100 protein-coding genes, 1 tRNA gene and 1 pseudogene (1 of these 102 running past the window's edge) are annotated in these 114,278 nt (G+C 64.6%); 51 read left to right on the top strand and 51 right to left on the bottom strand.

Annotation, left to right across the window (positions count from 1 at the left end):
- Positions 1-20 precede the first annotated feature (20 nt).
- Entirely contained in the window at positions 21-1,850 is a 1,830-nt protein-coding gene (locus AC07M1_RS17445; protein ID WP_495163907.1) for a peptide MFS transporter, read from the bottom strand.
- A gap of 185 nt (positions 1,851-2,035) precedes the next feature.
- On the opposite strand from AC07M1_RS17445, the gene AC07M1_RS17450 reads away from it, so the two are divergent.
- Positions 2,036-2,635 (top strand): nitroreductase family protein, encoded by a 600-nt coding sequence (locus AC07M1_RS17450; protein WP_495163908.1) that lies wholly within the window; start codon positions 2,036-2,038, stop codon positions 2,633-2,635.
- Positions 2,636-2,699: 64 nt separating this feature from the next.
- Positions 2,700-3,056 (top strand): GntR family transcriptional regulator, encoded by a 357-nt coding sequence (locus tag AC07M1_RS17455; protein WP_495163909.1) that lies wholly within the window; start codon positions 2,700-2,702, stop codon positions 3,054-3,056.
- Between the two features lie 130 nt (positions 3,057-3,186).
- Here AC07M1_RS17455 and AC07M1_RS17460 read toward each other — a convergent pair whose 3' ends face one another.
- On the bottom strand, positions 3,187-4,899 hold the full coding sequence (locus AC07M1_RS17460) for an acyl-CoA dehydrogenase family protein (RefSeq protein ID WP_495163910.1): 1,713 nt from the start codon (positions 4,897-4,899) through the stop codon (positions 3,187-3,189).
- 45 nt (positions 4,900-4,944) lie between these two features.
- Here AC07M1_RS17460 and AC07M1_RS17465 point away from each other — a divergent pair, with 45 nt between their 5' ends.
- Both AC07M1_RS17465 and aqpZ read left to right on the top strand, forming a co-directional pair.
- Positions 4,945-5,895, top strand: a complete 951-nt coding sequence (locus tag AC07M1_RS17465; protein WP_495163911.1) for an L-threonylcarbamoyladenylate synthase — start codon at positions 4,945-4,947, stop codon at positions 5,893-5,895.
- A gap of 81 nt (positions 5,896-5,976) precedes the next feature.
- Positions 5,977-6,678 (top strand): aquaporin Z, encoded by a 702-nt coding sequence (gene aqpZ / locus AC07M1_RS17470; RefSeq protein WP_495163912.1) that lies wholly within the window; start codon positions 5,977-5,979, stop codon positions 6,676-6,678.
- Between the two features lie 22 nt (positions 6,679-6,700).
- Here the strand turns inward: aqpZ and msrA are convergent, their stop codons facing one another.
- The gene (gene msrA / locus AC07M1_RS17475; protein ID WP_495163913.1) at positions 6,701-7,246 is read right to left on the bottom strand and encodes a peptide-methionine (S)-S-oxide reductase MsrA; all 546 of its coding nucleotides are present in this window, start codon (positions 7,244-7,246) and stop codon (positions 6,701-6,703) included.
- Positions 7,247-7,314: 68 nt separating this feature from the next.
- Between msrA and galE the strand changes: the two genes are divergently transcribed.
- On the top strand, positions 7,315-8,310 hold the full coding sequence (galE, locus tag AC07M1_RS17480) for a UDP-glucose 4-epimerase GalE (protein WP_495163914.1): 996 nt from the start codon (positions 7,315-7,317) through the stop codon (positions 8,308-8,310).
- Complete coding sequence (locus tag AC07M1_RS17485; protein WP_495163915.1) at positions 8,307-8,930, top strand: MarC family protein; 624 nt, start codon at positions 8,307-8,309, stop codon at positions 8,928-8,930. The genes galE and AC07M1_RS17485 overlap by 4 nt, the downstream gene beginning before the upstream one ends.
- 37 nt (positions 8,931-8,967) lie before the next feature.
- On the opposite strand, the gene AC07M1_RS17490 is transcribed toward AC07M1_RS17485, so the two are convergent.
- Complete coding sequence (locus tag AC07M1_RS17490) at positions 8,968-10,767, bottom strand: AcrB/AcrD/AcrF family protein (protein WP_495163916.1); 1,800 nt, start codon at positions 10,765-10,767, stop codon at positions 8,968-8,970.
- Positions 10,768-10,874: 107 nt separating this feature from the next.
- On the opposite strand from AC07M1_RS17490, the gene AC07M1_RS17495 reads away from it, so the two are divergent.
- Positions 10,875-11,255: a GtrA family protein gene (locus tag AC07M1_RS17495; RefSeq protein ID WP_495163917.1), complete on the top strand. Its 381-nt coding sequence runs from the start codon at positions 10,875-10,877 to the stop codon at positions 11,253-11,255.
- Position 11,256: 1 nt separating this feature from the next.
- Entirely contained in the window at positions 11,257-11,988 is a 732-nt protein-coding gene (locus tag AC07M1_RS17500) for a class I SAM-dependent methyltransferase (protein WP_495163918.1), read from the top strand.
- A 218-nt stretch (positions 11,989-12,206) separates the two neighbouring features.
- On the opposite strand, the gene dacB is transcribed toward AC07M1_RS17500, so the two are convergent.
- Entirely contained in the window at positions 12,207-13,646 is a 1,440-nt protein-coding gene (dacB, locus tag AC07M1_RS17505; protein ID WP_495163919.1) for a D-alanyl-D-alanine carboxypeptidase/D-alanyl-D-alanine endopeptidase, read from the bottom strand.
- A complete protein-coding gene (locus AC07M1_RS17510) occupies positions 13,643-14,731 on the bottom strand; it encodes a glycosyltransferase family 2 protein (protein ID WP_495163920.1) in 1,089 nt (362 codons plus the stop codon). The genes dacB and AC07M1_RS17510 overlap by 4 nt, the downstream gene beginning before the upstream one ends.
- 149 nt (positions 14,732-14,880) lie before the next feature.
- Here AC07M1_RS17510 and AC07M1_RS17515 point away from each other — a divergent pair, with 149 nt between their 5' ends.
- The 3 genes from AC07M1_RS17515 (at position 14,881) to AC07M1_RS17525 (ending at position 20,812) form a co-directional block, all read left to right on the top strand.
- Positions 14,881-17,088 carry a TonB-dependent hemoglobin/transferrin/lactoferrin family receptor gene (locus AC07M1_RS17515; RefSeq protein WP_495163921.1) on the top strand — a complete coding sequence of 736 codons (2,208 nt, stop codon included), beginning with the start codon at positions 14,881-14,883 and terminating at the stop codon, positions 17,086-17,088.
- Positions 17,089-17,116: 28 nt separating this feature from the next.
- On the top strand, positions 17,117-18,106 hold the full coding sequence (locus AC07M1_RS17520) for a DUF6607 family protein (RefSeq protein ID WP_495163922.1): 990 nt from the start codon (positions 17,117-17,119) through the stop codon (positions 18,104-18,106).
- 171 nt (positions 18,107-18,277) lie between these two features.
- Entirely contained in the window at positions 18,278-20,812 is a 2,535-nt protein-coding gene (locus AC07M1_RS17525; protein ID WP_495163923.1) for a TonB-dependent receptor, read from the top strand.
- Positions 20,813-20,995: 183 nt separating this feature from the next.
- On the opposite strand, the gene AC07M1_RS17530 is transcribed toward AC07M1_RS17525, so the two are convergent.
- From AC07M1_RS17530 to AC07M1_RS17540, 3 genes are all read right to left on the bottom strand, one after another.
- Entirely contained in the window at positions 20,996-22,828 is a 1,833-nt protein-coding gene (locus AC07M1_RS17530; protein WP_495163924.1) for a DUF885 domain-containing protein, read from the bottom strand.
- Between the two features lie 133 nt (positions 22,829-22,961).
- A complete protein-coding gene (locus AC07M1_RS17535; RefSeq protein WP_495163925.1) occupies positions 22,962-25,049 on the bottom strand; it encodes a RelA/SpoT family protein in 2,088 nt (695 codons plus the stop codon).
- A gap of 116 nt (positions 25,050-25,165) precedes the next feature.
- Complete coding sequence (locus tag AC07M1_RS17540) at positions 25,166-25,477, bottom strand: CC_3452 family protein (protein ID WP_495163926.1); 312 nt, start codon at positions 25,475-25,477, stop codon at positions 25,166-25,168.
- Between the two features lie 145 nt (positions 25,478-25,622).
- On the opposite strand from AC07M1_RS17540, the gene AC07M1_RS17545 reads away from it, so the two are divergent.
- Positions 25,623-26,123 (top strand): winged helix-turn-helix transcriptional regulator, encoded by a 501-nt coding sequence (locus AC07M1_RS17545; protein WP_495163927.1) that lies wholly within the window; start codon positions 25,623-25,625, stop codon positions 26,121-26,123.
- A gap of 42 nt (positions 26,124-26,165) precedes the next feature.
- Here the strand turns inward: AC07M1_RS17545 and AC07M1_RS17550 are convergent, their stop codons facing one another.
- A complete protein-coding gene (locus AC07M1_RS17550; protein WP_495163928.1) occupies positions 26,166-26,582 on the bottom strand; it encodes an acyl-CoA thioesterase in 417 nt (138 codons plus the stop codon).
- A 5-nt stretch (positions 26,583-26,587) separates the two neighbouring features.
- Positions 26,588-27,793, bottom strand: a complete 1,206-nt coding sequence (locus AC07M1_RS17555) for an LL-diaminopimelate aminotransferase (protein WP_495163929.1) — start codon at positions 27,791-27,793, stop codon at positions 26,588-26,590.
- Between the two features lie 92 nt (positions 27,794-27,885).
- On the opposite strand from AC07M1_RS17555, the gene AC07M1_RS17560 reads away from it, so the two are divergent.
- The 5 genes from AC07M1_RS17560 to AC07M1_RS17580 all read left to right on the top strand — a co-directional run bounded on the left by AC07M1_RS17560 (position 27,886) and on the right by AC07M1_RS17580 (position 34,221).
- Positions 27,886-29,739 carry a PHA/PHB synthase family protein gene (locus AC07M1_RS17560; RefSeq protein WP_495163930.1) on the top strand — a complete coding sequence of 618 codons (1,854 nt, stop codon included), beginning with the start codon at positions 27,886-27,888 and terminating at the stop codon, positions 29,737-29,739.
- 91 nt (positions 29,740-29,830) lie between these two features.
- Positions 29,831-30,556, top strand: coding sequence for a phasin family protein (locus AC07M1_RS17565; protein WP_495163931.1), 726 nt, complete (start codon positions 29,831-29,833; stop codon positions 30,554-30,556).
- A gap of 188 nt (positions 30,557-30,744) precedes the next feature.
- On the top strand, positions 30,745-31,074 hold the full coding sequence (clpS, locus tag AC07M1_RS17570; RefSeq protein ID WP_495163932.1) for an ATP-dependent Clp protease adapter ClpS: 330 nt from the start codon (positions 30,745-30,747) through the stop codon (positions 31,072-31,074).
- Positions 31,075-31,154: 80 nt separating this feature from the next.
- Positions 31,155-32,438 (top strand): UDP-N-acetylglucosamine 1-carboxyvinyltransferase, encoded by a 1,284-nt coding sequence (murA, locus tag AC07M1_RS17575; protein WP_495163933.1) that lies wholly within the window; start codon positions 31,155-31,157, stop codon positions 32,436-32,438.
- 49 nt (positions 32,439-32,487) lie between these two features.
- A complete protein-coding gene (locus tag AC07M1_RS17580; RefSeq protein WP_495163934.1) occupies positions 32,488-34,221 on the top strand; it encodes a bifunctional metallophosphatase/5'-nucleotidase in 1,734 nt (577 codons plus the stop codon).
- 280 nt (positions 34,222-34,501) lie between these two features.
- Here the strand turns inward: AC07M1_RS17580 and nusB are convergent, their stop codons facing one another.
- The 3 genes from nusB to hisG are packed head-to-tail and all read right to left on the bottom strand — an operon-like array spanning position 34,502 to position 36,963.
- A complete protein-coding gene (gene nusB / locus AC07M1_RS17585) occupies positions 34,502-34,963 on the bottom strand; it encodes a transcription antitermination factor NusB (RefSeq protein ID WP_495163935.1) in 462 nt (153 codons plus the stop codon).
- Positions 34,964-35,020: 57 nt separating this feature from the next.
- Complete coding sequence (gene hisD, locus AC07M1_RS17590) at positions 35,021-36,307, bottom strand: histidinol dehydrogenase (protein WP_495163936.1); 1,287 nt, start codon at positions 36,305-36,307, stop codon at positions 35,021-35,023.
- The gene (gene hisG / locus AC07M1_RS17595; RefSeq protein WP_495163937.1) at positions 36,304-36,963 is read right to left on the bottom strand and encodes an ATP phosphoribosyltransferase; all 660 of its coding nucleotides are present in this window, start codon (positions 36,961-36,963) and stop codon (positions 36,304-36,306) included. Before hisG ends, hisD begins: the two co-directional genes overlap by 4 nt.
- Before the next feature lie 86 nt (positions 36,964-37,049).
- Between hisG and AC07M1_RS17600 the strand changes: the two genes are divergently transcribed.
- Positions 37,050-38,114 carry a DUF2332 domain-containing protein gene (locus AC07M1_RS17600; RefSeq protein ID WP_495163938.1) on the top strand — a complete coding sequence of 355 codons (1,065 nt, stop codon included), beginning with the start codon at positions 37,050-37,052 and terminating at the stop codon, positions 38,112-38,114.
- Positions 38,111-38,491: a DUF6157 family protein gene (locus AC07M1_RS17605; protein ID WP_495163939.1), complete on the top strand. Its 381-nt coding sequence runs from the start codon at positions 38,111-38,113 to the stop codon at positions 38,489-38,491. The genes AC07M1_RS17600 and AC07M1_RS17605 overlap by 4 nt, the downstream gene beginning before the upstream one ends.
- A 147-nt stretch (positions 38,492-38,638) precedes the next feature.
- Here the strand turns inward: AC07M1_RS17605 and AC07M1_RS17610 are convergent, their stop codons facing one another.
- Genes AC07M1_RS17610 through AC07M1_RS17625 form a run of 4 tightly spaced genes read right to left on the bottom strand, consistent with a single transcriptional unit; the run spans position 38,639 to position 41,209 of the window.
- Positions 38,639-39,523 (bottom strand): alpha/beta fold hydrolase, encoded by an 885-nt coding sequence (locus AC07M1_RS17610; RefSeq protein ID WP_495163940.1) that lies wholly within the window; start codon positions 39,521-39,523, stop codon positions 38,639-38,641.
- A 59-nt stretch (positions 39,524-39,582) separates the two neighbouring features.
- On the bottom strand, positions 39,583-40,485 hold the full coding sequence (locus AC07M1_RS17615) for a pirin family protein (protein WP_495163941.1): 903 nt from the start codon (positions 40,483-40,485) through the stop codon (positions 39,583-39,585).
- Positions 40,482-40,925 (bottom strand): NUDIX hydrolase, encoded by a 444-nt coding sequence (locus tag AC07M1_RS17620; RefSeq protein ID WP_495163942.1) that lies wholly within the window; start codon positions 40,923-40,925, stop codon positions 40,482-40,484. The genes AC07M1_RS17615 and AC07M1_RS17620 overlap by 4 nt, the downstream gene beginning before the upstream one ends.
- The gene (locus AC07M1_RS17625; RefSeq protein ID WP_495163943.1) at positions 40,922-41,209 is read right to left on the bottom strand and encodes a BolA family protein; all 288 of its coding nucleotides are present in this window, start codon (positions 41,207-41,209) and stop codon (positions 40,922-40,924) included. Before AC07M1_RS17625 ends, AC07M1_RS17620 begins: the two co-directional genes overlap by 4 nt.
- 36 nt (positions 41,210-41,245) lie before the next feature.
- Between AC07M1_RS17625 and AC07M1_RS17630 the strand changes: the two genes are divergently transcribed.
- A complete protein-coding gene (locus AC07M1_RS17630; RefSeq protein ID WP_495163944.1) occupies positions 41,246-41,851 on the top strand; it encodes a J domain-containing protein in 606 nt (201 codons plus the stop codon).
- Between the two features lie 9 nt (positions 41,852-41,860).
- Here the strand turns inward: AC07M1_RS17630 and AC07M1_RS17635 are convergent, their stop codons facing one another.
- The 8 genes from AC07M1_RS17635 to AC07M1_RS17670 form a co-directional block, all read right to left on the bottom strand.
- A complete protein-coding gene (locus AC07M1_RS17635; RefSeq protein ID WP_495163945.1) occupies positions 41,861-42,688 on the bottom strand; it encodes a TIGR04222 domain-containing membrane protein in 828 nt (275 codons plus the stop codon).
- Between the two features lies 1 nt (position 42,689).
- Positions 42,690-43,265 (bottom strand): glycine-rich domain-containing protein, encoded by a 576-nt coding sequence (locus AC07M1_RS17640; RefSeq protein WP_495163946.1) that lies wholly within the window; start codon positions 43,263-43,265, stop codon positions 42,690-42,692.
- A 229-nt stretch (positions 43,266-43,494) separates the two neighbouring features.
- Positions 43,495-44,253, bottom strand: a complete 759-nt coding sequence (locus tag AC07M1_RS17645) for a VOC family protein (RefSeq protein ID WP_495163947.1) — start codon at positions 44,251-44,253, stop codon at positions 43,495-43,497.
- Positions 44,254-44,321: 68 nt separating this feature from the next.
- Positions 44,322-45,041, bottom strand: coding sequence for a DUF1428 domain-containing protein (locus tag AC07M1_RS17650; RefSeq protein ID WP_495163948.1), 720 nt, complete (start codon positions 45,039-45,041; stop codon positions 44,322-44,324).
- 31 nt (positions 45,042-45,072) lie between these two features.
- A complete protein-coding gene (locus AC07M1_RS17655) occupies positions 45,073-45,756 on the bottom strand; it encodes a glutathione S-transferase family protein (protein ID WP_495163949.1) in 684 nt (227 codons plus the stop codon).
- Between the two features lie 41 nt (positions 45,757-45,797).
- Positions 45,798-46,028, bottom strand: coding sequence for a DUF4287 domain-containing protein (locus tag AC07M1_RS17660; protein WP_495163950.1), 231 nt, complete (start codon positions 46,026-46,028; stop codon positions 45,798-45,800).
- Positions 46,029-46,041: 13 nt separating this feature from the next.
- A complete protein-coding gene (locus tag AC07M1_RS17665; RefSeq protein WP_495163951.1) occupies positions 46,042-46,536 on the bottom strand; it encodes a VOC family protein in 495 nt (164 codons plus the stop codon).
- 81 nt (positions 46,537-46,617) lie between these two features.
- The gene (locus AC07M1_RS17670; RefSeq protein ID WP_495163952.1) at positions 46,618-46,746 is read right to left on the bottom strand and encodes a hypothetical protein; all 129 of its coding nucleotides are present in this window, start codon (positions 46,744-46,746) and stop codon (positions 46,618-46,620) included.
- A gap of 95 nt (positions 46,747-46,841) precedes the next feature.
- Between AC07M1_RS17670 and AC07M1_RS17675 the strand changes: the two genes are divergently transcribed.
- The 4 genes from AC07M1_RS17675 to AC07M1_RS17690 all read left to right on the top strand — a co-directional run bounded on the left by AC07M1_RS17675 (position 46,842) and on the right by AC07M1_RS17690 (position 49,974).
- The gene (locus AC07M1_RS17675; RefSeq protein ID WP_495163953.1) at positions 46,842-47,543 is read left to right on the top strand and encodes a winged helix-turn-helix transcriptional regulator; all 702 of its coding nucleotides are present in this window, start codon (positions 46,842-46,844) and stop codon (positions 47,541-47,543) included.
- Positions 47,543-47,836, top strand: coding sequence for a DUF6958 family protein (locus AC07M1_RS17680; protein ID WP_495163954.1), 294 nt, complete (start codon positions 47,543-47,545; stop codon positions 47,834-47,836). The genes AC07M1_RS17675 and AC07M1_RS17680 overlap by 1 nt, the downstream gene beginning before the upstream one ends.
- Positions 47,837-47,930: 94 nt before the next feature.
- The gene (gene cobS / locus AC07M1_RS17685; RefSeq protein ID WP_495163955.1) at positions 47,931-48,935 is read left to right on the top strand and encodes a cobaltochelatase subunit CobS; all 1,005 of its coding nucleotides are present in this window, start codon (positions 47,931-47,933) and stop codon (positions 48,933-48,935) included.
- 112 nt (positions 48,936-49,047) lie between these two features.
- Positions 49,048-49,974, top strand: a complete 927-nt coding sequence (locus tag AC07M1_RS17690) for an acyl-CoA thioester hydrolase/BAAT C-terminal domain-containing protein (protein ID WP_495163956.1) — start codon at positions 49,048-49,050, stop codon at positions 49,972-49,974.
- Positions 49,975-49,983: 9 nt separating this feature from the next.
- Here the strand turns inward: AC07M1_RS17690 and AC07M1_RS17695 are convergent, their stop codons facing one another.
- Both AC07M1_RS17695 and AC07M1_RS17700 read right to left on the bottom strand, forming a co-directional pair.
- Positions 49,984-51,321, bottom strand: a complete 1,338-nt coding sequence (locus tag AC07M1_RS17695) for an alpha/beta hydrolase family protein (RefSeq protein ID WP_495163957.1) — start codon at positions 51,319-51,321, stop codon at positions 49,984-49,986.
- A gap of 121 nt (positions 51,322-51,442) precedes the next feature.
- Entirely contained in the window at positions 51,443-51,994 is a 552-nt protein-coding gene (locus AC07M1_RS17700; RefSeq protein WP_495163958.1) for a hypothetical protein, read from the bottom strand.
- Positions 51,995-52,105: 111 nt separating this feature from the next.
- Here AC07M1_RS17700 and cobT point away from each other — a divergent pair, with 111 nt between their 5' ends.
- The 4 genes from cobT (at position 52,106) to AC07M1_RS17720 (ending at position 57,532) form a co-directional block, all read left to right on the top strand.
- Positions 52,106-53,938 (top strand): cobaltochelatase subunit CobT, encoded by a 1,833-nt coding sequence (cobT, locus tag AC07M1_RS17705; protein WP_495163959.1) that lies wholly within the window; start codon positions 52,106-52,108, stop codon positions 53,936-53,938.
- Positions 53,939-53,948: 10 nt separating this feature from the next.
- Positions 53,949-54,227 (top strand): ribbon-helix-helix domain-containing protein, encoded by a 279-nt coding sequence (locus tag AC07M1_RS17710; RefSeq protein WP_495163960.1) that lies wholly within the window; start codon positions 53,949-53,951, stop codon positions 54,225-54,227.
- Between the two features lie 58 nt (positions 54,228-54,285).
- On the top strand, positions 54,286-56,769 hold the full coding sequence (locus AC07M1_RS17715) for a TonB-dependent receptor (RefSeq protein ID WP_495163961.1): 2,484 nt from the start codon (positions 54,286-54,288) through the stop codon (positions 56,767-56,769).
- A 79-nt stretch (positions 56,770-56,848) separates the two neighbouring features.
- Complete coding sequence (locus tag AC07M1_RS17720) at positions 56,849-57,532, top strand: Fe2+-dependent dioxygenase (RefSeq protein ID WP_495163962.1); 684 nt, start codon at positions 56,849-56,851, stop codon at positions 57,530-57,532.
- Here the strand turns inward: AC07M1_RS17720 and AC07M1_RS17725 are convergent, their stop codons facing one another.
- From AC07M1_RS17725 to AC07M1_RS17750, 6 genes are all read right to left on the bottom strand, one after another.
- Positions 57,533-58,441 (bottom strand): FAD:protein FMN transferase, encoded by a 909-nt coding sequence (locus tag AC07M1_RS17725; RefSeq protein ID WP_495164011.1) that lies wholly within the window; start codon positions 58,439-58,441, stop codon positions 57,533-57,535. It abuts the gene before it with no gap.
- Positions 58,442-58,521: 80 nt separating this feature from the next.
- Positions 58,522-59,355: a DUF4198 domain-containing protein gene (locus tag AC07M1_RS17730; protein WP_495163963.1), complete on the bottom strand. Its 834-nt coding sequence runs from the start codon at positions 59,353-59,355 to the stop codon at positions 58,522-58,524.
- 15 nt (positions 59,356-59,370) lie between these two features.
- Positions 59,371-59,874 carry a DUF2271 domain-containing protein gene (locus AC07M1_RS17735; protein ID WP_495163964.1) on the bottom strand — a complete coding sequence of 168 codons (504 nt, stop codon included), beginning with the start codon at positions 59,872-59,874 and terminating at the stop codon, positions 59,371-59,373.
- A gap of 12 nt (positions 59,875-59,886) precedes the next feature.
- Positions 59,887-60,534, bottom strand: a complete 648-nt coding sequence (locus AC07M1_RS17740) for a PepSY-associated TM helix domain-containing protein (protein WP_495163965.1) — start codon at positions 60,532-60,534, stop codon at positions 59,887-59,889.
- Between the two features lie 120 nt (positions 60,535-60,654).
- Positions 60,655-65,268 (bottom strand): NAD-glutamate dehydrogenase domain-containing protein, encoded by a 4,614-nt coding sequence (locus tag AC07M1_RS17745; RefSeq protein WP_495163966.1) that lies wholly within the window; start codon positions 65,266-65,268, stop codon positions 60,655-60,657.
- 167 nt (positions 65,269-65,435) lie between these two features.
- Entirely contained in the window at positions 65,436-66,713 is a 1,278-nt protein-coding gene (locus AC07M1_RS17750; protein WP_495163967.1) for a PAS domain-containing protein, read from the bottom strand.
- A gap of 169 nt (positions 66,714-66,882) precedes the next feature.
- On the opposite strand from AC07M1_RS17750, the gene AC07M1_RS17755 reads away from it, so the two are divergent.
- The 4 genes from AC07M1_RS17755 to AC07M1_RS17770 all read left to right on the top strand — a co-directional run bounded on the left by AC07M1_RS17755 (position 66,883) and on the right by AC07M1_RS17770 (position 71,554).
- Positions 66,883-66,958: transfer RNA gene (locus AC07M1_RS17755), tRNA-Thr, on the top strand.
- A gap of 150 nt (positions 66,959-67,108) precedes the next feature.
- Positions 67,109-68,326 carry a tyrosine-type recombinase/integrase gene (locus tag AC07M1_RS17760; RefSeq protein WP_495163968.1) on the top strand — a complete coding sequence of 406 codons (1,218 nt, stop codon included), beginning with the start codon at positions 67,109-67,111 and terminating at the stop codon, positions 68,324-68,326.
- A gap of 207 nt (positions 68,327-68,533) precedes the next feature.
- Positions 68,534-70,144, top strand: a complete 1,611-nt coding sequence (locus AC07M1_RS17765) for a right-handed parallel beta-helix repeat-containing protein (RefSeq protein WP_495163969.1) — start codon at positions 68,534-68,536, stop codon at positions 70,142-70,144.
- A gap of 573 nt (positions 70,145-70,717) precedes the next feature.
- Positions 70,718-71,554 (top strand): alpha/beta fold hydrolase, encoded by an 837-nt coding sequence (locus AC07M1_RS17770; protein WP_495163970.1) that lies wholly within the window; start codon positions 70,718-70,720, stop codon positions 71,552-71,554.
- Positions 71,555-71,629: 75 nt separating this feature from the next.
- Here the strand turns inward: AC07M1_RS17770 and AC07M1_RS17775 are convergent, their stop codons facing one another.
- The 3 genes from AC07M1_RS17775 to AC07M1_RS17785 are packed head-to-tail and all read right to left on the bottom strand — an operon-like array spanning position 71,630 to position 75,271.
- On the bottom strand, positions 71,630-73,048 hold the full coding sequence (locus AC07M1_RS17775; protein WP_495163971.1) for a coniferyl aldehyde dehydrogenase: 1,419 nt from the start codon (positions 73,046-73,048) through the stop codon (positions 71,630-71,632).
- A gap of 23 nt (positions 73,049-73,071) precedes the next feature.
- The gene (locus AC07M1_RS17780) at positions 73,072-73,980 is read right to left on the bottom strand and encodes a hypothetical protein (RefSeq protein ID WP_495163972.1); all 909 of its coding nucleotides are present in this window, start codon (positions 73,978-73,980) and stop codon (positions 73,072-73,074) included.
- A gap of 37 nt (positions 73,981-74,017) precedes the next feature.
- The gene (locus AC07M1_RS17785) at positions 74,018-75,271 is read right to left on the bottom strand and encodes an NADH:flavin oxidoreductase/NADH oxidase family protein (RefSeq protein WP_495163973.1); all 1,254 of its coding nucleotides are present in this window, start codon (positions 75,269-75,271) and stop codon (positions 74,018-74,020) included.
- An 85-nt stretch (positions 75,272-75,356) separates the two neighbouring features.
- Between AC07M1_RS17785 and AC07M1_RS17790 the strand changes: the two genes are divergently transcribed.
- Positions 75,357-75,764, top strand: coding sequence for a MerR family transcriptional regulator (locus AC07M1_RS17790; protein ID WP_495163974.1), 408 nt, complete (start codon positions 75,357-75,359; stop codon positions 75,762-75,764).
- Positions 75,765-75,808: 44 nt separating this feature from the next.
- Here AC07M1_RS17790 and AC07M1_RS17795 read toward each other — a convergent pair whose 3' ends face one another.
- Positions 75,809-76,498, bottom strand: a complete 690-nt coding sequence (locus AC07M1_RS17795) for a type 1 glutamine amidotransferase domain-containing protein (RefSeq protein ID WP_495163975.1) — start codon at positions 76,496-76,498, stop codon at positions 75,809-75,811.
- A gap of 168 nt (positions 76,499-76,666) precedes the next feature.
- Complete coding sequence (locus tag AC07M1_RS17800; protein WP_495163976.1) at positions 76,667-76,876, bottom strand: helix-turn-helix transcriptional regulator; 210 nt, start codon at positions 76,874-76,876, stop codon at positions 76,667-76,669.
- 495 nt (positions 76,877-77,371) lie between these two features.
- Here AC07M1_RS17800 and AC07M1_RS17805 point away from each other — a divergent pair, with 495 nt between their 5' ends.
- Together AC07M1_RS17805 and AC07M1_RS17810 are read left to right on the top strand one after the other, a co-directional pair.
- The gene (locus AC07M1_RS17805; RefSeq protein ID WP_495163977.1) at positions 77,372-78,253 is read left to right on the top strand and encodes an ArdC family protein; all 882 of its coding nucleotides are present in this window, start codon (positions 77,372-77,374) and stop codon (positions 78,251-78,253) included.
- Positions 78,254-78,320: 67 nt separating this feature from the next.
- A complete protein-coding gene (locus AC07M1_RS17810; protein WP_495163978.1) occupies positions 78,321-79,223 on the top strand; it encodes a HEPN domain-containing protein in 903 nt (300 codons plus the stop codon).
- Between the two features lie 21 nt (positions 79,224-79,244).
- Here the strand turns inward: AC07M1_RS17810 and AC07M1_RS17815 are convergent, their stop codons facing one another.
- From AC07M1_RS17815 to AC07M1_RS17830, 4 genes are all read right to left on the bottom strand, one after another.
- Positions 79,245-79,415, bottom strand: coding sequence for a DUF6771 family protein (locus AC07M1_RS17815; protein ID WP_495163979.1), 171 nt, complete (start codon positions 79,413-79,415; stop codon positions 79,245-79,247).
- Between the two features lie 42 nt (positions 79,416-79,457).
- On the bottom strand, positions 79,458-79,949 hold the full coding sequence (locus AC07M1_RS17820) for a Ros/MucR family transcriptional regulator (RefSeq protein ID WP_495163980.1): 492 nt from the start codon (positions 79,947-79,949) through the stop codon (positions 79,458-79,460).
- Between the two features lie 105 nt (positions 79,950-80,054).
- A complete protein-coding gene (locus tag AC07M1_RS17825) occupies positions 80,055-80,267 on the bottom strand; it encodes a conjugal transfer protein TraD (RefSeq protein WP_495163981.1) in 213 nt (70 codons plus the stop codon).
- Between the two features lie 16 nt (positions 80,268-80,283).
- Positions 80,284-80,607: a conjugal transfer protein TraD gene (locus AC07M1_RS17830; RefSeq protein ID WP_495163982.1), complete on the bottom strand. Its 324-nt coding sequence runs from the start codon at positions 80,605-80,607 to the stop codon at positions 80,284-80,286.
- Positions 80,608-80,779: 172 nt separating this feature from the next.
- On the opposite strand from AC07M1_RS17830, the gene traA reads away from it, so the two are divergent.
- The 4 genes from traA to AC07M1_RS17850 all read left to right on the top strand — a co-directional run bounded on the left by traA (position 80,780) and on the right by AC07M1_RS17850 (position 85,996).
- A complete protein-coding gene (traA, locus tag AC07M1_RS17835; RefSeq protein WP_495163983.1) occupies positions 80,780-83,590 on the top strand; it encodes a Ti-type conjugative transfer relaxase TraA in 2,811 nt (936 codons plus the stop codon).
- Positions 83,591-83,777: 187 nt separating this feature from the next.
- Positions 83,778-84,257: a hypothetical protein gene (locus AC07M1_RS17840; protein ID WP_495163984.1), complete on the top strand. Its 480-nt coding sequence runs from the start codon at positions 83,778-83,780 to the stop codon at positions 84,255-84,257.
- Between the two features lie 99 nt (positions 84,258-84,356).
- Positions 84,357-84,989, top strand: coding sequence for a tyrosine-type recombinase/integrase (locus tag AC07M1_RS17845; protein ID WP_495163985.1), 633 nt, complete (start codon positions 84,357-84,359; stop codon positions 84,987-84,989).
- 347 nt (positions 84,990-85,336) lie between these two features.
- A complete protein-coding gene (locus AC07M1_RS17850; RefSeq protein ID WP_495163986.1) occupies positions 85,337-85,996 on the top strand; it encodes a hypothetical protein in 660 nt (219 codons plus the stop codon).
- 703 nt (positions 85,997-86,699) lie between these two features.
- Here the strand turns inward: AC07M1_RS17850 and AC07M1_RS17855 are convergent.
- Both AC07M1_RS17855 and AC07M1_RS17860 read right to left on the bottom strand, forming a co-directional pair.
- Complete coding sequence (locus AC07M1_RS17855; protein ID WP_495163987.1) at positions 86,700-89,774, bottom strand: AAA family ATPase; 3,075 nt, start codon at positions 89,772-89,774, stop codon at positions 86,700-86,702.
- Positions 89,771-90,916 carry an exonuclease SbcCD subunit D gene (locus AC07M1_RS17860; RefSeq protein WP_495163988.1) on the bottom strand — a complete coding sequence of 382 codons (1,146 nt, stop codon included), beginning with the start codon at positions 90,914-90,916 and terminating at the stop codon, positions 89,771-89,773. The genes AC07M1_RS17855 and AC07M1_RS17860 overlap by 4 nt, the downstream gene beginning before the upstream one ends.
- Positions 90,917-90,990: 74 nt before the next feature.
- On the opposite strand from AC07M1_RS17860, the gene AC07M1_RS17865 reads away from it, so the two are divergent.
- Both AC07M1_RS17865 and AC07M1_RS17870 read left to right on the top strand, forming a co-directional pair.
- On the top strand, positions 90,991-91,764 hold the full coding sequence (locus AC07M1_RS17865) for a BrxR family transcriptional regulator (protein ID WP_495163989.1): 774 nt from the start codon (positions 90,991-90,993) through the stop codon (positions 91,762-91,764).
- A gap of 47 nt (positions 91,765-91,811) precedes the next feature.
- Positions 91,812-93,278, top strand: coding sequence for a DUF6035 family protein (locus AC07M1_RS17870; protein ID WP_495163990.1), 1,467 nt, complete (start codon positions 91,812-91,814; stop codon positions 93,276-93,278).
- Positions 93,279-93,901: 623 nt separating this feature from the next.
- Here AC07M1_RS17870 and AC07M1_RS17875 read toward each other — a convergent pair.
- Positions 93,902-94,173, bottom strand: a pseudogene (locus tag AC07M1_RS17875) (transposase); the annotation flags it as partial.
- Between the two features lie 522 nt (positions 94,174-94,695).
- Here AC07M1_RS17875 and AC07M1_RS17880 point away from each other — a divergent pair.
- From AC07M1_RS17880 to AC07M1_RS17895, 4 genes are all read left to right on the top strand, one after another.
- Positions 94,696-95,358, top strand: a complete 663-nt coding sequence (locus tag AC07M1_RS17880) for a hypothetical protein (protein ID WP_495163991.1) — start codon at positions 94,696-94,698, stop codon at positions 95,356-95,358.
- 26 nt (positions 95,359-95,384) lie between these two features.
- Positions 95,385-96,593, top strand: coding sequence for an ATP-grasp domain-containing protein (locus AC07M1_RS17885; protein WP_495163992.1), 1,209 nt, complete (start codon positions 95,385-95,387; stop codon positions 96,591-96,593).
- Complete coding sequence (locus AC07M1_RS17890) at positions 96,590-97,483, top strand: glycosyltransferase family 2 protein (protein ID WP_495163993.1); 894 nt, start codon at positions 96,590-96,592, stop codon at positions 97,481-97,483. Before AC07M1_RS17885 ends, AC07M1_RS17890 begins: the two co-directional genes overlap by 4 nt.
- A gap of 122 nt (positions 97,484-97,605) precedes the next feature.
- Positions 97,606-98,649 carry an AMP-binding protein gene (locus AC07M1_RS17895; RefSeq protein ID WP_495163994.1) on the top strand — a complete coding sequence of 348 codons (1,044 nt, stop codon included), beginning with the start codon at positions 97,606-97,608 and terminating at the stop codon, positions 98,647-98,649.
- A 99-nt stretch (positions 98,650-98,748) separates the two neighbouring features.
- Here AC07M1_RS17895 and AC07M1_RS17900 read toward each other — a convergent pair whose 3' ends face one another.
- Genes AC07M1_RS17900 through AC07M1_RS17915 form a run of 4 tightly spaced genes read right to left on the bottom strand, consistent with a single transcriptional unit; the run spans position 98,749 to position 105,147 of the window.
- The gene (locus AC07M1_RS17900) at positions 98,749-99,354 is read right to left on the bottom strand and encodes a TetR/AcrR family transcriptional regulator (protein ID WP_495163995.1); all 606 of its coding nucleotides are present in this window, start codon (positions 99,352-99,354) and stop codon (positions 98,749-98,751) included.
- 31 nt (positions 99,355-99,385) lie between these two features.
- Positions 99,386-100,768: an efflux transporter outer membrane subunit gene (locus tag AC07M1_RS17905; RefSeq protein ID WP_495163996.1), complete on the bottom strand. Its 1,383-nt coding sequence runs from the start codon at positions 100,766-100,768 to the stop codon at positions 99,386-99,388.
- Positions 100,761-103,961 carry a multidrug efflux RND transporter permease subunit gene (locus AC07M1_RS17910; RefSeq protein ID WP_495163997.1) on the bottom strand — a complete coding sequence of 1,067 codons (3,201 nt, stop codon included), beginning with the start codon at positions 103,959-103,961 and terminating at the stop codon, positions 100,761-100,763. Before AC07M1_RS17910 ends, AC07M1_RS17905 begins: the two co-directional genes overlap by 8 nt.
- A 13-nt stretch (positions 103,962-103,974) precedes the next feature.
- A complete protein-coding gene (locus tag AC07M1_RS17915; RefSeq protein WP_495163998.1) occupies positions 103,975-105,147 on the bottom strand; it encodes an efflux RND transporter periplasmic adaptor subunit in 1,173 nt (390 codons plus the stop codon).
- Positions 105,148-105,220: 73 nt separating this feature from the next.
- Here AC07M1_RS17915 and AC07M1_RS17920 point away from each other — a divergent pair, with 73 nt between their 5' ends.
- Entirely contained in the window at positions 105,221-105,856 is a 636-nt protein-coding gene (locus tag AC07M1_RS17920; RefSeq protein WP_495163999.1) for a TetR/AcrR family transcriptional regulator, read from the top strand.
- A 175-nt stretch (positions 105,857-106,031) separates the two neighbouring features.
- Positions 106,032-106,232, top strand: coding sequence for a hypothetical protein (locus AC07M1_RS17925; protein ID WP_294063112.1), 201 nt, complete (start codon positions 106,032-106,034; stop codon positions 106,230-106,232).
- A gap of 185 nt (positions 106,233-106,417) precedes the next feature.
- Here the strand turns inward: AC07M1_RS17925 and AC07M1_RS17930 are convergent, their stop codons facing one another.
- On the bottom strand, positions 106,418-109,090 hold the full coding sequence (locus AC07M1_RS17930; RefSeq protein ID WP_495164000.1) for a LuxR C-terminal-related transcriptional regulator: 2,673 nt from the start codon (positions 109,088-109,090) through the stop codon (positions 106,418-106,420).
- A gap of 241 nt (positions 109,091-109,331) precedes the next feature.
- On the opposite strand from AC07M1_RS17930, the gene AC07M1_RS17935 reads away from it, so the two are divergent.
- The 4 genes in view from AC07M1_RS17935 to AC07M1_RS17950 are tightly spaced (at most 46 nt apart) and all read left to right on the top strand, a layout consistent with a single transcriptional unit that may run on beyond the window.
- Complete coding sequence (locus AC07M1_RS17935) at positions 109,332-111,929, top strand: TonB-dependent receptor (RefSeq protein WP_495164001.1); 2,598 nt, start codon at positions 109,332-109,334, stop codon at positions 111,927-111,929.
- Positions 111,929-112,699: a glucose 1-dehydrogenase gene (locus AC07M1_RS17940; protein WP_495164002.1), complete on the top strand. Its 771-nt coding sequence runs from the start codon at positions 111,929-111,931 to the stop codon at positions 112,697-112,699. Before AC07M1_RS17935 ends, AC07M1_RS17940 begins: the two co-directional genes overlap by 1 nt.
- Positions 112,700-112,715: 16 nt before the next feature.
- The gene (locus AC07M1_RS17945; protein ID WP_495164003.1) at positions 112,716-113,507 is read left to right on the top strand and encodes an SDR family NAD(P)-dependent oxidoreductase; all 792 of its coding nucleotides are present in this window, start codon (positions 112,716-112,718) and stop codon (positions 113,505-113,507) included.
- 46 nt (positions 113,508-113,553) lie between these two features.
- On the top strand, positions 113,554-114,278 hold the 5' portion of the coding sequence (locus tag AC07M1_RS17950) for a DUF5938 domain-containing protein (protein ID WP_495164004.1). It continues 400 nt past the right edge of the window; 725 of the gene's 1,125 nt are visible here — the first part of the coding sequence; its start codon is at positions 113,554-113,556; the stop codon falls past the right edge of the window.

Below are 114,278 nucleotides of genomic sequence, written 5' to 3' on the forward strand. Positions count from 1 at the left end.
CTTTTTTCGTTGTGCCCGGTTCAGGCCTTGGTCTCGAGGTCCGGCCGGGTACCGGCGGCGGCGGATTCGCCGATCTCCGCCTGGCCGGCCAGATTGTGATCGACCGGATCCTTGCCCAGCGTGTCGAGGTGCATGCCCTTCTTGAGCCACGGCGACAGGACCACGACCAGCACGCCGATACCGACGCCGACCCAGCCGATGGTACCGAACACGCTGTCATAGGTGGCAAGCTGCGCTGCCGGATCGACCACCACGCCGCCGACCGTGTCGCCGGAGGTCGCCTGGGCGATGATGCCAGCCAGCGTATGCGCAAGCGCCGAGGACAGGAACCAGATGCCCATCATCAGGCCGACGACGCGCGGGACCGAGAGACGGGTGATCATCGACAGTCCGACTGGTGACAGACAGATTTCCCCCATGGTGTGCAGCAGATAGGCGAGGAACAGCCAGATCAGCGGCACGCGATAGTCTTCACCGGCGAAATAGGTGATGCCGATGGTCAGCACGAGGAAGCCGAGGCCCGCCTGCATGATGCCTAGGCCGAACTTGACCGGGGTCGAAGGCTCGAGCCCACGGCGGCCCAACCACACCCACACGCCCGCGAAGACCGGGGCCAGCAGCACGATCAGGCCGGGGTTGAAGAATTGGGTCTGTGCGGCGTTCATCTTGAAGTCGCCGGCGATGGTCAGATCGGTATTACGATCGGCGTAGAGCGTGAGCGAACTGCCCGCCTGTTCGAACAGGGTCCAGAACAGCACCGAGAAGACGATCAGCACGATCGCCACGATCATCCGCGAACGCTCGGCGCCGCGCAGCTTGACCCACGACCAGACCAGCATGCCTGCGAAGATCAGCGGTGCGCCATAGGCGAGCAGCGTCGTCACGATCTCATCGCGCTGCACCAGGAACCAGGCCGGGAGCAGCAGGATGAAGCCGAGGACGTAGATCAGCCATTCGAGGTTGAGCGGGCCTGCGATCGACTTCTTGAGTGCGGCAGGAGCGGGCGGCTCGGCCCTGCCCTCGAGATATTTCTGGCCCCACAGGAAGGTGACGAGGCCGAGCAACATGCCGAAGCCGGCAAGGCCGAAGCCGTACGACCACCCGTATTTGATGCCGAGATAGCCACAGGCCAGCGTGGAGAGCACCGAGCCGAGGTTGATGCCCATGTAGAAGATGGTGAAGCCGCCGTCGCGGCGGGGATCGCCCTTCTCGTAGAGCGCGCCGACGATGGTCGAAATGTTCGCCTTGAGGAAGCCGACGCCAACGATGATCAGCGCGAGGCTGAAGAACAGGATCTGGACGTAGATCTGTTCCTGCTCGACGCGGGTGGTGTAATCGGCTGTCGGGATCTGCGTCGGCAGGCCGACCGAGGCGCCCTGCGGGACATTGATCCCCTCCTTGGTGAACTCGATCTGGATCTCGCGCCCGTCGGGCAGGACGATCCTGGGCTTACGATCCACGCCGCGGCCTTCCGCCGAGACCTGATAGGTCTGGCCAGCCACGTCGATATATTGTTTGGATCCGCCGCCCTCGAACGCCATGCCGAAATGGCCCGCGACAAGCAGCAACGCACCGATCGTCACCGCCTTGCGCGATCCCAGATAGCGGTCGGCGACGAAGCCGCCGAGCACCGGGGCGAGATACACCAGCGAGGCATAGGCCGCGTACAGGCCCTGCGCATGTTTGTCGGAAAACAGGAAATGCTGCGTGAGATAGAGCACGAGCAGCGCGCGCATGCCGTAGTAGGAAAACCGTTCCCACATCTCTGCGAAGAACAGCACGGCAAGGCCGCGCGGATGTCCAAAAAAGGCGCGGTCTTCAGACCCTCCGCCTGTTGCTGCTGTGGCCAACGTCACACTCCCTGAAGTTCTTTTTTGCCGCCCCCGCGGCTGGATGGTGGGGAGCCTAGCGTCGAAACCCCATATATTGAAGCATGATTGTTACAACGGTAACCGCGGACCGGAAGTGGGCTTTTGTTGCGAATCATTCGCAAAATACCTTTGCGCAACGCGGCGAAGCCGCTAACGGGACGGGCATGACCTTCAACGACCGCTCTACGCCACTTTCGCTGCTCGCCACCCGCCGTTCCGGCAAGGCGCGTGACATGATCGCCCCAGGTCCGGATTCGAACGAGTTGCGCCGCATTCTTGAGATCGCCGCGCGGACCCCGGATCATGGCAAGCTCGCGCCCTGGCGGTTCGTGGTGGTGCCGCGGGAGGCGCGCGATGCGCTGGCGGCGGGGATCGTCGAGGCCTATCGCGCGGAGAAACCCGAGGCCGGGCGGCTGGAGATTGAGGCGATGGACCAGTTCGCGCGTCAGGCGCCGACCCTGGTGGTCGTGCTCGCTTCGCCGAAGGTCGAGAGCCATATCCCGCTCTGGGAGCAGGAATTGTCGGTTGGCGCCGCGACGATGAACCTCGAGCATGCCGCACATGCCATGGGCTATGCAGCGTGCTGGCTCACCGGCTGGGCCGCGTTCAATGACCGGGTGCGCGACCTGTTCGGCGCGGCCCCGGAGCGAATCGCCGGGTTCATTTTCATCGGTACGCCGGGCAAGCCGCTGGAGGAGCGGCCCCGGCCAGACATGGCGCGTGTCGTATCGATCTGGAACGGCCCGGCAACGAGCGGCACCTGAAGCGGTATCCAGTGAAACCTTCTTAGGAGTGGAACTTCTAGCTCCTCTGCTGTATTAAGGCAGCATGACAGCGCTAGAGCATGAAGACAGCCCGGTATATCTGAAGCTGCGTGCCAGCATCGCGACCGCGATTCTGCGTGGCGAATTCCGGGCGGGGGACCAGTTGCCGTCGGTGCGCGCGCTTGCCGCCGAGCATGGCGCCAACCCGCTGACCGTGGCCAAGGCCTATCAGAGCTTTCAGGACGACGGCTATGTCGAGGTCCGCCGCGGCGTCGGCATGTTCGTGCTGCCCGGCGCGGTCGAACGGCTGAAGGTCGCCGAGCGTGACCGTTTCCTCAACGGCTATTGGCCCAAGGTGCGCGAGCATATCGCGCTGCTCGGTCTCAACGCGCACGAGCTGCTCGACCGCGAAATCGCCTGAGTTTCCAGCCCACCATCGTCATCCCGGCCTTGTGCCGGGATCCACGGTGCCTCGCGATATGCCTTCGAGCCGCTTGCCTGTTGCTTGCCTCCCGGCGGACCCCGGCACAAGGCCGGGGTGACGGTCAGGTTCAGGCTGCGAACGTCTCCGCATTGATCGAGTAAAGCACGTCGGCGTTGGCCAGCGCTGCCGCCTTGAGGCCAATCGCTTCCGGCACGATCTGCTGGAGATAGAACAGCGCCGCCGTTCGCTTCATCTGGAGAAATGGCGTGTCGGGTCCGGCGTCCGGCCCGGACGCGATCACTTCCTGCTTCTCCATCAGCCAGCCGCACACCGCGACCGACAGCATCGTCAGGAACGGGTAGCTTGATGCCAGCCGATCATCGACGTCGGCTTGAAGCAGATGCCGGCCGACGTTTTCGCATGCGTCCGCCAGCTCCAGCACACCCGGATCGCGCGACTCCGATCGGATATCCGCGAGCAGGCGAGCGAGTTCGGCGCCGCCATCTCCGGTCAGCTTGCGGCCAACCAGATCGGCGGCCTGGATGCCGTTGGTGCCCTCATAGATCGGGGTAATGCGCGCATCGCGGAAATGCTGGGCCGCGCCGGTCTCCTCGATATAGCCCATGCCGCCATGCACCTGGACACCCAGGCTGGCGACTTCATTGCCGATATCGGTGCCGTGCGCCTTGGCGAGCGGGGTGAGCAGCTCGAGCCGTGCCTTCGCCGCAACATCGCCGGCATTGGCGCGATCGACCTGGCTTGCGGCAAGATAGACCAAGGCGCGCGCAGCCATCGTCTGCGCCTTCATCCGCAGCAGCATACGGCGGACATCGGGGTGCTCGATGATCGCCACCGGGTCGCGCCCGTGGCCCGCACGCGCCGACTGGACGCGATCACGGGCATAGGCCACGGCGCGCTGGGTCGCGCGTTCGGCAATCTGCACGCCCTGCAGCCCGACGTTGAGCCGTGCATTGTTCATCATCGTGAACATCGCGCGCATCCCGGCCAGCTCCGGTCCGATCAGCTCGCCGACGCAATCGCCATTGTCGCCGAAGGACAGGACGCAGGTGGGGGAGGCGTGCAGCCCCATCTTGTGTTCGATCGAAACCACGCGGACATCGTTGAACTCGCCCGGATTCCCGTCCGCATCCAGCCGGTATTTGGGGACGAGGAACAACGAGATGCCCTTGGTTCCCGGCGGGGCGTCGGGCGTGCGGGCAAGGACGAGGTGGACGATATTATCGGCCATGTCGTGATCGCCGAAGCTGATGAAGATCTTGGTCCCGGTGATCGACCATTTGCCATCGGCGCGCGGGGTCGCGCGGCTCTTGAGCGCGCCGACGTCGCTCCCTGCCTGCGGCTCGGTCAGATTCATCGTCCCGGTCCATTCGCCGGTCGAAAGCTTGGGCAGCCACAAATCCTGCTGTTCGGGCGTGCCGTGATGGACGAGCGATTCGATCGCGCCGACGTTCAGTGTCGGGCACAGCGCGAATCCGGTGTTGGCGGTGCCCAGCGTCTCGAGCACGGCGGTCGCCAGCGTGAAGGGCAGGCCCTGGCCACCGAACGCCTCGGGCGATCCGATCGTGCCCCAGCCGCCCTCGACATAGGCCTTATAGGCCTCCGGATAGCCCGCGGGCATCTTCACGCCCTCCGGCGTCCATTTCGCGCCGACGGTATCGCCCGCGCGGTCCAGTGGCGCCCATTCGCCCGCGGCAAAGGCGCCCGCGCCTTCCAGAACGGCATCGACAAGGTCGGGGGTGGCGGCTTCGGAAAGCTCCGAAATGCCGGCGATATGCTCCAGGACGAAACGCTGTTCGGCGGTGGCGGGGGTGAAGCTCATCGGTCCTCTCTTGCCGTCATTTTGACCTCGCTATAGCCAGAGGAAATGAGCGCTCCAAATCCGCTGATCGAGACCCTGACCTTACCCTACGGCGAGGCTGCGGTCGCGCGTGCCGCCGGGGTGATCGATGGGGGGGGATGCGTCGCCGTGCCGACCGAGACGGTCTATGGCCTCGCGGCCGATGCCACGAATCGCGACGCGGTGGCGGGCATCTTTGCGGCCAAGGGGCGTCCTTCGTTCAACCCGCTGATCGTCCATGTCGCGAACCGGCACGCGGCGGAGCGGATCGCGCAGTTTGACCGCGATGCGCGCGCGCTCGCCGACGCCTTCTGGCCCGGTCCCCTGACCCTGGTGCTACCGCTGCGCGCCGACGCGGGGATCGCCGGCCTCGTCACCGCCGGCCTCGACACCGTCGCGATCCGCGTGCCGCAGCATCGCGCGATGCAGGCGCTGCTCGCAGCTTGTGGCAAGCCGCTCGCTGCGCCCTCGGCCAATGCCAGCGGCACGATCAGCCCCACCCGCGCCAGCCATGTCACCGCGAGTCTGGCTGGCCGTATCCCGCTGATCCTCGATGACGGGCCGACCAGCGGTGGCATCGAATCGACCATCGTCGCGCTGGGCGGTACGCCGCGCCTGCTGCGCCCCGGCCCGATTCCGGCGGAAGCGATCGAGCGTGAGATCGGCCGCTGGCTTTCCGGAGGAAGCGAGGCGATCGAGGCACCGGGCCAGCTTGCCAGCCACTATGCCCCCGCCAAGCCGGTCCGCCTCGACGCGACCGAGCGGTGCGCCGACGAGTGGCTGATCGGCTTCGGTCCGGTCACAGGCAACGACACCCTGTCCGCGTCAGGCGACCTGATCGAGGCGGCGGCGAACCTGTTCGATGCGCTGCATCGCGCCGACGATTCGGACTGCACCGCGATCGCTGTTGCGCCGATCCCGGATGAGGGGATCGGCATCGCGATTAACGACCGCCTGCAGCGTGCGGCGCATCGCTAGGCCTTTACAAGCGCGTAACCGCGCATAGTCTCCCCCTCGCCGCGTAGGGGCGTGTTCGAACACGAGAGTGGGAGAGGCATGATGACCAATGTGCAACGGGGCCTAGCCGAGCTGATCGGCACATTCTGGCTGGTCTTTGGGGGCTGCGGAAGTGCGGTGCTGGCGGCGGCGTTCCCGGAAGTGGGGATCGGGCTGTTGGGCGTCAGCCTGGCGTTCGGCCTGACGGTACTGACGATGGCCTATACGATCGGCCATATTTCGGGCTGCCATCTCAATCCGGCTGTGACCTTTGGCCTGTGGGCGGGTGGGCGTTTCGCGGCGAAGGATATCCCGCTCTATGTGATCGCACAGGTGATCGGCGCGGTGATCGCGGCCTGGCTGCTCTACACGATCGCGAACGGTGCGCCGGGCGGATATGATCTGGCGGGTGGACTGGCGGCGAACGGGTTCGCCGAGCATTCTCCCGGCAAGTTCAACATGCACGCGGCGCTGATGATCGAGGTCGTGCTGACCTTCATGTTCATCTTCATCATCATGGGGGCGACCGATGGCCGCGCACCGGCGGGCTTCGCACCGATCGCGATCGGCCTCGCGCTGACGCTGATCCACCTCATCTCGATCCCGGTCACCAACACCTCCGTCAATCCGGCGCGCAGCACCGGACCGGCGTTGATTGTCGGCGGCTGGGCAATCCAGCAGCTATGGCTGTTCTGGGTCGCACCGATTGTCGGCGGCGTGCTGGGCGGAATCGCCTACAAGACGCTCGCCGGCAAGGCGGACTAAAGCACGGGGTGGGGGAGGCGGCTCAGCCCGCCGCCCCCTCCTTGATCCGGTTGGCGAAGCTCTTGCGCAGCTTGTTGAGCTTGGGTGGGATCACCGCCAGGCAGTACGGGTTGCGCTGGCCTTCGCCTTCCCAATAATCCTGGTGATAGCCCTCGGCCGGCCACCAGGTATCGTTCGCCTCGATCGTGGTGACGATCGGCGCGGGCCACTCGCTGGCGTTGCGCGCGATGCCCGCCTTCGCCGCTTCCTCCTGCTCGGGCGACTGGGGAAAGATCGCCGAGCGATATTGCGTGCCGATGTCGTTTCCTTGACGGTTGAGCTGGGTCGGATCGTGCGTCGCGAAGAAGATGTCGAGCAGGTCGCCGTAACTGATCTGCGCCGGGTCGAACACGACCTTCAGTGCCTCGGCATGGCCCGTATCGCCGCCGCACACCGCCTTGTAGGTCGGTTCGGGGACATGGCCGCCGATATAGCCGCTTTCGACCGACTCGACGCCGATCAGGTCCTTGAACACGGCTTCCACGCACCAGAAGCAGCCGCCCGCCAGAATTGCGGTTTCGGTGGTCATTCGCTTCAACTCCTTGCTACGCCATGCAAGATAGGGTTGAGCGATGCGCGCAACTAGGGGTGAATGGAATGCGTGACGGCGCGGTGATGGTGACGGGTGGAGCGGGCTATATCGGCAGCCATGCGGTGCTGGCCCTGCTCGATGCGGGCTGGCGCGTGGTGGTGCTCGACAATCTCGTCACCGGCTTCGACTGGGCGGTCGATCCGCGGGCGAAGCTGGTCGTCGCCAATGTCGCCGATGACGATACGGTCCGCGCCGCGATCCGTGAGCATGGGGTTACGGCGATCATGCACTTCGCCGGATCGGTGGTGGTGCCGGAATCGGTCACCGATCCGCTCAAATATTACCGCAACAACACCGCCGCATCGCGCAGCCTGATCGAGAGCGCGGTGAGCGAGGGTGTGAATCATTTCATCTTCTCCTCCACCGCCGCGACCTACGGGATCCCCGAAGTCGTGCCGGTGCGCGAGGATTCGCCACAGCTGCCGATCAATCCCTACGGCATGTCGAAGCTGATGACCGAGCACATGCTGCGCGATGTCGCTGCGGCACACCCGCTCAACTTCGCCGCGCTACGCTACTTCAACGTCGCCGGCGCCGATCCCCAGGGCCGCTCGGGCCAGAGCACGGCGGGCGCGACGCACCTGATCAAGGTCGCGGTCGAGGCGGCGACGGGCAAGCGCGACGGCGTGTCGGTGTTCGGCACCGATTTCGCGACGCGCGACGGCACCGGGGTACGCGACTATATCCATGTCAGCGACCTTGCCGCCGCGCATGTCGATGCGCTCGACCTGCTGGTCGCGCAGCCGACACAGAGCCATTTCCTCAACGCTGGTTATGGTCGCGGCTATTCGGTGCTCGAAGTGCTCGACGCGGTCGACCGGGTGACGAACGTCAAGATCGAGCGCCACCTCGAAGGTCGGCGTGCCGGCGACCCGGACGAGTTGATCTCGGACAATCGCGCTATTCTCGACGCGCTTCCATGGCGCCCGAAGCATGACGATCTCGACCGCATCGTCACTGACGCGCTCGCCTGGGAGCGCAAACTGGCAGAGCGCACATGATCGAACTGTTCCTCTCCGCCTTCGCGACCCTGTTCGTGGTCATCGACCCGCCCGGCTGTGCGCCGATCTATGCGGGCCTGACCAAGGGCGCGACACTGGCGCAGCAGCGCAGCATGGCGATCCGCGCGGTGGTGATCGCCAGCGCGATCCTGCTGGTGTTCGCGTTGGTCGGAGAGGCGCTGCTCAAGACGCTCGGTATCAGCCTGAATGCCTTCCGTATCGCCGGCGGGATCATGCTGTTCATCATCGCGCTGGAGATGGTGTTCGAGAAGCGGCAGGAACGCCGCGAGGATCGCGCCAACAAGATCATGGACACGCCCGAGGTCGAGGATGTCTCGGTCTTCCCGATGGGCATGCCGATGATCGCCGGACCCGGCTCTATCGCCACCGTCATGCTGCTCGTCTCGCGCAGCGACGGGGCGGGGGAGACCGCGGTGGTGTTCGCCGCGCTTGGGCTGGTGCTGGTGCTCACCCTGATCGCGCTGCTCGCCGCCGGGCCGTTGATGCGGCTGCTCGGCGCCAAGATCGAATCGGTCATCACCCGCTTGCTGGGCGTGTTGCTCTCGGCGCTGGCGATCCAGTTCGTGATCGATGGGATCAAGCGCAGCTTCGGGCTGTAGCTCTCAAGCTCCTCCCCTGAAGGGGAGGAGCCAAACCTCATTTCTCGTAGCGGATCTTCCACAGCCGGTACGGTGCCTTGGCCGGCAACCGCACCGGGATCAGCCAGTCCGGCACCTTGCCCTTGGCAAGCTGGCCATAGAAGCCGTTGGGGTTGCGGCTGCGGTAGATCGTTGTCTCGGCCATGTTGGGGCAGACCAGCAGATATTGCGCGCCATAGCGCCGAGCGATCGGCCGGAACGCGTCGGGGCTGTTAGTGAAGGCATGATGGACGTCGAGGATCGCCCGTTCATTGCGATGGTATGGCCCGGCGATGCCGTTGTGATGCGTCATCACGATCAGCCGCGGCCCCAGGTCGACATGGGTGAACAGCGTCGATGGCGGCAACGACCGGTCGAGCAACGACATGCCCGAGGCGCCGGCACACCGCGCATTGGCCTGGTTGACGACGCCGCGCGCCTTCACGGGTTTGTCGACCTTCACATATTTGACGACGAACCCGGTGAAGAGGCCGGAGAGCAACAGGAATGCCGCGACCGCGCCCAGCACGCGCACCGCCACATATTTCTGGTTGAGGAACCACGGCACCACCAGCCACACCAGTGCCGTCGCGCCCGGAATGGCGAGCAGCTGCGCCGCCGGGCCCGCGCGGATCTGCCACAGCAACATCGCGCCGGCGAAGGCGGTGAACAGTCCGATCGCGATCCAGCTGGTCAGCTGCACTGCCGAGGCGCGGGCGCGCCATGCCGCCACCGCAGCGCCGATCACACCGATCACCGGTAACACCGCGATGGGGAAGGCCATGGCAAAGCTGTGGCGATAGATCGGTCGTGCCTCGCGCACATTGCTCAGCCAGATCTCGTACAGCTCGTCCGACACACCCTCGGGCCGCGACAGGCATTGCGGGAACAGGCCGGCGAATCCGCCGACGATGATCGCGCCAGCCACAGCGGCCATGCCCAGCCGCGCCAGGCGGTTGGCGGGGTTGAGCAGGCTGATCGCGAACAGCAGCACGCCCGCCGCGATCGTCACCGACAGCCACACGGGCGTCAGTGCATCGCATCGCATCGCGTGGTTGGCGTTGGACGCGAACAGCGCGAAACCCAAGGCGCTGCCGCCCGCCAGGCTCAGCGCATAGCCCTGCATCCGCCGGACCTCGCCGCCGTCCCATACCCAGCGCAGCGCCACGATCGCGCCCGCGATGGCGCAATAGGGCAGCAGCTCAAGCCCGATGGTCAGCGATGCGGCGCTTGAGAGACCGACGACCACGCCGCCGCGCATGCGCTTGGGGTCGGTGAGGCCCACCAGCGTCAGCGCCAGGAAGGCGAGCTGCCAGCCATGGTGATCGATGCGCAGCGGCATGAACATCAGCATCGTCGATCCGCAGCCGAGCAGGATGATCGCGGCGATCGGCCATGCGACTGGCGCGATCAGGCGGCGCACGGTGACTCCCAATGCCGCCATCGTCACCGCAAGGGGCAGCATCGGCGCGATGCCGCAGGCCAGCCGTTCGGCCATCGCCACGCCGACGAACGGCTTGAAGATCAGGATCAGCGCCGCGATCGGCAGGTCCACCAGCCGTGACCAGTGGATGTCGAGCCCACCGGGCGGGCTGAGGCGATACTGGCGCAGATCGTACCAGCCCTGCCCGTCGAGCAGCGCGCGCACCTGCATCAGCCGCATATTGTCGTCGGTGTCGCCCAGGCCCAGCGCGTTGATCAGCCCCCAGCGGTCCCACAGGAACCAGGCGGCGATCAGCGCCCAGGCGAGCAGCGTCCAGCGCAGCCAGTGCACCGACAATTCCCGCTCCAGATCGAAGCCTTGCAGTGCCTTGGTCAAAACCGCTTCCCCTACCGATTGATGGGCATTAGTGCGGCGCCCGGCTTCAGGGCAAGGCAGGCGTGACGGCGATTATCCACAGAATAGGCGAATTGCAGCGTAGCGGGGTGATCGGACAGATCGTTCGCTTCGGCATCGCGGGCGTGATTTCGACCGTGATCTACTCGGCTGTCTATCTGCCGCTGGCGTGGTGGGTGTTCCCGAATCTCGCCGTCGCCGCAGTGCCGTTTGCCTTCGCGGTCGCGGTAACCTGCGGTTTCTTCCTGCACAGCGCCTGGAGCTTCAAGGGGCATGGCACGCGCGAGAATAGCGGGCGCCAGCACCTCAAATTCCTCGTCGTTCAGGGTTTCGGCCTGCTGCTCAACGCGCTGTTCACCTGGCTGATCGCGGACCTGATGCACTATCCCGACTGGGTGCCGCTCATCCCGATCGTCACCATCACTCCCCTCGCGACTTTCGCATTCAACCGGCAATGGGTATTCGGCTGATATGGACCGTATCGTTTACGACCGCATGGCCGAGCATGATTCCACCCATTGGTGGTATGTGGCGCGCCGCGACATCCTCGCCGACTTCATCGCTCGTGAAGTGAACCCGCCCAAGGGCGCACGTATCCTCGAGATCGGCTGCGGCACCGGCCACAACCTGCCCATGCTCGGCGCCTTTGGCGAAGTCGATGCGATCGAGATCGACCCCGCGGCGCGTGAGATCGCGAGCAAGCGGCTGGGCAAGGACGTCGGCAGTTCGCCGCTTCCCGAGCTGACGGGCGTCGCCGACGGTCAGTATGACATGATCGCCGTGCTCGATGTGGTCGAGCATATCGAGGACGATGTCGCCGCATTGGAAGCGATGACGAAGCGCCTCAAGCCTGGCGGCACGATCCTGATCACGGTGCCCGCGCACCAGTGGATGTGGAGCGCGCATGACGTGGTGAACCACCATAAGCGTCGCTACTCCAAGGCGACGCTGGTCGCCGCGCTGGAGCGTGCGGGCCTCAAGTGGCGCAAGCTCGGCTATTTCAACTCGCTGCTGTTCCCCGCTGCGGTCGCCGCGCGGCTCGCGGGCAAGCTGACGGGTAAGGATGACAGCGACGATTCGCCGCCGCCCAAGCCGCTCAACGCGATTTTCGAGAAGATCTTCGGGCTTGAGCGCCATCTGGTCGGCCGCATGCCGCTGCCGCCCGGCCTGTCGCTGATCGTGCTCGCCCAGCCCAAGGGCTGAGCGCGCCGCGGCTTGAAATGTTGGAATTGATTTGCTCTGCCAGAGCGTGCCCGGACACCCGGCGCGCTCTTTGACAGTGTCAACCGCCCGGGCTTCATGACCAATGCTCGCATTCGGTCATAGAGGTTTGATAACAGCGGACTTTGGCAGTCGTCGGTCAGGTTGACACTCGCCGGGAAAACCATGCGATTCTGTCAACTTTGTCAATCTGAGCCGTGTCAGTTCGCTTCGGCGATCGCCACCAGCGCCGCGTCCATCGTCGGTGTCGCAGCGGTGCCCGACGGGACGTCATTGGCATAGGCGGCGAAGGTCAGCGTCTTGCCGCTCTTCGTCGTCATATAGCCCGCCAGCGCGTTGGTGGCGTTGATCGTGCCGGTCTTGGCGAAGATCTTGCCTTCAAGGATCGTGCCCTTGAAGCGGCGGCCAAGGGTGCCGTCGACACCGCCGATGGGGAGCGTCTCGCGCCACGCCGCGCTCCAGGGCTGGGCGCTGATCCAGCGAAGCAGCTTGACCATGCCGCGCGGTGCGATGCGGTTATAGGTGGACATGCCCGACCCGTCGGAGAAGTCCCACGACGTGCGCGGCACGCCCGCCGCCGTGAACATCTCTTCCACGCGCGCCAGACCGTCGGCGACCGAACCCGTGCCGCCGACCAGGCCGACGCGGCGCAACAGCAATTCGGTGTGAAGGTTCTGGCTGTCCTTGTTGATCGTGCGCAGGTCTTCGATCAGCGGCGGTGGGGTGACCGCGGCGAGCGGCGCGGGGGGCGTTGCGCGCGGCGGCATCGGTGCGAGGCGCTGGCGGGGGTCGTCGGTGAGGCTTGGCGTGCGGTAACGCGACTGCAACTCGCCGGTCACCCGGACACCACGCTCCCGCAGCAGTGCGGCGAGGCGCCAGGCGGCATAGTGCGCGGGATCGTCGATCCCCATGCGGATCTTCTGCGGCTTGGCGTCGGCGGCGATCGTGCCGATCAGGCGGATCGTACGGCTGAAGGGTAGCCGGTCGACGTCGAGGTCGGTTTTCCCGCCCGCCGCGACGGTGACCGCACGGTTGTCGATCGTGAGATAGCCAAGATGCGCGACGCCCGGTGCCGCTCCGGCCTTGCCGGGGGTTGCGGTCGCGATCAGCTCATTGTCGTCGAGCGTGAGCGCGGTCAGCGCGGTGCCATAGGGGCTGGGGATGTTGTTCCAGCTCATCCCGGCGCTCCAGCGCTCGTCGGGGAACAGGGTCGCGTCGCCAATGATGTTGCCGACGCGTTTCGTCTTCGCCGCGATCGCATCGGCAAGCTGCGACAGGCAGTTGGTGGCGCAGTCCGCAGCGCTCGAAAGCCGCGCGTCCCCGTGCCCGGTCAGCACCACGTCTCGGCCCTCGATCCGCACGCTGGCGCCGCCGGCGATGTCGGGTCGGTCGAAGCCGGTGAGGGTCGATAGAGCCGCTGCCGTTGTCACGATCTTGGTGTTCGATGCGGGGATGAAGCGCTGGTCGGGGTTGACCGCGACGATCTCGCGTCCCTGCGCATCGGTTACGACAAGGCCGTAACGCGTGCCCGGCGCGGCCTTGGCCAGCTCCGCCTCGACACGGCTCTGGAGCGGCGTTGCCTGCTGCGCGGCGAGCGGACTCGCGGTGGCGAGCGCGAAGAGAGCTAGGGCGCGCTTCAAAGCAGTGTCGGCGGTTCGTCGGTCTTGCGGGGTGCCGCTTTGGCGGGCGCAGGGCGAGTTTCAGGGGGGGCGACCCGCGCTGGTGCATGCGGCGACACCGTCACCTCGCCCGAATCGGCAAAGCGATAACCGAGCGAGGCATGGCCCTTCACCGGCCCGGCGACGTCCGCGACCAGATAGAGCGGGCGCCGCTTCGATTCGACGTAGAGCCGACCCAGATACTCGCCGATCATACCCAGCACGAACATCTGCACCGCGCCAAGGAAGACGACGACGAGCATGGTCGAGGTCCAGCCCTGAACCGCATTCCCCATCAGCCAGCCGATGACGATATAGAGGAACAGCAGCGCCGACAGGCCAGTGAGTGCAAGGCCCGCGTGACTCGCGAAGCGCAGCGGCGCGGTCGAGAAGCCTGTGACCGCGTCGAGTGCGAAGCGGATCATCTTGGCCAGCGGATATTTGGTCTCGCCCGCGTGCCGCTCATGCCGATCATAGACGAACGGGACCTGGCGGAAGCCGACCCAGGCGACCATGCCGCGGATGAAGCGGGCCTGTTCGGGCAGCGACAGGAACGCATCGAGCGCGCGGCGCGACATCAAGCGGAAATCGCCGGTGTCGAGCGGGATCGGCGTGTCTGTGATCCGGTCGAGCATCCGGTAGAAGAACGCAGCCGTCACCTTCTTGAAAAAGGTTTCGCCCTCGCGCTTGCGACGTACGGCATAGACGACGTCCGCGCCCTGCTCGCGCATGGTCGCCCGCATTTCGGTCAGCAGTTCGGGCGGATCCTGCAGGTCTGCGTCGATGATCAGGATCTCGTCGCCCGCGCACAGGTCGAGACCGGCGGTCAGCGCCAGCTGATGCCCGTGGTTGCGGGAGAGGTTGACCGCGACGAGGCGCGGGTCGGCGGCCGACAGTCGTTGCATGACGGCCCAGCTGCCATCGCGCGAGCCGTCATTGACCAGCACAATCTCATAATCATCGCCGACCGCGGCGCGCGCGGCGGCGGAGACCCGGCCGTGCAGCAGCTCGAGACAGCCTTCTTCATTGTAACACGGCACGACGACCGAGAGCTTGGGACGTTGCATGCCGAGCGACTTAGCGTGCTGCCGACGAAACGTCATGCGGGTTTTACATCCAGATGCTCGACCCTGCCCAATTGACAGTGGTTCGCAATAAGCTTAGCTGCGAAATAATAATGCGAGTCAGTCGCAATCGCAGAATTGAAGGGGTAATCATGTACGGATCACGCAACCTCCTGGTCGCCGGGGCCGGCCTGCTGGCGCTCGCGGCGTCACCGGCTTTTGCCGAGGAGGCTGATCCCGATGCACGGGATACCGTGACCGTCACCGCAACCCGCTCGCCGCTGGCGACGCAGGATGCACCGGCGACCGTCAGTGTGATCGGCGAGGAACAGATCGCCGACGAGATGGTGACCGACATCAAGGAACTGGTGCGGTTCGAACCGGGCGTGAGCGTCACGCGTCAGCCGACCCGCTTCGGCGCTGCGCTCGGCACCACCGGCCGTGCCGGCAATGAAGGCTTCAACATCCGCGGCATGGGCGGCAACCGCGTCTTGATCCAGGTCGATGGCGTGCGCGTGCCTGATGGGTTCACCTTCGGCGCGCAGGGCGTCGGCCGTGGCGACTATGTCGATCTCGGTCTCATCAAGTCGGTTGAGATTCTGCGCGGACCCGCCTCGGCGCTCTATGGCAGCGACGGGCTGGCGGGGGCGGTGAGCTTCATCACCGCTGACCCCAAGGATTTCCTGCGCGAAGGCCAGAATGTCGGGGGACGTGCACGCGCCGCGTTTTCGTCCGCCGATAACGAGTTCAGCGAGACGCTGATCCTCGCCGGGCGCTCAGGCAACTGGTCGGCGATGGCGGCCTATACCCGCCGCGATTTCAACGAATATGAGAACCAAGGTACCGTCGGCGGCGATCGCGCGACTCGGACCAAGGCCAACCCGCAGGATGGCCGGTCAAACGCGGCGCTCGGCCGGATCGTCTATGAGAGCGGTGGCCATCGTATCCGCCTGACTGGCGAGTATCTCGACACGCATCTGTTCACCGATGTGCTCACCGGTCATTCGGCGAGCGTTCTCAACCTCGACGCGACTGATACGGGCCACCGCTGGCGAGCGGCGCTGGACTGGACCTGGACCGGTAGCGGCACGGTGGAGCAGGCACGGATCGCGGCCTATCTCCAGGATTCGGAAGACCGCCAGTTCACCTTCGAGGACCGCAATCCGGCCATAGACCGCACCCGGCTCAATACGTTCGAGAACCGCGTCTACGGCGCGTCGGGCGATGTGCGCCTCAACTTCGGCAGTATCGAAACGCCGCTGCGTCTGGTCCTGGGCGGCGATGTCAGCGTGACGCAGCAGGAGGGGCTTCGGGATGGCACCGTTCCGCCCGCCGGCGAGGTGTTCCCGACCCGCGCCTTCCCGAAGACCGACTATACGCTGGTCGGCGCGTTCGCAGCGGGTGAAATCAGCTTCGGCCCGGTCACCTTGCACCCCGCGCTGCGCTTCGATCACTACAACCTGTCGCCCGACAAGGACCCGCTGCTTCCGACCTTCGCGGCGGCGAAGCAGAGCGGGTCGCATGTCTCGCCCAAACTCGGCGCGGTGGTGAAGCTCGGCGAAGGCGTGCGCCTGTTCGCCAATTACGCTCAGGGCTTCAAAGCGCCTGAGCCGAGCCAGGTGAACCAGTTCTTCGAGAATCTCGCCTTCGGCTATACCTCGGCCCCGAACCCGAACCTGCGGCCCGAGACCAGTGAGGCGCTCGAGGCCGGTGTCCGCTTCCTGGGCCGTAATGTCCGCCTCGACCTGACCGGTTTCCATGTCGACTATGACGATTTCATCTCGCAGGAGCCGGTTTCCGGTGCCGGCACGGCCGCCAATCCTACGGTCTTCCAGTTCATCAACATCAACCGCGCGCAGGTGAAGGGCGCCGAGGCGCGGTTCGAAGTGTGGACCGATAACGGCTTCACCGGCCGTCTCGCCTTCTCGTACGCCGATGGCAACGAGGTTCGGGCGTCGGGCATCAAGACCCCGCTACAGTCGATCGATCCGATCAAGCTGGTGGTCGGAGCCGGCTGGCGCGATCCGGGCGGACGCTTCGGCGGTCAGCTGATCGCAACCTACAGCGCGCAAAAGGGCGTGCGGGAGACCCGGGGTTCGACCTGCTACCCATTGCCAACCACAGCGGTTCCCAATCCGGCGCCTGGCTGCTTCCGTGGCGACGAGTTCGTGACGCTGGACGCTACCGCTTTCTGGCGGCCGGTCGAGGCGCTGACGCTACGCGCGGGCGTCTTCAACGTCACCAACGCGAAATACTGGTGGTGGAACGACGTCCGTGGCCTCGCCGCGACCTCCGCCATCAAGGACGCCTATACCCAGCCCGGGCGCAACGCCAGTGTCTCGGCCAGCATCCGCTTCTGAACGAACGACAAAACTGAGGGTAACAAGAATGAAGAAGATGATGTGGATCGCTGGCGCAGCGCTGATCGCGTGCGCCACCCCGGCACTGGCCGACGGACCGGTCAAGGCGGGCAGCGAGGCGGAGGCCAAGGCGTCGTTCGAGGCCGACCGCAAGGACATCCTGGCGATGGCCGGCAACTATAAGGTCAGGTTCGACATGCAGGAATCGACGCCGTGGCGCGCCGATTACACGCCGATCGCCGCCAAGGTGTCGGGCGGCCATGAATCGGTCCGCGTGATCGAGGACACCGGCCGTGTGATCCGCCTCCAGCACCTTCTGGTCGTGAGCCATGAGGGCAAGGACATGATCATCAAGCACTGGCGCCAGGACTGGGAATATGAGCCCGCCAAGGTGCTGGTCTATTCCGGCCCCGACAGCTGGACGTGGGAAGAAGTGCCCGAGCGGATGCGCAGGGGCCGTTGGTCGCAGACCGTCTACCAAGTCGACGACAGTCCGCGCTATGGCGGCTGGGGCCAGTGGACGACCGAGGCGGGGGTCCGCCGCTGGCGCTCCAACTGGACCTGGCGCCCGCTCGCGCGCCGCGATGCGGTGCGCGGTCCGGTCTATGACCGCTATTACGGGATCAACCGCCACCAGATCAGTCCCGCCGGCTGGATCCACTGGCAGGACAATACCAAGATGGGCCAGTTCGACGGCAAGCTCGAGCCGGTCGTCCAGGAATATGTCCTCAACACCTATACCAAGTTCGACGGCTATGCCGTGAAGGCGGCCGACGACTACTGGGCGGCAACCAAGGGCTATTGGGCCGCGGTGCGCGGCGAATGGGACCGTATCGCCACCGCCAAGAACGGCATCCGCATCACCGAGGCGGCCGAGGCCGGGACGGTGATCGCCAGCCGCCTGCTCGGCATCGCCGACGATGTTCAGAGCAGCAAGATCAAGGAAGCCGAGGCCATCAAGACCGCGAAGGCGCTGATGGATCAGGCCACGCGCGCGGCGGGGCAATCCGCCAACTGAGTTTCACGAGACCCTCCGGCACCCCATGTGCCGATCCCTGGCCCGCCCCGGAATCAGCCCCGGGGCGGGCATTTTTCTTTGGCGCGATGGTGCGCTGCAACAGGTTCGTCACCAAATGCCGACATGGAGCCGGGCATGGGCATTCCGTCCGCGTCAACAGGGGCTTCCATCATGTCGATCCGCTTCCCGCTTCTTGCCTTCGCCAGCCCGATCGCGCTCGCCGCGACCCCCGCTCTGGCGCAGGACGCGCCGGTGGAGCCGGTGGTGGACGATGTGGTCGTCACCGCGCAGTTTGTCGAACAGCGCCCGATCGAGGTGCCCTTCGCGCTCACCGCCTATGATGATCGTTTCCTCGAGCGGCTGAACATCCAGGAGTTCGACGCCCTCTCGCGCTACGTGCCTGGCTTCGAGGTGCAGAACCAGTCGCCCAACAATCCCGGCTTCGTGATGCGCGGCATCACCTCGGACTCGGGCAGTTCCTTCAACGAGCCGCGCGTCTCGGTCTTCCAGGATGGGGTTTCGATCTCCAAGTCGCGCGGCTCCTATGTCGAGTTGTTCGATCTGGAACGGGTTGAGGTGGCGAAGGGGCCGCAATCCACCCTCTACGGCCGTGGCGCCCTGATCGGTGCGGTCAACCTGATCCAGGCGAAGGCCGACCCGAAGGCCGGTTACGGCATGCTGCGCGCATCGGGTGGCAGCTATGGCATGTATCGCGTCGACGGGACCTGGAATATTCCGCTGACCGAGGACCTCGCCATCCGCGCCGCCGCGCGCGTCAAGAAGCGCGACGGCTTTGTCGAGGATCTGCTCGGCGGCCGCGACTTCAATGGGATCGAGAGCGAGGCGGTGCGCGGCAGCCTGCGCTGGGAACCCGCCGGTTTCACCTTCGACCTGATCGGCAACTACCAGACCGATCGCGCGACGGGCACCGCGTTCAAGTCGATCGCGTACAACCCGACCGACACGATCACCGGCGCGGTGATCGGCAATCGCGGCCGCAATACCGGTGCGGCGCTCGCCGCCGGTCCGGGGTTCGAGGGCGGCAAGCGTCTCGGTCTCGAGCGTGAGGTGTGGGGCGTCACCGGCATCGCCAATGCCGAACTGGGCAACGGTTTCTCGCTCAACGGCACGCTCGCCTATCGTGCGTTCAGCGGCACGGAGATCTTCGACGCCGACGGCATCTCGCTCCCCGCGCTGACCGCGGCGGAGGATGCCGCGGGTAAGCAGACGATGGCGACGCTACGTCTCAGCTGGGACAATGGCGGCCCGCTCAAGGGCTTTGTCGGCGCGACCTATTTCTACGAGAACGGGCACCAGCGCACACCCGCCCAGTTCGATGAGCGCGTCGCGCTGGCGCGTCTCACCAACACGCTGAATGGCGGCGGTGCGATCCCCGGTCGCCCGGCAACCGATCCGGCACCCATCGCGCTCTTCTCGAACACCGCATTCACCGGCCAGTTGCTTCAGGGTGTTGCGGCGGCGCGCGGCTATGCGCTGTCCGCGCCGCTTGCCCAGGCGATCGCCGCCAACCTCAAGAGCGCGCATCGTGAGACCAGCACCAATTTCAGCCGTACCAAGGCGTGGGACCTGTTCGCGGACGTGACGTTCGAGGTGACCGACGGCTTCGAGATCGGCGGCGGCATCCGCTACAGCCGCGACGACAAGCGGACCAGCTACACCGCTTCCGTCCAGAATGGCCGATCGATCCTGGGCGGGTTCATCGGCGCGCTCAGCCAGGCCGATCCGACGCGGAGCGCCTTGCTCAATGCACTCGCGGCGCCGGGCGCGGCGAATATTCCGCAATCGGCGCTCTATCCGGTGCCGTTCTTTGGCCTCGGGCTGCAGCCGACCACGAACAATGGCGACCTGTTCGCACAGACCAACGACAGCGGCGGGTTCACCTGGCGCGCGACCGCGCGTTACGAGTTCACCCCGCAGGCGAGCGTCTATGCCAATTATGCGCGTGGTCGCCGGCCCGAAGTGCTCGGCGTCTCCCCGCCCGCGGCACCGGGCGGCGCGGCACGCTTCAACCTGCTGCCCGCCGAAACCGTCGACAGTTTCGAGATCGGCCTGAAGACGGAGCTTCTGAGCCGTACCCTGTTCCTCGACGGGTCGCTCTTCTACTATGACTACAGCAACTTCCAGACGACCGAGCAGGTCGGCACGACCTTCGTCACGGTCAACGCCGGCAAGGCGCAGAGCTATGGCTTCGAGGGTCAGCTGCGCTGGAACCCGGCGGACTGGGTCAATCTGTTCGCGACCTATGCCTATAACCATAGCCGCTTTAAATCGGGTGCCCGTGACGGCAACCGCTTCCGCCTGTCGCCCGACCACAGCGCATCGGCGGGCGTGACGCTGCGCGGTGATGTCGGGCCGGCCGCGATCGACTTCACCCCGGACGTGACCTGGCAGTCGAGCGTGTTCTTCGACGACGACAATGATCTGGCGCGCCTCCAGACCGGCAACTTGATCCCGGACACGATCCAGGACGAGACGCAGGGCGCCTATGCGACGGTCAACGCGCGGATCGGAATCGAGACCGCCAATGGCCGCTGGCGGATCGAGGGGTTCGTCACCAACCTGTTCGACAAGGAATACATCAAGGACGCGGGCAACACCGGAGACGGCCTCGGCCTGCCTACCTTCATCGCGGGCGAACCGCGCATGTGGGGCGCCTCGCTGACGCTGCGGCTCGGGGGAAAGTAGGCGGGATACGGCGCCCATAACCTCCCGCCGTCACCCCGGCCTTGTGCCGGGGTCCACGCGGAGGCGAGGCCTGCACTAGAGTCGAAAGATCGGCAGGTGAGGCCGAATGGACCCCGGCACAAGGCCGGGTGACGAGTGATATTGGACGGGGAAGGCCGATCCCCGTCCAGCTGCCAGCGCTTCCTATCCCGCCGCCATCCGCCGTGCGTCCTCCTCGACCAGCCGCTCGAGCGTGGTGAGCGGGACGGCGCCGCGGCGGATCACCTCGTGGAAGCGCTTGAGGTCGAACTTCGCACCGGCGATCTCCTGCGCCTTCTTGCGCGCGCGGACCCAGCTGGTGTGCCCGATCTTGTAGCTGCACGCCTGCCCCGGCTGGGTGCAGTAGCGCTCGATCTCGCGCTGCGAACGCGGGCGGGCGAAGCCGACGGTGTTGACCATGTAATCTGTCGCCTGCTCGCGGGTCCACCGTTTCGCGTGAATGCCGGTGTCGATGACGAGCCGCGCGGCGCGGAACAGGAAGGACTGGAGATAGCCCGCGCGCTCGAGGTCGCTGGCATAGGCACCCAGTTCGTCGGCGACCTGCTCGGCATAGAGCGCCCAACCTTCCGAATAGGCGCCGAAGAAGCTGAACTTGCGGATCATCGGCCCCTCGGCACCCTGCGAGGTGCTGATCTGGAGATGATGGCCCGGCAGTCCTTCATGATAGGTCAGCGAGGGCAGGGTGTATTTGGGCCAGTCGCCGACGCTCTTCAGGTTGATGAAGTAGATGGCGGGGCGCGACCCGTCGAGCGCGGCACGGTTGTAGTAACCGTTCGACGCGCCGTCCTGGATCTCGACCGGCACCGCGCGAATCTCCAGCGGCGCCTTGGTCGGATCGATGAACATCTTGGGCAGCAGCTTGCCGACCTTTTCATTGTCGACGTTGAGCGACTTGATGAGGTCGATCCGGCCCTGGGCGGTATCGGGCCAAAGCTGGTCCGGGCGCTGGTTGAGCGCGGTCAGCCGCTCACCGACGCTGCCCTTGGTCAGTCCCTGCACCTTGAGGATCTTGTCGAGCTCGGCGCTGATCTGCGCCACTTCCTCCAGCCCGATCTTATGGACTTCGTCGGGGGTGAAGTTGGTCGTGGTCGCCTGCATCAGCGCTGCGGCGTAGATGTCGGCGCCCTGCGGGACGTCCCATACGCCGGCGGTGGTACGTGCCTTGGCGCGCTGCTGTTTGATCAACGCGATCTGACGATCGAGCGCCGGATAGACCGACGCGTCGATGATCTTGGCGGCGCGCGCGCGCCAGGCACCGGGGATACCCCTTGCCATGGTGCGCTGGGCCAGCGACCGGGCGATGGTGTTGTCGATCGCGGCCGGCGCGCGCAGCTTCTGCATCTGGTCGATCGTCAGATCGAGGCAAAAGTCGGGTGCGACCACGCCGCGTTTGCCGAGGTCGGCCTGCTCCTGGGTGTTGTAGTCGAGCGCCTGTCCCATCTGCTCGAGCCGCGACAGCAGCGCCTCGGCATCGTCCTTGGTCGCGATCGTGTGCGTGGTGTTGAGGAAATCGGGCATCGAGAAATAGATGCCGCCCTGCTGGAAGATCGCGAACGGCCGCATCACCGCGTCGAGATCGAAGCGCTCGCGGGGCACGAGCTGGGTCTTGAGCGAATAGGCGACGATTTCGCGGTCGAGCTTCGAGGCTTCGGAAAGCGTTGCGGGATCGACCCCCTCGATCCGGGCGAGCGCGTCCTTGATCTCGGTCTGCGCCTTCGCCTTGGCGGCGGGCGAGCGATCGGTCAGCTGGCGCTTGAGCGCCGCGCCTGGCCCCTTGTCGAAACCGATCGAAGTTGCGAGCTCGGGCGAGCGCTGGATCGTCTTCTTGAGAACGTCGTCGAAAATCGCGTTGAGACCGGCGTCGCCCGGCCCGGCCGGGGGCTTCGCCGCGGCGGCTTGCAGCGCGCGGGCCGTAGCCGGAGAAGCGGCGAGGGCGGCGGTCGCGGTGCCGGAGGCGAGGAAGGTGCGGCGATCCAAGTGAGTGTCCTTTCGGGCTGACGGGCGCAGAAACGGCGGGGAGCCGCGCGTCGGCGAAAGCAAGCAAATCGATTTCGAGATTGCAACCGTGATCCTGCGAACGACATGCGCTCGGCCGCGTCCGGGCCGAAGATCAGGCTCGCTCGGCTGAACTCACCGCATCCGCCGCGCGCAGGGCACCGATCAGCTTCATCAGATGCGCCGCGTCGCGTACCTCCAGATCGATCATGTTGGTATGGAACGTGGTGTCGCGCGTGTCGAAGCGGATATTGAGGATGTTCGCCTTGTGCTGGCCGAGCAGGGTCGCGACCGCGCCCAGCGCGCCAGGCTCGTTCTTGACCGTCACCGCGATACGGGCGGTGCCACCTTCGGCCTTGTCGCCCCAGCCGATGTCGATCCAGTCCTTGTCCTCGACCTTGTCGAGCTTCGGGCAGCTGATCTGGTGGATCTCGATCGGCTCGTCAGGCTGGCGCACCCCGACGATACGGTCGCCCGGGATCGGATGGCAGCACGGGGAGAGGGTGAAGGCGACACCGGGGGTGAGGCCCTTGATCGAGATCGGCTCGCGTGCGGCGGGGAGGGGGGCAAGGTCGCCCTCGGTCGATCCCGGCATCAACGCTTCCATCACCTGGATGTCGGACAGCTTGCGGCGCGCGATCGCCTCCATCAGCGCGTCGGCATCGTCGAGCTTGAGGCGCGTCAGCGCGGCGCCCAGCGCTTCCTCGCCGATCGGCACGGGCAGGCGGCGGACGATGTCGTCGTAGAGCTTGCGGCCGAGCACGATCGTCTCGTCGCGTTCCTTGTGCCGCAGATGCCGGCGGATCGCCGCGCGCGCCTTGCCGGTGATCGCGAAGTTCAGCCAATTGTCCTGAGGTCGCTGCGCCTTCGAGCGCAGGATCGCGACTTGGTCGCCCTGCTCGATCTCGGTGCGCAGCGGAACGACCTGCCCGTTGATCTTCGCGCCCACCGCTTGATCGCCGAGGTCGGTGTGGACGGCATAGGCGAAGTCGATCGGGGTCGCGCCCTTGGGCAGCTGGATCAGCTCGCCCTTGGGGGTGAAGGCGAAGATCCGATCCTGATACATCGCCATCCGGGTGTGCTCGAGCAGCTCCTCGGGGCTTTCGGCGGTCTCCAGAATCTCGACCAGGTCCTGGATCCAGCGGACTTGCGTGTCGGGGCGCACGCCCGACTGTTTATACGCCCAGTGCGCGGCGAGGCCGTGTTCGGCCTGGGCATGCATCTCCTGCGTGCGGATCTGGATTTCGACGCGGGTATCGCCGGCATGCATCACCGTGGTGTGCAGCGAACGATAGCCGTTGCGCTTGGGCGTCGAGATATAGTCCTTGAACCGCCCAGGCACGAACGGCCAGCGGCGGTGGATGATGCCGAGCGCGCGGTAGCATTCCTCCTCGCTCCCGACCGTCGCGCGGAACGCCATGATGTCCGACAGCTGTTCGAAGCTGACATGCCGCTCCGACATCTTCTTCCAGATCGAATAGGGGTGCTTCTCGCGTCCCGACACGTCGGCGTCGACGCCGCCGCGCGAGAGCAGCAGCTTGAAGCCCGATCCGATCTTGGCGATGCGATCCTCACCCTCGACCTTGAGTGCCTCAAGCCGCTTGGTGATCGATTCATAGGCCTCGGGTTCGAGCTCGCGGAAGGCGAGCGTCTGCATCTCGGTCATGAATTCGTACATGCCGATCCGCTCGGCGAGCGGGGCATAGATATCCATCGTCTCGCGCGCGATGCGGCGGCGCTTCTCCGGCTTCGGAATATGGTGCAGCGTGCGCATATTGTGCAGCCGGTCGGCGAGCTTGACCAGCAGCACGCGGATATCGTCCGACATGGCGAGCAGGAATTTGCGGAGATTCTCCGCGGCGCGCTCATTCTCGGTCTGCGCTTCGATCTTCGACAGCTTGGTGACCCCGTCGACCAGCCGCGCCACATTGGGGCCGAAGCGGGCGAGGATCTCCTCGGGCGTCGCGACCGTATCCTCGATCGTGTCGTGCAGGATCGCGGTGACGATCGTCTCGTCGTCGAGGTGCAGGTCGGTCAATATGCCCGCGACTTCGATCGGGTGGCTGAAATAGGGATCGCCCGACGCGCGCTTCTGGCTGCCATGCGCGTGCATGGAGAAGACGTAAGCGCGGTTGAGCAGCGCTTCATCCGCTTCGGGATCGTAGCTCAGGACCCGATCGACAAGTTCATATTGACGCAACACCACGCCAAGATGGTGCGGCGGACTGCTGCTTTGCAATAAGTTTCAACGCAAAACGGGCACCGGCGTTGCCGATGCCCGTTTCAGTGTGGCTTTGGTGTGACTTAGCGTCGCAAGATTTACTTGGCGCGCGCGTTGCAGGCGGCGAGCGCCTCGGCATCGAACGCGGTGCCGGCGACGGTGAAGGCCGACAGGGTGCCGATGCGCTGAACGGCGCGTTCGCACATGATCTTGTCCTGCGATCCGGCGCGCGGCGCGGTACAGACGCTGTCCTTGCACTTCCAGATCGTGTTCTGCGTGACGAAGCTGTTCTTGCCGGGCGCTTCCACCGCGGTCGCGGCATAATGGCCGCCCGACTGGGCGAACGCGGCGGCGGGCATGATCGCCGCGACCGACAGCGCGGCGGCGGCAAGCGAGACGAGGCGGGTCATGATGATATTCTCCCTGGGGCAGGCAACAAAGGTTGCGAATCGCAACTTACTAGCTTAGACTTTAGGTTGCAAACGGAAACTGGTGCTGCATTGCGGTAACTTAAGCGGTTTGTCCACCAGGGAATTTGGAGTAGGTTCGTCGGTTATGGGTCAGAATGGACTGCGAGAACCGCTTCGTCAGTTGGCCGCCAACTGCAGCCTGCCCGCCGCGCTTGAGGCGATGGGGGAGCGCTGGTCCTTCCTGATCCTGCGCGGATCGTTCAACGGCCTGCATCATTTCGAGGAATTCCAGTCGGAACTGGGCATTGCCCGCAACATCCTGGCCAACCGGCTGGCGCGGCTGGTCGATCACGGCATCCTCGCGCGCCAGACGTGCGATGACGACCGGCGCAAGGTCGAATACCGGCTGACCGACAAGGGCTTCGCGCTGCTGCCGACGATGGTCGCGCTGCGCCAATGGGGCGAGCGCTGGGAGACCGGCATGCCCGCGACGCCGGTGCTGGTCGATGCCCGCGATCACCGGCGGATCGCACCGGTTCAGGTACTGAGCCATGACGGCCGCACGCTGACCAAGCACGACCTGCTCTGGTCGCTGCCGGAGGATGTCGCGGGCGAGGGGCGCAATGCCGCCCAGGCGGCGGAGTAGCTTTCCCGCGAATCGCGGCAATCGGATCAATCTTCGGGCGGATCAGTCTTCGGGAAGCATGCGCCGGCGGATCGCCGACGGTACTGGTGCGGACGTGCCGGCCTCCAGATCGACATTGACGTAGACCAGGTCGATCACGGTGTGGAGCGCGCCGGTTTCGGCGTGGCAGAGCTCGACCCGGCTGGTGAGGCTGGACGTGCCGATCCGCTCGGTCCGGGCCCAGGCGTCGATCTCGTCACCGTAGCGGAAGGGCGCCTTGAAATCGACCGTGGCGCGGGCGACGTGGAATTCCATGCCGTCCCATTCGGGCAGTTCGGAGAGCTTCAGCCAGCGCCAATATTCGCTGAGCGCGACATCGGCATATTCAAGATAGCGCGAGTTGAAGACGACCTTTTGCCCGTCGATCTCGGAATAGCGGACGCGAAGGCGCGTCGAGAAGTCGAAGCCTTCGCGTCCCATATCCGTCAGGCCGATTTGACGCCGGTATTGACGCCCATCGACTGGAGATACTTGCGTACGTTGCGCGCCGCCTGGCGCAGGCGCTGCTCATTCTCGACCATGGCGATGCGGACATAGCCTTCGCCATTTTCGCCGTAACCCACGCCGGGCGCGACCGCGACCTTGGCGTGGGACAGGAGCTGCTTGGAGAATTCGAGGCTGCCCAGATGCGCGAGCGCCGGCGGCAGCGGCGCCCAGGCGAACATCGACGCGGGCGGGGCGGGAATGTCCCAGCCGGCGCGGCCGAAGCTTTCGACCAGCACGTCGCGGCGCTTGTGATAGAGTTCGCGGTTCTTCTCGACGATGTCCTGCGGCCCGTTGAGCGCGGCGCAGGCGGCGGCCTGAATCGGCGTGAACGCGCCATAGTCGAGATAGGATTTCACCCGGCTCATCGCCGCGATCAGATCCTTGTTGCCGACCGCGAAGCCGATGCGCCAGCCGGCCATCGAATAGGTCTTCGACAGCGACGTGAACTCGATCGCCACGTCCTTCGCGCCCGGCACCTGCAGGATCGAGACGGTCGGTTTGCCGTCGTAATAAAGTTCCGAATAGGCGAGGTCGGAGATGATCCAGACCTTGTTCTCCTTCGCCCAGGCGACGAGCCGCTCGTAAAAGGCGAGGTCGACCGTCTCCGCCGTCGGGTTCGACGGATAGTTCACCACCAGGATGCTTGGGCGCGGCACGGTGAAGTTCATCGCGCGCTCGAGGCTCTCGAAATAGCGCTCGTCAGGCGTGGTCGGCACGGCGCGGATCGTCGCGCCTGCGATGATGAAGCCGAAAGTGTGGATCGGATAGCTCGGGTTCGGCGCCAGGATCACGTCGCCGGGCGCGGTGATCGCGGTGGCGAGGCTGGCCAGCCCTTCCTTGGACCCCATCGTCACGACGACCTCGGTCTCGGGGTCGACATCGACGCCGAAGCGACGGCCGTAATAGTTCGCCTGGGCGCGGCGCAGGCCGGGGATGCCCTTGGACTGCGAATAGCCGTGGGCCGATGGCTTCTGTGCGACCTCGCACAGCTTGTCGATGACATGCTGGGGTGGCGGCAGGTCGGGATTGCCCATGCCGAGATCGATAATGTCCTCACCCGCCGCTCGTGCCGCTGCCCGCATCCCGTTGACTTCGGCGATGACGTAGGGCGGCAGGCGCTTCATGCGGTAGAATTCTTCGGACATCGTATTTCTCGGTGAGCTCCTCTTGAGGTCGCGCAGGATGCGCGGGGCCGTTATACAGGGACCGGGCATGGGTGCCAGAGGAGAGGCGAGTGGTGGCGGAAAAGAAAAAGACGGCGGCTCCCAAGGCTGCGAAATCCACCAAACCCCGCAAACCCGCCGCCAAGCCCAGCAAGCCGGACACCAAGGCCAAGGCTGCGTCGCCCCCCGAGCCTGAGGCTGTTGCGACGCCGAACCTAGAAGACCTTCAGCATTGGACCTGGGTCTGGGGCCGTGCGCAGCAGATGCTGATGGAGCAGGGCTTCGACCTGATGGCGAAGGCGCCGCCGATGCCTTCGATGCCGCAGATGCCGTCGGTGCCGCCGGTCGATCCTGCCGCGGCGATGCGCGCGGGCGCCGATTTCTGGGCCGATACGATGACGTTGTGGCAGCGTTTCCTCGACCCGTCCAAGGCGGGGGCTTTCGAGGAAACCCCCGAACAGGCCCGCGACAAACGCTTCAAAGCGCCGCAATGGCGCGAACAGCCGGTGTTCGACTTCATCCGCCAGAGCTATTTCACCGTATCGGATCATCTGCTCAAGGGCGTGGATTCGATCGAGGGGCTGACGCCCAAGCAGAAAGAACAGGCGCGGTTCGCCACGCAAGGCTTCATCGACGCGATGAGCCCGTCCAACTTCCCCGCGACCAACCCCGTGGTGCTCGAGAAGATCGTCGAGACCAAGGGCGAAAGCCTGCTCAAGGGCCTTGCTCACATGCTCAAGGATATGGGCAAGGGGCAGATGACCCAGGCCGCCGAGGGCGCGTTTGCGCTGGGAGAGAATATCGCGATGACGCCGGGCAAGGTGGTCAAGCGCACCCCGCTCTACGAGCTGATCCAGTACTCGCCGACCACCGATACGGTGATCGAGACGCCGCTGCTGATCTTCCCGCCCTGGATCAACCGCTTCTACATCCTCGATCTCAGTCCGGAGAAGAGCTTCATCCGCTGGGCGGTGGAGCAGGGGCTGACGGTGTTCGTCGTCTCCTGGAAGTCCGCCGATGCGTCGATGGCCGACATCGTCTGGGACGATTATGTCGAGCGCGGACAGATCGACGCGATCGACAGTGTGCGTGAGCTGCTCGGCGTCGATGCCGTCCACACGATCGGTTATTGCGTCGCCGGTACCACGCTCGCCGCGACATTGGCGGTGCTGGCTGCGCGCGGGCAGGCCGAGAAGGTCAGGAGCGCGACCTTCTTCACCGCTCAGGTGGATTTCAGCGAGGCGGGCGACCTCAATGTCTTTGTCGATGACGAGCAGCTGGCGCTGATTCAGTCGCTGACCACCGACGGGTTCCTCGACGGGCGCTATATGGCGGCGACCTTCAACCTGCTGCGCGGCCGGGACCTGATCTGGAATTATGTGTCGAGCAACTATCTGCTCGGCGAAGACTATATGCCGTTCGACCTGCTCCACTGGAACTCGGACGTCACCAACCTGCCGGCCAAATGGCATGCGAGCTATCTGGCGGACCTCTATCGCGACAATCTGCTCGCCCAGGCTGGGGCGCTGAGCATCGGCTCGACGCCGGTCGATCTGAGCAAGGTCGCGACCCCGGCCTATATCCAGGCGGGACGTGAGGACCACATCGCCCCGGCGCGCAGCGTGTGGAAGATCACCGAGCATTTCGCGGGCCCGCTGCGTTTCGTCCTCGCCGGATCTGGACACATCGCCGGGGTGGTCAACCCGCCCTCCGCGCAGAAATATCAGTATTGGACCAATGAGACCGCCGTCGCGACTCTGGAGGAGTTTGTTGCGGGTGCGACCGAGACCAAGGGCAGCTGGTGGCCCGACTGGATGGGCTGGATCGACGGGTTCGGCGATCCGCGTTCCGCCGCAAAGGGGTCAAGAATTCCCAAGTTAAAAGAAGAGCTTGGCGATGCTCCCGGGCAATATGTGAAGACCCGGTGAGGTTTTTTGTGCGCTGCACAAAAATCCGTCTTGAAACCGTCTCTTTCGAAGCGTATATGCTGCATCGCAACAATCGCTGCGAGGACGTTCAATGGCCAGCAAGGCTCCACGTGCCGGTGCGAAGAAGCCGGTCGCGAAGACTCCGGTAAGCAAGCCCAAGGCGGCGACGCCGAAGGTTGAAGCGCCGAAGGCTCAACCGGTCGTCGCTGAAGCGGCGCCCGTCATCGATACCCCGGCTGTCGAGCCGGCGATCGAAACCGTGACCCAGCCCGCCGAAGTAGTGGCGGAGACGCTTGCCCCGACCGTCGAGGAAATCGCCGCGCCGGTCATTGAAATCATCGAAGACACCGCCCCCAAGATGGCGGAAACCGCAACCAAGGGAACTGACATCATGGAAAACACGATCGAAAAGACCCAGGCTCTGTTCGCCGACTTCAACGAGCGCGCCAAGGCGACCGTCGAGAAGAACACCAAGCTGGCCGGTGAGTTCACCGAATTCGCCAAGGGCAATGTCGAAGCGCTCGTCGAGAGCGGCAAGATCGCCGCCAAGGGCTTCGAAACCCTGGGTCAGGACGCCGCCGAGTATAGCCGCAAGTCGTTCGAGAACGCGACCGCGACGCTGAAGAGCCTGTCGGCGGTCAAGACCCCGGCCGACTTCTTCAAGCTGCAGAGCGACTATGCCCGCTCGGTCTTCGACTCGGTCGTCGCCGAGACCTCGAAGAACACCGAAGCCTTCATCAAGCTCGCCGGCGACGCCGCGCAGCCGATCTCCAACCGCGTCGCGGTTGCGGTCGAGAAGGTGAAGACCGCGGCGTAATTGCCTGGAATTCAACGAACAAATGGGGCGGCCGCGCAAGCGGTCGCCCTTTTTGCTTTGTGGATCCGGTGGAGGAGCGGGCCGGTACCGCACCACAAAGAACAAAATCAGGGTTAGCGCCCTTGCCCTCGATTCACCGGTGCCATATTTTTGCAATCCTCATGACAGTGCCGCTCAATCCGATTTCGATGGCAGACGATGCCGACCGCGACGACGACGGTGACGCTTCAACCGGCGTCGCCACGCGCACGCGCGCCAAGACCAAGAAGCCGACGCCCTATCGCGTGCTGATGCTCAACGACGATTACACACCGATGGAGTTTGTCGTGCTGGTGCTCCAGCGCTTCTTCAAGATGGACATGGAGCAGGCGACCCAAGTGATGCTCAGCGTCCACCAGCGCGGCGTCGGGGTGTGCGGCGTGTTCACCTATGAGGTCGCGGAGACCAAGGTGTCGCAGGTGATCGACTTCGCCCGCCAGAACCAGCATCCGCTCCAGTGCACGCTGGAGAAGGCCTGAGCCGGCCCGAGCGGGGCTGTGCGCTGACCCGTTGACGTCACCCGCTTGCGTGGCGCCCGCGAGTCGATAGAAGCCCGCAGATGGACCGTATTCTCATTCGCGGCGGCAAGCGCCTTTCCGGAACCATCGCCATCTCGGGCGCGAAGAACTCGGCGCTTGCGCTGATGCCCTGCGCGTTGCTGACCGACGAGCCGTTGACGCTGCGCAATCTACCGCGGCTCGCCGACGCCGACGGGTTCGGGCATCTGCTCAACGAACTCGGCGCATCGACCGCGATCGAGGGAACTCGCCCCAACGATTTCGGCCGCGTCCTGACGGTACGCGCCTCGCGCCTGACCTCGACCGTCGCGCCCTACGACATCGTGCGGAAAATGCGCGCCTCGATCCTGGTACTCGGTCCGCTACTCGGTCGCGCCGGCGAAGCGACGGTTTCTCTTCCCGGCGGTTGCGCGATCGGCAACCGGCCGATCGACCTGCATTTGAAGGCGCTCGAGGCGATGGGCGCGGAGATCGAACTAGCGGCGGGGTACGTCAAGGCGACCGCGCCGGGTGGGCGTCTGGCGGGCGGACGCTATCGCTTCCCGGTGGTATCTGTGGGCGCGACCGAGAATGCGCTGATGGCCGCGGCTACCGCGCGCGGCACCACGGTGCTGGAAAATGCTGCGCGTGAGCCGGAGATTGTCGACCTTTGCAACCTGCTGGTGGCGATGGGCGCGTCGATCGACGGGATCGGTAGCGAGACGCTGACGATTGAAGGGCGCGACCGGCTGCACGGCGCGACCTACAAGGTCATGCCCGACCGGATCGAGGCGGGCAGCTATGCCTGTGCCGCGGCGATCACCGGTGGTGACGTGTTCCTTCAGGGCGCCAAGGCCGACGACATGCGCGCGACGCTCGACGCGCTGGTCGAGGCGGGCGTGACCGTCGAGGAGAAGACCGATGGCGTGCGGATCGCCGCCAATGGCCCGCTCAAGCCGCTGACGCTGTCGACCGCGCCGTACCCCGGCTTCGCGACCGACATGCAGGCGCAGTTCATGGCGATGCTGTGCAAGGCCGAAGGCGCGAGCGTGCTGACAGAGACGATCTTCGAGAACCGCTACATGCATGTGCCCGAGCTGACGCGCATGGGAGCAAACATCGATGTGCGGGGGCGGACCGCGGTGGTGCATGGGGTCGACAAGCTTGTCGGCGCGCCGGTGATGGCGACGGATCTGCGCGCATCGATGAGCCTGATCCTTGCCGGCCTCATCGCCGACGGCGAGACCCAGGTCAGCCGCATCTACCACCTCGATCGTGGCTATGAGCGCCTTGAAGAGAAATTGCAGGGCGTTGGCGCGGACATCGAACGTGTCGGTGACGGCTGAAGTTCACGCTGGTATCCGCGGTCACGACACGACTCGCGGGAGCAATCGAATGAAGCGGATCACTGTGACGGCGCTGGGTGCGCTGGCGCTGGCTGGCTGTGCGCAGCATCGGGTCGATGGCCCGGCTGCGCCGGTGACGGTCAAGATCATCGCCTTTAACGATTTCCATGGCGCGCTCGAAACGCCGGGGCGGGCGATCGACGTACAGGCGGCCGATGGTTCGGTGGCCAAGGTGCCGGCGGGCGGCGCAGCCTATTTCGCGACGGCGGTGAAGTCGCTCAAGGCGAAGGTGGCGCATAGCGTCGTGGTGGCGGCGGGCGACCTCACCAGTGCCAGCCCGCTCGTGTCCTCGCTGTTCCTCGACGAGCCGACGGTCAAGGCGCTGAGCATGGCCGGGCTCGAGATCAACGCGGCGGGCAATCATGAGTTCGACCGTGGGGCGCAGGAGCTGAAGCGCCTCCAGAGCGGCGGCTGCGCCAAGCTGACCCAGGTCGAGCCGTGCCAGATCGAACCGTTCAAGGGCGCGAGCTATACCTATCTTGCCGGCAACACGATCCAGGCGGACGGCACCAGCCTTTTGCCCGGAACCGCGCTGCGCAGCTTCGGCAGCGGGCGCGACAAGGTGATGATCGGGTTCATCGGGCTGACGACGCGGCTGACCGGCAATTATGTCGATCCGGCGGGGATCAAGGGTATCACCTTCGCCGATGAGGCGGAGACCGCGAACCGGCTCGCGGCCGATCTCAAGGCCAAGGGCGCGGACGCGGTAGTGATGCTGGTGCATGAGGGCGGCTATCCCGCCCGCAACGACCAGCCCGCCAAGTGCGAGGGCCTGTCCGGACCGATCGTCGATATCGCCCAGCGGTTGACCCCGGCGGTGGACGTGATCGTGTCGGGCCATACCCACCGCGCCTATATCTGCGACTATGCGGCGACCAATCCCGCCAAGCCGCTCCTGCTGACCAGCGCGGGCAATAACGGCGTGATGCTGACCGATATCGACCTGAGCTTCGATCCGGTGACGAAGCGGGTGACAGGCAAGCGCGCGGCACAGGTGATCGTGCAAGGCGATGGCGTGAACAGCAGCGCGGGACCTGTGAAGCCGAGCGCGGCGTTCCCGACCTTTGCCGCCGATCCGGCGGTGGCGTCGCACGTCGCGCGCTACGCGGCGGCGGCGGAGCCGCGTGCCAGGCGTGTGGTGGGCAGGGCGTCGGCGCCGATCCTGCGCGACGAGCATGACGATATGAAGGAGTCGCCGCTGGGCCTGCTGATCGCCGACTCGCAGCTGGCGGCGACGCGAGCGAGCGGGGCGCAGGTGGCGTTGATGAACCCGGGCGGGGTGCGCGCCTCGATCGCGGCGACCGACGGCAAGGTGACGTTCGGCGACATCTACACCGTCCAACCCTTTGGCAATAACCTGCAGGTCAAGGAGATGGCCGGGGCGCAGCTGCGGGCGGTGCTGGAGCAGCAATTCGCCAAGACCGATGGCACGGCGTTGCTGTTCCCGGCCGGCCTCACCTACAGCTACGACCTGTCACGGCCCGAGGGGCAACGGATCATCGCGCCGATGATCGGCGGTCAGCCGATGCGCGACGACGCGGTCTATCGCGTGACCGTGAACAGCTTCCTCGGCGGCGGCGGTGACGGCTTCACCAGCTTCAAGGCGGGCAAGGACGTCGCGGGCGGGATGCTCGACCTCGACGCGCTGGAGGTCTTGTTCGCGCGGGGGCAGGTGATCGATCCGCCGGCGCTCGGTCGGGCGAAGGATGTCACGCCGCGCTAAGTTGACAGTGCCTACCCAAAATGAGCGAAGTTGACACGTCTCTGAGGGCAAGTTGACACGAAAGGCATGTTTTTCGTGCGGGTGTCAGGCGTGCGCGGACAGGATTCTAGGTGTCAAAGAGCGGGCCGGACGGCATCCGGCGCGATCGCAGACGAACAAACGCAATCCAACATTGCAAGGCGTAGTCGAGGCATGGACAGGAGCCTGGACCGCATCGCCCGGTGGCGACGTGGACCCCGGCACAAGGCCGGGGTGATGGACTAACGGCGACCTGGCGTGGTCAGCTCCGTACCGCCTTGGCGATGGCGTCGAGCAGGCCGTTGACGAAGCCCTTTTCGCGGCGATCATAGAAGGCGGCGGTGACATCGAGATACTCGCTGATCGCCGCGCCCGTGGGCACGTCCTGCCGCGCGAGCAGCTCATAGGTGCCGGCGCGCAGGATCTGGCGCATCGGGCGATCGAGCCGGTCGAAGCTCCAGTCGCTGCTGAGCTTGGAGGCGATCAACGCGTCGATCTCATCGCGGCGCGCATCGACGCCCTTGACGATATCGTCAAAGAAGGTGGGATCGGCATCGATATATTCCGCGTCCTCGATCGTCGCGCCGAGCCGGTGCTGATGAAATTCGGTGAGCAGCTGGGGAAGCGGGGTGTTCTCCATTTCCTGCTGATACAGCGCCTGGACGGCGGCGAGGCGCGCGGCGGCGCGGGCTTTGGAACGGGTCTTGGCAATTGGGCTAGGCATGGCGCGCGCATATAGGCACGGTCGCCTCGCGCGTCACCCCCTGGCGACGTGTATGTTTCAGCCCAGTCGCTTCGCCACGCTGGCGGCGTGCGCAGGCAGCCCTTCCGCCTCGGCCAGCGCAACGGCGGCGGGGCCGATCGCGGCGAGGCCGGCAGCGTCGAGCGCGAGGAAGCTGGTGCGCTTCATGAAGTCGAGCACCGACAGGCCGCTGGCGAAGCGTGCGCGGCGGCCGGTGGGGAGGACGTGGTTGGGTCCGGCGACATAATCGCCGATCGCCTCGGGCGTCATGCGACCGAGGAACACCGAGCCGGCGTGGCGCACACGTGCAAACAGCGCGTCGGGATCGTCGCAGGCGAGTTCCAGATGCTCGGGGGCGAGCCGGTTGACCAGCGGGATCGCCTCGTCGAGCGAACCGGTCAGGATGATCGCGCCGTTGGCATCCCAGCTTTGGCGTGCGACCGCCTTGGTCGAGAGCGTGCCGATCTGGCGGTCGACCGCCTCGGCGACCTTGCCGGCAAAGATCGCATCGTCGGTGAGCAGGATCGACTGGCTGGTGGGGTCATGCTCGGACTGGCTGAGTAGGTCGGCGGCGATCCATTCGGGATCGTTCTTGCCGTCGGCAACCACGACGATTTCGGAGGGGCCGGCGACCATGTCGATGCCGACCACGCCGTAGAGCTGGCGCTTGGCCTCCGCCACCCAGGCATTGCCGGGACCGGTAATGACGTCGACCGCGGCGATGCGGCCGGTGCCATAGGCGAGCGCGGCGATCGCCTGGGCGCCGCCGATGCGCCACATCTCGTCCACCCCGGCGATATGCGCGGCGGCAAGGACGAGCGGATTGACCTCGCCATTCGGGGTCGGTGTGACCATGACGAGGCGATCGACGCCGGCGACCTTGGCCGGGATCGCGTTCATCAGCACCGAGCTGGGATAGGCCGCACGGCCACCAGGAACGTAGACGCCGGCGGCCTCGACCGCCTGCCAGCGTGCGCCGGTGCGGACGCCCACGGCGTCGGTGGTGTCGCTGTCGGCCGGCTTCTGCTTCTCGTGATAGGCGGCGATGCGGTCGGCGGCGAGCTGGAGCGCATCGCGCAGCTTGGGTTCGAGCGCGTCGTACGCGGCGACGCAATCGGCCTTCTCGATCCGCCAGCCGGTTTCGTTGAGGTCGTGGCGATCGAACTTCCGCGTGAAGGCGTGGAGTGCGGCATCGCCTTCGTCGCGGACGCTGGCGACGATCGTGCGGACGTCGCGGGCGACATCCGCATCGGCTTCGCGACGGGCATCGACCAGCTCGCGGAATGCCTGGGCGAAACCGGGTTCGGAGGTGGAGAGCCGGATCATGCTGCTTTCGCCTCGACCGCGCGGCGGAAGGCATCGACCAAAGGTACGATCTCGGCCCGCGTCTTGAACGCGGCGCGGTTGGCGACGAGGCGGCTCGACACTTCCATGATCGTCTCGACCTCGACCAGCCCGTTTTCCTTGAGCGTGCGGCCCGAGGAGACAAGGTCGACGATGCGTGGAGCTAGCGCGAGCAGGGGCGCCAGCTCCATCGCACCATTCAATTTGATGCACTCGGCCTGTACGCCGCGCGCCTCGAAATGGCGGCGGGTAAGCGAGGGGTATTTGGTCGCGACGCGGACATGGCTCCAGCCGCGCGGATCGTCGGTCGCGGCAAGCTCGGCCGGTTCGGCGACTGAGAGGCGGCAATGACCGATGCCGAGATCGACCGGTGCGTAGAGCTCAGAATAGGCGAACTCGCCGAGCACATCCGAGCCGACGATGCCGAGCTGCGCCGCGCCGTGGGCGACGAAGGTCGCGACGTCGAAGGCGCGGACGCGGATCAAGTCGATGTCGGGGCGGTTGGTCTTGAAGCGCAGCGCGCGGCTGTTTTCATCGACAAAGGCCGGTTCGGGGATGATCCCGGCGTGCGCGAGCAGGGGAAGCGCCTCTTCGAGGATGCGACCCTTGGGCACGGCGAGGATAATCGGTTCGGACATCGGCTGACTCTCTGAGGCTGCGCGCCTTTACTTGGGGGGGCGTGCGGGCGCAACAAGCGCGGGAGATTCGGCGGAGGATAGCGGCGATGCGCGACTGGATGACCTCGAACGACGTGCGGGCGGCCTTCGCCAATCAGGTCGATTATTGCCGCGCGAATGGCGGGACGATCACCATGCGCGTGGTTGAGGGAATTCTCGCCAATCTCGACGGCCCCGGCGCCTTTCTGAAGGCGATCCGCGAGTGGCCGGGGATTCCGATGGCCGATGCGCTGCCGCTGCGCGCGGCGGCGGGGCTGCATGCCCTCAACCTGAGCGGGGCTGAGCCTGTACTGGCGCCACTCTATGCGGGAGAGCCTGATGCGCTGGCCGATGCCGAGCGGCTGGTGGGCGAGGCGATCGCGCGTCACGACGCGGAGCTCTTGCCGTGGCTCGACGGGCCGCCGCAGACCAATGAGGCAGGGCGGTCATGGGGCTATGTCGCCGCGATGCTTTGGCTGGCAGGGCAGGGACTGCCGCCACGTTTCGAGTGCCTTGAGATCGGGTCGAGCGCTGGTATCAATTTGATGATCGATCGCTATCGCTATGAGCTGGGCGGGGTGGGCGTCGGGCCGGTGGAGTCGGGAATGCGGATCGCGCCCGATTGGCGGGGACTGCCGCCGCCAGGCGTTCCGGCGGGCTGGGGATTCGAGTCGATCAAGGGGTGCGATGTCGCGCCGGTCGATCTCACCGATCCGGCGCAGCTGCTGCGGCTGCGCGCATTCGTGTGGCGCGAACACACCGAGCGGTTCGCTCGGCTGGATTTCGCCGCGCAATCGGCGGGAGAGAAGAAACCCGACCTGGCGCAGGCCGATGCGGCGGAGTTCGTCGAGGCGCGGTTGGCGCGGCCGCAGGCAGCAGGGACGACGCGCGTGCTGATGCACTCGATCGTCTGGCAGTATCTGGGCGATGCGCGGCGGGCGCGGATCACCGCGGCGATGGAGGAAGCGGGGGCACGAGCAAGTGCCGAGCGGCCCATGGCGTGGATCATGCTGGAGGCGAACCGCCAGACGCTGCAGCATGAACTGGTGGTGCGATATTGGCCGGGTGGGGCTGAGCCACACTTGCTGGGCAAGGCGCACCCGCACGGTGCATGGGCGGAGTGGGTAGCATGAAGACGACCAATTATCGCGATACGCTGATCACCGCATCGCCGGACACGCCGGTGACGACGGGCACGATTCCCGAGAAGCCGGGCTCCGTCGCGCAGGTGCAGCACGCGCTGCTGGCGACCAAGCCCTATGCGATGACCAGCGACGATCTGCTGCATGCCGCGCATCTCGCGCGGGGCGGGGACAGAGACCGCACCGGCTTCTTCGCCAAGCCGCAGGCTTGCCTGCGCGTGTCACCGTTGGTCAAGCAGTTCGGCTGGGGCGTTCATCATGATGGCGAGGGGCGTATCGCATTGGTGGCGATGGAGAGCGAGGACTATGCGCGGCTGCTGGCCGATCCGGCGGTGAAGAAGACGCCGGGGGTGCGGCGGAGCCGTTAGGATGGGTCGACATCTTTGTTCGTCACCTCGGCCTTGTACCGGGGGCCACCGTGAGGCACGCGTCGGAAATGAGGATTTGGTTCAGTCCAGGAGGCTGCGTGGACCCCGGCACAAGGCCGGGGTGACGGTTGCCAGTATCGACTGGGCCTAGTCGATCCAGTCGCGGATCGCGGCGTTGACGGCCTCGGGATTTTCCCATGGGACGAAATGGCCGGCGTCAACCTGCACGACCTTGAGGTCGGGGACGAGCTGGTCGAGCCCTTCGAGCTGGACGGGAAGCAAGGCCTTGTCGCCCATGCCCCAAATCACCAGCACCGGCATCTGAAGCGGCGGGAAGGGGCCGTCGAGAAAGGCGGGGCGTTCGGGCGTCTCGTCCATTCCGGGGACGACGATGGCGCTGGCGCGATACCAGTTGAGCATCGCGGTCATCGCGCCGGGCTGGCCCCATTCGTCGAGATAGGCGTCGCGTTCGGGCGCGAGCAAGGCGGGATCGGCGTGCCGAGCGAAGGTGGTGTCGAAGAAGGTGCCGAGGCCCATCGCCTCAAGCTGCACTTCAAGGCCGGTATTGCGGAAGAGGCGGATATACTGGCTGGCGGCGCGCTGCTCCATGTCGTCGAACAAGGATTTCTGGAAGACGAAGGGGTGGGGGGCGTTGACGATGACCAGCCGCTCGACCCGGTTCGGGTGCTGGAGTGCGGCCATCCAGGCGATCGCGCCGCCCCAGTCATGGCCGATCAGGACGAAGCGGTCCTTGCCGAAATGGTCGGCGAGCGCGATCAGGTCTCCGACGGTCTTGTCGGGGGTGTAGTTCTCCGCGCCCTCGGGCTTGGACGAACGGGCGAAGCCGCGCTGATCGGGGGCGATGACGAAATGGGTCTTCGCCAGCTCGGGGATCTGGTGACGCCAGGTGCGGTGCGATTCGGGAAAGCCGTGGAGCAGGACGATCGCCGGCGCGGCTGGGTCGCCCGCGGTGGCGACGTCGAGTTCGACGCCGGTGGGCAGTGCGATCCGCTGAAGCTCGAAACCCGCCATGTGCCTCTCCATATTTTCGAAGATGGGGTATGGCGGGGTGCGAGGCCGCGATCAAGCCCTCAGGGGTAGCTGATCGTCTTGGGCACTTCGGGGATCGGAATGAATTCCTTGTCGTCGCCGGGGACCGTGGGGAAGAGGCCGGCCTTCCAGTCCTCCTTGGCCTGGTTGATGCGGTCGCGGTCGGACGAGACGAAATTCCACCAGACGTGGCGCGGGGTGGTGAAGGCCTCGCCGCCGCACAGCATGACGCGGCCGCCGTTCGACGAACGCAGCGTCGCTGCGATGCCGGGGCGCAGGACGTAGAGGGTCTGCGGTTCCAGCTCCCAGCCATCGATCGAGGCCTGACCCATGGCGAGATAAATGGCGCGCTCGTCGGCTTCTGCGTCGATCGGCACGCTGGCGCCCGATGCCAGCTCGATATCGGCGTAGATGGTGCCGGCATAGGTTGTGGTCGGGGCACTCGCGCCCCAGAGCGAGCCCATGATGACCCGTGCGCGCGCGTTGCCGCTGTCGACGATGGGGAGGTTCGCGGCGGCGACATGTTCGAACGCCGGGTCGATCTCCTCGAACCGCTCGGGCAGCGCGAGCCAGGTCTGGATACCCGAGAGTTCGGGGCCAGCGTCGCGCTGGGCCTGGGGCGAGCGCTCCGAATGGACGATGCCGTTGCCCGCGGTCATCAAATTGACCGCGCCCGGCTCGATCGTCGCGAAGGTGCCGATGCTGTCGCGATGGTCGATCGCGCCGGCGAAGAGATAGGTGACGGTGGCGAGGTTGATGTGCGGATGCGGGCGGACGTCGATGCCGGTGCCGACATCGAGATGCGCGGGCCCCATCTGGTCGAAGAAGATGAACGGGCCGACCATCGTGCGCGGGCGCGAGGGCAGGGTGCGATGGACCTTGAACCCGCCCAGATCGTGGGTGGTCGGCAGGATGGTCTGGGTGAAGAGATCGTCGGTCATCATCGTGCCTCCGTCAGGGTGAGCATCGCCCCGAGGTCCTCGGGGAAATAGGGTTCGTCGTGGTGTTGCAGCTCGGCGCGGTCGAACCAGCGCCATTCGCGCATCACGCGCTGTTCGAGGTCGGTATGGCCTTCGCTATCGATCGCGGTGATGTCCGTGCGTACCGCGAAATAGCGTTCGTCGGCGCTGACCGGGACGCCTTCGATCGTCACGAACTCGACCTGTCGGCGCGCGACTTCGGGGCCGCAATCGAGGTCTAGCCCCGTCTCTTCACGCAGTTCGCGCCGGGCGGCATCGGGATAGCTTTCGCCCGGATCGAGCGCGCCGCCGGGCGTGCACCAGAAGGGCGGGCGATCGTCCGGCGTGAAGCGGAACAGCAACACACGCCCGGCCGGGTCGGTCAGCAGGATGCGCGACGCGGGACGAGGGGTGCGTTCGCTCATGCCTCGCCCGGCGCGGTCGCGCGGATGGCGAGGGCATGGACGCGCTCGACCATGATGTCGCCCAACGCGCGATTGACCATGCGCTGGCGGTCGAGGCGGGATTTTCCGGTGAAGGCTGCGCTCTCGATCACGACGGTGAAGTGCGATTCGCCGCTGCCATCGTCGCCCATATGGCCGCGATGCTTGGCACTGTCGTTGATCACGTCGAGCTTCGACGGGGTGAGCGCTGCGGTGAGGCGAGCGGTGATTTCTGTGGCGGCGGGGCCGGTGGCGGGATTGGTCATCGCACCTATATAGGCGGTTTTCCGCCCGGAGTTCGAGTGTCTCGTCAGCCGCCGAAATATCGCCCCAACACGCGTTTCCACGGCCGGGTGGAGGCGCCCGGGCGGTCGTGCGCCGAGCCGGGTTGCAAGGAATCCGGAGAATTCCGCGCGCCGTTGTTGGGCAGCGGGCGTCCGAGCGACCAGCCGCCAGCTTATCGCTGGCTGTGCCTGGATCACGTCCGCGCGTTCAACTCGAGCTACAACTTCTTCACCGGAATGAGTCCCGACGAGATCCACGATGCACAGCGGCCGTTGGCCGGATGGGAACGCGAGACGCGGGCCTTTGCGACCAGCGGCGGTGCCGACCGGCCGCCGCGCTGGGCCGATTTCAACGATCCGCTCGACGCGATCGGTGCGCGCTGGCGCAACGCGATGCCGGCCGAGCGCAAGGATGGCAGGCCGCTATCTGGCAAGGACCGTGAGGCGCTGCGTACCCTGGCGCTGGAGGTCGATGCGGACCGGACGGCGCTGCGACGGCGCTATTCGGAGCTGGTGCGGAAATATCACCCGGACCGCAATGGCGGTGACCGCAGTCACGAGGCGATGCTGGGCCGGGTGATCGAGGCGTATCAGCAGCTCAAGGCGTCGCCGGCCTTTGCTTGAGGTTGGCGCTTAACCCCCGCAGCCGCCGCACCCGCCACCGCCGCAGCCTCCACCATCACCACCCCCGCTGTCTCCACCCGAGGAGCCGCTGTCGCCGCCGCTCGCCGCGCGCATTTTGTGGAAGGCGTCGAGATCGGAACCGAGCAGCACCGTGGTGCCGAACAGCGCCACCGCCAGCCCCATCTCGGCCGTGAGCGGGGCGCGGCGAATGCGGTCCGCCTCCTCGCGCGCGTCGCCCAGCGCTGCGATACCGGCATAGGTGAGCTTGGGGATGGTGAAGGCGCGGATCAGCGCGAGGATCGCGGTGACGATCAGCAGCACCGTGAGAAAGCCGATCGGGCGATCGCGGGCCTCGCCGATGAACCATTTGGTGGCGCCGAACATCAGCAGCGTGAGGTAGGGCAGCAGCGCCCAGTAGCGGAGGTTCGATCGCTCCGCGCCGGTGAGCATCAGGCCGGCGCGCTGGAGGCGATCGTTCAGGCTATCGGCAGTAGGGCGAAGGGTGCGTTCGATCCGCACCCAGTCCAGCGGCGAAGTGAGCGCCAGGACGCTGTTCTCGGCGGTACTGGCGCCATTGCGCATCCGCACGTCGAGCTTGTCCTTGCCGTTCATCACCAGCGCCCGTCCGGCGAGGAGCCGGGCGATCACGCTATCGGCTAAGCGTGCGCGCCCGCCGGAGAGAAAGGCAAGCTGGTCGGGGTCGCTCACCTTCTGGCGGCGGCCTTCGGGCAAGTGCCAGGCGGGGATCATCACCCCGGCGATCACGACGATCACCAGCAGGACCAGATAGAGAATGAGAAAGGGTCCGCCGGTCCAGTCAAGGGGGCCGAAAGACATATCAAGTCACTCCCAGAAAGAGCGCGAGCGCAATCAGCCCGATAAACGCCAGCAGGATCAGCGCGGCCTGCAGGCGCGAAAGGAGGATCGCGTCGCGCGGATGTACCCGCCGCGCGCGGGGATCGTCCAGCAACCGCTGCGCGGCCGATGGCCAGATGTCGGACGGGGGCGGCGCGCCGAACGCGGCCTGATAGCGGGCCAGCGTATCGGCATATTGCGCGAAGAAGCGGTTGCGCTCGTCCGGCCCGCCAGCCGTGGGGCCGTGATGGAGCGGCTTGCCCAGCACATCGGGGCAGAAACGTTCCCAGTAATCGCGGGTGTAGGTGAGGTGGAGATGCCAGGCCTGATCGACCGCGTCGGACGGGGTGACCTGGGTTTCGCCGGTCGCCGCGAGGAAGGCGAAGCGGCGATATTCCTCGATCACGCGCTCGGTCTTCGGAGCGCTCCAGCCATTGTCGCGCGAAAGCCGCGCGGCGAAAGGCAGCGTGGCTTGCGAAGGGCCGAATTGGTAACTGGAGATCCGTTGCCAGACCGGGTGTCCGGCGGTTGAGGCGGGGACTGTATCCGCTTCACGCATCTGATCTCCTACTATCACGATAGGATATTTTGTCAAGGTGAGTGGGTTCGAGCTGGTGTGCGTGACCTTACAGGTCCGCCATTCCCGCGCAGGCGGGAATCCGTTCGCCGTGACGTAGCGGCTCTTGCCTCGAGCGCAGCCGGAATGGATTCCCGCCTGCGCGGGAATGACGAAGGAGGTGTGTGAGCTTTGGCACTCGGTGCCTGGCGCATCCCACCTCCTTGCACGACTATTTCGGGGCGACGAGGCCGAAGCCGGCACCTTGGGGGTCGATGGCGAAGAAAACGCGTTCGCCGCCGGGGACCTCCATCGGTTCCATCACCGGGTTGCCGCCGAGTTCCTTCACCTTGGCATAGGCCGCGTCGATATCGGGAACGCGGAAGTAGAAGCTCCATGCGACGGGATGCTCCGCCTTTTCGCGTGGCATCACGGCGCCCCACATTTCGTCGCTGCTTCCGCCCTTGAGGAAGGTGTAGTCGCCCCAGGGCATCGGCATCGCGCCGTCGGTTTCCCAGCCGAACAGTGTGCCGTAGAATTCGAGCGCGGCGGTATCGTCGGTGGTCTGGAGCTCGTTCCAGCTCGCCTTGCCCAGCTCGGTCCGGCCAAAGGCCTTGCTCGCCTCGGGCGAGGCGCCGCGCATGACGTAGAAATAGGCGCCCTGCGGATCCTGGACCATCGACATGCGGCCGACGCCCGGCAGATCCATCGGCGCGACATGGACCTTGCCGCCCAGCGATTCGACCGCCGCGACGGTCGCGTCGACATCGTCGACGCCGACATAGCCGAGCCAGGCGGACGGAGTGGGCGCCGGGTTCTTCATGACCCCGCCGACGCCGTCCTCACCAACCGACATGATGGTGTAGTCGATCGTTCCGCCGGGGAATTTGCTGGGGGTCCAGCCGATAAGCTGGCTGTAGAAATCGATCGCCGCGTCCGCGTCGGTGGTCAGCAACTCGTACCAGATCCAGCTTCCATTGGGATTGGTCATCGCTTGGCTCCTCGAAAGTTTGCGGGGCGGTGCCGGGCAAGGGATCCGGCACCGCCCCGCGCGGGGCTTCAGGCCTTGGTGTCGAGGATCGGCGCGAAGCCGCCCCACATCATCCGCTGGCCGTCGAACGGCATATTCTCGAAGTCGGGCTTCATCCGCTCGTCTTCCATCAGCTTGGGCCAGGCGGTGTCGCGCGCTTCCTTGCTGGGCCATTCGACCCAGCTATAGACGACGCGCTCACCGTCCTTGCGCAGCGTGGCACGATTATAGTCGGTCTTCTGGCCGTCGGGGATTTCCTCTCCCCAAGCCTCGACGATGCGCAGCGCGCCATAGTCCTGGAACACCGTGGCGGCTTTGGTCGCCATGTCCTTGTACGCGTCGCGGTTCGCCTCCGGGACCGGGAGGACATAGCCGTCGACATAGCCGGTGCCGTTGCCGTCGCCGACATCGACGAAGGATTCGAACCCGGCGAAGATCATACGGCTGCCGTCGAACGGCATCTCCATATTCCCGAGATCAGGATCTTCCATCATCTTGCGGTTGGCTTCGTCGCGCGTCGCCTTGTCGGGATATTCGAGCCAGCTGAACAGCACGGTCTCGTCGTCCTTGAGGTCGACCGCCTTTTTGAGGTCGTTGGTCTTGCCGTCGGGGACGTCGTCGCCCCATGCCTCGACAAAGCGGATGGCGCCGAGATTCTGGAAGAGCTTGATCGCGCTCTCCGCATGCTTCTTGTACTTGTCCTTGTTGGCGGTGGGGACGGGGGTGAGGAATCCTTCGACAAAGGTCATCTTCTCTCTCCTTGGTTCTTCGGACTTGTGTTCAGGCCGCAGCGGCGGGGGCGGGCTTGAAGTCTGCCAGCTGGGCCGCGAGCGCGGCCTTGAAGGCGGGGCGGCTGATGGCACGCTCCAGATACGCCATCAGAACGGGGCGTTCCTCCAGCAGACCGCTGCCTTCGATATCGCGCAGCACGGTCGCCATCGCGATGTCGGCGATGCTGAACTGGCCCGCGAGCCATTCGCGACCGTCGATCGCCGTGGAAAGCCGGTCGAGCCGCTGGCCCGCGAATTCAATGAGGCTGGGACGGCGAAGTTCCGCCCATTGCTCCCCCGCCGAGAAGATCTCGATGTTCGAGAGTTCGAAGGCCGTGGGTTCGACGCTGTTATAGGCGGCGAACAGCCAGCTGATTGCAGTCGCGCGGGCCTGCGCGTCGCGGGGCAGGAGGCGTTCGTCCTTCTCACCGATGTGGAGCAGGATCGCGCCGCTTTCGAACAGGTTTAGGTCGCTGCCCTGATCGACCATCGCAGGGACCTGGCCCCAGGGCTGTTCCTTGTAATAGGCCTCGGGGCGCGGGCCGGCGGCGTTGAGCAGCCGCATCGAATAGGGAAGGCCGATCTCCTCGCAGGCCCAGCGCGGTCGCAGGTCGCGGACGAAGCCCCGGGCAAAATCGGGCACCCAGTTGAAGCCGGTGATCTCAAGCTGGGCGGGTTGCGGGGTGGCTGACATGGTTCTCTCCTGTTTTATGTGCTGGTGGCCGGGCGGAAAGGTCAGGCGTCGCCTTCCTTTTTCAGCCCCTTGAGCAGGGCGACCACCGCCATGGCATGGCCATGGCCGAGCCCCAGCTCGTCCTTGAGCGTGGCGACGATCGCCATCGGCTTGACGCCGTCGGCGAGTGTCGTGCCGGCCGTCCAGCCGCGCTCCGCGCCCATGGCGCGCAGGTCGGCGGCGGATTTGCCGGTCTTTTGTTCGATGGTGTTCAGATAGGCTTGAAACGACATGGATTTGGGTTCCTCAGGTGTTGACGGGAGTGCCGGCGGCCGCAGCTTCGACGGTGGCGATGTCGATCTTGTGCATCGTCAGCATCGCATCCATCGCGCGCTTGCTGGCGGCGGGATCGGCATTGTTCCAGATGAGGTCCATCAGCCGCTTCGGCGTGATCTGCCAGTTGACGCCCCATTTGTCCTTGCACCAGCCGCAGGCGCTTTCCTTGCCTTCATTGTCGACGATGGCGTTCCACAGCCGGTCGGTCTCTTCCTGATCGTCGGTGAAGAGCATGAAGCTGACCGCTTCGGTCTGGGGGAAGATCGGGCCGCCGTTGAGGCCGATGAACTTCTGTCCCGCGACTTCGAAGTCGACGGTGATGACGTCGCCGGCCTTTTGCGAAGGGGTGTCGGAGGGGGTGCGGTTCACCGCGATGACGCGGCCACCGGGCAGGGCCGACGCGTAGAAATTGGCGGCTTCCTCAGCCGTATGATCATACCAGATGCAGGTAGTGAGCTGAGTCATGACGTTTTTCCTCTCGAATTGATGTCGGACTCGTCGTTGCGAACCCGCCAATATTTTTCGACCAACGACCTGCCGATGCGGTCAGGCGAACGGGCCGGTGCCGTTGAGCGCGCCATGGCCAAGCATCGCCGCCGTCGTGAAGCAGAACGCGGCAACGCCGATCGCGATGCTTTGGGCGACGGGCAGATACTCACGGAACAGGCTACGCATCTTGTGTCTCCATTCGGTGGCGGCCCATTCGTCGATAGGGTGGCCGCGAATCGCTTGCTTGATCTTGATGTGCGACTCGGTTATTAAAAGCAACTATGAAGTTAGAAAAAGTGACTAAAGAGGCGAAAGTGGCGGAAAAGCGCTGGTATGACGATGCATGCGGTACCGCGCTGGCGCTGGAGTTTCTGGGCGAACGCTGGTCGATGTTGATCGTGCGCGAGCTGATGCTGGGGCCGCGTCGTTTTGGTGAACTGAAGGCGGACCTGACCGGGATCAGTGCCAATGTGCTGACCCAGCGGCTCGACAGCCTGGAGCAGGCGGGCGTCCTGACCCGGCGCAAGCTGGCGCCGCCCGCCAATGTGCAGGTCTATGAGCTGACGCCCTGGGGCTATGAGAGCGAGCCGATCTTCCAGGCGACGGGGCGCTGGGCGACGCGTTCGCCGCGGCACGATCCGACGCTGCCGCTCTCGCCCGTGTCGGCGATGATGTCGCTGCGCACGATGATCGACCCCAACCGGCCGGACCTCCGCATGACGATCGGCTTTCGCTTTCCGAGTGCGTCGTTCGTGGGCAGGCTCGACCGGCATGATCTGGCGATCGAACCGGGCGAGGCCATCGACGCGGACGTGGTGTTCGAGACCGACACCACCCGGTTCGTCACGCTCGTCTACGGCAAATGGCCGTTCGAGGAATCCGAAGCGGAGGGCCGGCTCAAGCTGATCGGCGACCGCGCCAAGGCGCAACAGTTCGTCGATCTGTTCGCGCTGCCCGAAAAACTCACTTCAGGAGATGCATGATGGCCAAGCCCGAGCGGATCGAGATCGAGAATGTCCTTCAGCCCGGCAAGACCTATCGCGTCGAGGCGAGCAAGTTCGCGGCGATGCGCGATGCGATGCTGGCGGTGCTCCCGGCAGCCGCGCCCGGGCTGACCCCGGGTGAGATCAAGGCTGCGGTGTTGCCGCGCCTCTCTGAGGATCTGTTTCCCGGCGGCGACAAGGCCGGGTGGTGGATCAAGGCGGTGCAACTCGATCAGGAAGCGAAGGGGGTAGTGGCGCGATCGACGGCGCCGGTTCGGCTGTATCGGGCCTGAACGGGGCCGCGAAATGATGCGGCGCGGCACAAGTGTCTCGACTTCGGGTCGCGCGCGGGGCTAGGGACTGCGGCGACTCTGCGAAGGCCCTGCCATGACCGATATCCCGAACACCCAGCCCGACAGCCGGGAAACCACGATCCTCGAAGCACCTGACAAGCATGTCAGCGTGCGCGACCTGTTCGGGATCGATATCGACATGGAAGTCCCGGCGTTCAGCGAGGCGGATGAGCGGGTGCCCGATCTCGATCCCGCCTATGTGTTCGATCCCGACACGACGCTGGCGATCCTGGCCGGCTTCGCGCACAACCGCCGCGTGATGGTGCAGGGCTATCACGGCACCGGCAAGTCGTCGCACATCGAGCAGGTGGCGGCGCGCCTGAACTGGCCGTGCATCCGCATCAACCTGGACGCGCATATCAGCCGTATCGACCTGATCGGCCGCGACGCGATCGTGCTCAAGGATGGGCAGCAGATCACCGAGTTCCGCGAGGGGCTGTTGCCCTGGGCGATCCAGACGCCGACCGCGCTCGTCTTCGACGAATATGACGCGGGCCGGCCGGACGTGATGTTCGTGATCCAGCGCGTGCTGGAGACCGAGGGCAAGCTGACCTTGCTCGACCAGAACCGCGTGATCCGCCCGAACCCCTATTTCCGACTGTTCGCGACCGCCAACACGGTGGGTCTGGGCGATACGAGCGGGCTGTATCACGGCACCCAACAGATCAACCAGGGTCAGATGGACCGCTGGAACATCGTCGTCACGCTCAACTATCTGCCCGCCGCGACCGAGGCGCAGATCGTGCTCGCCAAGAGCGGCGAGTATGACAAGCCGGGCGGCAAGGAGCTGGTCGAGAACATGGTGCGCGTCGCCGACTTGACGCGCCGCGGCTTCATCAACGGCGACATCTCGACCGTGATGAGCCCGCGTACCGTGATCACCTGGGCGCAGAATACCGAGATCTTCAAGGATCCGGGATTCGCATTCCGCCTGAGCTTCCTCAACAAATGCGACGAAACGGAGCGCGCACTGGTGGCGGAATATTATCAGCGCGTGTTCGGCAAGGATCTGCCAGAAAGCGTCGTCGGCAAGGCATAGCCGCTGATCGCGGCGCTGGGGGTGGGCCGTGAGATGAGTCTGGAAGATCGCGATCGCTGTTGTTGGCGGTCTGTCGCTAGTTGGTGTCGGCGGCTTCGTCTGGTTCCTGGTGATGCCGCCCAAGCCGGCGCCGATCGTCGAGCCAGGGCCCACCGGGCGGCGGATCGTCGAGAACGGGCTGTTCGCCAATTACTACCCGGCGCCGGGGAAGGGCAGGAAGCCAGCGATCCTGTTGCTCGGCGGATCGGAGGGCGGACTTGGCAGGGATGTGCAGCGTGAAGCGTTGCTGCTGCAGAATGCGGGCTTCAACGTCCTGCACGCCGGCTATTTCAACCTGCCGGAGAAGCCGGGCTATCTCGCGGATATCCCGCTCGAGGCATTCTTCCGTGGCATCGACTGGCTGAGGGCCCGGCCTGAGGTTGATCCCGTCGCGGTCGCGATCGTCGGCTATTCCAAAGGTGCGGAGGGCGCGTTGCTCGTCGCCGTTCGCCGGGCGGATGTGAAGGCGGTGGTGGCGGGGATGCCGTCCAGCGTGGCGTGGGGCGGTATGTCGATGCGCAGCTATATCTTCGGCGGCGTTTCGTCCTGGAGCGAGGCGGGCAAGTCGTTGCCGAGCCTTCCCTATGGCTCGGGCGAGGGAAAGCGCGAATTGCTGCCCCGCTTCGTCAACGGGCTCAAGGAACTGAGCGCACATCCCGAGGCGGTCATCCCGGTGGAACGTTTTGGCGGGAAGCTGCTGTTGATCTGCGGCGAGCGCGATACGCTGTGGCCGACCTGTCCCATGGCCCGGCAGATCGTCACGCGCGCAGGAAAGGCGCCACCCGCCGATACCGAGCTTCTGGTATATCCCGAAGCGGGGCACGGCGTGATGGGCGCACCATTGCCCGCAAGCGATCCCGCGCTTCGGAAATGGTCCGCGCTGGGCGGCACGGCTGAAGCCAATGCCGCCGCACGGGCCGATAGCTGGCCGAAGATTGTCGCGTTTCTCGACGCGACCCTCAGGCCTCAGCCGTCGGCATCTGCCCCATTGCGTGACTGAGCTCTCCGCCTAATCCCGCTTGGGGGTAGGCGCGACGGCACCATAGTCGCTGATCGGGCCGATCCGCCTCCGGCGGATGAAGTCACGCATCATCGGGAAATAGCCGGCGGGCTGTCGCGTCGCGAGGCGCGTGCCGTCGGCGGCGGTCTCGAACAGGGCCATGCCGTGTTCGGCGCCCGGAAAGATCGCTGTCGTGATTGGGCGGCCGGTGCGCTTGAGATCCGCAAGACGTGCCGCGGTTTCGACGGGCGCCGCATCGCGATCCTCCGCGCCGAGAATCCAGAGCTGTGGGGTGTCGAGGTTCCGAAGCACCGGCATCGGATCGTGGCGGAGCGGGATGTTGGGGATCAGGCCCGGTCCCTTGTCGCGCAGGGTTTCGATCGGCGCGGTCAGCATGAAGCGGGTGAAGTCGCCGCCGATGCGGCCGAACCAGGGCTCGGAACCATATTTGGCGCGGACCGGAGTCATGTAGCGCTCGCTGTCGCGAAAGCCGCTTTCGAGGGTCGCGGCGATCGCGTCGGCGATCTCGGTCGCCGGCGGGACAAGCGCGTCACCGCCGATCCGTCGGGCATCGGCGAGAAGCGATTCACGCTCGGCGGCGATCGGCGATACCGCGAGGCCGAAGCTGACGATCACGAAATCCACCGGCGCGATCTTGGCGGCGAGCGGGGCGACCCATCCGCCCTGACTGCCCGCCTGATAGCCGATTGTGCCCGCTCGGCGACCTGCCAGCCGGCGTGCCTCGGCAGCGGCTTTCACCGCGTCGGTTGCCAGGGTCAGGTAGTCGTGGGTGTAGCGCCCGCCCGATGCGCCCGTTCCGCGCTTGTCATAGACGAAGGCGCCGATGCCTGCCGCCGGAAACTGGCGCTGAAGGCTGTAGGCGTCCCGCGCCGAGATCGGCTCGGCGCCGTGGATCAGGACGACGATGGGGACCGGACCGGAGCCCCTTGGCAGGATCAGGCGTCCCGCAAGTTCGGCGCCTTCGACCGCGAAGCGGGTTTCGGTGACGTCGAGTGAGATGCGTTGTCCCGGGCTACCGGCGAAATCGATACCACCAGTGGCACAATCGAAGCGGAGCGTCTTGCCGTCGGCGCGGCCTGTTCTGCCCAGGCTGCTCGACCAGGCGGTGCTCTCCGCCATGGGCGCGAGCGTGCCGCTGGTTCCATCTTCCTGGCGCCATCGAAGCTTTCCTTCGCTGGCTGGGGCGATATCGACCGCCCGGCCATCGGCAAGCCGGTATATGCCGATCGCACAGCGGGCGGACTCAACGGAGGCGGGTTGAGCGAGCGCGGTTGGCAGGTGGAATGCGAAAGCCAGTGGCAAGAGGAGTGCAGACAGCTTCTTCATGATTGGACTTCATCCGAACTGTGCCACCCAACTAACACGGTTCGGAGAAATCGCGCTGCTTTGCAAGGGGGTAGAGCGGATCGGCCGCTATTTCGCGGCATGAGGCAGTTGGACTCCGGCCTCAGACAGATGCCCGCGTCCAGTCCATCGTCCAGTTGACCTTCCAACTCTTGCCGCCGTCGCTGGATGCCATTTGCTGCCAGCGGTGCGACTTCCCAGGGGCGATGCGGTCCCAAAGGCCGCGATAGATCATCTCCTTGCCGTCTACCGTTTCGCGCGCGTCGAAGATGCCTTCGCCGTTCACGAAACCGCCGGTCAGGCCGGCGGCACCCAGTGCGCCCGACTTGGCATTGACCCAATAGTCGCTCCAGATGCGAGTCTTGAGGTCGAGCAGGCGTAGGCCCATGCCCGAGAAGTCGCGCGCGGGAATACGCAATTCCTCGACATGGCCGACGCCGTTCAGGATCGACCAGCAGGACGCTTCGCCGGGGAACTCGTCCCATTGGCCATTGTTGAGCTGGCGATGGTCGATGCGCCATTCGCCGCTCAGCCAATCGAATTCGCCTGGCTTGCCCAGGGACGCCGCTGTCGCGGCGCTGGCGGGGAGGGATATGCCGATCGCCAGCCCGGCAACGGATTTGAGGATTGCGCGGCGCCCGGTGGTATCGGTCATGTTCGTCTCCCAGCTTGTGACGCCGGTCTAGGGGCGTAAAGCTGACACCCTTCGTCAGCTTTCCCGCGCTGGCGGTAGCCGAGTGCGATTTTGCCCGCTAATCGGATCGCGATGGCCGCCGACTCTCCTCTTGACCAGTTCAAGTCCGTCCTGACCGGGGCGACGCGCGCAATTGCCGCGGAACCGGAAATCGAACTGGCGTTCACCGCCGATGCGCCCGTGCAGTCGGGGCGGCATATCAAGGTGCCGATGCCTGGACGCACGCTTCCGCCGGAACAGGTGGCGGAGGCACGGGGCTTTGCCGACGGTTTCGCGCTGCGGATGCGGTTGCATGACACTGCGCTGCACCAGAAGCGGGCGCCCAAGGAGGCCGTGGCACGCGCCGTGTTCGATGCGGTGGAAACGGCGCGGGTCGAGGCATTGGGGTCGCGCGGCTATGCCGGGATCGCTGAGAATCTCGACCGCGCGCTCGAGATGCGGATGCGTTCCGATCCGATCAATCGCGCACGCACGCGGGACGAGGTGCCGCTGTCGACCGCCATTCAGCTGATGGTGCGCGAACGGCTGACTGGGCGCGAGGCGCCCGCTGAAGCCGCGCTTGGTCTGGCACTGGTGCGCGATTGGGTTGAGGATCGCGCCGGCGCCGATCTCGATGCGTTGCCTCTGGCGATCGACGATCAGGCGACCTTCGCCAAGCTGGTCGGCAATCTGCTCGCGGATCTGGAACTGACCGAAGGCGAGATGATCCCGGACGAGGCCGACGAGGGCGGCGGGGAGGATGAGGGCGCCGACGAGCAGGAACAGGACGAAGGCGAAGAGGGCGAGCAGGACGGCGAGACCGGCGAAGGCGAGGTCGAAGCGCGCGGCGAGCAGAATGAGGCCGAGACCGAGGACGGCCAGGAGAGCGAGCAGGAGCAAGGCGAGTTCGACGACGCCGAGGGCGAGCCGGGTGACGACGGCGAGGAGGGGATGATGCCCGTCCGCCCGAACCGGCCCTGGTCGGATTTGCCGCCGCAATTCGACTATAGGGCGTTCACCACCCAGTATGATGAGGTGATCGCGGCGACCGAGCTGTGCGACGAGGAGGAGCTCGAGCGGCTGCGTGCCTATCTGGACCAGCAGTTGCTGCATCTGCAGGGTGTCGTGACCAAGCTCGCTAACCGACTGCAGCGGCGACTGATGGCGCAGCAATCGCGGAGCTGGGATTTCGACCAGGATGAGGGGCTGCTCGATGCGGCGAGACTCGCGCGCGTCGTGGTCAACCCGATGCAGTCGCTGAGCTACAAGGTCGAGAAGGACGCCAAGTTCCGCGACACGGTCGTGACGCTGTTGATCGACAATTCGGGTTCGATGCGTGGGCGGCCGATCTCGATCGCGGCGATCAGCGCGGACATTCTGGCGCGTACGCTGGAGCGCGTGGGGGTCAAGACCGAGATCCTGGGTTTCACCACCAAGGCGTGGAAGGGCGGGCAGAGCCGCGAGAAGTGGCTGGCCGAGGGGCGCGTGCCGCAACCGGGCCGCCTCAATGACATTCGTCACATCGTCTACAAGCAGGCCGATGAGCCGTGGCGGCGCGCCAAGAAGTCGCTCGGGCTGATGATGCGCGAAGGACTGCTCAAGGAGAATATCGACGGCGAGGCGCTGCTGTGGGCGCATCACCGCCTGATCGCACGGCCCGAGGACCGCAAGATCCTGATGGTCATCAGCGACGGCGCGCCGGTCGATGATTCGACATTGAGCGTGAACAGCGGGTCGTATCTGGAGCGGCACCTGCGCCAGGTGATCGGCTGGATCGAGCAACGATCGCCGGTCGGGCTGGTCGCGATCGGGATCGGCCATGACGTGACGCGCTATTACAGCCGCGCGGTGACGATCATGGATGCTGACCAGCTGGCCGGTACGATGATCGAACAACTCGCATCGCTCTTCGATATCGACGCGTGATGGCGCGCACGTGATCGAGGCACCGCCCGGCGGGTTTCACGGGCCGGTCAAGCGGTCGATCACCATTGCCGGGCACCCGACGTCGATCAGCCTGGAGCCGGTTTTCTGGGCGGCGCTGGAGACAGCGGCGGTGCGTCACGGCCTGCCGATCAACGCGATCGTCGCCCAGATCGACCATCTGCGCATCGGCGCCGACGACCCCCCCAATCTGGCGAGTGCGATCCGCAGCTGGCTGTTCGAGCTGCGACAAAATTGCGACAGTATTGAAAATGAGTCGCAACTTCGTTGACTCTGCGAACGACTCTCAATAGCTGGCCCGAAAATACATAAGGCTAAAGGGGCCGCCAATGACTCGCACGACTTCCGACGGCCGCAAGGCCGTGCCCGCTTTCCTCGCGCTGGCCGCGGTCGGATTCATCGCTTCGGCGCCTGCCCACGCCGCGGATCCGGTGGCGGGTGAGGACACCCCGGTTCAGCAGCGCGACGATGTGGTTGTCATTGGACAGGACACCGCGCCGGAGCAGGAAAGCCCCAAGGCGACCGCGCCGCTGCTCGACACGCCGCAGACGGTGACCGTCATCAGCGACCAGACGCTGCGCCGCCAGAACCTGCTGACGTTGCGCGACGCGCTGGCCACCGTGCCGGGTATCACCTTTGGCGCCGGTGAAGGCGGCGGTGGCTATGGCGATTCGATCAACCTGCGTGGCTATTCGGGCAGCAACGACATCACCATCGACGGGGTTCGCGACAGCGCCCAGTACAGCCGCACCGATCCGTTCAACCTGCAGCAGATCGAGATCGTCAACGGGGCCAATTCGGTGTTCGGTGGCTCGGGCAGCGTCGGCGGCACGATCAATCTGGTGTCCAAGACGCCGCAGGCGAGCGACCTGACCATCTTCCAGGCGGGGATCGGCACCGACGAATATTACCGCGCGGCGGTCGACAGCAATGTGCGCGTCAACGAGCTGATCGCGGTGCGCCTGAACGCCATGTACCATCGCAACGACTATCCCGGTCGCGACTTCGAGAAGTATCGCCGCTGGGGCGTTGCGCCGTCGATCACCTTGGGGATCGAGGGGACGACCAGCCTGACGATCGCCTATGTCCACCAGCGCGACGACAATATTCCGATCTATGGCGTGCCGTTCTTCCGCAACCAGCTGAACGCTGGCGCGCTGCCGGGCACCGATACCAGCGACTATTATGGCTATCGCAACCTCGACACGCAGGAAACGACGGTCGACCGGCTGACGGCGACGTTCCGGCACCAGTTCAGCGACGGCCTGTCGGTGCGCAACCTGACCCGCTGGCAGCGGGTTGGCCAGTACAGCCAGACCAGCGCGCCGCAGGGCACTTTCTGCCTGGCCGGCACCGGCCTGCAGCCGGTCCCCGCCAACGGCACCGCGACCACCGGCATCGGCTGCACAACGTCATTCACCAATGTCGTCGATTCGGCCGGCGTGTTCCGCACGGCCGCCAACCCGCTCAACGTGACGATCGCGCCCGGCTTCTGGCAGCCTTCGGGACCGCGTGGGTTCGTGCGCGACCAGGAGAACCAGCTCTTCTACAACCAGACCGACCTGCGGTTCGTGACCGGCGAGGCGAACGGGCTGCGCAATACGCTGGTGGTCGGCGCTGCTTTCGCCTGGGAAGACTATAGCATCGAAGCGGCGTCGCTGACCCGCGACGCGCTGGGTCGGCAGGTCGTGTTGCCCCAGCAGAGCATCGTTAATCCGACCGGCATCTATACCGGGCCGATCAACTACACGGTGACCGCGCGTTCGCGTGCCACCACCAAAAATCAGGCGATCTACGCGTTCGACACGCTCGAGATCGGTTCGATGTTCGAACTGAACGGCGGCGTGCGGCTGGAATGGAACGATGCGACGTTCCGTAACGTACCGCTCGCTTCCTATCCGCCGGGCACGACCCCGCTGACGACACTTCAGGCAGCACCGCAGCGCAGCGACGAGCGCCTGTTCTCCTACCGCATCGGCGCGGTGTTCAAGCCGTCGGCGAACAGCAGCCTCTATGCGGCATTCGCCAATTCCAAGACGCCCTCGTCGGCGACGGTGCGGCTGGGCTGCGGTGTGATCGGTGCCGGCGCGAACCAGGCCGACCCGTGTGCGGTCGCGCCGGAGACCGCGCGCAACTACGAGATCGGCGGCAAGATCGAGCTGATGAACCGCAAGCTGCTGCTGACCGCGGCGGCGTTCCGCAACGAGCGCAGCAACTTCCGTGTCGCGTCCAACGATCCGGCGCAGCCGGTCGCGCTGCAGGTGCTGGACGGGCGGTCGCGGGTCGACGGCATCGCGCTGGGCGCAAGCGGCTTCATCACGCCCGAGTGGCAGATCTTCGCCAACTACACCTATCTCGATGGTGAGATTCTTCAGGCGACGTCGAACTTCTGCCTCGCCAATCCGGGCGCAGCCGGGTGCGGCAACAGCGCGGCCAATCGCGATCCGCAGCGCGGCAATTTCATCGTCCAGACGCCGAAGCATTCGGGCAGCCTGTTCACCAGCTATCGCCTGCCGTTCGGCCTGGAGCTGGGCTATGGGTTCACCTATCAGGGCAGCTTCGCGCTCAACAATGCGACGCTGGCGAACCCCAACCAGTACCGGTCGGACGACTATCTGGTCCATCGCGCGTTTGTTTCCTATGCGATCACCGATGGTCTGACCGCACAGCTCAACGTCCAGAACTTCACCAACGAGAAGTATTTCACCAACATCCGCAACAACATCAACACGACCTCGGGCGCGGTGACGGGCGGCTGGGCGATGCCGGGTGAGGGACGATCGGCGGTGTTGAGCCTGTTCTACAGCTTCTGAATAAGGGGGAGGAGCGGGTGGCGGGCCATTTGTCCCCGGAACGTTGCCCGCTCCAACCCCTTCGGGTTAGGCACGTGCCATGATGATCGCGATCCCCGAGCTGCTGGATGCCGAGACGGTGGCGAAGGTGCGGGCGATCGTCGATGGGGCTGAATGGGTCGACGGCAACGTCACCTCCGGCCACCAGTCGGCACTGGCCAAGAAGAACGAGCAGCTGCCGGAGGGAAGCCCGGCAGCGCTTGAGGCCGGGGGCATCATCCTTGATGCCCTCGGCCGTTCACCCTTGTTCTTCGCTGCGGCATTGCCGCTCAAGGTCTTTCCTCCGCTGTTCAACCGCTATGGCGAGGGCCAGACCTTCGGCACGCATGTCGACAATGCGATCCGCATCAAGCGGGGCAGCGAGTTTCGCATCCGCAGCGACCTGTCGGTCACCGTCTTCCTCGAGGATCCCAGCGTCTATGACGGCGGCGAGCTGGTGGTCGAGGACCATTTCGGCGCGCAGCGGGTGAAGCTGCCCGCGGGCCATGCCGTGGTTTATCCTTCATCCAGCCTGCACCATGTGACCCCGGTGATGCGTGGCGTGCGGGTGGCGAGCTTCTTCTGGCTCCAGTCGATGATCCGCGACGACGGCGCGCGGCGGATCCTGTTCGATCTCGACCAGAATGTGCAGCGGTTGAGCGGCCAGCTGGGCGGCGGCGACCGCAGTGTGGTCGAGCTGACGGGCGTGTATCACAATCTCTTGCGCCGTTGGGCCGACGCCTAACTAGCCGAGCATTGCCTCCAGCGCTGGCGACAGGTGGTCACCGCCGTCGCGCGTGAGCATATGCGCGGCCAGCCCTTCGCGTTTCGCCAGCGCCATCCCCGTGCCGGGACCGAGGACGCAGAGTGCGCTCGCCCAGGCATCGGCCCGGGCACAGTCGCGGTGGAGGACGGTGACGCTGGCGACGCCGTTGGCCACTGGGCGGGCAGTGCGTGGATCGATCGTATGGGCGTAGGTGCTGCCCCCCGCCACGAAGGCACGGCGATAGTCGCCCGAGGTCGCGACGGCGAGGCCGTGAAGGCCGATGCGCAGTGGGAGGACCGGCGGCAGGCCAGGGGGCGTCTCGACATCGACCCACCAGGGCTGGCCGTCGGGCTGAATCCCTGCGCCCAGCAATTCGCCGCCGATCTCGATGAGGAAGTCGGCGCAGCCCAATGCGCGCAGCCGCGCGGCGACAGCATCGACGGCATAGCCCTTGGCGATGCCGGAGAGGTCGAGCTGGACGGCGCGGGTGCGGCCGAGGCGCAGGAGCAGGGGGTCGAAGTCCAGCGCGTCATGCCCGCTGGCCGCCCGGGCGGCCTCGATCTCGGTTTCGCTGGGGAGGCCGGCGCGCGGTCCGGGTGGGCCGAAGCCCCACAGGTCGGTGGGGACACCCATGGCGGGGTCGAACGCACCGCCTGAGCGCGCCGCAATGTCGAGCGCGAGGGTCATTACATAGGCGAATTCGGGGCCGATGCGGTGCCAGTTGCCGGGGCGCGCGCTGTTGATGCGGCCGAGCTGGGAGGCCGGCTCCCAATGGCTCATCTGGGCAACGATGCCCGCAAGCACCGCTTCGATAGCCAGCTGTACGCCAGCGGGCGGGGCCACGATCTTCGCCGACCAGCTGGTGCCCATCGTCTCGCCGGTGAACATCTCCACGCCTGCGTTCGCCCGCCGCCTGTGGAAGGCGGCGGGCGACAGCGTTAGCGGGATGACGATCCGCGGTTCGCGGGTCAGGGGGCCATCACCTCGAGTGTCGTCACATAGCTGGCGCGGCGAGCACCGGGGGCGGGCGGGGCGCCTTCCTCAGCGCCGGCGGGGCGCGGCGTGGTGACGTTGATCCAGTACATGCCCGGTTCGCCCCACTTCACCGTGACCTTGCCGTCGGCGCCGGTTTTGAGGTCCTGCTGGTTGAGCTGGTTGCGATAGCGGATGCCGCCGGGGATGACGGTGACGGGCAGACCCGCGGCGGGCTTGCCGTCGAGCAGGAACTGGAAGGTGGCGGGTTCGCCCGAAACGAGATCGTTGGGATGGGTGACCGGGACCAGCTCGATACCCTTGCCGGCGGGCTTGAACACGGTGGAGGTCGGCTCGCCCGCGGTCACGAAGATCTCGTTGCGGTTGCTGCTCTCGCTCGTCTTCACGTCGGTCGCGCCGGCGGGAATGGCGGCGGCGAGGTTGGCGGTGGTGGTGCCACGGGGCAGGCGCTTCTCTTCGCCATTGAGCTTGTACGTGCCCATGACGCCGTCGATCGCGTAGAAGATCTTGTAGGTGCCGCGCTTGCCGATCTGTACGTCGAAGGTGGTGCGGTAGCGGCCGGTAGCCTTGTTCCTGACCTCACCCGGCGTGCCGTCGGGCAGCAGCACGTTGACATCGGCGCGCATCGGCTGATGCTCGAAATAGAAAAGGTCGTTGGAGACCGCGGCATCGACCGTGACCCAGACGTCGTCGCCCTCGCCCGAGACGACGGTCATCGACGGGAGCATCCACTGGCGGTGCGCCTGCACGGCGGCGGGAACGGTGATCGCGATGCCCGCGACGGCGATCATGAGGTTGCGGAACTTCATCAGGCTATCCCCTTGTTAGCGCTTGACGGTGAGGGTGACGGCGCCCAGCTCGGACGTGCCGGCGGCGCGGGCGGTGCCGCCCTTGGGCAGCGAGAAGGGCAGGCGGAGTAGCTCGCGGCCGCCGACTTCGCGCGCGGCCTCCACGACCAGCGTGTAGTTGCCGGGCGCGAGCTGCGGCTTGAAGCTGAGCTTGTGGGTGCCGGGCGCCTTGGTCGCGCCGGTGACACCTGCCGCCGGGAACTTCATCGTGCGGCCCGAGACGCGCCACCACTGGCGGATGTCACGCAGCCATTTGGTGCCCTCATTCGCCTTCATGTCGTCATCGTAGAAGACCGCGAGGGTCTTGGCGGGCGCGCCCTCTTTCTCGATCCAGATCGCGATATAGGGCCGGTGATATTCGGCGACGCTGAGGCGCGGGATGGTGAGGCTGACGTCGAGTGTCTGCGCCGCGACCACGCCCGGCGCGAACAGGCCCGCGCCGATCGCGGTGGCGGTCAATCCGGTGATGCGAAGCTGCATGACGGCGTTCCCCTAGTGAATGAAATAGATGGCCAGGATGGCGGGAATGATCAGGCCCGCTGCGACCAGCGGCCAGGTGCTGGGGCGGTGGCGCGCGTGGAGCTGGAGCAGGATGAGGCCGGTGAGCGAGAAGATCACGCAGGCGACGACGAAGATGTCGATGAACCATTTCCACACGGTGCCGGCGTTGCGGCCCTTGTGGAGATCGTTGAGCCAGGCGATCCAGCCGCGGCTGGTGCTTTCCGTCGTAACTTCGCCGGTCTCGCGGTCGATCGCGACCCAGCCGTCGCCACCGGGACGAGGCAAGGCGAGGTAGATTTCGCCCGAGGACCATTCGGCGTCGCCGGTGGCGCGGGTGACAGGCAGGTTGGCCTTCACCCAGCCGGCGACCGGCGCCGGCAGCGGCTTCTTCGCGTCGGGCGCGTCGTCGGGCTTGATCGTCGCGAGCAAGGGCGCGGGAAGCTGCGCCTTCTTCTCGACCGTGACCGGCGACCCTTCGATCTCGGCGGCGTGGTTGAGCGTGAAGCCGGTGATCGCGAACAGCAGCAGGCCGACGAGGCTGATCGCCGAGCTGACCCAATGCCAGGTGTGCAGCTGCTTGAGCCAGAAGCTCTTCCGGCTTTTCTTGCGAGGGGCCGGTTTGGTGGCGGTGCCGTGCATCGGGCGAAGGCGTTCCAGTTGCGAGTCGTTCGCGACTTAGCGAGAACGATTCGCAATTACAACGTGCGGTGATGTGTGGAACTGAAAGCCCCTCCCCCGCGAAGGGGAGGGGCTAGATGTTCAGCGGCCTAGCAGGACGCGTGCTTGTCCGGCGATCTGGGCGAGCATCGCGGCGTTGGGCGACGATGCCTTGCGCGCGCGGTTCACCAGTGCGGCGAACTGGGCGACGCGCGGGCCGTGATCGGCGAGCCAGGCATCGACAGCGGCGCGCGGATCCTTGCCCTCGGTACGGGCAAGGAACTCAAGACGCAGCTGCTGGAAGTCACGCGCGAGGCCCGCGATCAGCAGGCGCTCCCACGGATCGCCCGCGACGATGCGTGCCGCCACCGCCTGTGCCCAGTCGAGGCCAAGCTCCTGGCCCAGATGGGTGAAGGCGTGAGTCAGCTCGGTCTCGTCGATGCCACGACGTTGGCCGAGATCGGCCAGGCCGACCGCACCGTCGAGCTCGAAGATGCGGACGATCTTGACGACCAGGTCATGCGGCGCGCCGGCGTCCTCGAGCTTGGCCGCGATACGGCCCGACTGCGCGCGCGCCTCGTCCTTGAGCAGCTTCTTGGTCTGGCGGTCGAGACCGGCGATGCCGGGCTTGAGGCGCGCGATCAAGGCGCCGGGGCCTTCATCGGGGCGAGCGACGCGGAGCAGGTCTGCGATCTGCGAGCGGGTGGCGACGGCGACCTCGTCGAGCAGGGCGAGGCGAGCCTGCTCGCTGATCGCCGCTGTTTCGATCGCTTCCCAGATGCCGGGCAGACCGAACAGCCGCTCGGCAACGACGAACATCGCGGCGATGTCGCGCAGCGAGGCGCCCTCCTCCTCGGCCAGCTCGAACGGATGGAGCACGCCGAGCCGGTTGACGATGCGGTTGGCTAGCTTGGTCGCGACGATCTCACCGCGCAGGCGATGCTCCTCGATCGGCTTCTTGAACTTCTTCTGCATCGCGGGCGGGAAGGCGGCGATCAGATCGGGTTCAAGCTCTGGGTCGAGGCCGAGATCGTCTTCCTCGATCGCGTCCTGCAGCGCGAGCTTGGAGGTGGCGAGCAGCACGGCAAGTTCGGGCCGGGTCAGACCACGGCCCTCCTGCGCACGGCGCAGGAAATCCTCGTTCGAGCCGAGGCCTTCGACCGCACGGTCGAGACGGCCGGCGGCTTCGAGGATCTCGATCACGCGAACGAAGCTCGGCACCGAGACCGCCCCGTCATTCTCGAGGAACGAGAGCGCCAGCGTCTGGAGGCGGTTATCCTCCAGCACCAGATGCGCGACGTCGTCGGTCATGCTGGCGAGCAGCGTATTGCGATCGTCGATCTTCAGGCGGCCCTCGATCACCTCACGGTTGAGGGCGATCTTGATGTTCACCTCGTTATCCGAACAGTCGACGCCAGCGGAGTTGTCGATGAAGTCGGTGTTGAGGCGGCCGCCGCGCAGCGAGAAGGCGATGCGTGCGGCCTGCGTTACGCCCAGGTTCGCACCCTCGCCGATGGCACGCGCGCGCATATCCTCGGCATTGACGCGCAGGCGATCGTTGGCGGGATCGCCCACCTCGACATGCGCTTCCGATGCGGCTTTCACATAGGTACCGATACCGCCGAACCAGATCAGGTCGACCGGCGCCTTGAGGATCAGGGAGATCAGCGCGCCCGGCTCAATCTCCTCGGCGTCGATGCCGAGGACTTCGCGGACCTGCGGGCTGAGTTTGATGACCTTTTCGGTCCGCGCGAACACGCCGCCGCCCTTGGAGATCAGCGTCGGATCGTAATCGGCCCAGCTCGACCGCGGCAGCGCGAACATGCGGTCGCGCTCCGCCCAGCTCGCGGCGGGATCGGGGTCGGGGTCGAGGAAGATGTGGCGATGGTCAAACGCAGCGACAAGCTTGATCGCCTTGGACAGCAGCATGCCGTTGCCGAAGACGTCGCCCGACATGTCGCCGCAGCCGGCGACGCGGATGCTCTGCGTCTGGACGTCGGTGCCCATTTCGAGGAAGTGGCGCTGGACGCTGACCCAAGCCCCCTTGGCGGTGATGCCCATCGCCTTATGGTCGTATCCGACCGAGCCGCCGCTGGCGAAGGCGTCGCCCAGCCAGAAGTTCCGATCGATCGCGATCGCGTTGGCGACGTCGGAGAAGGTGGCCGTGCCCTTGTCCGCCGCGACGACGAAATAGGGATCCTCGCCATCGAGGATCGCGACGCTGTCCGGATGGACGATCTTGCCCGCGACGATGTTGTCGGTGATCGACAGCAGCGAGCGGATGAAGATGCGGTAGCTTTCCTTGCCCTCTTCGAACCATGCGTCGCGATCGATTTGCGGCGACGGGAGCTGCTTGGGATAGAAGCCGCCCTTGGCGCCGGTCGGCACGATGACGGCGTTCTTCACGCGCTGCGCCTTCATCAGGCCGAGGATCTCGGTGCGGAAATCGTCGCGCCGGTCGGACCAGCGCAGGCCGCCGCGTGCGACCGGGCCGGCGCGCAGGTGGATGCCCTCGACCCGCGGCGAATAGACCCAGATCTCACGCCAGGGGAGCGGTGCGGGCAGGTTCGGCACCTGCGCGCTGTCGAGCTTGAACGCCAGCGCCTCGGCCGCGGCCGGTGCAAACGCGTTGGTGCGCAACGTCGCGCGGATCACGCCAGCGATGGCGCGCAGGATGCGGTCGTCGTCGATGGCGCTGACCGCGTCGAGACCGGCGGCGATGGCGGCATCGGCGGCCTTGACCGCGTCCGCGCTGCCCTTTGTACGCGCGGGATCGTGCGCGGCGGCAAAGCGTTCGACCAGCGCGGTGGCGACGCTGGGCGCACGGCGCAGCGCTTCGACCACCGTGACCAGGCCATAGGCCAGGCCGGTCTGACGCAGATAGCGGAACCAGGCGCGCAGCAGCACGACCGACGTGGGGGCAATGCCCGCCTCGACGATCAGCCGGTTGAACGCGTCATTCTCGGCGCGCCCTTCGAGCACGGCGGCGATCGCGTCCTCGATCGTGGCGATTTCGCCCTTGAGCTTGGCTTCGCCGGTCAGGGCGACCTCGAAGTCATGGATATAGGCGCCGGCCTCGCCGGGAAGCGCGGTCGGCAATTCCTCGATCACGCGGAAGCCGAAATTCTCGAACACCGGCACCGCGTCGGACAGTGCCAGCGCGCCGCCGAGACGGTAGAGTTTGATGCGCAGCTTGCCCGCCTGCTCGAAGAAGCGGACCGAGCGTGCATCGGCATCGGCAAGACCGGCGATGCGGACGACGTCGCGCGCCGCTTCCTCCGGACCGCTATTGTTGCGGTAGCCGAGCGGGAAGGCGGGAGCGTAACGCAGCGCGAGCCGTGCGGCGCGGGCGGGAGCAAGGCCGTCGTCCGTCAGCGCGGCTTCGACCGCGGGCAGCCAGCCGCGGACCATCCGCTCCAGCTCGGCATCGAGCGCGGCGGCGTCGGGCATGCGGCCTTCACCGCGAAGGTCGAGCGTGTAGCGCAGCAATGCGACAGGCCCGTCCTCGAGCGCGATTGACCAGCTGATCTGAGTGGCGTTGGCAGCACGCTCCAGCATCTCGCCGATCGCGACGCGGCGGCCGGTCGAGACGTCGTCGCGCGGCAACCACACGAACGCGAAGAGATGGCGGCCAAGCGCGCTGCGGATCAGCACCAGCTTCGAGCGCGGGCGGTCGGTCACCGACATGGCGGTGAGCGCGATCTGCTCGAGCGCCTCCTGCTGGAAGGCGATGGTGAGGTCGTGCGGCAGGCCGGTCAGCGCGTGCGCCAGCGCCTTGCCGGTATGGCCGCGCGGATCGAAGCCGAACTTGGTTTCGAGCGCCGAGAGACGCGCGCGCAGCACCGGAACCTCGTCTGGTGTCGAATGGAGCGCGGCGCTGGTCCACAGACCGGCATGGATCGACAGGCCGGTGATCTTGCCGCCTTCGCGCAGCGGCACCAGCACCAGGTCGAGCGGGGCGCGGCGATGGACGGTCGAGATGAGGTTGGACTTGAGCAGCAGTGGCGGCTGGCCACCCTTTTCGAACCACTCGACCGCAAGCTGGCGCGAAGCATCGGCGAGCAGCGGCGTGTCGAGCTTCATGCGGCAGATGCCGGCGGCGTCGGTGACGCTGCCGTCGATATGCCAGACCTCATGACCGACCTGGGTCATGCTGCCGCCCTGGAACCAGCGGAGCAGCGACGCGCCCTCAGGGTCGCCGACGCGGACGGCGTCGTCGCTCATTGCACGGCGGAGTTCCGGCCAGTCGGTGACGGCGGCGCGGACATGGCCAAGGTTGCGTTCGAGGTCGCGGACCAGGCCGGTGCGGTCGCGCGCGTCGGCGCGTTCCAGTTCCATATAGACCATCGATTCGCGCGAACCGCCGGCCCCGATGCCGGTCAGTGCGCCATCGCCGGTGCGTTCGACGGCGATGACGGGGTGGATTACGCGGCGGATGGCAATGTCGTGGGCGGCAATGGTGGAAGAGATCGAATCAACGAGGAAGGGCATGTCGTCATTGACGACGGCGAGCCGCATCGTGCGGCTGTCTTCGCCAAGGCCGGTTTCGAGCGCGATGCCTGGCGTACCCGGCGCGCGGGTCGCGGCGGCCTCCGCGACAAAGTGGGCGGCAGCGGCGCGCTCGGCATCGCCGAACCCCTCAAGCTCACCCGGCAGGGCTCCATCGGTAAGACGCGCTTGCAACGCATCGGCGAGCGACTTGATCGGCTTGCTCATGCTCGCGGGCTATGCGCCGGGATTCGGCGCGGCTCAAGGCTTGCTGCACCGCAACGTGACAATTGTGACGAAGTTGCGATGTCAACGGTGACAATCGACACAAAGCTGCGCGACGCCCGTGGGCGCGCGCAGTCTGTGCCGATGATGTCAGCTAAATTGGTGGCGAATCAGGCTGCGGCCTTACGCACGATGCGTTCGGCGAACGCCGCATCGCCGTCCACCTTGGCCAGAATATCGAGCATCCCATCGCTTCCAGCGCGGGCGAGCAACACGACGAACTCCGAATCACCCGCCTCGATCTCGACATGGGCGAGCGGTGGACGGTTGCGCAGTTCCTCCGCGGCGCGGGCGTAGATATCGGGCTTGGGCGCGGGCTTGCGCAGCGCGCGCTCAGCCTTGACGATCGCCTTGATCCCGCCGGGTTCGGCGGTGAGGAAGGCATCCAGCCCACCCTCGGCCACGTCGTTGCGACGGGCGTTGCTCATCACCGCGGCGAATTCGGTCAGGCGCGTCTTGTCATAGTCGGGCCCGAAGACGAGCTTTGCCGCCGCGGTCATCGGCGCGCGGGCCTGGACGGAAATCGATGCTTCGGAGAGCAGTTCCGCATAGTCCGCCTCGTCCGATTCGGCGGCGCGGGCGAAATCATAGGCACGCGAAAGCGCGCGATAGAGGGACGCATGGCTGCGCGTATCGGCGGCGCGCGCCATCGCGGCGCTTTCGCGCGCGAGCCGCAGGCGTCCGGCGAGCGTGTCGGGGATCGCGGCGACATCGTCGTGCGGGACGGCGGGTTCGGGCGTCTCGTCGGCAATCGGAGCGCTGGGGCCGTCGGCCCAGACCGGCGCGGCGGCTGCGGGCGGCGGCGCCGCGCGGCGGGCCTCCTCGACCTCGCGCTCGAGTCGTGCCTGCGTCTCGGCGTCGACCATCTCTTTCCAGTTGATGACGCCGTAGATGAAGTCGATCGTGTCCTCGTCCGAGGAATAGGGCATCAGGATGCCGCGATAGAGCGTGTTATGACCGCGCTGGCCGACAAACTCCGCCTCGAAGCCGATCGGCGAGCGATTGGCGATGATCTGAAGATAGTGGTCGGTCAGGCGCGAGAGCAGCGAGCGACTGGGCACTTCGCCGACATGCGTGATCAGGCTGGTGACCCCGCATTCCTCGCGCAGCGAGGCGCCGAGGTAGCGGATCGCCGGATTCTCGATCCCGCCGCTGAAATCGAGCAGCACGCTGTGCGGGCCGAAATCGGCGATGCTCTCCGGATCGAGGTCCTCGATCGAGGGGTAGGCGCGTCCGCGCAGCAGCGACACCCAATGGTTGTACGCGCGCACGTGCATCCGCCGCTCGTCGGAACCGATTTCGAGTTGGTGCCGTCCGTTATCCGAATCGCCGACGCCATTGTCGTCGTGGTCGGTTTGGTGGCGGTCTTCGAGTCCGCGGGTATCCATGCGCATGCTCCACAGAGGGGCAATGCCCTCGAACATGCCGAGTCTGCGCATGGCATGGTAAATCTTGCGTAAAGATGCGCGGGGATTTCGGCGCGTATTTCGAACGCTTGTCAGCCGGCAAAGAGGCTGGTAAGCGCCGCCACCTTCCACCGGCGGTTCCGTCGGCAGGGCCGCTTTAGCTCAGTTGGTAGAGCATCGCATTCGTAATGCGGGGGTCACAGGTTCGAGTCCTGTAAGCGGCACCAGTTCAAACCGAGAACAGTGCTAGAAAACCGCAGAAATCTGCGGTAAAATGCCATTCTGCGGTTCCATGAAATCTCATTATGTTCCGCCGTGGCCCACTCAAAAGGGGCCACGAATCATGGGGCCACGAACAGTGCAGGAGGCGTGGCCCCATGCTTACGGTCGTGCAGATTCGAGCGCTCAAACCAGCTGAGCGTCCCTATAAAGTTGCTGATGCCGATGGTCTCTATTTGCTGGTGCAGCCTTCCGGGGCCCTGCTTTGGCGCTTTCGCTACCGATGCTGCGGCATTGAGCGGAAGCTCTCGCTAGGAAGCTTCCCCGATGTCTCCTTGCTCCAGGCTCGCAGAAAACGCGATGAGGCGAAGGCCGAGTTGGACGACGGCATCGACCCAGTTGAGGAGAAGCGCCAGCGTCGCCTGAAGGCTGAACTGGCGGCCCAGACGACCTTCGGGCTCGTGGCCGAGGAATATATTCAGAAGATGGAGCGGGAAGGGAAGTCGCCTGCGACGCTCAAAAAGGCGCGCTGGTTTCTCGAACTCTTAGCCGGCATCGCGAAGCGCCCAATCGCCTCAGTGACACCGCACGAGCTTCTAGACGTTTTGAAGCGTGTCGAGCGTCGCGGGCATCACGAAACCGCGCTCAGGCTACGATCGTTCGCGGGCCGCGTCTTCCGCTACGGTTTCGCTACGTTGCGCACGGAGCGCAATCCGGCGGACATTTTGCGCGGCGCGCTCACAGTCCCTCGCGTCAAACACCATCCGGCAATCGTCGAGCCAAAAAAAGTTGGAGAATTGCTTCGCGCAATCGATAGCTATCAAGGCCGGCCTGAGACCCTTCATGCGTTGAGGATTGCGCCCCACGTGTTTCTACGACCGGGTGAGCTGAGGCAGGCAAAATGGAGCGAGATCGATTTTGCAGAGAAGGTTTGGCGTGTGCCGGCTGAACGCATGAAGATGAAACAGGCGCACGCAGTGCCGTTGTCTCGACAGGTGCTGTACCTTCTTCAGGATCTTCGGTCGCTTGCCCGGGAGAGCGAGTTTCTATTCCCGGCGCTTCACACAACCAAGCGGCCCCTTTCGGATAACACATTGAATGTCGCGCTCCGGCGCCTCGGATTCGAACACGACGAAATGACAAGTCATGGCTTCCGCGCAATGGCCAGCACTCTCCTTAATGAGTCAGGTCTTTGGCACCCCGACGCCATCGAGCGCGCCTTGGCCCATGGTGAGAAGGACAAGGTTCGTGCAGCCTACCATCGCGGCGCTCATTGGGCGGAGAGGGTTCGCATGGCGCAGTGGTGGTCAGATTACCTCGATCAGCTTCGCATCGGCGGCGCGGTTATCAAGGGGAAGTTTCGAAAACGGGCATAACCGCAGTGGCTTAAACTGGGCCGGTTGTGGACTAGCGGTTTTTGTGCGCTAGACCATGAAAACGGACATAGTTGCACACCAGCGTCTACCGAAGCGATCAAAGCGCAATTAGACTCTGAACAATAACCTGACGATTGTTGGATACATGTTGGATTTAGGCTGCAATTTCGTCGTGAGCCGGACCGATCCGGCCTGCGGAGATTGTCCATGTCTTCTAACAACACATACTTCAGCCTGGCCACTTTGAAGGCCTCGTCAGTGGCGGAAGGAACTGCCTTCCTCGTTCAGGTCCCCGCTGTCGAGGATGGCGCATTTTTCTGGACCCTCGGCGACTTCACCGGGCAAGCTGATGATAAAAACATCATCAAGGCCGACAGCACGGCGCTGAGCATTGGGGCTTGGGTGCGGCAGAAGGCCCGGGGCGTGAATTTTGACGGCCGTTCGACCGATGAAAGGCTGCGGGAAGCCTTCTCGGTAGCTGACACACGGTTTGCGGGTGGGGCTAAGGGGAATGGCGATACGGATGACACTGCGGCCCTGCAGATGGCGTTCAACTATGTGGCAACTGCTGGCGCGCTGCTTAACTTCGTAGCCGGCAAGACCTATCTTGTTTCGGCAGAGTTGGTTGTCCCATCTGGGTTGCGCCTGCGGGGGCGCGGTGCCCGAATCCTAGTCAAGGCAAATGCGAAGATCGGCCTCGACAATGCGACCTATGCGCCCGGCGGAGCCGTGCTCCATTCCTACGACGCGGTCGGCGTCGAAATTGAGGGTCTCGAGATCGACTGCAATGGCGACAATGCCGGCGCGATGTTCGGCATCTATATTCGGCAGGGATCAGATGCCTCGGTTCGTAATTGCCACATCCACGACTCGCGGGCGACTGGCATCTTGTTCGATGGGGTGAGTGATGGCTCGATCACGGAAAACCGGGTTATCAATTGCGGGCGACCGACCACTCTCTCCGGTGGCACTTCAAGCCAGGATCACGGCATCACCGTGCAGGCGATCGACGCCATCGATTGCGTTGGCACCATCGTCAACGGCAACCGCGTCATCGGCGCTAGCCGCAAGGGCATCACTTGCTACAGCCAGAACACTGGCACGGTTCGGGACACCAGCATTTCGAACAATGTTGTTCGACATTGCGCACTCGGTGGCATTTTCATTGGTAGTGGAGCCTCTGCAACGCCGCAGGAAAGCATCACCGTGACCGGCAACAATTGCTCCAACAGCTATGTCGATATTGAAATCGCTCGCCTCGCTTCGGGTTCAGTGACGGGCAACTCTTCCAAAAACTCGGTCTTTGCCGGCATCGTCATCGACTCTTCAAGCAACGTGGTTTTCTCTGGCAACTCAATCAACGGCGCGGGAACGCACGGAATCGCCGCGAGCTCTTGTGATCACATAGCGGTATCCGCCAACATCATCACCCAAGCTGGACGCGTGACCCCTGGTTATGCCGCAGGCATTCGTCTTATCTCGGTGGTGGGGTCAAGCATCACGAGTAACCGGGTCAGCGACAGCAACTCCGGCATGACGCACGGGATCATCGAGGAAAATGCGGGCTGCAACAATAATTTCATCGCGGGGAACCTCGTCACAGATGCCAGCGCCGCTGCTTACGTTGTCAAGGGTGCCGGCACGGTGTTGCAGTCCGAAGCGATGATGCAAACTGCCGGCGGGTATAATGTCGGCGCTCATCGGGTCGTGGGTGAACGGGGCGCAGCGGTAGCCAACGCTGTTGACGCAGCTTCCACAACCGCCTGCCTAAACGAACTCCTTGCTCGTCTTCGCACGCACGGACTGATCGCGTCGTGATGGCCTAAGCGGCGAGACGGCAGTCTCAGAGATCAACCTGGAGGAAGAGAGGATACAGCGCAGTCCAAGCAACCTTGGACGCCAAACCCGAAATCAAAAAAGAACGCGCGTTTAGCTAGCGGTGATGGGGGCCACAAGCCTCTATCACCGCTAGTAACTCAGCCAGTCCGTTTTCGCGTCATCCACCGCCTGAAATACGTCGCCAAACGCACCGAGAGTGGACCGGCTGGCCTAGTCCGTTCTGAGGTGATGGTCCGACAGGTATGCCGGATCTCAACGGCCGGATCCCAAACATGTGGTGAAACCGAACGACTGGAATTGGGCCGCTAGCCGTCTGACAGTTTTCAGGATCGCATCCGACCAAAGCCGACATCGCCGGTCCGACATTTGATTGGCGAATCTAAACCGTAACCGCAATGACCGCTGTGGATATTGCTGGGACCGCTGGCGAGCGTTTGAGTTGTGAGAAAGCCACGCCTGATTGATAAGGCAAAGACGTCCTGGCTCTTGACCCTAAACCGAGGTTCAACCTTACATTGGGCTCGTCGCGAAAATCACCGCAGGAGGCCTGACATGCCGTTCGTAACCACCGCAGATGGAACCGAGATCTTCTACAAGGACTGGGGCCCAAAGGACGCTCAACCCATCCATTTCCATCATGGTTGGCCGCTGAGTGCCGACGACTGGGACAACCAGATGCTCTTCTTCCTGAACGAAGGCTTCCGGGTCGTCGCGCATGACCGGCGCGGGCATGGCCGATCGAGCCAGGTGAGCGATGGGCACGACATGGATCATTATGCGGCCGACGCCTCGGCGGTCGCCGAGCACTTGGACCTGAAGAACGCCATTCATATCGGCCACTCCACCGGTGGCGGCCAGGTGGCACGCTATGTCGCGCAGCATGGCCAGCCGCAGGGGCGCGTGGCGAAGGCTGTGCTCGTGAGCGCGGTCCCGCCGCTGATGGTGAAGACCGACGGCAATCCTGATGGTACGCCCGTCGAGGTGTTCGACGGGTTCCGCGCCGCCCTCGCCGCCAACCGGGCGCAGTTCTTTCTCGATGTCCCCGCGGGTCCGTTCTACGGCTATAACCGGCCGGGCGCGGCGCCTTCGCAAGGCGTGATCGAGAACTGGTGGCGTCAGGGCATGATGGGCAGCGCCAAGGCGAATTACGAAGGCATCAAGGCGTTTTCCGAAACCGACCAGACCGAGGATCTGAAGGCGATCACCGTGCCGGTGCTGGTGTTGGCGGGCGACGATGACCAAGTCGTGCCATACAAGATCGGGGCGATCATGCAGGACAAGCTGCTGCCGAACAGCACGCTGATCATCTATCCCGGCTTCTCGCACGGGATGCTGACGGTCAATCCCGACGTGATCAACGCCGACATCCTGAAGTTCATTCGCGGATAATCGCGCAGGCGAGCCCCATCCTGATAGACCGGTCGCGGAACTCCGCAAAGGGTCCGCGACCGGCTTGGCGCCGCGCTAGCCGCGCCCCAGCACTGAGGCCACCGCAAAATCGGTGACCCTGCCGAACGGCGCGCGAAGCAGATTGGCCATGTTCCAACGCCCCTGCGCGAACACGCCCTTCGCATGGCTCATCGCGCGAAAGCCCTCGATGCCGTGATAGGCGCCCATGCCGCTCGGCCCGACCCCGCCGAAAGGCAGATCGTCCTGCGCGATATGCAGCAAAGTGTTGTTGACCCCGACATTCCCGGAAGTTGTCCGCTTCAACACGGCATCCCGATCCGGGCCCTCCGGTCCGAAATAATATAGCGCAAGCGGTCGCGGGCGTGCATTCACGAAATCGATCACTTCGTCGATCGAGGCATAGGTCCGGACGGGAAGAAGCGGGCCGAAAATCTCCTCTTCCATGATCGCGCTATCGTCGGGCGCGCCGATGACCAGCGCCGGCGCAATCGTCCTCATTCGGTCAGTCGCGGTGGCTGGCTTTTGTCCCATCTCGACGATGCGGGCACCATTGTTCCGAGCGTCGTCGAGCAGGCCCTGCAATCGATCATAGTGACCGTCGTTCACGATCGAGCTGTAGTCGGCGCCGGTCGGTCCATCCGGATATGCCTTGCCTACGGTCGCATCGTAGAGTGACGTGAACGCGTCCAGATCGTCGCGGTGGAGCAGCAGATAGTCGGGGGCAATGCAGGTCTGGCCGGCGTTCGACAGTTTCCCGAAGACGATGCTCTTGACCGCCTGCGGGGTCACCGCGCCTCGTGCGATGATCGCAGGACTCTTCCCGCCCAGTTCGAGCGTGAGCGGTACCAGATTGTCGCTGGCCGCCTTCATCACCAGCCGGCCGACTTTGGTGCTGCCCGTGAACAGCAGATGGTCGAACGGCAGGCCGCTGAACGCCGCTCCCGCATCCGGCCCTCCCAGGACGACCGTCACCTCCTCCGGGGAAAACACCTCTGCAAGCATCCCCCGGATCACTTCGCTTGTGCGCGGAGTCAGTTCGGAGGGCTTCAGCATCACGCGATTGCCGGCGGCGAGGGCCGTCGCCAACGGGATCATCGTCAGCGAGAAGGGGTAGTTCCAGGGCGCCATGACCCCGACCACACCCTTGGGCTGGTATTCGACATAAGCCCGGCCAGCCTTGTAGGTCAGGGCGACATGCCGCCGCTCCGGCTTCATGAAACGCTTGGTGTGACGCAGCAGATAGTCGATCGCCTGAACCGTGACGACGATCTCCATGATCTCGGTTTCGTAGCGGGAGCGGTGTCCGAAATCGGCGCTGACCGCTTCAGCAAGCACCGCACGGTGCGCAATGATAGCGGCACGCAAGCGCCGCAACTTCATCTTGCGGTCGCGCGCGGTCGGCGCTCCGTCGCGAATGAACGCCGCGCGTTGCCCGGCGAGCACCGCCGCCATCGCTTCGGCGAAATCGCTCACACCAGTTTCCGTACTGACGGCGGTCATGTCTCGAATCCCGGGACATTGAGCCGGACCGGCATGTTGAGGACGAGTTGCGCGTCCCGGACGACGTCGAACTGCAGCATGCGGGAGGCGCCAAGGCCGTTGAGCAGGTCGCTCATCGGCCCGCCGTGGCGCATCAGCGTGACGTCGCGGGGCATGCGGCGCTGCGCGAAGGACAGCGTGTTGGATTGCACGGTCGTGCGATGCCAGTGGCCATCGACCTGATGGATCATCGTGCTGCTGCCCATGCGCGACTGTGTGGGAAACTCACGGAACGTCGGCAAAGGTGCCGCAAGGGTCAGGTCGGGCGTCCCGTCGGTGGCGGCGATGCTCGCGCGCACATCGGCGCCGATATCAACGGCAATGCCGGTCCTCCATTTGGGCAACTGATAGCCGAGCACGCCGCGCACGCGCGCGATCTCGGTGGTCACTGGCAGAGCCAGGACGTGCGCGAAGAAACTGCGCCGCCGCACCTGCCAGAGCAGTTCGGCGAGGTTTGTACTCCGCACGCCGGGACGGCGCACCACCGCCGCGATCGACACTTCGTCATAGGGATCGTTATCGCAAACCGCATAGGAGAAGAAGGTCAGCGCCACCAGGCCGTGGCCCGGCCATGCGCGCAGCGGCTCCAGCGGTTGCGGCAGCATCCCGCGAATACGATCAATCGGGGCTGCCATCAGCAACTGGATGCTGCTGCTGCGATAGTAGAAATTGGGTGCCCACACGGGACCGACGCGGGATTCGATCCGCTGCTTCGGAATGCGGCGGAACCAGCCGATATTGCCTGTCGCCGGGTCGCGCGCCACCTCATCGAGGTCGGGGTTGGACCGAAAGCGATCATAATAGCCACCTTCAGGCACCAACACCTTCTGGCCCGCAAACTCGACCTCTGAGAATTGCCCGTCCATTGTCATGGCGTCCTTGCAAATTTGAATCTGGATAGGATCAGGGGTGGGAGGCGTGTGCCCCGGCCTTCCGCTCGACGATCCATTGCCGGTAGCGCTTCGCCCATCGCTTCGCTGCCAGCTGGGCGGTAACCAGCGCCCATATCGGCGACACGTTAGGCGCGGTACGCCGGCCCTTGCTCAGCCGGGCAAGCTGGTAGCGAACCGCCGACATGTGCGCCGAGGACGCGAGCGGCTTGTTCTTCCAGGTGATGGGCTTCAGTGCTGGCGCGTCGTTACCGCCCTGGGACCAACGCTTCGGCAGGTCGGGTTGAATCGCGATAGCGGTCGCGATCCCGGCCATCGCGACACCGTTTTCGATCACGGCCTCCGCGACCGCGCGCCGACGGATGCCGCCGGTCACCATCAGCGGCATGGTCGCGACCGCCGCTATCTCGCGAGCGAATTCCAGGAAATAGGCTTCGCGTGCAAGCGTGCGTTCGTCACGCGATGCGCCCATCATCGCCGGTGCCTCGTAGCTGCCGCCGGACAGCTCGACGAGATCGACACCGAGCGGCGCCAGCATTGCCACGACCTCCCGAGCATCCTCGGGAGAGAAACCTCCACGCTGGAAATCGGCGGAGTTGAGCTTCACCGACACCGCGAACCCAGGCGAAACCTGCTTACGGATATCGCGTACGATATCGAGCAACAGACGCGCACGATTCTCGAGGCTACCGCCCCATTGGTCGGTCCGGTGATTAGCCAGCGGCGACAGGAACTGGCTGAGCAGGTAGCCGTGCGCGGCGTGAACCTCGACGCCGGTAAAACCCGCGCGCTCGGCGAGCTTCGCCGCGGTCGCAAACCGGCGCTGAACATCGGCGATTTCCGCTTCGGTCATCGCGCGCGGCATCGGGAATATCTTCGACTGTGCGCCCAGATCCATCGCGAGCGCGGACGGCGCAACGGTTTCCTGTCCCATCGATGCAGGCATCTGACGGCCAGGGTGATTGATCTGGATCCAGACCTGAGCGCCCGACGTGCGCGCCGCCTTGGCCCAGACGCGGAATCGATCGAGGTGCTGATCGTCTTCGAGCACGACGCCGGCAGGACCGGTCATCGCACGGGCATCGATCATCACATTACCGGTGATGATCAGACCGGCGCCGCCCGCACCCCAGGCGCGATACAGGCGGATCAGTTCGTCAGACGGCGCGTGATCGTCGTCCGCCATGTTCTCTTCCATGGCAGCCTTGGCGATTCGGTTCGGGATGACGGCGCCATTGGGCAGCGCCAGCGGTGAAAACAGGGACATTTTTCGACTCCGGGAAAATCAACTTGGCATGCGTGTAACCTTTGAGTTAAGTTCAAGGTCAAGAGTGAATCTATGGGATCTGAAGATGAAGATTGGCGAGCTATCCGACCGCAGCGGCCTCGCTCCGTCGCGCATCCGCTTCTACGAGAAGATCGGATTGCTGAAGGCGGTGGACCGCCGATCGAATGGTTATCGCGTCTATCCGCGAGAAGCGCTTGTCATCCTCGAGTTGATCGCGACTGCGCAATCTGCGGGATTCAGTCTCGATGAGATTCGCGTGCTGCTGCCTGGCGATTCCGAGCATTGGGATCACGACGCCTTGCTCAGCACGCTGCGACGCAAGGTCGACGATATCGGGTCGCTCGAAGCGCGGCTTGCACATAGCAAGGCGCAGCTCGTCACCGTGATCGAGGAAATTGAAGCGCGACCCGACGATATCGACTGTGCCACCAATGCGCGCCGCGTCCTGTCGAGGCTGCTGGTAAGAGAGTGATCGACGATCGGCGTAAAGAGCGCCTGCCGATCGTAGCGAAGACGTTAGGCCCGGAGCACTGCGGCGACTTTGGCGGCCGTCGCCTTCGCAGAGAAGGGATTCTGGCCGGTCAGCAGCCGCCCGTCGGTGGCGACATAGGATACGAAGGGTAGCAGCGCCTTCCGGTAATCGGCCCCGCGGCGGATCATTTCGGCTTCTGCGTTGTACGGCATGAACTTGGCGACGCCCGCCAGCACTTCCTCAGTCCACGAAAAGCCAGTGATCTGCCGGTCCGCCACCAGCAGCGATCCGTCCGACAGCCGCACGTTGAGCAGTCCGCAATAGCCGTGGCAGACGGCTGAAACCACCTTGCCCTGCTCCCAGATCGCACGCGCGATCGCCTGCAGCCCTTCGCTATCGGGAAAGTCCCACATCACGGCGTGACCGCCGGTAAAATAGATAGCGTCGAACTCGGCCGGATCGATTTCGTCGGGCCGGGCGGTCGTGGCCAGAAGGGCCATGCGCGCCGGATCTCCCAACCAGGCTCTGGCTGACATATCCAGCAGCGGCCATTTCAGCGCACGCGGCTCCAACGGCGACTGCCCGCCCTTGGGACTGACGATGCGTTGCTCGAAGCCCCGCTCGGCGAACACGTCCCAGGCGTGTGTCAATTCCGAGAGCCATAATCCGGTCGGATGGGACGGGTCGTCATAATGCGCCACGTTGCTGACGACATGGAGGATGCGCTTGGTCATCGGCCTTCCTGACAATCGCCATCGGCCCGAATGGACGATATTTGCTCAACAGCCATCATGGCATTAAACTATACTTTAAGGTCAAGCCGATCCCGTTTTGTCCAATGACTGCTTTTGGAAGCCTGCCTCAGCTGATCGAACGACCGCAATGAGGGCGCTAAGCGGGCATTAGGGCTGTGCCTCCACGCGGTAGAACATCGGATTGCGCATCCAATCGTTCACCGCAGACTCGCGCCATCCTGCGCAGCGGCTGCTGATCGCTACCTGTCTCGGGAACGTGCCGTCGTTGATCTTGCGATAGAGTGTCGAGCGGGTGAGGCCGGTTCGCTCAAGTACGGTGTTGATGCGAAGGATGCGATCAGGCGCTTCGGTCGTCATGGCATGGTCCTGCATGGCTTGCTGTGCATTGGCGCCCCGACGACAAGGATTGAGACAGTGCAGGCCCAGGACAAGGGGCAGGGGCCGTAGATTCCTCCAGGCGCTTCGAGCTGCTTCATAAACGTAGGTTCGAGGTGGCGTCTCTCGCCACAGGCGAGACCGCGTCCTATGCCGCTGCGCGGCACCGAGCACTGATCCCAGGTCTCGGCCCATCCGGGTGACGGCCGGCTGGCGCGGGTGCCGGCGCATGTGCGCCGGCCAATCGACATCGCGTGATCGCGATGGCGTTGGCGCCTCCGGCATCGGTTTGGCGGGGTGGGCGTCGCTGCCCTTTGATCCCGCCGCGGCGTGCCGCAACCCGGCGTTGCCGGGTCTTCCACTTCGTTGCAGCCCTTCGGGTGCAGCCCGCCTTCCTCGGCGGGACCCATGGGTCCGCTCCTGCCGCCCACCCCGCCATTCCGGCGCCGGGTGCGGTGATCAGGAAGGAGTGGAACGATGGAGACCGATCGCAAGAGCATCTATGCGCAGGTGACCGAGCGGGTGATTGCCGAGCTCGAGCAGGGGAGGCTGCCCTGGGTCCAGCCGTGGGACAACGCCAAATGCGGCTGCACCATGCCGCGCAACGCAGTGACCGGGCGCCGCTATTCGGGGATCAATGTGCTGATCCTGTGGGCGCAGGTTGTGGAGCAGGGCTATCGCTCGCAGCAATGGCTGACATACCGCCAGGCACAGGCCGCAGGAGGCAGCGTGCGAAGGGGCGAGAAGGGGATCGCTGTCTGCTATGCCGACCGTTTCACGCCCAAGGAGGAGGAAGCCCGCGCGCGCGACGAGGATCGCGAGGCAAGGCAGGTTGCGTTCCTCAAGCGCTTCACCGTGTTCAACATCGAGCAGTGCGAGGGGCTGGAGGCGTGCTTCACGGCTGATCCCGAGCCAGTCAGCGAAGAAGAGCTGGCCCCGATCGCGTACGAACTGATCCGCGCCAACGGGGCCACATTCCGGATCGGAGGAAGCGAGGCCTATTATTCACCTGCCAGCGATCATGTGCAGGTGCCGCCACCGCATGCCTTTGACGATCCGATCAACTGGTATCGCACTGCCTTCCATGAGCTGGGCCATTGGACCGGGCACAGGAGCCGCCTCAACCGCGATCAGCGCGGCAGCTTTGGCAGCCCGGATTACGCCCGCGAGGAACTGGTCGCCGAGATGGCGAGCGCGTTCACCTGCGCTTCGCTCGGCATCGCGCCGACCGTGCGGCATGCCGATTATGTCGGCGCATGGCTCGCGGTGCTGCGCGAGGACGAGCGCGCAATCTTCCGCGCGGCAAGCGCAGCGGGCAAGGCTGCCGACTGGCTGCTTGGCTGCGCCGATCCGCTATGAAGGGATGCGGCCGGACCGGATTGGCCTTGCCTTCCGGTTCGCGCCAGCCAAAGCTAGGAGCAATCCCATGCGAACCGACCTCGATCATCTGCCCCACGCCAAGCAGCGCGAACTGCGTGAAGTCGTGCGTATCCTGTTCGAGGAATTCGCGGAGATCACCGCGCGCACCACCGATCCCAAGCGCAAGGCCGCACGCATCCTCAAGCTCGTGTTGTTCGGTTCCTATGCGCGGGGCGACTGGGTCGATGATCCGGTCGGTGGCTATCACTCCGACTACGATATCCTCGTCGTCGTCAACGACGAGCGGCTGACCGATGTCGTCGAATATTGGGCGGCAGCCGACGACCGGCTGATGCGCGAGGTGACCATCGCCCAGGCCTTGAGCGCGCCGGTCAACTTCATCGTCCACACGCTTGCGGATGTGAACAAGCAGCTCGAGCGCGGGCGGCCATTCTTCGTCGATATTCTGCGGCAGGGCATCGCACTCTACGAGGCCGAAGGGTTCCCGTTTGTCGCACCGCAGAACTTGCCCGAGGATGACGCGCGGGCTGAGGCACAGAAGCACTTCGACTACTGGTACCCGCTTGGTGAGCACGCCATCAAACTAGCGGAAGCCAGCGTTCAGAACGAAGTCTATCGCGATGCGGCATTCATGCTGCATCAGGCGGCTGAACGGCTCTACCATTGCACGCTGCTCGTGCTGTCGCTCTACAGCCCGAAGTCGCACAAGTTGAACTTCCTCCGCTCGCGCGCTGAAGACATGGCACCAGCGTTGATTGAGGCATGGCCGCGCGACGACAAGACAACACGGCGCCGGTTCGAGCTGCTGCGCCAAGCCTATGTGAACGCGCGATACTCGCCCCACTACAAGATCACCGCCGAGGAGCTGAGCTGGCTCGCCGAGCGCATCACCGTATTGCGCAATCTCGTGCGCGCGGTCTGTGAGGAACGGCTCGCGCCGCGCGACTGACGCGCGGCGCTCGCACCTTTTCTAAGTCGCCTTGTGCGGTTGCTTTTCTTCGAGCGCGCTGGCGATCATCGCGGCCAGCGCTTCCTCGGCCCGCTCGCGTACCAGTGCGTCCTTGGAGAGGAGGTCCTGCCGGACCCATATCGGCGCCTTGGCAACGACAGCATGAACGATATCGAGAAGCTCGGTACTCATCATCTGCCCAGCCTATGCGCCGCTTGGGTCAGCCCGGCAATATCAGCCTTTCTTGGCGCGCCCGCGCGGGGCAGGAGCGCTCGTCGTCGCGGCCTTCGGCTGGCCACCGCGACCCTTGCTGCCAAGCCCGATCTTCTTCGCCATTTCGCGCCGCTGCGCTGAGTAATTCTCGGCGACCATCGGATAATCGGGCTTGAGATTATAGCGCGCGCGATATTCTTCGGGCGTCAGGCCGTGCGTCGAAAGATGACGACGCAGCGTACGATAGGGTTTGCCGTCGATCAGCGAGATAATGTGGTCCTTCGAGCCCAGCGACTTGCGCACGGACACTGCGGGCGTGAATTCAGCTGAAGGCGCTTCTTCAGCAACAGCTTCGCTCGACGTGCCGCTCGACAGTTCAGTTAGCGTCGCGTGCATCGTGCGCAGAAACGCCGGGACTTCGTCGGCGACAACGCGGTTGTTCTGATTGCCGAGCCAGGCAATCGTCAGTTCAGTGGCAAGCTCGACGGGATTGAGCGTCGTTTCGTCGGACAATGATATTCTCCAGCAGCGTGAATTCGCGGGGATAGCCGCAAGCATCTTGCGGATCCTTTATATCCATAGTGGATCAATTGTTGCTGTCGACCCGCGTGCCCTTGCTCAATCGCTCGCCGCCTCGTCGAACGCGCGTTTGCCGCGGCGGCGCCAAAGTACAAGCGCCTCATCGCGCTGTTCGCTGCGCAGCGTCGCAGCGCCAGCGACAAGCAGCCCGAAGATCACCGCGCGATCGTCATCGGTCAGCTCGACGAGGCCTGCCTTGGCGACGAGACCGCCGAGCTCGATGAGTTGGCGCGTGCGTTCGCGGCGTTTCACCGCCCAGACGCGTGTGTCATGCCGCGCCCGGCTTAACTGAAGCCGGTTGCGCGCACTCGTCGCGCGGCGCAGCGCCGCGCGCGTGGCCACGAGCGCTGTCGCCATTGCCGCGCGTTCCTTGAAAGAAGGCGGCGCCGCGCTTGCGCCAGTTCTCCCGCGTCACAAGGTCATTGTTCGCCGCTGCGCCGAGCAGCGCGCCGGCGAGCTGGTCGAGCGGCAGCGCATCGGCGCCGCACGCGATCACCAACTCGCCGAGCTGCTGGAGCTTGCGGGCCTTGAGACGCTTGGCCTTGTCATCGAGTGCCTTGAGCTCGGCATCATAGTCGCGGGGTTTGCGCATGGATGTGTCCTTCATTGTGCAATGAGGACGGTCCAGTTATCGGTGCGCTCGATCAGCGTAAATCCCTTGAAACGCATTGGGATTCGCCGGTCCCGAGGAAGATGAATTCTTTCGAGGGCGCGCTTATACGTCGTGCCGACGTGGCTTGCGAAGTGTAGATGGTGTGGTCGCCATGGCGATCTACCACTTCTCCGCCAAGATCATTTCCCGCGCCAACGGATCGTCAGCGCTGGCGTCCGCTGCCTATCGCTCAGCATCGCGGCTCTATGACGAGCGGCTCGATCGCCATCACGACTTCTCGAACAAGGCCGGCGTCGGCCACTCTGAAGTGATGCTGCCAGACGGCGCGCCGGAGCACCTCTCCGATCGCGCGAAACTCTGGAACGCGGTCGAGGCTGCCGAGAAACGGATCGACTCGCAGCTGGCGCGCGAGGTCGAGTTCGCGATCCCGCGCGAGCTATCCGAGAAACAAGGGATTGAACTCGCCCGCGAGTTTGTTCGGCACGAGTTCGTCGAGCGCGGCATGATCGCCGATCTCAATGTGCATTGGGATGTCGGCGCCGATGGTCTGACCAAGCCGCACGCGCATGTGATGCTGACGCTCCGGGAAGTCGGTGAGGACGGGTTCGGCAAGAAGAACCGCGACTGGAACCGCACTGACCTGCTGGAGAAATGGCGCGAGCGTTGGGCCGAGCACGTCAACCAACGTCTCGTTGAACTCGATATCGATGCGCGCATCGATCACCGCTCGCTTGAAGCCCAAGGGATCGATCTCGAGCCGCAGCACAAGATTGGCCCGGCCGCTTCGCGCATGGCGGCGCAGGGCCTGGCGTCGGAGCGGCTCGAAGAGCATCACGCCATCGCACGCGCCAATGGCGAGAAGCTGCTGGCAAACCCGGCTTTGGCGATTGACGCGATCACCCACAGCCAGGCGACCTTCACCACTCGCGATCTGGCGATGTTTGTGCACCGCCACAGCGAAGGGAAGGAGCAGTTCGATCGCATCATGGCGGCGGTGAAAGCCGCGCCCGAGTTGGTGGCACTCGGCAAGGACGGACGCGGCGAGCAACGCTTCACCTCGCACGAGATGCTTCAGATCGAACTTCGGCTTGAGCAGGAGACCGACCGCGTTGCCGGACGGATCGAGCACAGTCTGCCGGCGCCGGCGAGCGATCGGATATTGGCCAAGGCCGCGCGTGACGGGCTGATTCTGGGACCGGAGCAGGAGGGCGCGCTTCGCCATGTCGTGCAGGGGCGCGATCTCGGGATCATCATCGGCTATGCCGGTACCGGCAAATCGACCACATTGGGCCTGGCACGCGAAGCGTGGGAACACGCGGGTTACCGCGTCCATGGCGCGGCGCTGTCGGGCATTGCCGCTGAGAATCTGGAGAAGGGTTCCGGCATTGCCTCACGGACGCTGGCGAGCCTTGAGCATCAATGGGGACAGGATCGCGAGCTGCTGACCAATCGCGATGTGCTGGTGATCGATGAAGCAGGGATGATCGGCACCCGGCAGATGGAACGGATTGTCCGGGAGGTCGAGAAGCGCGGCGCCAAGCTCGTGCTGGTTGGCGATCCTGAGCAGCTTCAGGCGATCGAGGCCGGCGCAGCGTTCCGATCAATCACCGAGCGCTATGGTCATGTCGAAGTTACCGACATCCGCCGCCAACGCGAGGACTGGCAGCGTAATGCGACCCGCCAGCTCGCGACTGGCCGAACGGCAGAAGCGCTCGCGGTGTATGAAGAACGCGGGCGCATTCACGCAGCCGACACGCGCGATCAGGCGAGAGGCGAACTGATCGAGCATTGGGATCGGGATCGCACCGCCTCGCCGGGCTCCACCCGGATCATCCTGACGCACACCAATGACGAGGTTCGCGCGCTCAACATCGCGGCACGCGAGCGGCTGCGTTCAGGCGGCGAGCTTGGCGAGGATGTCGCGGTTCGTACCGAGCGCGGTGCGCGGGTGTTCGCCACCGGTGACCGTGTGATGTTCCTGCGTAACGAGCGCAGTCTGGGCGTGAAGAACGGCTCGCTCGGTCGTGTCGACAATATCAACGCCGCGCGAATGGCAGTGATGCTCGACGATGGGCGCGCGGTTGCGTTCGACATCAAGAACTATACTCACATCGATCACGGCTATGCTGCAACCGTGCACAAGGCGCAGGGCATGACCGTTGATCGTGTGCATGTGCTGGCAACGCCGGGACTCGATCGGCACGCCGCCTATGTCGCGCTGTCGCGGCAGCGCGAGGCCGTTGATCTTCACTATGGCCGCGACGATTTCGCCGATGAGGCGAGGCTAGTACGCACCTTGGCGCGCGAGCGCGGCAAGGACATGGTGAGAGGCCATGTCCGGCCGAGACCTGTTCAACTCGAGCTTGGCTTGAATGACCGGCGTCCTGAGACGAAGAAGCCGGAACGCGTCAGGGCGGAAGACCAGCTGCCGGCGGCGGTTATGCGCCATGCGCGGATCGTTCGCGAGATACGGTTCTCATACTCAATCGGCGAACCATATACCCCAGTGCAACGGGCCGAGCTGAACGGTAGCCGCAATGCGCTGGACGCGATCCGCCCGAACGCGCGGATCGATCTTGAGGCGGCAATGTCGGTCGATCACAAGCTGATCGAGGAGGCTGCAGCAGGGAACTCCGGTAACGCGATCAAAGCGATGCAGCATGAAGCCAGGCAACGTGTGGATCCGCAGCTCCGCGCCGACACGTTCGTGCGACGCTGGCAGGCACTTGACCAGTTGCGGCGCTCGCTGCTGCTCGATCATGAGACTTCGCGCGCTCGAGGCGTTGCCGACACTATGATCGGTATGGCGAAGTCGCTTGAGCGCGATCCTCAGATGGAGTCGATCCTTCGCAACCGACGCGTGGAGCTCAAGCTTCCGGAAATGCCAGGGCGCAGCCTCGGCCAGAGTCTTGCGGCCATGGTAGAGATGGGTCGGAGGAGGGGGCTCAATATTGGCATATAGCGGCAGCTATGCGCCTTCATTCCAGTCGTTCGAGGACCCGGTGGGCGATCCCGAACCCGCCGTTCGTTCAGACTACGATCTGGCGGCCGCTATTGGGTGGTAAGCCGTCTGGCCGTTTGTGCGAGCTGTCGGGTCAAAGCTGGCTTCGCGGCGTGACGATTGCGATCAGTGATGCCAATGAGGTGTCATGGACGATTTTTTCAGAACCGTGCCCGTCCGAGCCAAGATCATCGGATGGGCTATTCTGATGGGCCCGATCATCCTGCTGGTCATTCTAGGCGCTCTTTTTCTTCGGCGTGATCCTATCGACCCGCGTACCGTGTGGGGATGCTATCATCTTGAAGGAGCTCCGCCGCTATCGATAAGACCTGATCGCATCAACATTTTGGACGGAACCGGCCGTTCGTTCAGCTACGTGGCTGAGCCCAACAAGGAGGGCTATCAACTTTCGGTGCACCCGGCACTTCGATTGGAGCCAACAGCCGGCGGTCGATATTACTTCAAGGAAGCGCGCGGCATTGGCTATTTTTGGCCGTTGCTCACAGCATATTCGGATAATCCGAGCGAGTTGCGCACGCCCGACCGCTTTGGCGGTAGGATCAGCGTCGCATCGGATGGGACGTCCGCCGTTTACGTCCGAACTGCCGACAACACGCGCTGCCGCTGAACGACTGCTATTGGGTCGCCTCCCGCCCGACGGCTTCTAGCTGGCCAATGCGCATGCCGGCGTTTTGCTCGATGGCCAACAAGGCCGTGGAGATGAACGATGGGACACTCGCAATATGACCCTGCCGCGCAGCACCGACCGGCATGGAACGCCGGTAAGACGGTCGGCACAAAGCGGCCCCTGACGCAGAAGCAGATCTGGGCTGTACGCTTCTTCCTAGTTCGAGAAGGCCGCCTTCGCGACAGGGCACTGTTCGATCTGGCGATCGACAGCAAGTTACGGGGCTGCGACCTGGTGAAGATCAAGATCGGCGATATCGTTTCCGGAGCTGACATCCGGACCAGAGCTATCGTGATCCAGCAGAAAACGGGGAAGCCGGTGCAGTTCGAGCTCACAGCTGATGTCAGGGCGAGCCTGCTCGTTTGGCTCGAGCGTCGAGGCGGGGCCGTCCACGACTATGCTTTTCCGAGCCGTGTGGATCATGCAGGCCATCTCAGCACGCGCCAGTATGCCAGGCTCGTGGACGAGTGGGTCGATGCCGTCGGACTTCGCCGCACCGAGTATGGCACGCATTCGCTTCGGCGTACCAAAGCGTCGATGATCTACAAGGCCACGGGCAATCTTCGCGCAATCCAGATCCTCCTAGGCCATACAAAGATCGAGAATACGGTTCGATATCTCGGCGTCGACATTGAGGATGCCCTAATCCTTGCAGAGCGGACAGAGATTTGACCGCAGGGGCGGCCCGTCTCGGTTGCAGATGGGCCACTCCAATGCCGGGCAGCTATGCGCCCCAATTCCGGTCGTTCGGCCCACCGCGCGGCGCTCCCGAAAGCTGCCATTCATTGGACCAGCGTCCCCGACGGCAGCTATTGGGTGGGAAGCCGCCCTACTTTAGGGCTGAGATCCAACGATCTTGCAATCATCCAACGAGCGAGATGTTCGCGTGGTGCCACGCTGCATATAGAGGATGCGCAAAAGACAAAACGTCTGGCATGCTTCGTAGAGGATGTGTCGTCTCGACATTTTCCGGACGATTTTATCGACAAATCCATCACGCAACAGAAGCGGGGGTACCAGTGTCTGACGAACATGATTGGCCCTTCGACGGCGACGACATCCCCGACGAACCCTACGCCGATCCGGCCATACGGTCTGGATATCAAAACGCCCTAGGTCGCTTCATCATGGCGCACAACGAGGTCGATTTTTGGATGTCGGCCATTCTCGAAAAAGCGGTGCAGATTGTCGCACCGGACGGCTCGCTAAATTATCTGGCGCTCGGTGACTTCTCCGCAAGGGCAACGAACCTCGCACTACTCATGCGGGTCGCTCCGCATCTTTGTCTTGGCGGAGTGGGCAACGGGAGACTGCCCGAACTGAACGGGGTGCGGAATGCGCTTGCTCACGGCCATTTTGATCAAGACCGCTACAGCGGCACGTTTGAAATCGTGAACCGCAAGCATAAGAGCTTTCAGGTGAAGCGACTTAAGAACCTGAACGAGGTGAGCATCAATGCAGCGGCGGCGGAGCTTGAAGGGATCGCGAGCCATATGGAGGGAGTGCATGCCTTCATGGATGTACCGCTAGGCGCTGAGTATTTCCAAGACATGCCGGTGATTTCGAAGAGCATTGAGCTATGGGAACTGATGGCGGCCGAGGACGCCAAGAAAACCGCCGAGGCTGGCGAACAAACGCCCGGCGTCGCTGTACCGGGCAATGCCGCTCCCAATCAATAACGGACGGTTTCGGGTGAGGCGAAAGCTGGTCTTAACGACTGCCTTGGGTCGCTAGCGGCCGTTCGATTTCCGGCTCACCGGCCCGACGGCTACGCGCCCTCCATATCGACCATTCCCGCCCACCAGGCGAACGCCCGAAAGCGGACGAAGGTACCGATCGACTTTGACGGCCAAACTTGGGACGCTGCGGAACGGCAAGTTGTAGGACTAGCTTGAGGATAGCTGCCCTCAATGCGGTCTCCGATGGCAGCATGCCTCATATGTTGCTGCCAAATATTAGGGCGCTAGTGAAATTTCCTGATCGCGGAAGAAGCGCTACATCGCACGGACAAGTTTCGTTAGCATTTCGCTTTCATGCCATTGTTCATTCGTCCGCAACAGCATCCGATAGACAACCATGCCGGGCAGATTTGCAAACGGCACCTTCTCTAACGCAGCCTTGATAAATATCGATTCTTTACAACGCTATTTATAAAATTATTCAAACCTTCACCGGCCCTCGCAAGGGCTGCCATTTGATCAAAGTTTGCTGAGCCGACTGTGGCAGATGTATACCGGTAAACTGCTCCAGTTTTGAATTGAATGTCGATTTGACCTTCAGAAATCTCAAAGGCTCGAACACCTGAATCATTATCCCAATCTCGATAAGTTTCCATAAATCACCTACATTTCAATTGCGTACTAATTTACGCATAATGAATAGTCAGCCTGCCCGAGCCTCGATCTGGCTGCCATTTTCACCCTTGTGCACGGAGAAGCCATTTGGAACTGCCTGTTGCACCAAGGGCACGTGTGAAATCAGGCCCACGGCACGCTGCTCACCAACGATATTCTGAAGCACCTGCAGGACCCGATCGAGCGTGCCGGCGTCGTTATCCGTATCGAGGCTTCCGAAGCCTTCATCGATGAAAATGGTGTCGAGCTTGATCGCGCCATTGGTCATTTCCACGATGTCGGACAGGCCCAGTGCCAGGGCCAAAGCTGCGATGAAGGTCTCGCCGCCCGAAAGCGTGATGATCTCGCGGGCGCGGCCGGTCTCGATGTCGTGAACGCGAACGTCCAGCCCACGCTTTGAGCGTCCTCCGATGCTCTCGGTGTCGCGCTCGAACCGATATCGGCCGCTAGTCATGGGATCAAGCCGGAGGTTCGCTGCTTCGAGAACCCGATCGAACATCGCACCGATGGCGAATGTCTCGAGACTGGTCCGCATCTCATTCTGGCCGTCGAAGGCTTCGGCGATACCGCGCAGCGCCCTTGAGGACTGTTCAAGAGTCCGAAGGTTCTCAAGTTGGTCAGCCAAGCTGGCTTGTAGGTCGACAAGTGATTGGTGACGCTGCTGGGCGGTGGCGCTCTGCTTTACCGCATCGTCTGCCACCGCCTGTGCTTGAACGCAGCTTAGACGGTAGGGCTCCAAGCTTTGGCGCTGCGCGTTATTCACGGCGTTTTTTGCGATCGTGTCGCGCGCGCGGGCTTCAGCAAGAGCGGTTTCAAAGCCTGCGATTGCTTTCTCCAGTTCCGCGATCGCAGCAATATCGGTGATTGCGGTGCGATAGTCTGCCTCGACCATTCCAAGCTGGACAAGACGGGCTTCGAATGCGGCCTGCTTCGCGGCGAGGTCTTTCTCGCTTTCGCTGACCGTGGTGGCGGCGTTCTGGAGTTCGGCTGCGGCCTTGATGGCAAGGGCATCAAACTCGCGCTGCTTCGCGTCGGCATCGGCAAGTGCCTGTTTGCGGCCGCTCAAGTTTGCGGTGGCGGCATCGATTGCGGTTTGCAGACCGTCTTGCTGGCGCAGGTTTTCGGGGACCGATGCAATCTTCTCGTCGTAGGCTTGGCGGGCGAGTGCCTCTGCAGTCGTTGCCTTGCCCAGCGCGTCGCGAGCCATCTGGAGGACCTCTGTCGCTACCAGATTGCGCTTGCGTGCGTCATCCAGTTCTTGGGTGAGAAGGCCGATGTCTACGTGCGCGCCCAAAGAGTCGATCTGGGCAAGGATGAGCTGCAATTCGCCATCGATTTCGATCACGCCGCGCTTCGGTTGCGACAGTCCGTCCAGGGCTGCACGGTTTGCTTCGAGAATAGCATGGGCCGAACTGGCGGCTGCCTGGGCCTCGCGGTCAACCTTGGATGCGGCAAGTGCCGCGCCTTGAGCGTCGCGCCAAGCCTTTTCGAGTGCACCCGCATCTCCTGAACCATGCGCTGGTTCGGGGTGGTTGCTGGCGCCGCAAACCGGGCAGGGGTGCCCATCCTGCAATCGCTGGGCAAGGACGCTGGCCTGGGCTGAAATGAAAGCGCGCTCGTGCGTCTCGGCCACACCGACTGCCTCGGCATGGCGGGCCTGCACGTCGCGGGCGATTGCCGATGCTTTCTTGTAGGCGTCTTGCGACAAGCCCACAGCCTGCGTGGCCTTTGCGAAGGCCTGCGCTGCATCGAGCTCGCCCTTCAAACCGTCGCGTGCTCCATTCAGCTTCTGCCGCTCAAGAGCATTCGATTGGGCTGCCGCGAGCGCAGTCTCCTTCTCTTCGCAGAGATCAGCCGCCCCAGTCTCGGTGTCGGTTGCTTGGGAATGAGCCTGCTTTGCGCGCTCCAGCACCACCTCAGCGGTTTCAAGGTCAGTTAGACGCTCGGCGGCATCCACCAGAACTTGCTTGTGGCGGTTCAGCTGGTCGATCTTGCGCGCGAGGTCTTCGATCTCATGTTCGCGGGAGCGAAGATCGAGCAGCGTCGCACTCGCCGCCGAAAGAGCATCGCTTGCTTTTCTGGCTGCAATTTCAGCGTTGGCGTGTGCTTCAATCGTTGCGCTGTAGCGCCTCTGGGCATCGGCAACGCTGGTGTCGAGATCCGACATGCGCCGCGCCAGCTCCGCCCTGGATTTGCGTGTTCGCATCGCCTGGAAAGTCTGGCCCTGCCCTTCGAGCTGCTTGAGTGCAGCGCATGCAGCCTCGACCTCGACAAACCGCTTTTCCTGCTCTTCGGCGGCCGCGTAGGCCTTGTTGGCGACTGCGAGCACAGTCGTCGTCTCGGAAACCGCCAGTTGGGCAAACTCATATCGCTCAAGTGCCAAGGCAATGCCGTCATTGAGCTCGTCCGAGCTGTTAAAACCCTCCGTCTGAAGGCGATTTCCGTGCAGGCGATAGCCGTCTTCGATCTCCCGCCTGATGTTTGCAGCATCGGCTTTCAGCTTTTCGGTGAGCTGGCGGTACAGGGAGACGTCGAACAGCTCTCGTAAGATTTCGAGCCGGTCTTTGCTGTTCGACACCAAGAAGCGCTCGAACCTGCCTTGCGGCAACAGGACGATCTGGCGGAACTGCTGCGCGCCATAGCCGAGAAGCTCTTCAATATGTCGCAGGACCGCGCTGACCTTCCGTTCTGCCAGCGGAGTCCCGCAGCAGTCCGGGCTGACATCATCGATCGCTACTTCCGATACATCGAAGAGCCAGGCAGCATGTGACTGCATCGTGCGGCCTTCGCCCCGCGCTTTGGGCCGTGCCTGGTCAGGCTGCCGCCTGACATAGTAGCGCTTTGCGCTAAGCTCGAACTGCAGGCTGACCTCAGTGAGGAGATCCTCAGGTGCAAAATCAGACCGCATGGTCCCGATGCCCTGTTCCTCCTTGGCTCCCTCGCCAAACAGGGCAAATGAGATTGCGCTGAAGATCGATGACTTGCCTGATCCTGTGGGGCCGTAAATCCCGAAGAGGCCAGCGTTCGTCGCTTCGCGAAAATCAATCGTCTCAGCACCGCCATAGGGACCGAAAGCGCTGAGAGTGAGCTTGATGGGTCTCATGCGCCTTCCTCCATGATCGCAAAGGATCGCAAAGCGGACGCCACAATCTGCTCCTCTGCCTCGGAAAGCGGCTCACTGCGGATAAACTCGAGGAATGCAGACGACAGCGTCTGCGGGTCATCGATCGCAGCGCGCTTGTCCTCGAGGCCCTGCGCAATGGGGCGCTCGTTGCGCTCGTAGGAGAGCTGAGCGGCATTGGGATAGAAAGCTCTGATCCTCTTCATCGGATCGATTTGCGGGGTGTCGTCCGTGAGCACTACGCGGACGATGTCGTTGGACACTTCCGTGGCGGCGAGCAGCTCGAGCAGCTTGCCCCGAATGGTTCTGACCTGACGCAGCGGCCGCAGCGGAACTTCGGTCACTGCTGCAGTGCCGTCGGCCGCAAGATCGATCAGGCTGACGGATTTCTGCTGACCCTCCTCATCGAAGCCGAATGCCAAAGGCGCGCCCGAATAACGGATGTGATCCAGTCCGACCGGTTGCGGGCGGTGAAGGTGCCCAAGGGCCACATAGTGCGCCCCGTCGAAGGCCGCAGCCGACACCGTCTCGATCCCGCCCACCATGCGTGTGAGCGGACGCTCGCTTTCGCTGGTCGCGGCGCCGTCGACAAAGGCGTGCGCGACGACAACCCACCGCATCCCCTCGGCCACGTGCCTGCGAGCGCTGGCAAGCTGGGCCCGGATCACATCCGCAGGGCAGGCGATGGCGTCGTCTTCGAAGCACAGACGTGCGGCATATTCGAAGGCAAAGGGCAGGGCGGAGATAGCCACCGGGCCATGGTCGTCGGAAATGACGAGCGGCCGCTCATCTTCATCCAGTGGTCCGCGCACAATCGCCGCGCCGCCATCTGCAAGAACGCCCATCGCACCGATCTGCGCGGCGGAATCGTGGTTGCCGGCGATCATAACGATTGCTGCATTGGATGCTGCCCGCACGGTCGTGAGGAACTGCGAGAGGCGGCTGATCGCGCTTTGGGGCGGGTTCGCCCGGTCAAATATGTCGCCGGCGATGATCACGACGTCGGGACGCTCGTCATCGATCACCGCGAGGATCTGGACGAGGATGTGCTCGTGGTCATCATCGAGGGACAGGCCATGGAATTGTCGGCCCAGATGCCAATCGCTGGTGTGCAAGATGCGCATTAGTCTGTCCTCGAATCCAAGGTACGTATAAATTTTATATAGACGAGCGATGGTGCGTCAAGTAGGGTTCGGGCATGGCCGATCCCACACTCAAGCCGGCAATGCTCGCTCGCTTGGTCTATCTCGACAGGTGCCTGACGTGGCGCGGGCAGGTGAACCGCAAGGACCTGATCGAGCGTTTTGGGATCTCATCCCCGCAGGCTGCGATCGATCTCAGGGAATATCTCGAGCGGGTTGCCGAGCCGAAGCCTGGCTATGACACAGTGCGAAAGTGCTATGTTGCCGACCCGCGCCATCGCGGCCTGCCGTTTGTCGAGGATGCAGGCTCACCGGATGAATTCGTCGGCCATCCGGCATCGGAGAGCCTTTCCGTTCTACCTTCGCCTGTTCGGCAGTGCCCGCCATTCGTGATCCGGCGTCTCTGGCAGGCGATCGAGCAGCGGCAAAAGATCGAAATCGGCTATGTGTCGATGTCGAGTGGGCTGCGTCAGAACCAATGGATCGCGCCTGCGCAATTTGCTTCCGACGGTGAGCGCCTGCACGTTCGGGCCTGGAGCTTCCACCGCGAGGAATGGCGCGACTTCGTGCCGGTGCGGGTGCTGCCTGACAGCACCTTTGCCGTGGCCTCGGTCGACGAAGACCTTCCGCGCGATGATGACTGGGAGGAGCTCGTCGAGATCCGGCTTCGGCCGCTGAGCAGCCTGACCGAAGAGCAGCAGGCCGCCGTCCGGCTAGAGTATGGATTCACGCAGGAGGTCCTGAGCTTCGAGGTCCGCAGGTCGCTCGAATTCTATGTCGAGCGACGCTGGGGGCTCAACCGAGCGGGGGCACGACTGGAACGCTGTTAGCCTCGCCGTGCGAGCAAAGTCTGCTGCTTCAAGGGAAGGAGATGTCCATGGTTGGAAACACGACAGTCGATCCGCTGGCAAGGGCATCGGCGGTGACAAGGCCGGAAATCGACACGGTCAGGAACCCGAGCACCGGCCATGTGCTTGATGTCTACCGTTTGATCCGGGCATTCCGGTATGAGCACGCGATCCTGCTCCGCCAGAAACTCAAGGCGCTCGTCAAACGTGACGAAGCACGCCTCGTCTGTGCGACGTGCGGTGTCCCGGTATATCTAGCTTGCAGTACAACCAAGCGGTTCTTCTTTCGGCATCGCCATGAAGATGGCTCGTGCCCCGCTGTCACGCGAACGGAGCTGAGCGAAGCTGATATTAGGGCCATGAAGTACCGCGGCGCTCAGGAGAGCTCGGCGCACAAGCGGATCAAGGGACTTCTTTTGCGGAGCCTCTCGGCCGACCCCCGGTTCAAGGACATGGCATTAGAAAAGACCTGGAAAGCGAGCGAAGGTCTGAGCGGCCTGCGCCGGCCCGACGTTTCTGCGCGAACGGAAACCGAGAGGTTGGCCTTCGAAGTGCAGCTAAGCACTACCTTCATGGACGTCGTGCTGAACCGGAAGGAGTTCTATCGGGCCGAAGGGGCGGCACTTGTTTGGGTTCTGCCGAGTTTCCACCCGAGCTATCGGCGTATGACCGATGACGACATCCTGTTCGGGAACAATTCCAACGTTTTCGTGGTCGATGAAAGAAGTGCTGCTGCGTCCGAAGCGGCAGGAACCTTCACCATGACATGCTGGTACCGCAGGCCGCTTATTCAGGGCGATGAGATTGTCGATGAGTGGGTCGAGCGCGAGGTCCAGTGGGATGAGATTGCGGTTGATGTGGACCGCCAGACGGTCGTCGCATTCGACTATGCGCAAGAGGCCGCAAGACTTCGAGAAGAGCTCAGGGCGGCCCGCTTGGAAAGGGTCGCCGCTGTAGAAGCCGCCGCGAGGCAGGCCCGGGAAGGCCGAGAGAATAAGCTACGCGAGCAAGTGCTTCAGTTCGTTCTCGATGCCTCGCGCGATAACGACTACCTCCCTCGATACCAGGCATGGTTGCTGCTCAATGATCGCCTTCGTTCCATGGGTTGCGGCCTCGACGGGAAATACCCGGACCTGCTGACGGCTACTCGCATCGTCCATCTGATCGAGAGCGCAAAGGCGGGAAAACCGGTTGGCTTCGGCTACAAGACCTTCGCTGAACTCGGGCATCATCTCATCCACCAACACCCTGAGCTGCTTCTAGCCTTTGGCCACATGCTTCGCAGGTTCGGGACAAAAGAGGCGCTGTATCGCGATGATCGAACTGGGAAGCTGAGGGCAAAGCTTGAGGCGATCCGGGCCGCCCTTCTCCGTGACTCAAAATTCAGGATGGCAGTGGATGAGGAGCGCTTTTGCGCATTCCTCTCTAAGGGAGCCTCTCGGAAGTCACTTTCCGACAACGACAATCCTGATCAGCTCGGGCGCGCGGCTGCGTAGCTTGGCCGCTTTGGTCTAGGCCTGCCGTTCGATGCGACGCCAGCCGACGGCAGCTAAGTCCCAGACCCGGACCCGGACAATCGGGGCCGCTGAAGGTGAACGGATGACCGCTATCAGGGAGCCGCTTCGCTCGTCCCAATGGCAGTTCTGTCAGTGCTGACACCCGGCTTTGAATTGAGAATGTCAGCTTTCCGTAATTTTCGATCTGACAACGGACTGTCAGCTGGCGGCCCAATTCCAGCCGTGCGGGTCGTCTAGTTCGACATGTCCGCTTTCACCGTCCGATACCTGAAAGCGGCCAGGCCGCTTACGGCCCAAATGCTGCCTCTTCGCTACGCTCGGACGCAGTTCGGGGCCCCGCAATTGCCTGTTGAGATGTGCCGAATCGTACCAGTAAATCCCGCTTCGGCGCGGGTTCGTGTCCCTCGCACGGACCGAACTAAGGGTGGGGCCATGCTGGGGCCACGGAATCGAATGGCGCTAGAAATCCCAGCTTTTCTGCGGCTTACAGAGCTCGATGTGAGTCCTGTAAGCGCACCAGTTTTTTCATGACTTAGTGGGGATTCGGCGGCTTTGTTCGTGTTCTCGCCCATCAATCACGATCTAGGGTCAGGACTCGCTGATCAGAGCCAGAAGATGATGGTGGCGGCGAGTGCGATGGCGGGGAAGAAAGCGCTAGGGCAGCTGTCGTAGCGTGTCGCGACCCGGCGCCAGCCCTTGGACGGCCGAACATGATCTCGATCCGGTTGCGGCGCCTGTAGCGGCGTTTGTCGTATTTGATGGGCTCGTTGCGCGATTTCCGGCCCGGGATGCAGGGCTTGATGTCCTTTCCCTCCAGCGCGTCTCTAAACCAGTCGGCATCATAGCCGCGGTCGGCGAGCAGCCATTGTGCCTTGTGACTCTTCGGAAAATACGGCTCGAGCCGCGCCATCTACTCGTTCGTCAGCCAGTACGGGTCGCTCACATTCAGTCTCCTTGTGGAGCCTGAATCGGATCGCGCCTCTCACATCAATGGGTGCTGATCCTAATTTTGGCCATTCGCTGCCTTTGCTGAATACCTTGAAGGCGACCGTGGTTCAATAGATGGGGTGGTGGATACTAAGGGGTATTAATTATTTACTTACATTTCAAATGGTCAATTTATCATTCGTTAAATGTATATTATATAATAACCATCCAATTCGGGGCGTATTGTGCTATCATTGCCCTTTGATATCAGGCATGTCCTTAAAATCAAAAAAAGGGGGTGGTTATGGCAGGGTCTCTGCAAGATATCATATTGCCCGTGCTTGAAACAGTACCAGACTCGCACATCAAGACCAATCTAGTGCGATGCTTTTCGGATAATTCTCGTTACTTCCACGCCATCGAGCAGGGGTTCCGCGTTCTGACCCGGAAGCGACAGGATCCCGAAGCATTGAGCGGTTTCTTCCACAGCTGGTCACAGACCAACAACAGCGCGGTTACCGTTTCGGGGATTGGCAATCGTTTGACGCTCATGCTTCATCGCGGACAGCGGGTCGGCAATGAGGGCGCGCTGCTGCGCACGCTCACCAGCCTCGATCGCATCATCGATGAGGATCTCGCGGTCACGCACCGGGTGCTTCACTCGGATATGTTCTATAGAATGGCGACCGACATCGTTGGCGATGACCGTTGGCTGTCCCGGCGTTACCTTCATCCCGCGGCGAAGGAGTTCAAGGACTGGAAGGATCATAATTCGCTGCGGAACCGCGACCATATGGTGGCATTGCTCACCACCTTGGCGCACGAGATCTACACGCATGGCGAGGTCGAGTTCATCCTCCCGCTGTTCCGGCGCTGGCTGGCCGAGGAATATGGCTTCACTGACGCGGAGAGTCTCCGCACGCTCGCCTGGATCAGCGTTCACACCGGGCCGACCGAGAAGGACCATTTCTTTCATGCGCTGAGTGCGTTGCAGCATTTTGCCGAAGCCATGAATGTCGACATCGCCGACTATTCGCTCGACGAGATTGTCGAGACCTATCTCGAAAAGAAGGCAGCGGTGCTCGAGCATCTCTGCCTGCGCGACGGACTCGAGGTCGAGGCGGTCCATTGAACGGTGCCGGTGTCGGAGCGCCATTGTTGCGGATCGCCGAGCAGGGGTTCGCCGAGGACCTACGCCCGGCGCTGGCGGCTCGGCTCGGTGAGCCCCCGATCATCGACAGCGAACAACTCGCGGCGATGCCGGTGCTGATCACGCGCGCCTATTTGACGCGTCTCGAACGGCTGAACCAGTTGCTCGACAAGGCGTTGCGCGCGATCGTCGAGCGATATTTCGACGATGCGCGCATCCGCTCCGCCTATGCGCTGTCCGAACCGATGGAAGCGATTCTGCAACTGGCGCGCGGAAGACCCTATCGCGTCGGCTGGTATCGCCCGGACCTCGTCCATGACATGGATGGCCAGCCGCGGGTCTGCGAGATCGGCGCGCGTTATCCGCTTAATGGCTGGATGGTGAGTGAGCGTGCGGCGGAGGCACTCGCGCCGCTCGCGGCCGCGGCAGGGTTGGGTGATGTGACCGGGCACGGGTTTATCGACGCGCTGTGCGACCGATATCGCCCGGGCGATACCGTGGCGATGCTGCATGCTGGGGAGGCCGGCACGGAGATTTTCCTTCTCGCCGAAGCGCTCCGCGACCGTGGTATCGAGTTCATGTCCGTCTCACCGGCGGAGATCGGGATGGAAGACGGCGGATTGCACGCGGCGGGGCGGGCAATCGACCATGTCATTCTTGAAATGGACCGAAGCGAGCTGCCGTTGATCCCCTGCGAGGTGCTGCGACACCTGATCGACACGGGGCGTTATTTCAACGACGTCCGTACGCTGATCCTGGTCCATGACAAGCGCGTGCTCGCTGTGCTGTGGGACGATGCGATCCGCCGGACTCTGTTGCCGGCGGATGAGGCGGACGAACTGGGTGCCTTCCTGATCCCCTCTTGGGCGATCGCCGATGCCAATGGCTGCGAAGCGATGCTCGCGCGCGATGAGGACATGATCGCAAAACGGAGCAGCGGCGGTCGCGGGATCGACGCATTGGTGCGCCATGACAGCGGTGAGACGGCGTGGCGCGCGCGCGTCGAACGCGACTGGTCGAAGGACATGTATCAGCATTACCTTCCGCAGCGCGACTTTGGCGCGCCCGGCGACGCCCGCGCGACGCATCTGGTCGGGTTGCAGCTGTGCCACGACGCGACCAGCTACGGCCCGGGTGTCTTCCGTGGATCCAACGCGTCGGTGATCAACCTCCATGGTGATCGAGGCCTGATCTACCTTCCGTTGATCGTGCAATGACCAGCCTTGCGGTCGTGATTCCGCTGTTCGACAAGCGGGCGTTCATCGGCGAAGCCATCGCGTCGCTGGCCGGTCAGGAGGCCCCGCCCGATGTGTTGATCATCGTCGATGATGCGAGCACCGACGGTAGTGCTGAAGCCGCCGAGCAAGCACTTTCCCGCCATGTTACTGCGCTCGGCAACACCCGCGTCGAGCTGATACGGTGCACGGAGAATGGCGGCCCGGGCGTGGCCCGCAATCGCGGCATCGAGCGTACCGATTGCGAACTGCTCCTTTGCCTCGACGCCGACGACATGCTGCGCCCCGATGCGCTGCGACACATGCGGGAGGTCATGGACCGTCACGCACTGGCGATGGCGGTGATCGGTTTTGCAAGCGAACCCGCGGATGAGGTCTTTCCGGAGCTTGAGCTGTTGGCTGGCGAGCTCGAGCCGATTGAGGATGGCCTCTTCCTGCTCATCGACCCTCCGCGCGCCGTTGCGCACCCCGAGTTCATGATGGGGCGCGCCAGCAACGTCGTCGTTCGGCGTCGCTGGCTCGGCGAACACCGCTATGCGGGCGCCCAGCTCAACGAGGGCGTCGACCTTTGGTATCGCGTGCTCAAGGATGTCGTTGCCGCCGGTGCGCGCGTGGGACTGATCGCGCCGCCGCTGATCCGCTTTCGTATCGTGCCCGATAGTCTGTCGCGTCGCCGATACGATGATTGGCGCACGCTGGATGTACCGCCGACGGTATTGCGCTATCGCCACAGTTCCGACCCCGACGACCGCAGGATGGCGGAGATGCTCGCCGCGCGCTGGCACGAGCATGCGCTTGCTACGCTGCCCAAAGAACAGCGGCCCCTGTTCCTGGCGCACTATCGTGACTTGCTCCGAACGGTCGTCTCATGACCAGTCCTGGCGATGAAGCGCTGTTGCGCGACGGTTTTGCCCGGGCTCGCGCGCACAGCTTCTACCGCGACCATTTTGCCGGGATCGACGACCATCGCGCGGCGCCGGCAACCGACAAGGTCGTGCTCAAGCCGCATCTCGACCGTTTCGCGCCCGGCTCCGAGCCGCGCGGCGTCTACCTGGTTCGGTCGGGCGGAAGCACGAGCACGCCGCTGGTGTTTCCGGTCGACATTGAAGAGAATCACGCTCAGCGTCACGCCTTGGCCAGGGAGTTGCTCGCCGCAGGGATGTTCGATGGGCGGACGGTGGCGCTCAATCTGTTCGGCTATGCCGACATGTATCGCAGCGCCGCGATCGTGGATGACCTGCTTGAACGCTGTGGCGCAACCTCGCTGCCGATGAGCGCGCATGCCCGCTATGAGGATATCCTGGCGGCGGCGCGGCGGTTCGCGCCGACGCATCTGCTGGGCACACCCTCAAAGCTTCAACTCTTCGCCGAATTCCTCCGCGGCGCGGGAGCACGCCTGGAGATTCCCCAGTTGCTCTATGCTGGCGAGCCGCTTCCTGCGGGTGCCGCGGAGCGCTTCGCTCGAGACTTCGGCACGCGTGACTTCTGCTCGCTCTACGGTGGCGCCGAGACAGGCATCTGGGCGTGGTCCGATGTGAGCCGCAAGCCCGGGCTATTCCGCATCCTGCCACAGATTGTTGCCGAGGTGATGTCTCCGGACCCCGACGGGTTTGGCGAACTCGCGATCACCAACGGTTATCGAAAGCGGTTTCCGGTGTTCCGCTACCTTGTCGGCGATGTCGGGCGCCTGATCGAGCACGACGGCGTTCGCCTCCTTGAACTGCGTGGACGCAACGCGCGTTCGTTCCTGCTCGCCGAACAGCATTTCGACCTGCCGCTGTTTGCGCCGCTCGCCACGGGTGCGGAGGCATTTCAAATTCAGCTGCGGCGAAAGGAGCGGGGCCGGGATCGTCTTGATCTGATGCTGGTCGATCCGACCGGGAACTGTTCAATCGACGCCGCAGCAGTGGGACTCGCGCAGCTGATGCACGAAGTGGCGCTGCACGTGGAGCTCGATGTTCAGCGCGTCACCATGAGCATGCTTCATCACGATCCTGTGACATCCAAGACGCCTCTGATCGCCGATTTCCGGCGCTGACCGGGATCGTATTTGGAGCGCATTGCAGCCCTGCCATGCTGTCATTCCGTAGCCGTAACGCGGCCATCGTTCGCTTAGGCCGCAAATAGTCCAGTGGCGCTAGGCCGAGCGAGACAGAATCAGGCGAACGGCTTCCTGGGCAAATTTACGCGCGTCGGTCGGGTCGAACTGGCGCGCCGTCAGAAGAACGTCTCCCGCCGCTCCCATCGCCGCGCCGACAAGCGCCCTACGGGCTAATTGCGGTGTGAACTGAGATGGTCTTTCTCCCTCGCACAGGTCTTCGATCAGCCGGTCAATCACGGCGAACCGCTCACTGACCATCGTGCGGCATGAATCCCGAAGCGCCACCGGCAGGCTCGGATCGCGCAATGCCCGGTGTAATGCCCAACCGGTTTCATGGGTAAGCTCGCGGATCATCCGTTCGACGATGAGAATCAGCGCCTCCTCCGCTTCGAGGCTGTCGTTCACGGTCCAGGGCGGATAGGCGAAGTGCAGCGCCTCGGTCAGAAGAGAGATCTTGTCCGGCCATCGCAGATAGAGGGTCACTTTCGAGACATCGGCGCTCTTTGCCGCCTTCTCGATCGAGAAATCCGCCCAGCCGGTCCTGCCGAACAGGCGGAGCGCGCTGGTCAGGATGCGCGCATCGATTGCCGGATCGCGCGGCCGTCCGCGCCGAGGCGGCGCGCGACGGTTTGCGCAGATCATCCCGGATTCCCGGAGGTTCGGTGGTGGCCTGTCACTTCAGGCCTCCACCCAAGGCAATGTAGAGCGACACGCCGTTCTGCAACTCGGCGGTGCGCAATGCGAGCAGCTGCTGCTCAGCGGCGAACAGGTTGCGTTCGGCGTCGAGCACTTCGAGGTAGATCGCGACCCCATTGTCGTAGCGCAGCCGCGCCGTCTGGGCGAGGCGGCGCTGGGAGGCGACCGCGCGCTCCTGGGCCGCGATCTGTTCGGCATAGGTGCGGCGGCCGGCGAGCGCGTCCGCAACCTCGCGGAACGCTTCCTGCACCGCGCGGCTATAGGCGGCGGTCAGTTCTTGCGCGCGCGCCTTGCTGACGTCGAGCTGTGCTTCGCGGCGTCCCCAGTCGAAGATCGGCAGGTTGAGCGCGCCGCCGAACGACCAGCTCTGGAACGGCCCCTTGAACAGGTCGCCAAGCTCGGTCGAGGCCCAGCCGGCACTGCCGGTCAGCGAGATGTTGGGGAAGAACGCCGCACGTGCCGCGCCAATATCGCCATTGGCGGCGCGCAGCTGCTGTTCGGCGGCGAGGATGTCGGGACGGTTCGCCAGCAGTGCCGAGGGCAGCCCGGCATCGATATCGCGGAACTGACCTGAACTGGTGATGGGATTTCCAGCCGGCAGCGCGGTTTCGATCGGGCCGCCGACGAGCACGGTGAGCAAATTGCCCGCCTGCGCGCGCGCGCGTTCCAGCTCGGCCTTCTCGGTCTCCGCCTGGGTGACGAGCAGCGCCGCCTGGTCGTAGTCCACCGTCGATGTGACGCCGGCATCCAGCCGCCGCTGGGCGATACGCAGCCCTTCGCGGCGGCTGGCGACACTGCGTTCGGCGAGGACGATACGCTCCTCGGCCGAGCGAACGGTAAGATAGGTGGCGGCGACCTGGCCGATCAGCGACAGGCGAAAGGCGCGCTCGGCCTCGACCGTCGCGAGATAGCGTGCCCGCGCGGCATCGTTGAGGTTGCGGACGCGTCCCCAGAAGTCGAGCTCGAACGCCGGCACGGCGACGCCGATGTTGAACTGGTCGCGTGTGACCGCACCGTTTCCGGCGCTCTGCGCCGCCGAGGTGCGGCTGCGGCCCGCGCCGGCCTGCCCGCCCAGCTCGGGCAGGCGCGATGCGTCCTGGATGCGATATTGCGCGCGGGCCTGCTCGATCCGGGCGACGGACTGGGCGAGGTCCTGGTTGCTGGCCAGTGCGGTCTCGATCAACGCTTGGAGTTGGGCATCGCCGAAGAACTCGCGCCAGCCGATGTCGGTGGCCAGCCGGGACCCGGTTTGCGCCTCGGGAAAGGTGGCGCTCACCGGCGTGGGCGGCTGGCGATATTGCGGGGCGAAGTTGCAGGCCGAGAGCGAGGCGGCGGCGGCAAGGGCAATGACTTTACGCATGGTTCGTCTCCGGATCGCGCGTCGCGTCTTCCGCTTCCTCGCGCGCGTCCTCCGCTTCGTGGTCGTTGTCGCGTGCCAGCCAGCGGCGGGCGGCGAGATAGAAGACGGGCGTGAAGAAGATGCCGAAGATCGTCGCCACGATCATGCCGCCCATCACGCCGGTGCCGACCGCCTGGCGGCTGGCCGCGCCAGCACCCGATGCGATCACCAGCGGCACCATGCCCAGGATGAAGGCGAGGCTGGTCATCAGGATCGGGCGAAGGCGCTGGCGCGCCGCCTCGACCGTCGCCTCGAACACGCCGCGATGGCGTTGCTCCAGCGCGAACTCCACGATCAGGATCGCGTTCTTGGCGGCAAGGCCGATGATCGTGATCAGGCCGACGTTGAAATAGACGTCCGTCGAGAAGCCGCGCAGGAAGGTGAAGGCAACCGCGCCGAGCACGCCGAACGGCACCACGAGCAGCACCGATAGCGGGATCGCCCAGCTTTCGTAGAGCGCCGCCAGCAGCAGGAACACGACCAGCAACGACAGCGCGAGCAACAGCCCGACCTGGCCGCCGGCCTCCTTCTCCTCGCGCGCGACACCGGTCCATTCGAAGGCGTTGCTGCCCTTAAGGACTTCTGTCGCGATCCGCTCCATTTCGAGCAGCGCGTCGCCGCTCGACTGGCCCGGCGCCGCCTGGCCGGAGATGGTCATCGACACATAGCCGTTATAGCGTTCAAGCTGTTGCGGCCCGTCGGTCCAGCGGACCTGGGTGAAGGACGAGAAGGGAACCATCTGGCCCTGATCGTTGCGAACGCGCAGCGCCAGCACGTCCTCGGGCGTCATCCGCTGTTCGGCAGCCGCCTGGAGATAGACGCGCAGCACGCTGCCCTCCCGGACGAAGTCGTTGGCATACGCCGAGCCGAACGAGATCGACAGCGTGGCGTTGACGTCGGCGATCGACAGGCCGAGCGCGCGCGCCTGGACCCGGTCGATATCGACATAGAGCTGCGGCGCGTTGGGCTGGCCTTCGGGACGCACGCCGACCAGCAGCTTGCTCTGCATGGCCTTGGCCAGGATCTGGTTGCGCGCGTCGAGCAGCGCGGCGCGGTCACCCGAACGGTTCTGGATCTTCATCGAGAACCCTGTGGCGTTGCCGAGCGCCGGGATCGGCGGCGGCGTGATCGCGAAGATGTTCGCCTCCGGAATGCTCTGCACGAAGCCCATGACCTTGCCCGCCATCGTCGCGGCCGAATTGGCGGCGCCCGGGCGTTCGTCCCACGGCTTGAGCCGCTGGATCACCATGCCGGCGGTCTGGCCCTGGCCGAAGAAGTTGAAGCCAGAGATCGACACGGCGAGCTCGGTCTGCGGCTGGGCGAGTACGAACTGCTCGACCTTGCGCATCGCGACCTCGGTGCGTTGCGCGGTCGCCGCGGGTGGCGCGTCGACGTTGATCATCACATAACCCTGGTCCTCGTTCGGCAGGAAGCCGCCGGGGACGCGGGTGAACAGGAACCCGGTGACCACGATCATCACGAGGAACACCATGAGCCATCGCGCCGGCCGGCCCAGCATCGATCCGACCGAGCGGGTGTAGCTGTCGGTGGCGCGACCGAACCGGTCGTTGAACCAGTTGAAGAAGCGCTGCGGCCAGCCGCGAACGCCCGGCTTGGGCTCGATCTGATGGTGGCCGTCCGCGCCATGCGCTTCGTTCGCCTTGAGCAGTGCCCCGCACAGCGCCGGGGTCAGGGTCAGCGCGAGCACGGCGGAAAACAGGATCGAGATCGCGAGCGTCACCGAGAACTGGCGATAGATACCGCCCGTCGATCCGGGGAAGAACGCCATCGGGATGAACACCGCGATCAGCACCAGCGTGATGCCGACGATCGCGCCGGTGATCTGCCCCATCGCCTTCACCGTGGCGCGGCGGGCGGACAGGCCTTCCTCGGCCATGATGCGCTCGACATTCTCGACCACGACGATCGCGTCGTCGACGAGGATACCGATCGCGACCACCATCGCGAACAGCGACAAGGTGTTGATCGAATAGCCGAACAGCCACAGGCCCAGGCACGCGCCGAGCAGCGCGATGGGCACGACGATGGTGGGGATCAGCGTTGCGCGCCAATTCTGCAGGAACAGGAACATGACGAGGAAGACGAGCACCATCGCCTCGACCAGCGTGCTCACCACGCTGTCGATGGAGGCGTTGATGAACGGCGTGGAATCGAACGGCACCGACCATCCGATGTCGGGCGGGAAGGTCGTCGACAACTCCTCCATCCGCGAACGAACGGATTCGACCGTGGCGACCGCGTTTGCGCCAGGCGTCATCTGGATGGCCATCATCGCGGCGGGCTTGCCGTTGAGGCGCGACGAGAAATTATAGCTGTCGGCGCCAAGCTCGACCCGTGCGACGTCGCTCAGCCGGATGGTCGAGCCGTCGGGGTTGGAGCGGACGATGATCTGGCGGAACTGCTCGGGCGTCGAGAAACGGTTCTGCGTGATGATGCGCGCGTTGAACTCGCTGCCCTTGGCCAGCGGCTGATCGCCAAGCCCGCCGCCGGCGGTCTGCCCGTTCTGTTCCTTGACGGCGGCAAGCGCCTCGGCTGCCGAAAGATTGTAGCCGGCAAGTTTTTCGGGATCGAGCCAGACACGCATCGCATAAGGCGACGCGAACAGCTGGACGTCGCCGACGCCCTCGATCCGGCGAAGCTCGTCGAGGATGCTGTTGCTGGCATAGTTGCCGATATCGAGGATCGGGGTGGTGCCGGTCTTTGAGGTGAGCGCCACGATCGCGAGGAAGCCCGACGAGGCTTCGCGGATCTGGATGCCGAGGCGGCGGACCTCTTCCGGCAGGCGCGTCTCGACGCGGCCGAGCCGGTCCTGAACCTGGGTTCGCGCCACATCCATGTCGGTGCCCGACTTGAAGGTGACCGCGATCTGAGCCGAGCCGTTGGCCCGGCTGGTCGAGCTCATATAGAGCAGATTCTCGACACCGTTCAGCTCCTTCTCGATCACCGAGGTGACGTTGCGGTCGAGTGTATCGGCGTCGGAGCCGGGATACTGGACCATCAGGTTGAGCGACGGGGGCGCGACGTCGGGATATTGTTCGACCGGCAGGTTCATCAGACCGATCGCGCCGGCGATCGCAATGAACAGGGCGATCACCCAGGCAAAGACCGGGTGGTAGACGAAGAAGCGATTCATATCGGGTGTCCGTTCACTTCTTCGCCGCAGGGGCGGCGGGGCGGGCCTGCACCTTCTGGCCGGTCTGAACCTTCTGCCAGCCATCGACGATCACGCGCTCGCCGGCCTTGAGACCTGAACGGATGACCCAGCGCGAACCGGTCTGGCCGCCCAGCGTGACGGTGCGGAACTGCACCGTACCGTCGGTGCCGACGACGGCGACCCGCGCCTCTTCATTGCTGATCTGCACCGCACGCTGCGGTACCGCGATGCCATTGCCGGTCGTGCCGGCGGTGATCCGGCCGCGCACGAACTGTCCGGGCAGCAGTGCACGCGCCGGGTTGGCGAAGGTGGCGCGCAGGGTCTGGCTGCCGGTCGAGGGGTTCACCGTCTGATCGGCGAAATCGATATGGCCGACGGGACCATAATCGCTGCCGTCTTCGAGAACGAGCCGGACCTCTACGCGCGAGAGGGTAGGAAGATCGACCGCGCCCGTGCGTGCCTGTGCCAGCAGATGCTGAAGCTCGGCGCTCGACTGGGTGAAGACCGCATAGACTGGTTCCATCTGCTCGATCGTGGTGAGCAGCGTCGCACTCGCCGCGCTCGCAAGGGCGCCCTCCGTGACTTGCGCACGGCCGACGCGGCCGCTGATCGGCGCGCGCACCAATGTATAGCCAAGCTCGAGCTGCGCGCGATCCAGCATCGCGCGCGCGTCGGCGACACTGGCGTCGGCCTGACGCAGCGCGGAGCGGGCGTTGTCATATTCCAGCGCGCTCACCGCGCGGTCGTTCACCAGCGGCTGATAGCGTTGCATGACCGCTGCCGCATTTTCACGCGCCGCTTGCGCGCGCTGAAGTGCGGCCCGTGCCTGCTGCACCTGCGCCTGCTTGTCGCGCGGGTCGATCTGGAACAGCGGCGTGCCTTCGCGCACGTCGGTGCCTTCCTGATAGAGGCGGCGGCTGATGATGCCGTCGGTCCGTGCGCGGACTTCGGCCGATCGCACCGCTTCGATCCGGCCCGGTAGCTCGACGATGTTGGGAACGCTGCCTGTCGTCACCGTGACGACGTCAACAACCGGCGGCGGCGGTGCCTGAGGCGCGGGCTGGCTGCATCCCGCGATCAGCAGAAGCGCGGGAAGCGCAGCGCCGGTCAGGGTACCGGGAATGCGGGAAAATGTGGTCGGCACGCGAATCTCCAGAATCGACACTCAGTGGTGCCTTTATCTCGCAAGCGCAAAAAAGCAACTGGTCAGTGCTTTTTTCTGCCGCTAAGTCGCGACCGTGGAGAAGGAACAGAAACGTCCGGGGCGGCCAACGCGTGAGCAGGCGGCAGAGATCGCCGATCTGGTGCTCGACAAGGCGCGCGCGGTCTTTTGCGAACAGGGAATCACGGGCGCGTCGATGGACGAGATCGCTGCGGCGTGCGGCGTGACCAAGCACACAATCTACCGCCGCTACCCAAGCAAGCTCGCATTGGTCGACGCGGTAGTCGAGCGCGATCTGGCGCAGCTCACCGCGACGATCGCGGATGTGGTCGGCGAAGCCGATCCGGTGACCACGCTGCGTGAGACCGCGAGGCGCTATTTCCATTTCAGCATCGAACCGGCAAATGCCAGCTTTACGAGTTTCCTGCTCGCCGAGGCGGCCTATTCGTCCGAGATGCGGGAGAATCTCGGCCGCTGGAACCAGCTCTATCTCGCGCCGATGATCTCACTTGTCGAAGCGGCGCAACGCGACGGCCGTATCGTCGACGAACCGCCGCACAAGCTGTGCCTGCTTCTCGCCGACCTGATCGGCAGCGCCGGGCGGCTGTTGCGTATCGGTCAGGACGATATCTTTGCGGGAAAGTCGGCGGAGGCGTTCTTCGACGAGCGCTGGGACATTTTCGCACGAGCTACCAGGATGACGGATCGCTGACACGTGAGTCCGGATCATGTGCTCAGGCCGGTTGTCGAACGATCAATCTAGAAGCCCGGAATGCGGGCATCAGGAGGCGTCATGGCAGTGCGGTCTGACACGTCGGCCTGATCGTCCACAGCAATTGGCGCTGGTGTGCTGGACAGGTATCCGGGCGGCTGAGTAACGCGCCGGCATGCCAATCATTGCCACCATCATGAACTCCACCACCGGTCAGCCGATCCAGAAGATGTCGTTTGGACGGATGCCCAAGCCTTGGGCGTCTTTCAACCTGGAGACCGGTGAATTGGTCAAAGCGGACCGCGTGGAGGTAGGCAAGCCCGCGCCGGGAAAGGTGGTAGTGCCTGTATCGGTCTGGGTGACACCGAAGGGATAACTTCCGCGTACGGCTACTGTGTTGCCGTACGCTCAGCCGCTTCGGCCGACCAGGCGCGGCCACGTGCGCAATCCCCCGATCGCGATCGGGGGCTGCGCGAGCGTTCGTGGCGCGTGCGAAATACGGGCTGACGATCTAAACGTCGTTTAGAGCAAGAGCGCCAGATATCGTGCGCGGTTCGCACTTCATGGATGTTCACTGCGATCCAGTTCGACGCCCAGCACGAGAGCGTTGCTGACAACCTCTTCGCGGCTGTTCGCGCGCAGTTTCCGCATCAGGCTCTTCATGTGCCATTTGACCGTTTCGGGGGTCACGCCGAGCTTGCGGGCAATGACCTTGTTGGTTTCGCCCTCATTTAGCGCGTTGACGATCTCCATTTCGCGGCCGGTGAAGAACGAGAAGGCGGATCCGGCGCGATAGGGCGGCCGAAGCGATTCGCCATCACCAGGTCTGCTGAGCCGCAACAGGGCAAGGAACGACCCGGCGGAATAATCGGCGCGGTTGAAGTCCTGTGACGTTCGTACGCCGGTGATTTCCAGGAGATCGAGGATCGGGCGGATGTAACCGATGCCGGCCGCATGATTGAGGAACTTGACCGTATCGATCTCCACCATGCGATCACAGCGGCCGCTGAGCTGTGGCAGGACATTGAGCAGTGTGCCGATCAACCGCAGTTCGACATCATCGGCGCGCTCCGCCAACTCGACCAACCGGTTGGCCACAACCGTTAGCCGTGGACGATCGAGATCGGCGATCGCCTCGAACGCGCGCGCTTCCGATAGCAGAGCGAAGGTCCGAGCGGCGAGCGATCCGGGCGCGACGATCGCCGAGACCTCCGCATCGGGCGGCAATATCTCGTCCAATTCTGCCGCCAGCGGCACATGCAACCGTATCCGCTCCACCGCGCCGAGCGCCGTGAGCAGCGGCTGGCCGCGATCCGCGCCGATCTCCTCCGCCGCCTCGATCAGGGCCAGTGCTTCGTCGGGCCGAGCTGCCGCCGCAACGCGGATTGCGACACGATAGCCCCGCAGAAGGAAGTCCGGCAGACCGGCGTGCGCCAGCACCGGCAGCGCCTCATCGATCAGCGTGCCGGCCGTGGTAACTTCATTACGCAGATAGAGGTGGTCGGCCAGCGCCACCGCCAGCATCGCTGCGGTATCGGAGCGGCGCCCGACGCTGCACGGGATATCAGCCAGCCCCTCGTGCAGCAGCCGCTCCGCGTCTGCGAGCCGTCCCTTCGCACGGTGGATGTCCGCCATCGTCACCAGTGCGACCGCCTCGGCGAAGCCCAGTCCCGCCATACGTCCGTGCCGGACAATCGGACGCAACAGTTCCTGTGCGTGGCGGTGGTCGCCGGCCCGCGCGGATTGTGCCGCCGATATCGCCCAGAGCAATCGCGAACCGAAATCCGCCGTTTCGGTCGTAGAGTTGGCAATGCCGCCCTCAACAGTCTCCCCTGTCGTCGCCAGGCGGATGGCCCTCAGAATCGCCTGTTCTCGATCGTCGACCGCGTCGTCTTCTGTCGGTGGCGTTGGGTCTCCGCCTGAGAGCATCACGGTCCAGCGCGCGATACGGGCGAGCGCCGCGTCCGCTGCGATCCGCGCCGGCGGTATACGGCCGAACGCATCGATCAGGCTGGACGGCCCTGATCGCTCGAGCGCCTGCATGCCGAATTGTGCGACCAGTGCAGCGCAGCGTTCGACGTTCTGGCCCGCGCTGGCGATGACGATCGCCTGCTCGGGTTCGCCATGTTCTACGTGCCAGTCGATCGCCGCCGCATGTGATGCCGCAAGTGCCTCGGGGGAGCAATCTCCGTCGTCCATCAGAAGCGCGACGCGCAGCGCCGGCTGGATGGCGAAACGATCGGTGCTTCCCGGTACGATGCCGACAAGCGGCCCCGACCGGGCGATGTTACGCAACAATGCGCCCGCCATTTCGTCGCCGGTAAGCGCGGCGGCAAGATCGGCGGTCAGCACTGGCGCAACCGCACAGCGCGTCAGCACCGCGCGATGCCGCGCGGGCAACGCGGCGAGCGGTTCGCGGAAAAGCGGCGTGATCCAGGGTGCGCAACGCCGTGCCCAATTCTCGGGGCCGGCATTCCATCCGTCATTGCGCAGCCCCGCTGCGACCTTGCCGAGCGCGCCCCACCAGCCCTGCAGGGCATCGTTCAATCCCCGCGCACGCCGACTGCCGAGGACGACGCCCTCGGCGCGGAGATAGTCGACCACCTCGGCATCGCGGGCCCGCAGCACCCGGGCGTCGATCAGCAGCACCGCGCCGCGTTGCTCGATCAGTTGTGACAGGCCATGGTCGTCGCGACAGGTCGCCAGCAGATGCAAATTGGTCGGGCAATTGGCGATCAGGTGCCGCAGGAAGTCGCGGTCACCGGCCTCGTTGAGCTGGTCGATGTCGTCGAGGCACAGCAGCATCGGCCCCATGTGATCATGGATATGGTTGGCAAGAGCGACTGCCAGCGTTTCCGCCGCGACCGGCCCGCCGTGATCCGCTCGCTCACCGGTCGCAAGAAACACCGCCTCGACAATGTGACCGGCCAGTTGTCCCGGCGGTAGTCGGTAGCAAGAGACCCATGCCGCTGCGCAGCCAGAACCCAGCATTTCGTCATACAGCTGACCGGCAAACACCGTCTTGCCGTAGGCGAGCGGTGCGGTGACGAGCGTGACGTCGTGCGTCAGGACATGGCCGAGCCATTGGCGATGGCGTTGTATGGCGGCGAGGGGCTCGGGGGCTCGCGGCGGAACGAGCTTCGCCTTGCTCACCAGCGGCGTACGACTGGATGGTGCCGCACCGTCCCGGGGGACAAGTGTCGCGATCTTCGCGTCGGATGGTGTTGCCGTCATTCGGCCTCTCCATTCCCGGCCGGCATCTGGGACCGGTCCGTGGAAAAAGGCTATGCGCGTGGTTTTCCCTGCGCAACCCCCACCGCCACGACCCCCCACTATCCCCCCCATCAACCCGCCTCGCCGGACGCTCCGTGGCGATCCTAGTCTGGGTGAACCAAAAGCCGCCAGTCAGAGTGCTCTGACAAGCGCGGGAAAAGGGGAGACCTGAACGATGCGCCCAACGCATATCGCTGTTGCCTTGCTGGCAAGCACCGCCCTGGGATTTCCAGTTGTCGTCCAGGCCCAGACAGGCGCCGCCGCGCCGCCCCCTGCCGAGCAGGAAGAACCCGTTCCGCAAGACGACGGGCAGATCCGTGAAGTGGTCGTCACTGCGCAGAAGCGCGAGCAACGGCTGCAGGATGTCCCGGCGGCGGTTTCGGCGATCGGCGGCGAAGCGCTGCAATCGCGCGGTATTGCCGAAACCTCTGACCTGATGGGCGCGGTACCGAGCCTTCAGGTCACCACCCCCTATGGCCGGACCCAACCCAATTTCGCGCTGCGCGGGATTTCGGTGGCGAACGAATTTTCCGCCTCTACCGCCTCGCCGGTCGGCGTCTATGTCGATGAGGTCTATCAGAGCTTCCGCGTCAGCCACGGCCTGCAGCTTTACGACATCGACCGGGTCGAGGTGCTGCGCGGGCCGCAAGGCACGCTCTATGGCCGCAACACCACCGGAGGCGCGATCAGCTTCTTCACGCGCCAGCCGCGGCTGGCGGAATCGAACGGCTACATCACCGCCGGCTACGCCAATTACGACACCTATACCGTGCAGGCCGCGGCAGAGGCGACGCTGATCCCCGACGCGCTCGGCATCCGCATCGCCGGCACCTGGGCCAAGGGCGATGGCTGGCAGCGCAACCTGATGCCCGGCGCCGAGCGCGACCTTGGCACCACCAACACGATCGGCGGCCGGCTGGCGATCCGCGCGCGCCCGACGCCCGAGCTCGACATCAATCTCAAAGTCTATGCCGCGAAGGACAACCCCTGGGGTACCGCCCCCTATGCCGGCGGGCAGCTGGCCGGGGGGCAGGACGCGCTCGGCTACTCGCGTTTTGATCCGCAGCCATTGCTTGGTGGCCGCCGGCTCGGCCGCGACGAGGTGATGGTCGACCGCGTCGGCCGCAACATGAGCGAGACCAAGGGCTTCGCCCTCAACATCAAATGGGATGTGAACGACAAGGTCACCCTGACATCGATCACCGGCTACGACACCGGGAAATACATCAACAATCCCGACGATTGCGACGGATCGCCCAACGACCTGTGCTCGATCGGCTTCACCTCGACCAGCAAGAACTTCAACCAGGATTTCCGGCTCAACTATTCCGACGACAGGTTCGATATCGTCGCGGGTGCCTATTACGGCAAGGACACGGTCAAGACGACCAACTATCCCGATTTCTTCGGCGTGCTGCGGCCCTTGCTACAGGGCGCGGGGTTGCCCGGCGGCTTCAACAATGCCGCGGTCGGCACGCCCGATGCGATCCGCTATGTTCCCGGCTTCGCCGTCAACCCGGCGCTGCGTCCCGGCGACGCGGGCTTCTGCGCCCCGATCGAGGTCAATCCCAACGGCTTCCTCGATGCGCGTTCGCTGGTCGCGTTGCAGACCGACATCGCGCTCAACAATTCGGGCGGCGGCGGCTTTGGCGGCGCCTATTCGGCGGCATGCCGCACCGCCGGCGCGCCGCCCTTCTCCCCGATCAAGGGCGTCCAGCGCTACGATGTCGAGCGGCCTTCGACCGCCGTCTATGCCGACGTCACGTGGAAGGCGACCGACAAGCTCACCGTCGCCGCCGGCCTCCGCTACACCTGGGATGAGGTCAATTACCTCAACGGCAGTACGATCCTATTCGGCTTGGATGGTACCACCCCGGTCGCCAACCTGATCCCGTACAGCCGCCAGTACAACCCGAACCTGGCCCCGCTCGAACGACGCGAAAAGGCCCGGCGCCTGACCGGTCGGTTCAACCTCAGCTACGCGTTCAACGACGATATCATGGGCTACGCGCAATATAGCCGGGGCTATCGCAGCGGCAGCTTCAACGGCCTCGCCTATCAGGGCGTGAACCAGGTTTATTACATCCAGCCCGAGAAGGTGAACGCCTATGAAGCCGGGTTGAAGACGATGCTGTTCGACCGGCGCGTGATGTTCAACCTTGCCGGCTTCTACTATGACTATTCGAACCATCAGGTGACGCAAGTCGTCGGCGCCACCACCTTCACCCGCAGCGCCAATGGCCGGCTGTTCGGGGGCGAGGCCGAACTGAGCTGGCGCGCGCTCAACACGCTGCGCTTCGATGCGAGCATCGGTTATCTCAACAGCGAATATCGCGGCAACAAGACGATCCCCGGCAATCCGGCAACGGACTTTCAGGGGCTGAACGTCAACGGCAATCCTTTCCCCAACGCACCTGAGCTGACTTTCCAGGGCGGGTTCGACTGGGACATTGTCAAGGACGGCCGCAATCGGCTCACCCTGCGTGGCGATGCCGCCTATATGGGCAAATATTATTTCGACCCGTTCAAGAACTACGGCCAGTCGCCCTGCGACAAGCCGCCTGCGGGGTCGAACATTACCCTGGCCGGGCCGGATATCAGCTGCGGAAATCCCGCCTATTGGCTGGTCAATGGGCGCCTGACCTACGAACGCGACAATTTTTCGGTCAGTGTCTGGGGGAAGAACATCTTCAACAAATTCTATTACACCTACGGCCTCAACATCAACGTGTTCGGCCTCGACTATCTCAACCGGGGGATGCCGCGGACCTACGGCGTCGAAGCGACGATGAAATTCTGATGCGGCGCTTTGCAAACAAGGTGGTCCTGATCACCGGCGCGGCGCGCGGCATCGGGCGCGCCGCGGCGATGGAATTCGCCGTGGAGGGCGCACGCGTCGTCGCCACCGATATCGATGCCGACGCGCTGGCCGAGACCGGGCGCGAACTTGAGGCGCTCGGGCTCGCGATCACCGCCCTTCAGCAGGATGCGAGTTCGGCCGAGGACTGGACCCGCGTGATCGCCGGGATCGAGGCCAGCCATGGCGGGATCGACATCCTCGTCAACAATGCCGGCTGGGGCTTCCTCAAGACGATCGAGGAAACCGGGCTCGACGAATGGCGGCGGCTGATGGCGATCAATGTCGAAAGCGTGTTCCTCGGCATGCAGGCGGCGATCCCGGTGATGCGCGAGCGTGGCGGGGTGATCGTCAACGTGGCCTCGATCGCCGCCAACGTCGCCGAGCCGCTATTCCCCGCCTACAACGCCACCAAGGGCGCCGTGTCGATGCTGACCAAGGCCGCCGCCGTCGATTGCGTGCGCAAGGGCTGGCCGATCCGCATCAACTCGCTCCACCCCGGTTATTGCGACACCAAGCTGGTGCGCGACGCCGTGGCCGCGCTGGGCACCGAAGCGGAGCAGTTCGCGGGCAGTGTCGCCGCCGCGATCCCGCTCGGCCGGCTGGCCGAACCGCGCGAGATCGCCCGGCCGCTGCTGTTCCTGGCGAGCGACGATGCCGCATACATGGTCGGCAGCGAGTTGGTGGTCGATGGCGGCTACATCGCGGTGTGAAACGGGGAGCTGGACGATGACGACGGCATTCGAACTCACGGGACGCAAGGCGCTGGTGACCGGCGCGGCGAATGGGATCGGCGCGGCGATCGCGGCGGCGCTGGCCAGGGCGGGCGCAGCCGTGACCGTGACCGATGTGGCGGAGGAACAGGGCTCCGCAACCGCCGCGTCGATCGGTGGCCATTTCGCCCGGCTGGACGTCACTGAGGAGTCGGACTGGGAAGCCGCTATCGCCACGGCGGTGCGCGCGATGGGCGGGCTCGATATCGTCGTCAACAATGCCGGGATCGAGGTTTCGGCGCTCGCGATCGACGCCGATCCACGCGATCTGCGCCGGATGCTCGACGTCAATGTCGTCGGCACCGCACTGGGCATCAAGCATGGCTTCCGCGCGATGAAGCCCGGCGGAGCGGCGGGGCAGGGCGGAGCGATCGTCAACATCGCCTCGGTCGCGGCGACGATCCCGTTCCCCGGCATCTCGGGCTACTCCGCGACCAAATCGGCGGTCGACCGGATGACGCGGGTCGCTGCGGCGGAGGCCGGCAAGCTCGGTTACGGCGTGCGGGTCAACTGCCTCTATCCCGGCCTTGTGCCCACCGCGATGGGCAGCAAGCTGGCGGTGGATATGGCGGCTTTGGGCCTGTGGCCCTCGGCCGAGGCTGCGGTCGGCGACGTGATCGGCCTGACCCCGCTCGGGCGGTTGGGCGAAGTCGCCGATATGGCCGACGCCACCGTCTTTCTGTGCAGCGACGCGGCGCGCTTCATCACCGGCATCGGACTGCCCGTCGACGGCGGCATGGGCAGCTGACCGGCATCGAAAATCATCGAAGGTCAAAGATTTTGGGAGAGTGGGAATGGGCAGCAAGAAACCGGTCATCGTCTACGGGGCCTCGGGCTATACCGGGCGGCTGGTGTGCGAATATCTGCGCGAGCTGGGCATTCCCTTCATCGCCGCCGGCCGCGACGAGAAGCGCACACGCGAAGTGGTCGAGCGTATCCCGGGGATCGAGACCGCCGATTACGAGGTGGTCGGCGTCAAGCATGACGTGAAGTCGCTGACCGAGCTGTTCCGCGGCGCCAAGGTCGTCTGCAACATGGTCGGCCCGTTCATCAAATACGGGCCGGAGACTGTCGAGGCGTGCCTGGAGGCCGGATGCCACTATCTCGATACCACCGGCGAGCAGGACTGGATGATGCTCGCCCAGGAGAAATGGGGGCAGGCGTTCGCCGACAAGGGTCTGCTGCTCAGCCCCTGCGTCGCGCAGATGTACACCACGGGTGAGATCGCGGCGAACATCGCGCTGGAGACCATGCCGGGCCTCGACACGCTCGATATGCTGGTGCTGTGGAAGGGCTTCCCGACCTATGCCTCGGTCCAGACAATCTTCACGATCCTCAAGGCGGACTGGTACTTCCTCGAGAACAACCAGTACGTCCAATGGCCGACGCTGACCGCCACCGAATGCCAGGTGCCCGGCCAGCACGCCACCGCGCTGACCTTGCCCTGGGGCGGCACATCGCACCCGATCTGGTTCAAGGACGATCCGCGCGTATCGACGGTCAAGGTCCATGGCGGCGT

Source organism: Sphingomonas sp. GW821-FHT10C01 (assembly GCF_059415525.1).

Coding starts and splice junctions, on each gene's coding strand:
- AC07M1_RS17675 (WP_495163953.1), top strand. CDS start 46,842: ATGAAGTTAGAAAAAGTGACTAAAGAGGCGAAAGTGGCGGAAAAGCGC.
- AC07M1_RS17800 (WP_495163976.1), bottom strand. CDS start 76,876: ATGACGACCGAAGCGCCTGATCGCATCCTTCGCATCAACACCGTACTT.
- AC07M1_RS17780 (WP_495163972.1), bottom strand. CDS start 73,980: ATGGACGGGCAATTCTCAGAGGTCGAGTTTGCGGGCCAGAAGGTGTTG.
- AC07M1_RS17690 (WP_495163956.1), top strand. CDS start 49,048: ATGCCGCCCAAGCCGGCGCCGATCGTCGAGCCAGGGCCCACCGGGCGG.
- murA (WP_495163933.1), top strand. CDS start 31,155: ATGGACCGTATTCTCATTCGCGGCGGCAAGCGCCTTTCCGGAACCATC.
- AC07M1_RS17890 (WP_495163993.1), top strand. CDS start 96,590: ATGACCAGCCTTGCGGTCGTGATTCCGCTGTTCGACAAGCGGGCGTTC.
- AC07M1_RS17940 (WP_495164002.1), top strand. CDS start 111,929: ATGCGGCGCTTTGCAAACAAGGTGGTCCTGATCACCGGCGCGGCGCGC.
- AC07M1_RS17725 (WP_495164011.1), bottom strand. CDS start 58,441: ATGTTCACCGGCGAGACGATGGGCACCAGCTGGTCGGCGAAGATCGTG.
- AC07M1_RS17805 (WP_495163977.1), top strand. CDS start 77,372: ATGGAGACCGATCGCAAGAGCATCTATGCGCAGGTGACCGAGCGGGTG.
- AC07M1_RS17640 (WP_495163946.1), bottom strand. CDS start 43,265: ATGCGTGAAGCGGATACAGTCCCCGCCTCAACCGCCGGACACCCGGTC.
- AC07M1_RS17605 (WP_495163939.1), top strand. CDS start 38,111: ATGAAGACGACCAATTATCGCGATACGCTGATCACCGCATCGCCGGAC.
- AC07M1_RS17905 (WP_495163996.1), bottom strand. CDS start 100,768: ATGCGTAAAGTCATTGCCCTTGCCGCCGCCGCCTCGCTCTCGGCCTGC.
- hisD (WP_495163936.1), bottom strand. CDS start 36,307: ATGATCCGGCTCTCCACCTCCGAACCCGGTTTCGCCCAGGCATTCCGC.
- AC07M1_RS17740 (WP_495163965.1), bottom strand. CDS start 60,534: ATGCACGGCACCGCCACCAAACCGGCCCCTCGCAAGAAAAGCCGGAAG.
- AC07M1_RS17770 (WP_495163970.1), top strand. CDS start 70,718: ATGCCGTTCGTAACCACCGCAGATGGAACCGAGATCTTCTACAAGGAC.
- msrA (WP_495163913.1), bottom strand. CDS start 7,246: ATGACCACCGAAACCGCAATTCTGGCGGGCGGCTGCTTCTGGTGCGTG.
- AC07M1_RS17580 (WP_495163934.1), top strand. CDS start 32,488: ATGAAGCGGATCACTGTGACGGCGCTGGGTGCGCTGGCGCTGGCTGGC.
- AC07M1_RS17465 (WP_495163911.1), top strand. CDS start 4,945: ATGAGCGCTCCAAATCCGCTGATCGAGACCCTGACCTTACCCTACGGC.
- AC07M1_RS17865 (WP_495163989.1), top strand. CDS start 90,991: ATGGCCGATCCCACACTCAAGCCGGCAATGCTCGCTCGCTTGGTCTAT.
- AC07M1_RS17790 (WP_495163974.1), top strand. CDS start 75,357: ATGAAGATTGGCGAGCTATCCGACCGCAGCGGCCTCGCTCCGTCGCGC.
- cobS (WP_495163955.1), top strand. CDS start 47,931: ATGACCGATATCCCGAACACCCAGCCCGACAGCCGGGAAACCACGATC.
- AC07M1_RS17515 (WP_495163921.1), top strand. CDS start 14,881: ATGTACGGATCACGCAACCTCCTGGTCGCCGGGGCCGGCCTGCTGGCG.
- AC07M1_RS17635 (WP_495163945.1), bottom strand. CDS start 42,688: ATGTCTTTCGGCCCCCTTGACTGGACCGGCGGACCCTTTCTCATTCTC.
- AC07M1_RS17670 (WP_495163952.1), bottom strand. CDS start 46,746: ATGCGTAGCCTGTTCCGTGAGTATCTGCCCGTCGCCCAAAGCATCGCG.
- AC07M1_RS17655 (WP_495163949.1), bottom strand. CDS start 45,756: ATGTCAGCCACCCCGCAACCCGCCCAGCTTGAGATCACCGGCTTCAAC.
- AC07M1_RS17455 (WP_495163909.1), top strand. CDS start 2,700: ATGACAGCGCTAGAGCATGAAGACAGCCCGGTATATCTGAAGCTGCGT.
- AC07M1_RS17735 (WP_495163964.1), bottom strand. CDS start 59,874: ATGCAGCTTCGCATCACCGGATTGACCGCCACCGCGATCGGCGCGGGC.
- AC07M1_RS17485 (WP_495163915.1), top strand. CDS start 8,307: ATGATCGAACTGTTCCTCTCCGCCTTCGCGACCCTGTTCGTGGTCATC.
- AC07M1_RS17815 (WP_495163979.1), bottom strand. CDS start 79,415: ATGAGTACCGAGCTTCTCGATATCGTTCATGCTGTCGTTGCCAAGGCG.
- AC07M1_RS17510 (WP_495163920.1), bottom strand. CDS start 14,731: ATGCAACGTCCCAAGCTCTCGGTCGTCGTGCCGTGTTACAATGAAGAA.
- AC07M1_RS17540 (WP_495163926.1), bottom strand. CDS start 25,477: ATGACCCGCCTCGTCTCGCTTGCCGCCGCCGCGCTGTCGGTCGCGGCG.
- AC07M1_RS17945 (WP_495164003.1), top strand. CDS start 112,716: ATGACGACGGCATTCGAACTCACGGGACGCAAGGCGCTGGTGACCGGC.
- AC07M1_RS17715 (WP_495163961.1), top strand. CDS start 54,286: ATGACTCGCACGACTTCCGACGGCCGCAAGGCCGTGCCCGCTTTCCTC.
- AC07M1_RS17810 (WP_495163978.1), top strand. CDS start 78,321: ATGCGAACCGACCTCGATCATCTGCCCCACGCCAAGCAGCGCGAACTG.
- AC07M1_RS17930 (WP_495164000.1), bottom strand. CDS start 109,090: ATGACGGCAACACCATCCGACGCGAAGATCGCGACACTTGTCCCCCGG.
- AC07M1_RS17620 (WP_495163942.1), bottom strand. CDS start 40,925: ATGAGCGAACGCACCCCTCGTCCCGCGTCGCGCATCCTGCTGACCGAC.
- traA (WP_495163983.1), top strand. CDS start 80,780: ATGGCGATCTACCACTTCTCCGCCAAGATCATTTCCCGCGCCAACGGA.
- AC07M1_RS17545 (WP_495163927.1), top strand. CDS start 25,623: ATGGGTCAGAATGGACTGCGAGAACCGCTTCGTCAGTTGGCCGCCAAC.
- AC07M1_RS17650 (WP_495163948.1), bottom strand. CDS start 45,041: ATGACCTTTGTCGAAGGATTCCTCACCCCCGTCCCCACCGCCAACAAG.
- AC07M1_RS17750 (WP_495163967.1), bottom strand. CDS start 66,713: ATGGATACCCGCGGACTCGAAGACCGCCACCAAACCGACCACGACGAC.
- AC07M1_RS17925 (WP_294063112.1), top strand. CDS start 106,032: ATGCCAATCATTGCCACCATCATGAACTCCACCACCGGTCAGCCGATC.
- AC07M1_RS17765 (WP_495163969.1), top strand. CDS start 68,534: ATGTCTTCTAACAACACATACTTCAGCCTGGCCACTTTGAAGGCCTCG.
- hisG (WP_495163937.1), bottom strand. CDS start 36,963: ATGTCCGAACCGATTATCCTCGCCGTGCCCAAGGGTCGCATCCTCGAA.
- AC07M1_RS17870 (WP_495163990.1), top strand. CDS start 91,812: ATGGTTGGAAACACGACAGTCGATCCGCTGGCAAGGGCATCGGCGGTG.
- clpS (WP_495163932.1), top strand. CDS start 30,745: ATGGCAGACGATGCCGACCGCGACGACGACGGTGACGCTTCAACCGGC.
- AC07M1_RS17460 (WP_495163910.1), bottom strand. CDS start 4,899: ATGAGCTTCACCCCCGCCACCGCCGAACAGCGTTTCGTCCTGGAGCAT.
- AC07M1_RS17625 (WP_495163943.1), bottom strand. CDS start 41,209: ATGACCAATCCCGCCACCGGCCCCGCCGCCACAGAAATCACCGCTCGC.
- AC07M1_RS17450 (WP_495163908.1), top strand. CDS start 2,036: ATGACCTTCAACGACCGCTCTACGCCACTTTCGCTGCTCGCCACCCGC.
- AC07M1_RS17910 (WP_495163997.1), bottom strand. CDS start 103,961: ATGAATCGCTTCTTCGTCTACCACCCGGTCTTTGCCTGGGTGATCGCC.
- AC07M1_RS17525 (WP_495163923.1), top strand. CDS start 18,278: ATGTCGATCCGCTTCCCGCTTCTTGCCTTCGCCAGCCCGATCGCGCTC.
- AC07M1_RS17500 (WP_495163918.1), top strand. CDS start 11,257: ATGGACCGTATCGTTTACGACCGCATGGCCGAGCATGATTCCACCCAT.
- galE (WP_495163914.1), top strand. CDS start 7,315: ATGCGTGACGGCGCGGTGATGGTGACGGGTGGAGCGGGCTATATCGGC.
- AC07M1_RS17720 (WP_495163962.1), top strand. CDS start 56,849: ATGATGATCGCGATCCCCGAGCTGCTGGATGCCGAGACGGTGGCGAAG.
- AC07M1_RS17555 (WP_495163929.1), bottom strand. CDS start 27,793: ATGTCCGAAGAATTCTACCGCATGAAGCGCCTGCCGCCCTACGTCATC.
- nusB (WP_495163935.1), bottom strand. CDS start 34,963: ATGCCTAGCCCAATTGCCAAGACCCGTTCCAAAGCCCGCGCCGCCGCG.
- AC07M1_RS17660 (WP_495163950.1), bottom strand. CDS start 46,028: ATGTCGTTTCAAGCCTATCTGAACACCATCGAACAAAAGACCGGCAAA.
- AC07M1_RS17680 (WP_495163954.1), top strand. CDS start 47,543: ATGGCCAAGCCCGAGCGGATCGAGATCGAGAATGTCCTTCAGCCCGGC.
- AC07M1_RS17900 (WP_495163995.1), bottom strand. CDS start 99,354: ATGATCTGCGCAAACCGTCGCGCGCCGCCTCGGCGCGGACGGCCGCGC.
- AC07M1_RS17565 (WP_495163931.1), top strand. CDS start 29,831: ATGGCCAGCAAGGCTCCACGTGCCGGTGCGAAGAAGCCGGTCGCGAAG.
- aqpZ (WP_495163912.1), top strand. CDS start 5,977: ATGACCAATGTGCAACGGGGCCTAGCCGAGCTGATCGGCACATTCTGG.
- AC07M1_RS17615 (WP_495163941.1), bottom strand. CDS start 40,485: ATGATGACCGACGATCTCTTCACCCAGACCATCCTGCCGACCACCCAC.
- AC07M1_RS17785 (WP_495163973.1), bottom strand. CDS start 75,271: ATGTCCCTGTTTTCACCGCTGGCGCTGCCCAATGGCGCCGTCATCCCG.
- AC07M1_RS17840 (WP_495163984.1), top strand. CDS start 83,778: ATGGACGATTTTTTCAGAACCGTGCCCGTCCGAGCCAAGATCATCGGA.
- AC07M1_RS17860 (WP_495163988.1), bottom strand. CDS start 90,916: ATGCGCATCTTGCACACCAGCGATTGGCATCTGGGCCGACAATTCCAT.
- AC07M1_RS17845 (WP_495163985.1), top strand. CDS start 84,357: ATGGGACACTCGCAATATGACCCTGCCGCGCAGCACCGACCGGCATGG.
- AC07M1_RS17745 (WP_495163966.1), bottom strand. CDS start 65,268: ATGAGCAAGCCGATCAAGTCGCTCGCCGATGCGTTGCAAGCGCGTCTT.
- AC07M1_RS17700 (WP_495163958.1), bottom strand. CDS start 51,994: ATGACCGATACCACCGGGCGCCGCGCAATCCTCAAATCCGTTGCCGGG.
- AC07M1_RS17855 (WP_495163987.1), bottom strand. CDS start 89,774: ATGAGACCCATCAAGCTCACTCTCAGCGCTTTCGGTCCCTATGGCGGT.
- AC07M1_RS17830 (WP_495163982.1), bottom strand. CDS start 80,607: ATGCGCAAACCCCGCGACTATGATGCCGAGCTCAAGGCACTCGATGAC.
- AC07M1_RS17760 (WP_495163968.1), top strand. CDS start 67,109: ATGCTTACGGTCGTGCAGATTCGAGCGCTCAAACCAGCTGAGCGTCCC.
- AC07M1_RS17520 (WP_495163922.1), top strand. CDS start 17,117: ATGAAGAAGATGATGTGGATCGCTGGCGCAGCGCTGATCGCGTGCGCC.
- cobT (WP_495163959.1), top strand. CDS start 52,106: ATGGCCGCCGACTCTCCTCTTGACCAGTTCAAGTCCGTCCTGACCGGG.
- AC07M1_RS17610 (WP_495163940.1), bottom strand. CDS start 39,523: ATGGCGGGTTTCGAGCTTCAGCGGATCGCACTGCCCACCGGCGTCGAA.
- AC07M1_RS17550 (WP_495163928.1), bottom strand. CDS start 26,582: ATGGGACGCGAAGGCTTCGACTTCTCGACGCGCCTTCGCGTCCGCTAT.
- AC07M1_RS17795 (WP_495163975.1), bottom strand. CDS start 76,498: ATGACCAAGCGCATCCTCCATGTCGTCAGCAACGTGGCGCATTATGAC.
- AC07M1_RS17645 (WP_495163947.1), bottom strand. CDS start 44,253: ATGACCAATCCCAATGGAAGCTGGATCTGGTACGAGTTGCTGACCACC.
- AC07M1_RS17730 (WP_495163963.1), bottom strand. CDS start 59,355: ATGAAGTTCCGCAACCTCATGATCGCCGTCGCGGGCATCGCGATCACC.
- AC07M1_RS17600 (WP_495163938.1), top strand. CDS start 37,050: ATGCGCGACTGGATGACCTCGAACGACGTGCGGGCGGCCTTCGCCAAT.
- AC07M1_RS17695 (WP_495163957.1), bottom strand. CDS start 51,321: ATGAAGAAGCTGTCTGCACTCCTCTTGCCACTGGCTTTCGCATTCCAC.
- AC07M1_RS17665 (WP_495163951.1), bottom strand. CDS start 46,536: ATGACTCAGCTCACTACCTGCATCTGGTATGATCATACGGCTGAGGAA.